Genomic DNA, 111,704 nt, shown 5'->3' with positions numbered 1-111,704 from the left:
GGGCGGCAGCCGTACCAGGACGTCTCCCGACACGGTGTTGATGGTGACGTGACCGGTCGGGCGCAACCGCAGGTCGGCGGTGATCCGGCCGGAGACGGTCGTCGCCTTCAGCCGGCGCGGGAAGCCGCCGGCGACGGTGAGGTCGCCGGAGACGCTCTTGAAGTTCAGGTCGCCCTCCATCGCGCGGCTCTCCAGCGGCCCCGAGACGGTCTCGGCGGCCACATCGCCGCTGACCCCGTCGAGGGTGACCTCGCCCGAGACGCTGCGCACCCGGGTGCGGCGCTCGAAGCCGGCCACGACCGCCGAGGCGGTCACCACGCCGGCGTTGACCGGGCACGTCTTCGGCACGGTGATGGTCAGGCTGCAACTGCGCTTGGCCGGGCCGCGCAACCAGGACAGCACGCCGTCCCAGGTGAGGTCCTGGTAGGCGATGGTCAGCGTGCCGTCCTCCTCGTGGGTGACGATGAGGGGGGAGCTGTTGATCTCCGTGACCTCCAGCACCGAAGGCCCGTCGTCGCTCGCGAGCACGTCCAGCCGGCCGGCCACGGTGCGCACGTTGAGCGCGGTCACCGAGTCGAAGGTGAGCTGCCCCGGCTCGTCAATGGTCCACTCCATGCATACACGATATGTCGCGTTGCCTGGAAACTCAAGATATATCGCGGATCGCTACTCGTCCTCGTCGTCGTCGAGCCGCGCCAGCCACGTCGCCAGCCGCTCCACGGGCGTCTCGAACTCCGGGTTCAGGTCGACGAACTCGCGCAGCCGCTCGCCCAGCCAGGTGAGGCTGACCTCCTCCTCGCCACGCCGCGAAACGAGCTCCTCGATCCCCCTGTCGGTGAAGTACATGGGCCTCAGCCTACTGGCGGTGAACTGAGCAGATTCGCCAGTCCCTCCACCGGAACCCAGGCGTGCCCGCGGCCGTGCGAGACGCGCAGGAGCAGCCCTCGCGACTCCAGTTCGCGCAGGTCGGTGCGTGCGGTCTGGCTGGCGACATTATGACTGGACGCGTGCGACGCGACGGTGAAGCGAGCCGACTGCTGCTTGATCGCGCGGTCGAGGATCGCGAGCTGCCGGTGATTGAACTCCCCGGCCCGGCCACTCAGCGCGCGGCGCAGCCGGTCGCTCTCCTCCGCCTTGCGCTTGATGTAGTCGTGCAGGTCGGTGATGGCTCGCTTCAAGATCTCCAACTGGTAGACGGTGAAGTAGGTGAGATCGCCCTCGTCGTCTTCGCTGTGCAGGAAGCTTCGACCGTAGCGCGCCTGGGCGCCTTTCAGCAGCCGGGAGATCGAAACGAACTCGATGAGCCAGAAGCCCTGGTTGAGCATGGAGTAGTAGAACAGCGCGCGGGCCGTCCTGCCGTTTCCGTCGCGGAAGGGGTGATCGTAGGCGAGCATGAAGTGCACGATGATCGCCCTGATGGCCGGTGGGACGTACACCCGCTCGTCCTCGCCGTTGGCGAAGGCGCAGAGCCGGGCCAAGCGCTCGGGAAGTTCCTCTGCTGGAGGCGGCTGGTGAAGTACTTCGCCGAGCGTGTCCGCGACCACGACTCGCGGCTCGCCCGGCAACTGGAGGCGGCCGGCTCCGGCGGGATCGTCGAGAGTGTCCTCCGTGACGATTCGATGGATCTCGCAGACCAACTCGGGAGTGAGTCGTTCACCACGCAGGGTGCCGATGTGGCGCATCGCCTGGTAGTTGTTGACGATCATCCGCTCGTCGTGTGTGCGGGGCCGGCGGCCCGTTCGGAGCATCTCCTTGGCCACTGCGAAGGTGGTCGCCGCACCTTCCATCTGACTGGAAGTGATCGCTTCGGCCATGAGGGAGCTGACGATGTACCGATCGCGGCTGTCGTCGGTCATGGCCGAGGGCGGACCGATGATCTGCCCGCTGGAGTGCCTGGTGATCCAGTCGACACTCCTCAACACCTCGTCAGGCAACGCGAAGCTGAACGGTTCCCCGGAGATGTCCATCAGCGGAAGCTCCCGGCGCATGCCCGCCCTCGCGAGCTTGGTCACCGCCCAGTGCTCCTCGGGAGAGAGGCCGGCCGGGGTGGGACGCCGTCGGAACTCATCCCAGGGCCGGTAGGGCGTCTCCGGGCCGACCTGCTGGATATGCGGCAGAAGTCGTGCAGTGATCAGATCGCGCCAGGCGGGAGGGCGTTTGGGTCGTCGCATCGGTACCTGCTAAGTCTGCAACCGTTAGCAGCTAATTAGCTGCTAACAGCTCACAGATTAGCAGCTAAGTGCCTCCGAAAACGAAGAAAGCGCCCCCGCGAACAGCGGGGGCGCCTTCTTTACGGCTGGATCAGCCGAAGAGCTGGTGCAGGATCTCTTCGAGCTCCCGGTCGTGGGCGGCGTGCGAGCCGGCCGCGGGGGAGCTGTTGGGCGTACGGCTCACGCGGCGCGGGCTGCGGCCACCGAACAGGTCGGGGTTCTCGGCCAGCTTGAGCGTGAGGTACGGCCACGGCCCCATGTTGACCGGCTCGTCCTGCGCCCAGACCAGCTCGACGCCGGACCCGTAGCGAGCGAGCTCGGCGTCGAGCTCCTCCTGCGGGAACGGGTAGAGCCGCTCCAGGCGGACGATCGCCACGTCCTGGCGGCCGGCCTTGTCGCGGCCCTGCACCAGGTCGTAGTAGAGCTTGCCGGAGACCATCACGACCTTGGTCACCTGGGCCGGGTCGACGGTGGTGTCACCGATGACCGGCTGGAAGGTGCCCTGCGTGAAGTCGGCCGCCTTGGAGGTCGCCAGCTTGTGCCGCAGCAGCGACTTGGGCGTGAAGACCACCAGCGGCTTGTGCCGGCCCGACTCGACCTGCCAGCGCAGCAGGTGGAAGTAGTTGGCCGGCGTGGTCGGCTGGGCGACGGTCATGTTGTCGAGGGCGCAGACCTGCAGGAAGCGCTCGATGCGGGCGCTGGAGTGGTCGGGGCCCTGACCCTCGTAGCCGTGCGGCAGGAGCAGGACGACGCCCGACTTCTGGCCCCACTTCTGCTCGCCCGAGGAGATGAACTCGTCGATGATCGTCTGGGCGCCGTTGACGAAGTCGCCGAACTGCGCCTCCCAGGCCACCAGGGCGTCGGGACGCACGGTGCTGTAGCCGTACTCGAAGCCCAGCGCCGCGAACTCGCTCAGCAGCGAGTCGTAGACGTAGAACTTCGTGGTGCCCTGGTTGAAGGCCTTGAGCGGGGTGTGCTCGGCGCCGGTGACCCGGTCGACCAGCACGGCGTGGCGCTGGACGAAGGTGCCCCGGCGGGAGTCCTGGCCGACCAGGCGGACCGGGTGGCCGTCGATCAGCAGGGAGCCGAAGGCGATGGTCTCGCCCATGGCCCAGTCGATCTGGTCCTGCTCGACCATCGGGCCGCGGCGCTGGATGATCGGGCCCAGCCGCGGGTGGACGGTGAAGCCCTCGGGCAGGTTGAGCTGGGTGTCGACGATGCGCTTGAGCGTCTCGTCGGAGATCGCCGTGGGCGTGTCGGTGTGCGACCACTTGACGACCTCGGTCGGCGGCACGCGCAGCTCGCCGCTGCTCTCCTGCGGCTTCTTGGCCGCCTCGCGGACCTCGGTGAAGGCCTGCTCCAGCTTGGCCTGGTAGTCGCGCAGCGCCTGCTCGGCCTCTTCGACCGTGATGTCGCCGCGGCCGATCAGGGCCTCGGTGTAGAGCTTACGGGTGGAGCGCTTGGCGTCGATGATGTCGTACATCAGCGGCTGCGTGTAGGCGGGGTTGTCGCCCTCGTTGTGGCCACGGCGCCGGTAGCAGATCATGTCGATCACGACGTCCTTGCGGAACGCCTGCCGGTACTCGAAGGCCAGCTTGCCCACGCGCACGACGGCCTCGGGGTCGTCGCCGTTGACGTGGAAGATCGGCGCCTGGATCATCCGGGCGACGTCGGTGGCGTAGACGCTCGACCGCGAGGAGGCGGGCGAGGTGGTGAAGCCCACCTGGTTGTTGACCACCACGTGCACGGTGCCGCCGGTGCGGTAGCCGCGAAGCTGCGACAGGTTGAGCGTCTCGGCCACGACGCCCTGGCCGGCGAAGGCCGCGTCGCCGTGGACCAGGATCGGCAGGACGGTGAAGCCCTCCTCGCCGCGCTCCAGGAGGTCCTGCTTGGCGCGGACGACGCCCTCCAGCACCGGGTCGACCGCCTCCAGGTGGGAGGGGTTGGCGACCACGGAGGCCGTGATGGCCTTGCCGCTGTGGCCGGAGAACTCGCCGGTGGCGCCGAGGTGGTACTTCACGTCGCCGGAGCCGTGCGCGGTGCGGGGGTCGATGTTGCCCTCGAACTCGCCGAAGATCTGGGCGTAGGACTTGCCCACGATGTTGGCCAGCACGTTGAGGCGGCCCCGGTGGGCCATGCCGATGACGACCTCGTCGAGCGCGTCGTCGGCGGCGGCGTCGATCACCGAGTCGAGCAGCGGGATGAGCGACTCGCCGCCCTCCAGCGAGAAGCGCTTCTGGCCGACGAACTTCGTCTGCAGGAAGGTCTCGAAGGCCTCGGCGGTGTTGAGCCGGCCCAGGATGTGGAGCTGCTCGGCGCGGTCGGGGGCCTTGTACGGCTTCTCCACCCGCGCCTGGATCCAGGCCCGCTCCTCGGGGTTCTGGATGTGCATGTACTCGATGCCGATGGTGCGGCAGTAGGAGTCGCGCAGCACGCCCAGGATCTCGCGCAGCTTGGCCAGCGGCTTGCCGCCGAACCCGCCGGTGGCGAACTCGCGCTCCAGGTCCCACAGCGTCAGGCCGTGCGACTGGATGTCGAGGTCGGGGTGCTTGCGCTGCTTGTACTCCAGCGGGTCGGTCTCGGCCATGAGGTGGCCGCGGACCCGGTAGGCGTGGATCAGCTCGATGACCCGGGCGGACTTGGCCACGTCGTCGTCGTGGGAGGCCGAGATGTCCTGGACCCAGCGGACCGGCTCGTACGGGATGCGGAGCGACTCGAAGATCTCGTCGTAGAAGCCGTCCTCGCCCAGCAGCAGCCGGTGGATCGTGCGCAGGAAGTCGCCCGACTGGGCGCCCTGGATGATCCGGTGGTCGTAGGTGCTGGTGAGCGTCATGACCTTGGAGACGGCCAGGCGGCTCAGCGTGTCGGGGGAGGCGCCCTGGTACTCGGCCGGGTACTCCATCGCCCCGACGCCGATGATCGTGCCCTGTCCGGGCATGAGGCGCGGGACGGAGTGCACGGTGCCGATCGTGCCGGGGTTGGTCAGCGAGATCGTGGTGCCCTGGAAGTCGTCGACGCCGAGCTTGCCGGCGCGCGCCTTGCGGACCACGTCCTCGTAGGCCATCCAGAACTGGCGGAAGTCCATGTCGTCGGCGCCCTTGATGGAGGGCACGAGGAGCTGGCGGTCGCCGTTGCTCTTCTGGACGTCGATCGCCAGGCCGAAGCCGACGTGCTCGGGCTTGACCAGCGTGGGCTTGCCGTCGACCTCGGCGTAGGAGTAGTTCATCTCCGGCATCGCCCGGAGCGCCTTGACGATGGCGTAGCCGATCAGGTGGGTGAAGGAGACCTTGCCGCCGCGACCGCGCTTCAGGTGATTGTTGATCACGATGCGGTTGTCGATGAGCAGCTTGGCCGGGATCGCCCGGACGCTCGTCGCGGTCGGGACCGACAGCGACAGGTCCATGTTCGCCGCGGTGCGCGCTGCGGCGCCCCGGAGCTTGACCTCTTCAGCGCCGGCCGGGATCGGCGTGCTCACCTTCGGCTTCTCCACGGTTGTAGGAGCGGGAGCCGGAGCGGGCGCGGTGGTCACCGGGCCGTTCGCCGCCTCCCTGACCGGGGGTCGGCCCGGTCCGTAGTCAGGGTTGTAGTCAGCGAAGAAGTTCCACCAAGCCTTGTCGACCGACTCGGGGTCCTGGAGATACTTCTGGTACAGCTCGTCGACAAGCCACTCGTTTTGCCCAAAGCTTGCCAGCGGGTTTGTCCGCGACGACTCAGACGACACGGCGGAAATCGCCCTCTTCCGCAGATCGGCGTTGATGTTAGAGAACCTGTCCAAGGCTACTCGCCCGAACTGGCAGGATGCGCCCGAGGAACGTGCCGACCTCGATCCGCCCCCTCAGGACGATCCAAAGTGGTCACGCGCCCCTAGTCAATCCGGGTGGTGCAGCCATTGTCACCATTCGGTATCAACATCGGAAACCCGTGTTTAGTTCCCCGAGGTGATGAGTCTGGTGACGATCCGGACGTCGGGGGACAGCTTGCTCAGGAGGTCGACCAGCTCCTCGCCGGCTTCCTTCAGCTCCTCCATCGACAGCGGTTCGAGCCGCTCCAGGAGGAAGAGCGCGTCGGTGGTCTCCTCGGTGATCCGGGTGCGGGCGACCTGACGCCAGTTCCAGCGGCGGCAGGTGACGCCGACGTCGTCGCGCCAGATGACCTCGCCCGGCTCGGGGGTACCCAGGGCCTCCTCGGAGGCCTCCTCGCCGGTGGCGACGACCAGCCGGGCGGCGCCCTCGTAGTGGCCGAGGTCCTCGCCGCCGATCGGCAGGCAGTGCTTGACGCTGATCGTGTTGTAGGCGTCGACCACCTGGTTGATCTCCGGCAGCGGCAGCCGGCGGGTGAGCGCGTCGACGCTGGGCCGGGTGCGGGAGGGCTTGGCGCCGAAGGTCTTGTACGCCTCGCGCCAGGACTCGATCTTCTCGGCCTGCACGGGGCGGGCCGAGGCCTCCTCCAGCCAGGCGCGGGAGCGCTCGTCGGTGGGGCCGTTGCGCAGGCCGTACGCGGTGATGGCCAGGCAGGCGAAGTCGGGCCGGAGCTGGAAGATCGCCTCGTCCACGCGGATGTCGTCAAGCATGCTTCCAGGTTAGAGCTCCGAACTATCGCAGAATACTCTTTGCAAAATTGTCTTTGCGGTTTACTCTGGGGTCATGGAGCACCAGTACCTGATCAGTGACCCCCAGGTGTTGAAGGTCGTCGCGCACCCGCTGCGGGTGCGCCTGCTCGGCCTGCTGCGCGCCGAGGGCCCGGCCACCGCCAGCCAGCTCGGCCGCAAGGTGGACGAGAGCTCCGGCTCGACCAGCTACCACCTGCGCGAGCTGGCCAAGTACGGCTTCATCGAGGAGGACCCCTCGGAAGACGGCCGCGAGCGCCGCTGGCGGGCCCGTCACCAGTTCACCTCCTGGGACCCGGCGCAGATGTCGGCCACCCCCGAAGGGCGCGAGGCTGTCGCCATCATGGAGGCCCGTCAGCTCGACGGCCTGGCCCGCGCGATGCGGGAACACCGCGACACCGACTGGCCGCCGGAGTGGCGGGCCACGCCCGGGATGTCGGACTTCTTCGCCTACCTCAATCCCGAGGGCGTCCAGCGGCTCTTCGACCGGATCGCGGAGATCAAGGAGGAACTGGAACGGGACTACGCCGAGGGCGCCGAGCAGGTCAGCGTCTACATCGCCGCCTACCCGCGCCGGATGGGCGGTGATCCGTCGTGAACCCGCGCCGCCGCTACGGCCTGGTGAGCTTCCTGCTCTGGTTCCCGGTGGCGCTCTCCATCCCGGTGAGCGTGCTGCTGATGACCTCGCGCGGGCTGAGCCTGGCGCAGGTCGGCCTGGTCATGACCGTCTTCTCGGTCGTCACGCTGAGCCTGGAGCTGCCCACCGGCGGCCTGTCCGACGTGATCGGCCGCCGCCGGGTGCTGGCCGCCTCGGCCGCCTTCGCCGTCGCGGCCTTCCTGCTGACGGCCGTCGCGCAGGACATCTGGGCGTTCACCGCCGCGATCGTGCTCAAGGCCGTCGCCCGCGCGCTGTCCAGCGGCCCGGCCGAGGCGTGGTACGTCGACACCCTGCACGCCGTCGAGGGGCCGGAGGCCGACCTGCGGCCCGGGCTGGCGCTGGGCAACTCGATGGGCTCGCTGGCCCTGTGCCTGGGCGTCGGGCTGGGCGGCCTGGTGCCGCTGCTGGCGCCGGGCGAGGACTCCGCGGTGCTGGCCGTACCGGTGCTGCTCGCCGCGGGGGCCGCGCTCGTCCTGCTGGTCACCGTGCTGTTCGCGCTGCCCGAGCCGCCGCACCCGCGCCGGTCGGCGGCCGCGGTGCTGCGCGAGGTGCCCGCCACGGTGGTCTCCGGCGTACGGCTGGCCGCCCGCGGCCCGGTGCTGCGGCGGCTGGTGGCCTACTCGGTGGTGAACGGCGTCGCCCTCACCTCGGTCGAGCTGCTCACCCCCGGCCGGCTGGCCGAGCTGGCCGGGGCGGCGGGACTGGGCAGCACCTTCTACGCGGTCGTGGCCGCGCTGGGCTTCGCCGGGAGCGCCGCCGGGGCGGCCCTCGCGCCCTGGGCGGGCCGGCTGCTCGGCGGGAGCGGCGCGGGGGTGCGCGGCGTGCTGACCGGCGCGCTGATCGCCTGCTGCGCGCTGTCGGCGCTCGCCCTGACCGCGCACCTGGACGGGACCGCCGGACTGGTGAGCGCGTCGGGCGCTTACGTCGTGCTCTTCGTCGGGCTCAGCCTGGCCGGGTTGTTCGTGCAGGAGATGACGCACCACGCGGTCACCGCCGAGCAGCGCAGCACGGTGACCTCGGTCAACTCGCTGTCGCTGCAGGCCGGGGGCGCGCTGGTGAACATCCCGCTGGGCGCGCTGGCCGCGGCGCAGGGGGTGGCCGCGTCCTGGGCGGTCGCCGCGGGCCTGCTGCTGGTCTCGCTGCTGCTCTTCGTCCGGATGCCGGCGGCACGTGCGGCAGAACATGATTCTGTAACAATGGGTGGATGACGAAGTTCGTGGTGACCCCGGCCAGCGAGACCCAGCGAGCCGCGTGGCTGGGCGGCGAACTGCCCGCGGTGGAGAAGGTCCGCCCCGGCCTGTGGTCCATCCCGGTGCCGATCCCGATCAACCCGCTGCGGTACGTCCTGGTCTACGCCCTGGAGCTGCCGGACGGCGTGGCGATCATCGACGCCGGCTGGAACACCGACGAGGCGTTCGGCGCGCTGTGCGCCGGGCTCGCCATCGCCGGCTACGAGATCACCGACGTCAAGGGCGTGCTGGTCACGCACATCCACCCCGACCACTACGGGCTCGCCGGGCGCATCCGGGAGGTGTCGGGCGCCTGGATCGCCCTCCACCCGGCCGACGCCGGGCTGCTGCGGGAGCGGTACGACGACGAGTTCATCGAGTCGCTGGTGGCGCGGGAACGCGCCCTGCTGGTCCGGTCCGGCGTGCCGGGGGAGACGCTCGACGAGCTGGCCGGGGCGTCGATGATGATCAGGCACATGGTCTCCACGGCGTTGCCCGACCGGCTGATCGAGGACGGCGAGCAGGTCGGCCTGGCCGGCTGGGACCTGCGCGCGATCTGGACGCCGGGGCACTCGCCCGGCCACCTCTGCTTCGTCTCGCCGGGGCGGCGGCTGCTGTTCTCCGGCGACCACGTGCTGGCGAAGATCACGCCGATCGTCGCCGTGCACCCGCAGTCGGGGCCCAACCCGCTGGCCGACTACCTCGACTCGCTGGCCGCGGTGCGCCGCTTCGAGGTGGACGAGGTGCTGCCCGCGCACGAGTACCGGTTCCTGGAGCTGGCCGAGCGGGTGGACTACGTGATGGCCCACCACGAGGAGCGGCTGGCGGAGATCGAGAAGGTCGTCGCCGACACCGGCGGGGCCGACTGCTGGACGATCGCCACCCGGCTCACCTGGTCGCGGCCGTGGGAGACGATCCCGGCGTTCATGCGGCGCGCGGCCAACAACGAGACGCTGGCGCACCTGGCGTGGCTGGAGGCTCGGGGCCGGGTCCGGCATCAGGCCGGTGACGTGGACATCTGGTATTCCATGGAAAGCTAGTAGGAAATGTTGACTTAACGGTCCCCGTTTCGTAGCGTCGTGGGCATGAGCGAGGTTCACCCCCGGCGCGGGCCGCACGCCGCGCGGGCATACGGGCTGGAGGCCGCATGAGTCTCGTCACCGTCGTCGGCAACCCGCGGGCCGGTTCCCGCACCCGCGAGGTCGCGCACCGCGCCGCCGACGCGCTCGCCGCGCGCCTCGGCTACGCCGGGCCGCGCGACACCGTCGACCTGTCCGCGCTGGCGGGGGTGGTGCTCTCGCCCGGCGCGCACCCGGCCCTGGAGATCGCCCTCGAACTGGTCGCCGAGGCCGAGATCGCGATCTACGCCAGCCCCACCTACAAGGCCAGCTACACCGGACTGCTCAAGGCCTTCCTCGACCGGCTGCCGGGCGACGCGCTGGCCGGGCAGAGCGCGCTGCCGCTGCTGGTCATGGCCGACCCCAAGCACTCCCTGGCCGTCGAGACCCACTTCCGTCCCCTGCTGGTCGAGCTCGGCGCGCACGTGCCCACCCCCGGGCTCGCCGTGGCCGAGTCGCGGCTGGCCGACCCCGCCCTGCTCGACGACTGGGCCGCCCGCGTCGCCCCGCAGATCCAGGCGGGAGCGGTGCTGCGATGACCGTCACCGTCGACCGCGACACCTTCCGCAGCGCCCTGGCCCAGCACGCCAGCGGCGTGGTGATCGTCACGGCGCTCTCCGAGAACGTGCCGGTCGGGCTCACGGCCACGTCCTTCTCCTCCGCGAGCCTCGCCCCGCCGCTCGTGCAGTTCTCCATCGACCGCGACTCCACGACCTGGCCGTGGCTCCGGCTGGCCGACCACTTCGCGGTCAACGTGCTGGCGGGTGACCAGGCGGGGCTGGCCACCCGGTTCGCCCGGCGCGGCATCGACCGCTTCGGCGGGCCCACCCGGTGGCGGCCCGGCCGGTTCGGGGCGCCGCTGCTGGCCGGGGCCGCCGCCCACCTCGTCTGCCGGCCGCACGCCAACCACGACATCGGCGACCACGTGCTGGTGGTCGGGGAGGTCATCGAGGCCGAGATCCACCCGGCCCGGCCGCTGCTCTACCACCGCGGGCGCTTCGGCCACTTCCGGGAGAACCCGCTTTAGGTACGGCAAGCCGTACAGAAAGGGGTCAGGCCAGGCGGACGGTGCCCCGGCCGGTGGGCAGGGGCAGGTCGAGCAGCGTGTGGATGCCCGGCGGGGCCGCGACGACCGCGGGCACCGAGTTGACGGCGTGCGCCGCCGCCGCGGCCAGGCCGTGGGAGACCTCCTCCACCTTGAGGGTCATCTGCGGCACCCCCTCGATGTGGATGGTGAAGCCGGGCTCGGCCCAGCGCTCGACCTTGGTGGAGTCGGCCTTGTAGACGCACTCGATGGTCATGAAGGGCCGCCCGCGGACCAGCCCGGAGAAGATCCACCGGGAGGCGCACACCGTGCCCTCGCGGACGAGCCCGGCGGCGATCTCGAACTCCTCGGTGGCGAGTTCGAACTCGTCGGTCTCCTCGACCTCGTCGAGGGTGACACCGAGCGCGTCGGCGACGAGCTCGACGCTCTCGGCGAAGAGAGCGCGCTGGAAGGCGCGGTAGGGGCGCACCGCGGCGGTGTAGTCCTTGGCCGAGCGGGTGAAGCCGATCAGGTCGACGACGATCTGCCGCGAGGGGTGGCCGCGGAAGTCGGAGGACTCGCGCACGTAGAGGTGGTCGATGCGGCTGGACAGGCCGGTGAGGGCGAGCGGCAGGTAGTCGCTCATGAAGCCCGGGTTGATGCCGGTGCCGTGCAGCGAGCTGCCGCCCCGGGCGCAGGCGGCCTCGATACGTTCCACGACGGCCGCGCCGTACGACTTGGGGTAGACGAAGCCGGTGGTGGTGATGACGTTCTTGCCGCTGGCCAGCAGCGCGCAGATGGTCTCGAGGTCGTTGTGCAGGTGGCCGCCGAAGTAGGAGGCGGGCAGCGGCATGTGCAGGACGCAGTCGGCGTCGAGGGCGAGGATCTGTTCGAGGTCGTCGGTGCAGGCGACCCCGGCGCGCGGCATCCCGAGCATCTCGCCGGCGTCGGCGCCGATCTTGTCGGGGTCGTAGACGAGGACGCCGGCCAGTTCGAGATCGGACCGGGCCAGGATGTCACGCAGGGCATATCGGCCCACGGCGCCAGTTGCCCACTGGACCACGCGGAAGGGCATAAGTCCTCCAGCCCCGACGGGGGTAAAGGGGCGCGCCCGCCCCTTTGCGGGGGTCCAGAACTCTAGCAGAGAAAGAGGTGCCCGATCACTATCCGCAACGATCAGGGCCCGTACTAGAATGATGTTCTCTTTCGGCACGGGCTTCGGAGGGTTGCATGTTGCGGTTCGAGGACAAGGTCGCGATCGTCACCGGCGGTGGGCACGGCCTGGGCAGGGCGCACGCGCTGCTGCTGGCCGAGCGGGGCGCGAAGGTGGTCGTCAACGACCTCGGCGGCGCGCTGGACGGCACGGGAGCCTCGGCCGGCCCGGCCGCCGAGGTGGTCGAGCTGATCAGGAAGAACGGCGGCGAGGCGATCGCCAACCCCGACAACGTGGCCTCGCCGCAGGGCGCCGAGGCCATCGTCCAGGCCGCGATCGACGCCTTCGGCCGGGTCGACATCGTCATCAACAACGCGGGCATCCTGCGCGACAAGTCGTTCGGCAAGATGACGGTCGAGGAGTTCGACTCGGTGCTCGCCGTGCACGTACGCGGCTCCTACCTGGTCAGCCGGGCCGCCTACCCCTACCTCAAGGAGCAGGGCTACGGCCGGATCGTCAACACCTCCAGCCCGGCCGGCCTGTTCGGCAACTTCGGCCAGGCCAACTACTCCACCGCCAAGATGGGCCTGGTCGGCCTCACCAAGACCCTGGCCATCGAGGGCGCGCGCAACGGGATCAAGGCCAACGCCATCGCGCCGATCGCCTGGACCCGGATGACCGAGTCGCTGCTGCCGGCCGAGTTCGAGAGCAGGTTCACCCCCGAGCGGGTCTCCGCGCTGGTCGCCTACCTCGCGCACGAGGACTGCGCGGCCTCGGGCGAGGTCTTCTCGGTGGGCGGCGGCCGGATCGCCCGGGTCTTCGTGGCCGAGGGACCGGGCGCGCGGGCCGAGTCGCCCGAGGACATCGCCGCAGGCTGGGAGGCGATCATGGCCGAGCAGCCCTACGTGCTCACCGCCGCCGACTCGATGAAGGCGATGCTCTGATCGTGACCGGCTTACTCCAACGATCGACATAAGTCTGGCGGATATCCGCGAAAGATCCCTTGATTAGGCTGTAAATGTGCCGTTATGGTCGCGGCATGAGCCTCACCTCAGGGGAGGAACGTCCGCTGCCCGGCTCGGCCGGCGACGTTCTGACACTGATCAGCGCGGGTTCCGCCACCACGCGATCGGATCTGGCCAGGATCACCGGACTGGCCAGATCCACCATCGCCCAGCGGGTGGACGCGCTGATCGAATGCGGACTGGTGGAGGAGACGCAGGGCGGCGAGTCCACCGGCGGCCGCCCCCCGCGCCAGCTCCGCCTGCACACCGAGGAGAACGCGGTGGCGGGCGTCGACCTGGGCGCCACCCACTGCCGCATCACCGTCATGGACCTGACCGGCGAGGTCGTCGCCGGTCACCAGGAGCCGCTGAGCATCGCCGAGGGCCCCGAGGTGATCCTGCCCCACGTCGAGCGGCGCGTCAGCGAGCTGCTGGCGAGCGTGGGACGCTCGCGCGAGTCGCTCAAGGCCATGGGCATCGGCGTGCCGGGCCCGGTGGAGTTCGCCACCGGCCGGCCCAACAACCCGCCGATCATGCCCGGCTGGAACGACTACCCCATCCCGGAGTTCTTCGCCGGCACCGCCGTACTGGTCGACAACGACGTCAACGTGATGGCGCTCGGCGAGCACCGCAACGCCTTCCCGCACTTGGACTACCTCCTGTTCGTCAAGGTCGGCACCGGCATCGGCTGCGGCATCGTGGCCGAGGGCCGGCTGCACCGCGGCGCGCAGGGCTCGGCCGGCGACATCGGGCACATCCGGGTGAGCGGCCACGAGGACGCCGGCTGCCGCTGCGGCAACAGCGCCTGCCTGGAAGCCGTCGCCGGCGGCGCGGCCATCGCGCGCCGGCTGAGCGAGCTGGGGCTGGACGCCGAATCGGGCGCCGACGTGGTGGCGCTCGTGCAGAGCGGCAACACCCAGGCGCTGCGCCTGGTCCGCGAGGGCGGCCGGCTGATCGGCGAGGTCCTGGCCGGGCTGGTCAACTTCTTCAACCCCGAGGCCATCGTCATCGGCGGCGTGCTGGCGAGGGTCCACGACCACCTGCTCGCCGGCATCAGGGAGACCGTCTACCGGCGGTCGCTGCCGCTGGCCACGCACCACCTGACCATCGTGCCGAGCCGTACCGGGGAGGACGCGGCGGCGCTGGGCGCCGGCATCCTCGCGATCGAGCACTACCTGTCACCGGGAAACGTCAACCGCCTCGTCAACGCCTAGGACAGAGCATGGCTGAGCTGTTACGCATGCGGGGGATCGTCAAGGAGTTCCCGGGGGTCAGGGCACTGGACGGGGTGGACCTCGAGGTCCGCGCCGGCGAGGTGCACTGCCTGCTCGGGCAGAACGGAGCGGGCAAGTCCACGCTGATCAAGATCCTGGCCGGCGTGCACCGCCCCGACCAGGGCGAGATCGTCTTCCAGGGCGAGCCGATCAGCCCCGCCAACCCGCACCAGGCGCTCCGGCTGGGATTCGCCACCATCTATCAGGAACTGGACCTGGTCGACGGGCTCAGCGTGGCCGAGAACATCTTCCTCGGCCACGAGCACGCCCGCTTCGGCTTCACCCGGCGCGGCCACGCCGCAAGGGCGGCCACGGAGGTGCTGAGCAAGCTGGGCCACCCCGAGATCCGCCCCACCACCGAGGTGGGCCGGCTGCCGGCCGCCGCCAAGCAGGTGGTCAGCATGGCCCGCGCGCTCTCGCACGACGCCCGGCTGATCGTCATGGACGAGCCCTCGGCGGCCCTGGCCCACGACGAGGTGGCCAACCTCTTCCGGATCATCGGGGAGCTGACCGAGCAGGGCGTGGCCGTGGTCTACATCTCCCACCGGCTGGAGGAGATCCGCGAGATCGGCGACCGCGTCACGGTGCTCAAGGACGGCCGGGCCGTCGCCGTCGGCCTGGCCGCCGACACCCCGACCGGCGAGCTGGTCTCGCTGATGACCGGGCGCACCATGGAGTACGTCTTCCCACCGCGCGGCGCCGGGCCGCCGGGCGAGGAGGTCCTGCGGGTCGAGGACCTGACCGGCCCCGGCGTGTCGTTCTCGGTGCGGGCGGGCGAGATCGTCGGCCTGGCCGGGCTGGTCGGGTCCGGCCGCTCGGAGATCCTCCAGGCGGTGTACGGCGCGCGCCGCCCGCACGGCCGCGTGCACTTCGAGGGCCGCCCCTTACGGCGGAGCGGCCCGCAGCACGCCGTGCGCCTGGGCATGGGCCTGGCCCCCGAAGAGCGCAAGAGCCAGGCACTGCTCCTCGACCAGAGCGTCACCGCCAACATCACCCTCGGCAGCCTGCCGGAGTTCGCCAGGTTCGGCTGGCTGGACCGCGCCCGCGAGCGCGCCGAGGCCGACCGGCTGACCGACGCCCTCGGCATCCGCCCGGCCGACCCCGAACGCCCGATCAAGACGTTGTCCGGCGGCAACCAGCAGAAGGCGGTCCTGGCCCGCTGGCTGCTCGGCTCGCGCAAGCTGCTGCTGCTCGACGAGCCGACGCGCGGCGTGGACGTCGGCGCGCGGGCCGAGCTGTACGCGGTGATCAGGCAACTGGCCGACCAGGGCATCGGCGTGCTCCTGGTCTCCAGCGAGGTGCCCGAGGTGCTCGGCCTGGCCGACCGGGTGCTGGTGATCCGGGAGGGCGAGCTGATCCACGAGGGCGCCGCGACCGACCTGGACGAGCACGCCGTCCTCGATATGATCATGGAAGGGAGTGCGCGGGCATGAACGCCAGGCGCGTCTTCGCCGACCTGGGGCAAGCCAGGCATCTCGGGCTGGTCGTCGCGATCGTCCTGCTGGCCGTCGTCGGCCTCGTCACCGTCCCGGACAGCTTCGCCACCACCTCCAACCTGGTCAGCATCCTGTCGCTGGCGGCCACCATCGGCGTCATCACGGTCGGCGCGACCTTCGTGATCATCGGCGGCGGCATCGACCTGTCGGTCGGCGCGATCATGGCCCTGGCCTCGGTCTGGGCCACCACGCTGGCGACCCAGACCTTCGGGCAGGACGTCCTCGAGCTGGAGGGCTCCGGGCCGGTCGTCATGGTCATCTGCGCCGTCCTGGTGGGCACCGGCGCGGGACTGGTCAACGGGCTGCTGATCTCCTACGGCCGGCTCGTGCCCTTCATCGCCACCCTGGCGATGCTGGTCGCCGCCCGCGGCCTGGCCCAGCGCATGTCCGACCGCAAGACCCAGCTCGTCCACCCCGACAACTCCGCCCTGGTCGAGCTGTCCACCACCCGGCTGCTGGGCATCCCGCTGCTGGTCTACATCTTCGCGCTGGTCGTGGCGGTCGGCTGGGTCGTGCTCAACCGCACCACCTTCGGCCGCCGCACCTACGCCGTCGGCGGCAACCCGGAGGCCGCCCGGCTGGCGGGCATCAACGTCAGGCGGCACACGATGCTGCTCTACGCGCTGTCGGGACTGTGCTGCGGCATCGCCGCGGTACTGATCATGGCGCGGACCACCACGGGCTCCTCCACCCACGGAGACCTCTACGAGCTGGACGCGATCGCCGCGGTCATCATTGGCGGCACGCTGCTGACCGGGGGACGGGGAACCATCATCGGCTCGATCCTCGGGCTGCTGATCTTCACTTTGATCACCAACCTCTTCATCCTCAACGGGCTCAACACCAGCGATCAGCTGATCGCCAAGGGTCTGATCATCGTCATCGCCGTCCTTCTCCAGCGGCGGAACCTCAAGGAGCGGTCACCATGAAAGAGAACGTCGCGCGCAGGGGCTTCCTGGTCGGCGGAGCCGTACTCGGCGCCGGAGCCTTAGTCTCGGCCTGCACCAGCAACGAGCCCGCCGCCCAGCCGCAACCGGCACAGAACACCACCGCGCCGGCCGCCGCCGCCACCGGCAACGACCAGCCGGGCCAGAAGGTCGTCATCGGCTTCTCCGCCCCCGCGGCCGACCACGGCTGGATCGCGGCCATCGCCAAGAACGCCGAGGCGACCGCGAAGCAGTACCCCGACATCGAGTTCAAGCCGGTCGAGCCGACCAACGACATCAACGCGCAGATCTCGGCCGTCGAGTCGCTCATCCAGGCGAAGGTCGCCGCGCTGGTCCTGCTGCCCAACGACGGCCAGCAGCTCAACCAGGTGGCGCTGCAGGCCACCGCCGCCGGCATCCCGGTGATCAACCTGGACCGGATCTTCCCCGACAAGCTCGCCTACCGCACCTGGATCGGCGGCGACAACTACGGCATGGGCGTGGCCGCCGGGCACTACGTCGGCAAGAAGCTCAAGGACAAGGGCGTCACCAACCCGGTGATCGTCGAGATCCAGGGCATCGCGACGCTGCCGCTGACCCAGGACCGCAGCAAGGGCTTCGAGGACGCGCTCAAGACCTACGGCTTCAGCGTCACCGCCAAGCAGGACGCCAAGTTCACCGTCGAGACGGGCAACCAGGTCGCCACCAGCCTGCTCCAGGCGCACAAGAAGATCGACGCGCTCTGGAACCACGACGACGACCAGGGCGTCGGCGTGCTGGCCGCGATCAAGGAGTCGGGGCGCAAGGAGTTCTTCATGGTCGGCGGCGCCGGTTCGGCCAACGCCATGCGGGAGATCCAGAGCGGCGGCTCGGTGCTGGAGGCGACCGTCACCTACAGTCCCACCATGGCCTCCTCCGCGATCAAGCTCGCGCGGCTGATCGCGCAGGGCAAGGGGATGAGCGACCTGGTGGAAAACCAGGTTCCGCAGTCAATCACCCTCGCATCCGAGACCATTACCAAGGACAACGTCGAGAAGTACCTGCCTCTGGGGTTCGAATCTTGATGACTGACAGGACGCTGGGCGTGGGGATGGTGGGTTACGCGTTCATGGGGCGCGTGCACTCCCAGGCCTGGCGCAACGTGACCGCCTTCTTCGACCTGCCCGTGGCCCCCGCGATGCGGGTGGTCTGCGGGCGGTCGGAGGAGGCGGCCCGGGCCGCGGCCGACCGCCTGGGCTGGGCCGAGCACGCCACCGACTGGCGCTCGCTGATCGAGCGCGACGACATCGACATCATCGACATCTGCACGCCCGGCGACTCCCACGCCGAGATCGCCGTCGCGGCCCTGGCCGCCGGCAAGCACGTGCTGTGCGAGAAGCCGCTGGCCAACACGGTGGCCGAGGCCGAGGCCATGGTCGAGGCGGCGGCGAAGTCGACCGGCCGGTCGATGGTCGCCTTCAACTACCGGCGCGTCCCGGCCGTCGCCCTCGCCCGGCAGATCATCGCCGACGGGCGGCTGGGCGAGATCCGGCACGTGCGCGCGCAGTACCTCCAGGACTGGATCGTCGACCCCGACTTCCCGCTCGTCTGGCGGTTGCAGAAGGACCTGGCCGGGTCCGGGGCGCTCGGCGACATCGGCGCCCACATCATCGACACCGCTCAGTTCCTGGTCGGCCAGGACATCGTGGGCGTCACCGGCCTCACCGAGACCTTCGTCCGCGAACGCCCGCTGCCCGACGGCTCCGGCACCGGCCCGGTCACCGTGGACGACGCCGCCGCCTGGGTCGCCCGGCTGTCGGGCGGGGCGCTGGGCACCTTCGAGGCCACCCGCTTCGCCACCGGGCGCAAGAACGCCCTGCGCATCGAGGTCAACGGCTCGCTCGGCTCGCTCGCCTTCGACTTCGAGGCGATGAACGAGCTGTGGGTGAACGAGGGCCAGGGCTTCGCCCGGGTCCTGGTCACCGAGCCCGAGCACCCGTACGTGGGCGCGTGGTGGCCGCCCGGCCACGGCCTCGGCTACGAGCACACCTTCACCCACGAGATCAAGGACTTCCTCGAAGCGATCGCCGCCGGCGCCGACCCCACCCCGTCCTTCGCCGACGGGCTGCGCGTCCAGCGGGTGCTGGAGGCGGTCGAGCAGAGCGACGGCGCCTACCGGGAGATTTCATGAGACCAGTCACGCTCTTCACCGGACAGTGGGCCGACCTGCCCTTCGACGAGGTGTGCCGGCTGGCCGCCGAGTGGGGCTACGACGGCCTGGAGATCGCCTGCTGGGGCGACCACTTCGACGTACGGCAGGCCGCCGCCGACCCCGGCTACGTCCGCGCCAAGCGGGCCCAGCTCGACAAGTACGGGCTCAAGGTCTGGGCCATCTCCAACCACCTCGTCGGCCAGGCCGTCTGCGACCACCCCATCGACGCCCGCCACCAGGGCATCCTGCCCGCGCACCTGTGGGGTGACGGAGACCCCGAGTCGGTACGGCAGGCCGCCGCCGAGGAGATGAAGACCACCGCCCGCGCCGCCGCCGCCCTGGGCGTGGACACGGTCGTCGGCTTCACCGGCTCCTCCATCTGGCACACCGTCGCGATGTTCCCGCCGGTCCCGGCCTCGATGGTCGAGGCGGGCTACCAGGACTTCGCCGACCGCTGGAACCCCATCCTCGACGTCTTCGACGAGGTCGGCGTCCGCTTCGCGCACGAGGTGCACCCCTCGGAGATCGCCTACGACTACGTCACCACGAAGCTCACCCTGGAGGCCATCGGCCACCGCCCGGCCTTCGGCCTCAACTGGGACCCCTCCCACATGGTCTGGCAGGACCTCGACCCGGTCGGCTTCATCCTCGACTTCGCCGACCGGATCTACCACGTCGACTGCAAGGACACCCGGGTGCGCGTCGGCGACGGCCGCCGGGGCCGGCTGTCGTCCCACCTGCCCTGGGCCGACCTGCGGCGGGGTTGGGACTTCGTCTCGACCGGGCGTGGCGACGTGCCCTGGGAGGACTGCTTCCGCGCGCTCAACCAGATCGGCTACACCGGGCCCATCTCGATCGAGTGGGAGGACGCCGGGATGGACCGGCTCGACGGGGCGCCCGAGGCGCTGGCCTACATCCGCAAGCTCAACGCCATCACCCCGCCGACGGCGGCCTTCGACGCGGCCTTCTCCTCCTGACCCGCACCCTCAGGGGGTGACGGGCCAGTCGCGCTGGAAGACCCGGGCCGCCTCTTCCGGGAGGTCGAGCACTATGGAGTGGTAGCTCTCGATCCGGGACACGACCGCCTCGCGGGGACCCTCCCGCCAGGCGGCGCTGCCGTAGAACGCCTCCTCCTGCTCGCGGTGCTCGTCCAGCGAGCCGGGCTGCAGGTGGTAGGTGCGGAAGTCGACAATCACAGCCGTCCTCCCGGTGATCGGGTCGCGCGACCGGCCCTACCGGCCGGCTCGCCGTAGGGTCTGGGCATGCGGATGTATCTGTCCTCGTTCCGGATGGGCGAGCACCCGGAGGCGTTGCTGGACCTGCTGGACGGGCGCGCCTCGGGCGAGGTGGCCGTGATCGCCAACGCCATGGACGCCCAGCCTCCGGCGGAGCGGGTGGCGGGGGTCGAGCGGGAGGTCACGGCGCTGGCGGCGCTGGGGTTGCGGGCGGTCGAGCTCGATCTGCGCGACTTCTTCGACCGGCCGGGTAGGGCGGTGGCCGCCGAGCTCGCGCGCTTTCCGGTGGTGTGGGTGCGGGGCGGGAACGTGTTCATGTTGCGGTACGCCCTGGCGCGCAGTGGGGCCGACGCCGCGCTGACCGCGCTGATCCGGGCCGACGCGCTGGTCTATGCCGGGTACAGCGCCGGCCCGTGCGTGCTGGCGCCCAGCCTGCGCGGGCTGGAGGCGTGTGACGACGCGGAGGTCGTGCCCGCGGCGTACGGCGAGCCGGTGGTCTGGGCGGGGCTGGGGATTCTCGACTTCGCTTTCGTCCCGCACGTGGACTCCCCGGGACATCCGGAGTCGGCCGCGCTGAACGCCGTCGCGGCGGCCTACCGGCGCGACGGCGTGCCCCACCGCACGCTCCGGGACGGCCAGGCCCTGGTCGTCAGGGGCACTGAGATGTCACTGATCTGAGTACGGCTTGCCGTACGTGCTGTGGACGCGGACGGCGAGCGCGGCGGGCAGCAGCGCCGCCCCCTCAAGGATGACCGCGGCGGTGGACGCGAAGACCTCGGCGTGCCTGAGCGCGATCCTGGCCGCCCGGCCCTGCACCTCGTAGGAGGCGTGGCCGAAGGCGGCGGCCAGCGCGGGAGCCAGGTCGACGCCGTGCGGCAGCCCCCGTTCGAGCCGGCGCAGACCCTCCAGCGCCAGCCGCGCCTCGGGCCGGAAGATCAGGGCGGCGGTGGCCTCCACGGCCTGGTCCGGCTCCAGCGGGCCGGCCTGCGCGAGCTGGTTGAGGGCAAGGGCGGCGACCGCGGGCGGACCGCCGGGCAGCAGGCCCACGTAGGCGCGCCGGCGCTCGGCCGCCTCCTCCGGGGTGGGGGCGAGCGCCTGGTGCAGCCGGATGAAGAAGCGCAGGTCGATCTCCGCGCCGCCGCGCAGGAAGCGGCCGAGGCAGCCGTCCAGGAGGGCGGCACGGGAGACCCGGCCGTTGGCCGACGCCTGGGGGAGCAGGGCCAGCAACGGGCCGGCCACGCGATCGGAACGTAAGGCCCGCCCGGCCCCTTCGGCCTCGAAGATCCGCGGCAGCAGGGGCGCGAACAGGGGGTCGTCGAGAGAGGGCCGGGTGCGGAGCCAGGCGGCCACCAGGGGGTCGTGCTCGGGCGGCGGTGCGCCGCAGGCCCGCAGCAGGGCCAGCGCCAGCGGGGCCGCGTTGCGGTCGTCGGCGCGGCCGATCTTCCGGGTCAGGCGGGTGGCGAGGTCGGCCTGCCAGGCGGCGGGCCGGGCGGTCAGGACGCGGATCACCGGGGCCATCTCCTCGCTCCAGTGCGCGACGAACTCCCGCCGCGTCAGCCAGGCGGCCACCGCGGCCGGGCCCGGCAGCGCGCCCGCACCCGCGACACGCAGGGCCGCGCCGTGACCGCCGATGCCGTCCCCGCCTTCGTTGTCCTCGTCTCCCCAGGCGTCCGGGTCGGCCTCGTTCAGCTCGTCGCGCAGGGCGGGCAGGTGGCGGGCGACCTCGGTGCGGTCTTCGGGGGACAGGGCGAGCACCAGGCCGGCCACGCCGTGGGGGTCGCGGGCGATGATCCGGTGGCGGATCGGGATCCAGGCCGTCATGCGCGGCACCTTACGGGTCGGTGCCGACAACTTTCACTGGAATGAAGCGTTCCGTTCTGCTATAATGGAATCAATCGTTCCGTTCCGCAAGGATCTGTAGGAGACATCATGACCTTCCTCGTCACCGGCGCCACCGGGACCGTCGGCCGCCTCGTCGTCGCCGAGCTGCTCGAAGCCGGTCACCAGGTGCGGGCGCTGACCCGGAACCCGGCCAAGGCCGAGCTGCCCGCGTGCGTCGAGGTCGTCGGCGGGGACCTGGGCGAGCCGGACACGCTGGCCGGGGTGTTCGACGGCGTCACCGGCGCGCACCTGATCAACTTCGCGGGCGACGACTACGCGCCCCTGCCGTACGGCAAGCGCATCGTGGAGCTGCTCGCCGAGGCGGGCGTGCGGCGGGTCACCGTCCTGGGCGGACGCGAGGACGGCGAGATGGAGGCGGCGCTCGCCGAGACCGAGATCGAGTGGACGCTGCTGCACCCGGTGGAGTTCATGTCCAACACGCTCCAGTGGTGGGCCGACAGCGTGCGCCACCAGGGCGTCATCCGGGAGCCGTTCGGCAGCCGGCTCAGCGCGATGGTGCACGAGCGCGACATCGCGGCGGTGGCGGCCAAGGTGCTGGCCGACGGCGGGCACGGCGGGCGCACCTACACGCTGACCGGTCCCGAGGCGTTGCGCACCACCGAGAAGGTCGAGCTGCTCGCCGCCGCGGTGGGCAAGGAGATCACCTTCGAGGAGCTGAGCGAGGAGCAGGCGCGGGAGATGTGGGCCGGGTTCGGCATGGGCGCGGAGACCATCGAGTTCCTGATCGACGCGCTCGGCAACACCCCGGAGGTCGGCTACACGGTGGTCCCGACCGTCGAGGAGGTCACCGGGCGGCCGGCTCGCTCGTTCGCGGTCTGGGCGCAGGAGAACGCCGCGTCCTTCCGCTGATCGGCCGCTGATCGGCCGCTGATCGGCACGACGGAAACTGTCGGCGGGCGCTCGTATGCTCGCCGGCATGGCTGAGGAACGCTTCAAGGACGGCAAGCTCTCCGGCGAAGGCGACTACGCCCCTGACGGCCGGCGTCAGGGGCCGTGGACGTTCTACTACCGCAACGGGCGGGTGAAGGCCAGGGGCAGCTACCAGGCCGGCCAGCTCGTCGGGGAGTGGGAGTGGTTCCGGGAGGACGGCGGGCCGCTCCAGCGCGGGGCCTTCGTCGACGGCGTCCAGGACGGGCCGTGGCGGCGCTGGCACGACACCGGGGCGGTGCTCGACGAGGGGGTCTTCGTCCTGGGGAAGAAGACCGGCGAGTGGGTCACCTACGACAAGGCCGGCAACGAAACCCAGCGCAAGACCCACCGCCTGCGAAACGCGAGCTGAGGTCGCAGGGCGGCGGGTCCTTCGGGGGACGCACGCGGTGGTGGGAGTGGTTGGCGGCGGGGTTCTCAGGGGCGCACGCGGTGGTGAGGGTGGTTGGCGGCGGGGTTCTCAGGGGCGCACGCGGTAGTGGTAGCGGTAGGCGAGGGTGAAGCCGAGGCCCTCGTAGACCGCGCGTGCCGCCTGGTTCTCCTCCTCGACCTGTAGGTAGAGCCGGTCGGCGCCCTGCTCCACCGACCACCGGGCGGCGGCGGCCAGCACGGCGGTCGCGACGCCCTGGCGGCGGGAGCCGGGGTGGGTGGCCATGCAGAACAGGCCGGTCCAGCCGTCCTCGGAGACGGCCAGGCCCAGGCCGGCGCGGTCCTTGGCGACCAGGGTGGACTTGGGCACGATCCGGTCGATGACCGCCATGGCCGAGGAGTCGCCGGTGACCGCCTCGAAGAGCTCGGCCCAGCGGGTCCGGTCGTCCACGGGGGCGGCGGCTCCGGTGTCGAGGGCGGCGATCGGCCGGGCGTCGGCGGTGAGGATCAGCACCTGCGCGCCCACGGCGTAACCGGCGGCGGCGAGCAGGTCGTCGAGGCCGCGCCGGTGCTCGCTGGGGGTGACCTGGACGATCACCGGGAGGGAGCGGCCGGCGTAGAAGCGGTCGAGGGCGGCCAGGGCGCGCTCGGGGTGGAAGGGCGCGGCGTCGCCGAGCACCTCGCTCAGCGCGGGGTCCGAGCCGAGCTGGGGCAAGGCGGAGTTGCTGCGGCGGCGGGGGACGTCGGGGGTGTGCCGGAGCAGCCAGCCGTCGGCGGTGGTCACCTGCCCGGCGGGCCAGGCGTTGGCGGCACGGCGTTCGATCTGCCACGGCCCCGAGGCCCGGCACAACCGGACCAGCTCGGGAACCAGCCGGCTCAGCAGGGCGAAGTCACCCCCGTCATCCCAGCCCTCCGACACGGTACCGGGATCCGAGATGCCCCCGCCGTCGCCCCCTGCGCCCGAAAGACCTCCGCCGTCGCGGTCGCCTCCGGAAGCCGAGATGCCCCCGCCGTCGCTCCCGGAAGCCGGGAGGTCCCCGCCGTTGCCCTGGTTGCCGGTGCCCGTGGAGCTCTGGTCGACGGAGTCGTCGCCGTCGATCCAGTCGATCTCGGTCGCCGGGTCGGACGGGGCGTACTCGGTGATGCCCAGGCCGACGATCTCGTACTGCTCGGCGATCCGGGCCACCGTCTCGGCCAGGGCGGCCGGGGTGAGGCCGCCGGGCTCGGGGTAGCCCACCGACCGGATGCCCGCCAGCACGTCGAGGTCGATGTGCACGTAGACGACCGCGTCCTCGGGCAACGTCTCCAGGCCGCCGATGCCGGTGTCCCGGATGTAGTCGAGCTCACCGGCGTCCAGCGCCCGGGCGCCGACCAGCGCCACCTGCTCGGGCCGCAACGCGGGCGTGGGCACCAGGTCGGCCGGGCCGTCGCCCAGCAGGGTGCGCAGGACCATGCCGTGAAAGGCCCCGGACGGGGAGGAGGCGGGGGTGTTCAGGTCGCCGTGGGCGTCGAACCAGACGACCGCCAGCCGCGAGCCGTACCGGCGCAGGGCCGCCGCGATGGGTTCGAGCTCGACGCCGCAGTCGCCGCCGATGGTGACGACGAAGCCGTCCTCGGGCAACGCCTGCCGTACCCGGGCGGCGGTCTCGGCCAGCGAGCCGTCGACGGGCACGTGCAGGTGGCGGGCGCCGGGGGCGATCAGTGCGGCCAGGCGGGCGGCGCCCGCGACCAGCCGGGTGGCGGTGGGGGAGCCGGAGCCCTGCCACTGGGGAATCTCGAGAACGGTCAACATGCCTGGTTCCTCCTCAATTCGCCCATCAGTCTCCCGTGCCGTGATCGGCACCGTCCACCGCCCCCCGGCCGAGCCGGTCAGGTACGCCGGATGAGCCTCCTGGCGGTGAGGTCGAGGGCGAGCCAGACGACCACGCAGACCGCCGCGGCCGAGGCCGGGGCCAGCCAGAGCGGGCCTGCCGGCAGCGGCCGGCCCAGGAATCCGAGGCTGAGCGCCATCAGCGGCACGGCACTCAGGGCCAGGCCGATCACCGCGGCGGTGAGCGCGAGGAGCAGCGCCTCCCAGCGGATCATCGACTTGAGCTGGCGCGGCGTGGCGCCGAGGCGCCTGATCGCGGCCAGCTCCGGGCCTCGGGCCGCGGTGGTGGCCACCAGCCGGTTGGCGACGGAGACCAGGACGTAGCCGAGCAGCACCGCCAGGACGGCGAGGTTGATCCACAACTGCGCCGAGTTCTCGGCGGCCCGGGGCGAGACCGCGCCACTGGCGATCTCCAGGCCGGGCCATCGAGCGGCGACCCGGTCCAGGGACGCGGAGTCGTCGAGCTTGACCAGGGCGGTCGCGGGCAGGCCGGTGGTGGTGTGCCCGGCGACCAGGTCCCGCGCCAGGACGACCGGTCCCAGCCCGAGCGCGCGGTCGTAGGTGGCGGCGATCCGGGCCTTGACCTTGGTGCCGTCGCCGAGGATGAGGTTGCGATGGCGTCCGACCTGCGACGGGTCGGCGTCGAGGGCGATCGTGGCGCCCTTGAGGTCGCGCAGGCTGCCGCCGGTGACGCCCAGGTCCACGAGCGCGCCGGCGTCGGGGCCCAGCACGGCGGCCGAGCGCGAGGTCAGGGTCTCCGAGCCGTCGCCCAGGACGAGGTCCTCCGAGATGACCGTGGTCGTGCCCATCGTGGTCACCGCCCGCACGCCCGGCGTGGCCTTGAGGTCGGCCAGGAGCTCGGCGGGCAGGCCGCCGGCCGCGGGCAGGGTGACGACGGCGTCCGCCGTGATGATCTTCGAGCTCTCCTCGTCGGTGGCCCGCATGACCGTGGTGTGCGTGAGCGACATGCTCGTGGTCAGGGTCACCACCATGCCGAGCGCGGCGACCGCCCCGGCGGTCCGCAGGGCGTAGCCGTGGGTGTTGCTCACCGCCAGCCAGACCGGCGCGGGCGTACGGCGCGGCAGCACCCGCCCGAGCACCCCGGTGGCGAACTGCACCAGCCGAGGCCCGGCGAGGGCGAGCCCGACCACCGACAGCAGGGCGGCCATGGTCGGCCCGATCGCGGCGAACTCCTGCCGCAGGAAGAGCGGCAGCGCCGACAGGCCGAAGGCTCCGGCGATGATGACCAGCCCGATGACGAAGCGCGCCTTGGACGGCGTGCGGGGTTCGCTCTGCGAGTCACGCACCGCCGCCGTGGCCGGCATCCGCGAAGGCCCCCGCGAGGCGGCCCAGGCGGCGAGCCGGACCACGCCCAGCAGCAGGAGCGCCGCACCGAGGGCGGGCAGCGGGCTGTAGGTGAGCGGCAGCCGCTCGGGCAACATCTGGACGTGCACCAGCAGGTCGCCGAGCCGGCCGGCCAGCACGTACCCGGCGGCGGCGCCGAAGGGCAGGGCGGCCAGCGCCGCGACCGTGCCCTGGACCGCGACGAGCCGCCGGACCTGCCGGGGCGTGGCGCCCGCGGCGCGCAGCAGGGCGAGGTCGCGGCGCTGCCGGGTGGTGGACAGCGAGATGCCGCCGCCCACCACGAAGCCGACGATGATCAGGCTGATGCCGCCGATCGAACTGGGCAGGGCGATGAGCAGCGTGCGGGCCGCCGCGGTGCCGGGGGACTCGGCGTCACCCTTGGCGGTGCCGGTGCTGACCACATAACCGTCGCCCACGCGGGCACGGACGGCCGTCGCCAGGGCCTCGGCGGAGGTGCCGGGGGCGGCGCGCAGCGCGATCAGGTCGGTGGTGCCGGCTCGGGGGCCGCTGGTACGGCCGGCGAGGCCCGCGGCGGCGTCGTCGGCGAAGTAGACGCCGGGAGCCGAGACCAGGCCGGTCACCCGGTAGGCGCCTCTCGACCCGCCCGCGACCACCTCGACGGTGGCGCCCTGCCGTACGCCCAGATCGGCGGAGACGGCGAGCTCGCGGGGACCCTGCGGCGCCCGCCCCTGGAGGGCGGGCCCGCTCTGGCGGGCCAGCGCGGCCGAGGACCAGCCGTGGCCGGACACCGGCACGGCCGCCGGTCCGGTCAGCAGCGCGGCGGGGAAGCTGAGGTCGGACACGGCGGCGGCGACCCCGGGCAGCTCGGCCAGGTCCCCCGCCAGCGCGGCGGGCACGACGGCCCGCTCGGGCAGGGCGACCGGCAGGTCCTCGGGCGCGCGGACGGTCTGCGGCCTGGACACCAGCACGTCCGCGCCGGTGAGCCGCTGGCCGGTGAGCGGGGAGCGCAGCCCCGATTCGATGATCACACCGGTGCCGGTGACGAGAGCCATGCCGCCGAAGACGGCGAAGAAGGCGACCACGAGCCCGGCGAGGCCGGACATGGCCAGAGCGGTTCTGATCACAGCGCACCCAGCCGGGTCAGCTTGGTGGCCAGCGCGTCGGCGGTGGGCGTGCGGAGCACCTCGACCACCCGGCCGTCGGCCATGACCAGGGCGTCGTGCGCGCGGGCCGCGGCGGCGGGGTCGTGGGTGACCATGACGACCGTCTGGCCGAGGTCGTCCACGAGTGAGCGCAGCAGGTCGAGCACCTGGGCGGCGGCGCGCAGGTCCAGCGCGCCGGTGGGCTCGTCGGCGAAGACGACGTCGGGCCGGCCGGCCAGCGCCCGCACGATCGCGGCGCGCTGCTGCTGGCCGCCGGAGAGCTCGGCGGGCCGGTGCCGGAGGCGGTCCTGGAGGCCGACGCGCTCGACCAGTTCGGCCAGCCATGCCCGGTCGGGACGCCGGCCGGCCAGCCGCAGGGAAAGGGTGAGGTTCTCTTCGACGGTGATCGAGGGCAGCAGGTTGTAGGACTGGAAGACGAAGCCGATGCGCTCGCGGCGCAGTACGGTGCGCTTGGTCTCGGAGAGCGGACCGACGTCCACGCCGCCGATCACGACCGACCCCGAGGTGGGTGTGTCCAACGCGGCGGCGCACTGGATGAGCGTGCTCTTGCCCGAGCCGGAGGGACCCATGACGGCGACGAAACGGCCCTTGGGGAAGGCGATGGAGACGTTGTCGAGGGCGGTCAGCGCGCCGTAGTTCTTGGTCACCCCGGTGAGGGTGACGACGTGGTCGATCATAGGAACAACCCTAGGAAGCGGGCTGACCAGCGGAAATCCTGCCAACCGCCCGATCGGGGTAGGGCTGGCAGGAAGAAATGTCCGGGGGTGCGATGAGTTCCGGCACCCTCGCCGGTCTACCTGGCGAACGTGGACGACAGAGGAGCGGAACCCATGAGCGAGCCCAAGACCTACACCCTGGACGTGCCCGGCGCCGTGCTGACCTACGACGTGCGGGAGCCGGTCACCCCGTCCGACCGGCCCACGCTGCTGCTGATCGGCTCGCCGATGGACGCCAGCGGGTTCACCACCCTGGCCGGCCTGTTCGAGGACCGCACGGTGGTCACCTACGACCCGCGCGGCGTCTCGCGCAGCCGCAAGACCGACGGCGTCGTCGTGTCCACCCCCGACCAGCACGCCGACGACCTGCACCGGCTGATCGACGCGCTCGGCGTGGGGCCGGTGGACATCCTGGCCAGCAGCGGCGGCGCGGTGAACGGCCTCGCGCTGGTGGCCAGGCACCCGGAGCAGGTCCGCGTCTTCGTCCCGCACGAGCCGCCGGTCGTGCAACTGCTGGCCGACCGTGAGACCGCGCTGGCGGCGGTCCGCGACACCGAGCGCGCCTACCAGGAGAAGGGCGCCGCCGCGGGCCTGGCCAAGTTCATGCTCCTGGTGAGCCTGACCGGCGACATCCCGGCGGACTTCGCCTCGCTGCCCGCCTCGTTGCCGCCCGGCTTCCCGGTGGCCGAGGACGACGGCTCGCGCGACGACGCGCTGCTCGGCCAGAACCTCATCACCTGCACGCACTACGAGCCCGACATCGAGGCCCTGCGCGCGGCCTCGACCCGGATCGTCCCGGCGGTCGGCGTCGAGTCGGCGGAGACCCTCGCCGGTCGTGGCGGTGCGGCCGTGGCCGAGCGGCTCGGGGTCGAGCCGGCCGTCTTCCCCAGCCACCACGCCGGGTTCGCCGGCGGCGAGTTCGGGATGGCGGGCGAGCCGGAGGCCTTCGCCGCGCGCCTGCGCGAGATCCTCGACGGGGACCGCTGACCCGCCGCCTCACGCCTGGGCGTAGCGGGCGGCCAGGTCGTGCAGGTAGGCGCGGAGCTCGGGCGGGTCGAGGACGGTGAACGGCACGCCGAGCCCGCCCAGGAAGGCGGCGAGCGACTGGAAGGAGTCGCCGCCGGTCTCCAGCACCCCGTCGTCGTCGAGCAGTCCCGCCGCCGGCGGCAGCAACTCGGCCAGCCGCTCGGCCGGCGCGTGCAGCCGGACCCGCGCCGGATGGCGCCACACCGTCGATCCCACCGAGCGCACCACGTGCTGCCCGGCCTCGCTGGGCGGCTCGCGCGGGGTGAAGCGCGGCCCGTTGGGCGTGCGGAGCGCGATGCGGTCGGTGCGGAAGGTGCGCCAGTCGGCGCGTTCCACGTCCCAGGCCAGCAGGTACCAGCGGCGGCCGGTGAACACCAGCCGGTGCGGCTCGGCGGCCCGCCGGGCGGTGCCGCCCTCCCGCCCGGAGTAGTCGAAGCGGAGTTGCTCGTGGTCGCGGATCGCGGCCGAGATCCTGGTGAGCGTCTCGGCGTCGACAGTCGGCCCGCGACCGGCGACCGAGACCGTCGCCTCGCCGACCGCGTCGAGCCGCCGCCGCAGCCGGGAGGGCAACATCTGCCGCAGCTTGGTGAGCGCCCGCAGCGAGGTCTCCTCGATGCCGGTGACCGTGCCGGCCGCCGCGGCGCGCAGGCTGAGCGCGACCGCCACCGCCTCCTCGTCGTCGAGCAGCAGCGGCGGCAGCGAGTTGCCCGCGCCCAGGCGGTAGCCGCCCGCGGTGCCGGTCGTGGAGTGGATCTGGTACCCGAGGATGCGCAGCCGCTCGACGTCGTTGCGCACCGTGCGGGTGGTCACGCCGAGCCGCCCGGCCAGGTCGCCGCCGCTCCAGCCGGGGCGTGACTGCAGCAGCGCGAGCAACCGCAGGAGCCGGACCGAGGTCTCCAACATTCCGCATTCCTCCTGGCGTTGAGGAACCGGAGGTTCCGCAACGGATCCTATGGTCGTAGAGAGCGAAAGGGGCAACCACATGTTGCGAGGACCGGCCACCGTCAACCTCTGGGCCGACGACATGGAAGCGGCCAAGACCTGGTACAGCGAGCTGCTGGGCGCCCAGCCCTACTTCGAGCGGCCCGGCAACGGCCAGCCCGCCGCCTACTACGAGTGGCGGTTCGGCGACTACGAGACCGAGCTCGGGATCATCGACCGGCGTTACGCCCCTCCGGGACCGGACGCGCCCGGCGGCATCGTCCTGCACTGGTACGTCGACGACGTCCAGGCGGCGCTCGACCGGCTGCTGGAGTTGGGGGCCAAGCCGTACATGCCGCTGACCGAGCAGGGGCCGGGCTTCGTGACCGCCTCGGTCGTCGACCCGTTCGGCAACATCCTCGGCGTCATGCACAACGTTCACTACCAGGAGGTTCTGGGCAAGTGACCGGCCATGGACTGGAACGCGCACCTACGTGACCAGCTCGACTGGCACTGGACCAACCAGCTCCGCCCGCGGTTCGACGGGCTCTCGGACGAGGAGTACCTCTGGGAGCCCGTGCCCGGAAGCTGGAACGTGCGCCGGCGGGAGGCGGCCGACCCTGTCCTTGCGGTGGGGTCGGGCGCGTACGTGATCGACTACGCTCCCGAGGCGGATCCGCCGCCGGTGACGACGATCGCCTGGCGGCTGGCGCACCTCGTCGTGGGGGTCTTCGGCCTGCGGGTGGCCGCGCACTTCGGCGGGCCGCCGGTGTCCTACGACACCTTCGACTACACCGGCAGCGCCGAGCAGGCGCTCGCCCAGCTCGACGCGGCTTACGCGGCGTGGAACGCGGGGGTGGCCGCCCTCGGGGAGGACGGCCTGCTTCGCCCGTGCGGCGAGGCCGAGGGCATGTACGCCGAGCGGCCGCTCGCCGACCTCGTGCTGCACATCAACCGCGAGGCGATCCATCACGGGGCTGAGGTGTCGCTGCTCCGCGACCTCTATCTCCGGCGGTGACCGCCGGGCACAGCGTCCCGGCGGCGGGCAGCTCGCCGCGCAGGAAGTAGTTCTCGACGTGCCGGGCCACGCACGGGCTGGCGCCGGAGACGTAGAGCACGTGCCCGGGGCCGTCCTGGCGTACGGTCACCGACCCGGGGATCCTCCCGGCCAGGCTGCTCGTCGCCTGGTAGTCGGTCCAGGACGCGGTCCCGAGCGCCGCCGGGAGCCGGTCGCCGGGGATGGGCCGCGGCGGGTTCGGCGGCCGGTACGGCCAGCCCGAGCAGATCAGGCCGAGCCACGTCCCCGCCCGCCCGAAGGACGGCGAGTCGGCCAGCGACTCCTCGCGCGTGCGCAGGTAGTCGCGGTAGGTCCGGAGGCCGAAGCCGTCGCCGCACCAGGCGGCCCGGTTCTTGGGCTGACTCGCCATGCCGGACAGTCCCGCCGACTGCATGGCGAAGTCGGAGGCGTCGCCGTCGCGCGCCTTGGCCACGGCCTCGGCGAAGGCGGGCCAGTTGCCGGGCACGACGAAGCCGGTGGCGGCCATCTGCAGGTGGAAGCCGGTCAGCCGGGCGCCGCCTGGACCAGGGAAGGGGTCGGCGTCGGCCCGGGTGATCAGCTCGCGCCAGACCGCCCGCACGTCCTGGCCGTGCAGCCGGCAGGACGGGTTGGCCGCGCACCAGGCGGCGAAGCGGTCGAACATCTCCTCGGCGGCGGTGCCGAACCGCACCGGCCGGGTCAGGTCGACGGTCGAGTCGAGGTGCAGGGCGCTGACGCGGCCGGGGAAGAGCCGGGCGTAGGCGGTGGCCGTGATGCCGCCGTACGACTCCGCGGTGATCCCGACCCGCCGCTCGCCGAGCAGGCGGCGGACCGCGTCGGCGTCACGGGCGGCCGAGGCCGAGTCGGCGTGCGCGATGAGGCCGCCGCCGTCGGCCGCGCACTTGACCGCGAGCTGCTTCAGCGCCGCGGCCTGCCGGGCGAAGTCCGCGCGGTCGCGGGGCTCGGTCAGCAGCGGCGCCGAAGCGGCGCAGGACGGCTGGGGCAGGGCCATCGTCTTCTGGTAGCGCGTCTCGAAGGTGACCACGTCGAAGCCGCGGCGTAAGCCGGCCAGCACGGCCCGGGCCTCTTCCAACTGCTGGATGCCGTCCTTGCCGGGGCCGCCGGGCAGGTAGAGCACGCTGCCGCGGCGTTCGCCGGTGGCCGGGAGCCTGGCGACGCGGAGGGTGAGGGCGCCCTGGCCGGGCCGTGCCCAGTCGACGGGCACCCGCACGGTGGTGCAGACCTGGCCGTCGGGTCCGCAGGGCTGCCAGCGGGGGGCATCGGCCTGGGCCGGGGCGGTCGCGGGGGTGAGGGTCAGAGCGGTGAGTGCTGCTACGAGTCTCATGCGAGTCCTCCTTCTGTGCCTGCCCTTCCAGCGTCTCCCGGAAATTGGGGCGCTATATGGCACAGAAGGAGGATTTGTCGCTTAGGAGCTGGCTCCCAGGCTCAGTCCATGACCACGATCTGGCGGAGCACGTCGCCGCCCTTGAGGGCCGCGACCGCGTCGTTCAGGTCGGTCAGCCGGATGCGGGAGCTGATCATCGAGTCGAGGTCGAGCTGGCCGGACTTCCACAGCTTGGCGAAGTAGGGGAAGTCGTGCCGCACGTCGGCCTCGCCGTACAGGCTGGAGAGCAGGTTCTTGCCCTCGAAGAGCAGGCTGAAGGCCGAGATGGAGACCATGTCGTCCATCGCGCCAGCGCCCACGACGATGACGTCGCCGCCCGCCCGGGTGGCCTGCCACGCGGACTGGATGGTGGCGGCCTTGCCGACCACCTCGAAGCCGTAGTCGAAGCCCGTGCCGCCGGTGAGCGAGCCGATCGCCTCCATCAGGCCCTCGGGGGTGACCGCGTGCGTCGCGCCGACCTTGCGGGCCAGCTCGTGCTTGGACTCCAGCGGGTCGACCGCGAGGATCACCCGGGCGCCGGAGACGCGGGCGCCCTGGATGACCGACAGGCCCACGCCGCCGCAGCCGATGACCACGACCGTCGAGCCCGGCCGGACCTTCGCGGTGTTGAGCACCGCGCCGACGCCGGTGGTGATGCCGCAGCCGATCAGCGCGGCCACCTCGTAGGGGACCTCCGGGTCGATCTTGATCGCGCCCTGCCAGGGCACGATCGACTCCTCGGCCCAGGTGCCGCAGCCGGCCATGCCGTACAGCGGGGTGTCGCCGTTGTAGCGCAGCCTGGGGACGCTGAAGGACTCGATCACGTACTTCATGCACAGGTACGGCTGGCCGCCCACGCACAGGTCGCACTCCTGGCAGGCGGGCCGCCAGTTGATGATCACGTGGTCGCCCGGCTTGACCGAGGTGACGTGCTCGCCGACCTCGACGACCTCGCCCGCGCCCTCGTGCCCGGGCACCAGCGGCATCGGCTGCGGGAGCACGCCGCTCATGGCCGACAGGTCGGAGTGGCAGACGCCGGTCGCCTTGATCCTGACCCGGACGTCGGCCGGTCCCACCGGGGTGAGGGTGACATCGTCGCGGATGTCGAGCTTGTCATCGCCTGCGGCGGATACGACGGCGGCGCGCATGAGGGGTTACTCCTCCAGTGAGAGAGCGGCTTTGGGGCAGGACCGGACGGCGTGGCGCACCCGGTCGGACAGCTCCGGGGGCGGTTCGGGCAGCAGGATGTGCAACTGGTCCTCGTCGTCCACCTCGAAGACCTCGGGCGCCAGGCCCATGCAGACCGCGTTGGCCTCGCAGACCAGATAGTCGACCTTGACCTTCATGCCAGCCTCCGGTGATCCCACGAGACCACTCTGGTCGGCTCCACGACGAAGGCCAGCCGCTTGCGGCCGGTCTGCTCGACGTACGGCAGCAGCGCCTCGTCGTCGACGCCGGGGGTCATCCGGCGGACGATCTCCAGGCCGACGTCCAGCACCGCATCCACACGCTTGGCGACGCCGTACAGCAGCACGCCGCGGAGCTCGTTGTAGTCCTCGCCCGTCTCGATCAGGCAGCTCACCCGGGGGTCGCGCTCCAGGTTGCGGGTCTTCTGCGCCTTGCCGTACGTCCAGAAGCCGATCTTGCCGTCCACCAGGGCGTAGAACATGGTGACCAGGTGCGGCGTCCCGTCCGGGTTGATCGTGGCCAACTGCAGCTTCCTGGACTCGGCGAGGAGGGCGGCGACCTGCTCCTCGGTCATCGCGATGCGGGCGCGCTGATTCACGAGGCCAGTAGAACAGGTTCCAGAATGAGGTTCAAGAGTAATGTTCGGTTGTATGACGGAGATGCCTGCTGACCTGCGCCGCGCCGCCTCGCTCGCCAAGGGCTTCATGCCCGAGGCCGAGGGGCTGGCCCTGTTCGAGACGGCCCTGCGGTACGGCTCGCGCGGGCCGATCTGCGAGATCGGCACCTACTGCGGCAAATCGGCGATCTACCTCGGGGCGGCGGCCCGGCTGGCCGGGTCGGTGGTGATCACCGTCGACCACCACCGGGGATCGGAGGAGATCCAGCCCGGCTGGGAGCACCACGACCCGACGCTGGTCGACCCGCGGTTCGGCAAGATGGACTCGCTGCCGGTCTTCCGCGCGACCATCGCCGAGGCGGGGCTGGAGGAGGAGGTCGTCGCGATCGTGGGCGGCTCCGCCCGGGTGGCCGCGTTCTGGAACACGCCGCTGGCGGTGCTCTTCATCGACGGCGGGCATTCCGAGGAGCCGGTGACCCGGGACTATGAGGGGTGGGCACCGCATGTGCTGCCGGGAGGGGTGCTGATTTTTCACGACATCTACCCCGATCCGGCGGACGGTGGGCAGGCGCCTTACCGGGTCTACCTGCGGGCGCTGAAGGAAGGGTTCAAGGAGGTCCGGGTCGAGGGGTCGCTCCGGGTCCTGGAACGGGTCGGCTGACCAGCGGTTCCTGGCCAGTAGCAAACGTTCGGTCAGCGGCGGGTGAAGGCGCGGCGGGTGTGCGCTCGCCAGGCGAGGTAGTCCTCGGCCGTGCGCGGGTCGTGCCCCAGGCCGATCAGCGCGCGGTCCACCCGGGCCGCCGCCTCGTCGGGCTCGGCCCCGGCCAGCAGGATCGACGCCTGCACGGTGTGCAGCGGCAGGTGTCCCGACCGCAACCAGGCCGCGGCGGCGAAGGCACTGCCCTGAGCCAGGTGCGCGCGGAACCCGTCGGCCGAGGCGTGGAAGGCCAGCGCACAGAGTTCCTCGGAGTCCGCCCCGCCCACCTGTGTCGCCGCGAAGCCCGCCCCGCTCCACAGATCACCCCGGCGCGGCGCCGGAAAGGACCCGATCCGTGCCGCCACGTCGTCGGGCGCCGCGCACTCGTGCACCCACAGCAGCCGCCCGAGCCCCTGGTCCGCCAGGGCCTGCTCGTCGCGCCCGCGCACCCGCGGCTGCACCCGCTCGCCCACCGCCCGGTCGGCGTCGGCCAGGCCGTGCTCGAAGCCGAGCCCGTCCAGCGCGGCCCAGCGATGCAGCGGATGCAACCGCGCGAACCCCGGCCGCAGGGGCAGGCGGGCATACGCCCGCCCCGCCCCGACATACACGGCATGGGGGTGATGTACGGCGGGGCCGGCCAGTAGCTCGTGCAGGCGCCGGCCCCGGGTCAGGGTGACCAGGTCGAGGAGCGCGGACGCCGCCGCGGCGCCTTCGCAAGCGAACCCTCGCTGGTCAGGGGGTAGCTGGTCGATCAGATGCGGTTGTTCGGCGAGCGCCGAGTTGAAGCCGAGGATGCACGACCGCTCGGCTCGCTCCAGGATCTCGCGGGCTGGTCCGGGCCGGAGCCGGAAGCGGCGCCGGGCGAGCCCGGCCCGATCCGCGTCCAAGGCCAGCAGGCGCCGGAGGCCGCGTGGAGCGGCAGGTGTCGGTTCGGTCCAGAGCTGGTCCAAGAGCGATGGTGCGCCCACTGTTCCCCCGAAGACGCCGTTTGTGGCCACTCCCGAAGCTAGTCAGGGCCTGGCCGGGTCGGGCGGCGGCACTCCGGAGGGGAGCGCTAAAGAATCGGCAAAGCGGCTTGCGCTCCGCCCGGCCCGGGGTGCACCCCGTTTGAGCCAGGCACGGTCCTTTTGGGCTAGGCGCGGGCGGGGGTACAGCCGCAGGCGTCCGGGTTCGTTGCGGGGGCGGCAGGGGCGGCGGCGTCGCGGAAGATGCCCGCGGCGGCCGTCAAGCCCTGCAGCGCGTCGGCGGCCAGGATCACCGCGGCGGCGGTGTACCCCGAGCGCTCGTGCGGGAAGTGCTTGCGGTTGGCGAACTGCCAGCCGGTCCAGTACGACCCGTCCTCGTGCCGCAGATGCTGCATGTCGCCGAAGAGCGCCCGCGCCCGGCCCTGGTCGCCGAGCGCGTCGAGAGCCAGCACCAGCTCGCACGTCTCCGCCCCGGTCACCCACGGCTGGTCGGACACGCAGCGGATGCCGAGCCCCGGCACCACGAAGGTGGCCCAGTCGCGGTGCAGCAGCTCGAAGGCCTCCGGCCCGCGCACCGCACCACCGAGCACCGGGTAGTACCAGTCCATCGAGAAGCGGCTCTTGTCGGCGAACGCCTCGGGATGCGCCCTGACCACGTGCGCCAGCCGGTCGGCCGCCAGCTCCCAGTGCGGCTGCGGGTCGCGCAACCGCTCGGCCAGCGCCACCCCGCACCGCAGGCCCTGGTGGATGGACGAGCAGCCGGTCAGCAGGGCGTAGTCGGAGGCGCGGCCCCGCGCGTCACGCTCCCAGACGATCTCACCGCGATCGGTCTGCAGACCCACCACGTAGTCCAGGGCGAGCTTCACCGCCGGCCACAACCGGGCGGCGAAGTCCTCGTCGCCGGTCACCAGCAGCTCGTGCCACACGCCCACCGCCAGGTAGGCGGCGTGGTTGGACTCGCCGTTGGACTCCAGCGGCTCGCCGTCGTGGAGCTTGGCCGGCCACGAGCCGTCGGGGCGCTGGTGCCGCAGCAGGTAGGCGTAGCCCTGCCGTACCTCGTCGGTCAGCCCGGCCACCGACATGGCCATTAGGCACTCGATGTGGTTCCAGGCGTCGACGTGGCCCTCGGGCCACGGCACGCCGCCGTCGGCCTGCTGGATCGTCGCGATGCTCTTGGCGGTCTGGACGACCTGCTCGGACGAGATCATGGCTTCTTTACGTAGAGCACCACGCTCTTGCCGATGAGCGGGTTGAGCAGCTCCTCGGCGATCCGGGTGACGGCCGGGCGCTTCATGATGTCCCAGACCAGCAGCTCGTGGTAGGCCTTGGCCAGGAAGTGCTCGTCGTTGTCGACGCCGACCGCGCACTTGATCCACCAGTACGGCGCGTGCAGCCCGTGCGCGTGGTGGTGGCCGCCGATCTCGAATCCGGTGGCCTTCAGCTTGGCGCTGAGCTCGGCGAGCGTGTAGATCCGGACATGTCCCCCGGGCGCCGTGTGGTAGGCCTCGTCCAGCGCCCAGCAGATCCGCTCGGGCAGGAAGCTCGGCACGGTGATCGCGGCGGTGCCGCCCGGCTTGAGCACCCGGAACAGCTCGCGCATCGCGGCCATGTCGTCCGGGATGTGCTCCAGGATCTCCGCGGCGATCACCCGGTCGAACGAGGCGTCCTCGAACGGCATCTCCAGGGCGTCGCCGTGGACCGTCTCGGCGCTCGCGCCCCTGGGCGCCTCGCCGGCTTCCTCCATCGCCAGGAACATCGCCTTGACGCTCTCCAGCTCCGCCTGGTCCATGTCGAAGGCGACCACGTCGGCGCCGCGGCGCAACACCTCGAAGGCGTGCCGCCCGCCGCCGCAGCCCAGGTCGAGTACACGCAAGCCGGGCCCCACGGGCAACCTGGCGAAGTCGACGGTCAGCACTTACCGAACTCCTGTCCTCAGGACGATTTCGACGGGGTGGTCTCTAGGGACGCTTCCAGGCGGCGATGGCCTCGCGGTGTGCCTCGACGGTCCGCTTGGCCACCACGTTCCAGGTGTAGCGCTCCATCACGCGGTCGTAGCCCCTCTGCCCGACCGCGGCCCGCTCCTCGGGCGAGTCGTGCAGCCGGCGCAGCACCGCGGCCAGCTCCTCGGCGTCGCCCGGCGCGACCTGCACCGCGGCGTCGCCCACCACCTCGGGCAGCGCGCCGGTGCGGGAGGCGATCAGCGGCGTGCCGCAGGCCATGTGCTCCACGGCCGGGAGCGAGAAGCCCTCGTACAGGCTCGGCACCACGGAGATCTCGCTGGTCGCGATCAGCTCGCCCAGCTCGGTGTCGGAGATGCCGTGCACGAAGCGGACGCGGTCGCTCAGCGACAGCTCCTGCACCAGCTTCTCCGTCGGGCCGCCCGGGGTCGGCTTGCTGACCACGGTCAGGTTGACGTCGCGCTCGGTGGCCAGCTTCGCCACCGCGCGCAGCAACGTCGCCACGCCCTTCATCGGCGAGTCGGCACTGGCCACGGCGACGATCGAGCCCGGCCGCTTGGGCAGGTGCGGGCGCGGGTGGAAGTAGCGCGTGTCCACGCCGAGCGGGATCAGCCGCATGTTGGCCTGCGGCACGTTGAAGTCGCGGTGGATGTCGGCGAGGGACGACTCGCTCACCGTCAGGATCGGGCTCAGCTTCGGCGCGACCTTGGCCTGCATCTTCACGAAGCCGTACCAGCGGCGCATGGTCAGCTTCTTCCAGCCCTGCGCCGCCTCCAGCTCGATGCGCCGGTCGACGCTGATCGGGTGGTGGATCGTGCCGACCACCGGGAACAGCTTCTGGATGCCGAGCAGGCCGTAGCCCAGGGTCTGGTTGTCCTGGACGACGTCGAAGTCGCCCACCCGCTTCTTCAGCTCGCGGTAGGCGCGCAGGGTGAAGGTCAGCGGCTCGGGGAAGCCCGCGGTCCACATCGTCCCGACTTCGAGCCAGTCGATCCAGTCGCGGTACTCGGCCAGCTTCGGGGTGCGGAACGGGTCCTCGTCGCGGTAGAGGTCGAGGCTCGGGACCTTGGTGAGGAGGACGCCCTCGTCGAGCTCGGGGTACGGCTGGCCGGAGAAGACCTCGACGTGGTGGCCCAGCGCGACCAGTTCCCTGCTGAGGTGCCGGAGGTAGACGCCCTGCCCGCCACAGGTCGGCTTGCTGCGGTAGGACAGCAGTGCGATCCGCAGCTTGTCGTCGCTCACGGACACCCCTTTCTCACCGGTAGGCCCCGGGTCCGGGGTGGGTACCGTGGAAGATGACCTTAGTCGGAAAAGGCTACCATTCAGTACGTCACGTGGAATTGTTCCCAGTGGCTGTCGCAGCCCTTGCGAACTGCGACATTGCCTTGACCGAGGGTTATTCTGTGGAACAGGTTCTACTGGGGCCGGATGCTTGATCGACCTCGGTGCCGGTACATTCCGTGCCAACAGACGACAGTGGGAGGACCCCGTTGGCCAGGCGCGCTCTGATCACCGGCATCACCGGCCAGGACGGTTCCTATCTGGCCGAGCACCTGCTCGGGCTCGGCTACGAGGTGTGGGGCCTCGCCCGCGGCCAGGCCAACCCCCGCGTGTCGCGCACCCGCAAGCTCCTGGCGGACGTGCAGATCGTCCGTGGCGACCTGCTCGACCAGGGCTCGCTCATCTCCGCCGTCGAGCGGGTCCAGCCCGACGAGGTCTACAACCTGGGCGCGATCTCCTTCGTCCCCATGTCGTGGGAGCAGGCCGAACTCACCGCCGAGGTCACCGGCATGGGCGTGTTGCGCATGCTTGAGGCCATCCGGGTGTGTTCCGGCATCTCCCGTGGGTCCGCCGCCTCCGGACAGATCCGCTTTTATCAGGCTTCGTCCTCCGAGATGTTCGGCCAGGTCAGCGAGACCCCGCAGACCGAGCGCACCTCCTTCCACCCCCGCTCTCCGTACGGCGTCGCCAAGGCTTACGGGCACTTCCTCACGCAGAACTACCGTGAGTCCTACGGCATGTACGCCGTCTCCGGGATCCTCTTCAACCACGAGTCCCCGCGGCGCGGGGCCGAGTTCGTCACCCGCAAGGTCTCCCTCGGAGTCGCCCGGATCAAGCTCGGCCTTGCCTCCGAGCTGCGGCTCGGCAACCTCGAAGCCCGTCGTGACTGGGGCTTTGCCGGGGACTACGTCCGGGCCATGCACCTCATGCTCCAGGCCGCCACCCCGGAGGACTACGTCATCGGCACCGGCCGGATGAAGTCCGTCCGCGAACTCGTCGAGGCTGCTTTCACCGCTGCCGGGCTGGACTGGGAGCAGTACGTCGTGTGCGACTCCACCCTTCACCGGCCCGCCGAGGTCGACCTCCTCTGCGCCGACCCCAAGAAGGCCCGCGTCCAGCTCGGCTGGGAACCCACGGTGTCCTTCGACGAGCTCGTGGCCATGATGGTGGAATCCGACCTCCACCTCCTGTCGGCCGGCGGCGACCCCGACCAGGACTCCTCCTGGCCCTGACCGCGGCCACTTGGGTGTGCAGGGCCTCTCGTAAGCGTGTTGCTCATCTGCTCGGTGTGGCGGATTGCCGGTCCGCTTGGTGTCAGGGATGAGCGGCCTGATCGACGCGAGCGGCCTGCCCGCTTGGTCTTAGGGGACATGGGAGCTGATCCCCGCTGGCTGATTACCCACTCAGTCCGGGACAAGCGGGGACGATCTCAGCGGGCCGCCGTTCGCCGAGTCCCGTTGGGTGGTTCGCCCGTCACCCGATCGTCCGCTCCCACCTGACCTCACCGTCGTGCCAAATGTCCGTAGGTGCCAGCCCGCACGCCGCGGCCACCGCGGCGGACGCCTCATGCTCGGGATGGACGTGCGCGACGACCACCTGCACCCCCTGCCGACCGAGCCACTCGACAAGCCCGCGAGCCGCTTCCTTGGCGATGCCACGTCCCTGCCACGGGCTTCCCACCACCCATGCGATCTCCGCGATCCGCTCCTCCCCGGCGGGGCTGACCGTCGCCTGTACGGTGCCCGTCAGGCGGGCCTCGTCGCGAAGCCGGATCACCCAGTTCAACCACGTGATCGCCGGATCGGGTGAACCCGCAGTCATGCGCTCATACCGGGCTCTCAACGCTTGGGCATCATCCGGCGTCCCACCGATATAGGCGTGTAGCGCCGGATCCGACAGCACCTCAGCCATCTCCTCGGCGTCCTCCACCCGGAGCGGGAGCAGGTCCAGCCGCTCCGTGCTGATGACCTGGGCTGTGACCCCGTTCACGCCGCCACCCTCTCGTCCCCGCCGCCAACCCACCCGCACCCCATCAGCCGAAACCGCCAACCCTCGGTGCCCTTTGCGCCGCGGCCCTCCAGGGTGGCGTCACCCTCATCCCGTCGCCCGGCAGCGGGTCCTTGGGTGGGTCCTTCCTTGCGAACGACCTCAGGCACTCCGGTAACCCCGGGCACTCTGGTGGTCGGCGCCACTCGGCCTTTCCGACCGACATCGGGTCGCACGTCCTGTCTCGCAAGCATCAGGTGGGTGAACCGGGAAGCTCCATTTCTCACGCCACCATCATCCCGACCGCGCCAGCCGCTGTCTCCCCGCGACCAACCTGGGGCCCACTCCAGATACAGCCGACTCCACCTCGGATGCACCCAATTCCATCCAACTAGCGCCCGCCCACCCCGTCGCCCCATGCCTGTCCGCTCAGCCGCCCGCTCACCTCGCCCGCTCACCCTGCCCATCCACCCCGGCCGCTCCGCCGTACTCCGCTAGCCGCGCTGTGGGCGACCTTAGGCCCACCTGGGTCCGAGTGGCCCGCCGTACTCCGTCTGTGGCCCGTCTGGCTCTATGCGGGTGACGGGCCCGCTCTGTCTTCCTGACGGTCACCCGCTTGTCCGAGGGGCAGCGGTGCGGGTCGAGGGGGCTAGCGGAAGGTGCGCCAGGTTCTGCGGCGGTGGGTGGTGGGGCGGCGGGCGGCGCGGATGCGGGACAGGATGGCGGTCATGCGGGCTGGGCCGGGTTGCCAGCCGCGTTCCATGAGGGCGTCGGTGACGACCTCGAGCAGGTCGGCGGTGCGGGCGGGGAGGATGGTGCGGTCGACGGTGATGACGCGCCAGCCCAGGGCGCGGAGGGCGTCGCGGCGGCGTTGGTCACGGGCGCGGGCTCCGGGGGTGGAGTGGTGTTCGTTGCCGTCGTATTCGACGGCGACCTTGAAGTCCGGCCAGCCGAGGTCGAGGTAGGCGCGGCGGTCCGCGGACAGGGGGACGTGGATCTGGGTGGTCGGGCGGGGGAGGCAGGCTTCCATCAGGGTGACGCGCAGCCAGCTCTCGCGTGGGGAGGCGGCGCCGGCGTCGGCCATGGCCAGGGTGTCGCGCAGGCGCCAGAAGCCGCTGACCTGGCGGGCCAACGTGTCGAGGTCGAGGCCCAGGCGGAGGAACTGGTCGAGGGCGGCTACCGCGGTGTGGCGGGGGAGGTGGCGGGCGCAGTCGAGGGCGGTGCGTTCCTGGGTGGTGACTCGGATGCCGGTGTGGGTGGTGACGTCGGCTTGCGGGAGGGGGTCCTGGTGGGTGCGGCAGCCGGGAATGTCCAGGGGGGTGGGGGTGATCAGGTCTACGGGGATGTCGGTTTCGGGCTTGGACCAAGGGAGGGTGGCCAGGCCCCATACGTGGGCGGCTGTCTGGCGGCAGGCGACGGCCTCGGGGAGGAGGGTGGTGAGGAGGCGGGCTCGGGTCAGGAGGGACACGCGGTCAAGGATGCGGGCGGCGGCGTGGTTGGGATGGGCGCCGAACGGGGTTCTGGGGATAAGGGGGCACCCGAGGTGGATCTGTGGATGAGCAGTGAACGGGGGCGGCCTGGCCAGGAAAGAGGCGGCAGGACAGGGGAACAGGGCCCGAGGTGGTGGAAGGGTCCTGGCAAGAAGGTCAGGGAGCCAAGCGGTAGTTGGTGATCCAGAGGCCGGGGATGACCTCGACGTCGTTCAGCCAGGTGAAGCCGTACCCCTCGTAGAGCCGCCGGGCGGGGGCGTTGTCGCGGCCGGTGGAGACCAGCACCGTACGGCCGGCGGCGCGGTCGAGAGCGGTGGCGACGAGGAGCCGGCCGATGCCGCGACGGAAGGCCGCGGGTGAGACGACGAGCCGGTTGATGTCCAGCGCGTCCTCGTCGGCCTCCCAGGCGATGGCCCCCAGCAGGGCGTCGCCGTCGAAGGCGCCGACCCAGGTGAGCGGCGCGGCGAGCAGGTCGGCGAGGGGCTCGTGCAGGGGCGGGATACGGTCGTCGCCGATGAGGGCGGCCTCGACGGCGTAGGCGGCGCGCTGCAGGTCGAGCAGGCGCTGGTCGGGCGAGATGTCGATGACGTGCACAAGGTCACCCTAGGCGGACGGGCAACTCCTTTATTCCGTTGATGAAGTTCGAGCGCAGCCGCCGGGCTTCGCCGGTCTGCTGCAGGCGGGGGAAGCGGCGGGCGAGTTGCTCGAACAGCACGCGCAGTTCGAGTTTGGCGAGGTGGTTGCCGAGGCAGAAGTGCGCGCCGCCGCCGCCGAAGCCGATGTGCGGGTTGGGGTCGCGGCCGATGTCGAAGACGTCGGGGTCGGTGAAGACGGCGGCGTCGCGGTTGGCGGAGGAGTAGAAGACGACGACCTTGTCGTCCTCCTTGATGGGCACGCCGCCGAGTTCCTGGTCGCAGGTGGAGGTGCGACGGAAGAGGTTGACCGGGGAGACCCAGCGGACGATCTCCTCGGCGCAGGTGCCGGCCAGGCCCGGGTCGGCGACGAGGCGGGCCCACTGGTCGGGGTGGTCGAACAGGGCGAGCATGCCGCCGGAGGCGGCGTTGCGGGTGGTCTCGTTGCCGGCGACGACCAGGAGCAGCACGAAGAGCTCGAACTCGTTGTCGGTCAGCCGCTCGCCGGTGTCGGTGGGCCGCAGGAGCTTGCTGACGATGTCGTCGCGCGGGGCGGCGGCCCGCTGGGCGGCGAGTTCGGCGGCGTAGGCGTAGACCTCCATGGCCGCCGCGCCGCCCTCTTCCGGGGTGCTGGCGTAGTCGGGGTCCTGGGCGCCGATCATGCGGTTGGACCAGGCGAAGATCTTGTCGCGGTCGGAGACCGGCGCGCCGAGCAACTCGCAGATGACGTACAGGGGCAGCGGGGCGGCGACCTGGGCGACGAAGTCGGCCTCGTCGGTGCACTGGTCGAGCAGGTCGTCGCAGATGTCGCGGATGTGCTGCTCCAGCGCGCCGATGGTGCGCGGGGTGAAGCCGCGGTTGACCAGGGAGCGCCGGCGGGTGTGCTCGGGCGGGTCCTGGTTGAGCATCATCATGCGCTGGAGCTCGCGCTGGTCCTCGGGCATCTCGTTGAACAGCGCCAGTTTCCTGGCGGAGGAGAAGAGCTCCGAGTGGCGTGAGACGTGGGTGACGTCTGCGTGCCTGGTGACTGCCCAGAAACCTGGTTCTCCCTCGTGCCAGTAGACCGGGTGGTGCTCTCTGAGCCAGGCGAGCTGCGCCAAGGGCGGGCCAGAGTGAGCATATTGGTCCTGGTCAACGAGGTCGATGTGCATACCGGGCCACCTCACCGCGCTACTTGATCAAGCGCTTGGTAGACTCACCACGTTGTAACGTGTTCTACCTCCGTCCTGTACGACCGTCAAGCGCCGGCCACGATCCGGTAGCCCCGCCCGGCGCCCGCGGCGAAGGTGATCGTCGAGCCGGAACGGGTGTGCCCGACCCGCTCGCCGGCGTCGTCGAGCAGGCGGTAGGGGCCGGTCAGCATGGAGTTCCGCACCAGGAGCGGCCCGGTCGATCCCGTGCGCAGGACAATCTCGCTTGCCGTACCCCCGCTCCAGGTGACGTCCACGGTCACCGCGCCACGGGCGCGCAGCCCGGTCACCGAGCCGGCCGGCCAGGCCGAGGGCAGGGCGGGCAGCACGTCGACGACTCCGGTCTGCGACTGGAGCAGCAGCTCGGCGATCCCCGCGGTCGCGCCGAGGTTGCCGTCGAGCTGGAAGGGCGGGTGGGTGTCCCACAGGTTGTCCAGGGTGCTGCCGCGGAGCTGCTCGGCGAGCATCCGGTGGGCGTGGTCGCCGTCACGGAGCCTGGCCCAGAAGTTGATCTTCCACGCCTTCGACCAGCCGGTGCCGCCGTCGCCGCGCGCGGCCAGCGAGACCCGTGCCGCCTCGGCGAGCGCGGAGCCGGGCTCGATCTGCCGGCCGGGATGCAGGGCGAACAGGTGCGAGACGTGCCGGTGGGTGTCGTCCGGGTCGTCCCAGTCGCCCTTCCACTCCAGGAGCTGCCCCCACCCGCCGACGCGGAGCCCCGGATCGAGCCGGGCCAGCGCCTGCCGTACCTCGGGCTCGTCCTCGCCGAGCGCGGCGGCGGCCTCCAGGACGTTGGTGAACAGGTCGAAGACGATCTGCTGGGACATCGAGGCCCCGGCGGAGAAGTCGCCGTGCTCGGGGGAGTAGCTGGGCGAGACGACGAGCCGGCCGTCGCGCGGGTCGGGGCGCAGGTTGTCCACCCAGAACAGCGCGGCCTCGCGCATGATCGGGTAGACCGTGCGCAGGTAGTCCCGGTCGAGCCCGAAACGGTAGTGGTCGTACAACTGCTGGGTCAGCCACGCGGCGGCCTCGGGGAACCAGAAGGCCGTGGCCCAGTCGTGCACGCCGGTGAAACCGTACGGGTTGCTCTCGTTGTGCACGACCCAGCCGCGCGAGCCGAACATCCCGGCCGCGGTGCGCCGCCCTGGCTCGACCAGCGAGGCCACGTAGGCGTCGTAGGGCGCGGCCGTCTCGGCCAGGTTGGCCGGTTCGGCCGGCCAGTAGGCCATCTGCAGGTTGATGTTGGTGTGGTAGTCGGCCGCCCAGGGCGGGTCGGTGGCCTCGTTCCACACCCCTTGCAGGTTGGCCGGCAGCGAGCCGGCGCGCGAGCAGGCGATGAGCAGGTAGCGGCCGTAGGCGAAGAAGAGCGCCTCCAGCGCCCGGTCGTCGGGCGAGCCGCCGCCGGTGTAGGCCGCCCGCAGCCGATCGGTCGGTACGGCGGGCAAACCCCCGCCCAGATCGAGCGTGACCCGGTCGAACAGCGCCCGGTGATCGGCCACGTGCGCCCGCAGCAGAGCCTCGTACCCCTGCGCCACCGCCGCGTCCACCGCACGAGTCACCCGATCATGCGGATCCTCCCCTCGATACCCGGGGTGGACCGGCGCGTAGTCGGTCCCGGCGCAGAGCACGAAGAAGGCGCTGTCGGCCCCGGCGACCACGACCCGGTCGCCCTCGTCGCGCCGGCTGCCGCCAAGGGCCACCACCTGGACCTGCGCCTCGAAGCGGAGCCCGTTGTCGGCCAGCGCCCCGCGGATGGTCAGCCGCCCGTCGCGAGCCGTCACCCGCTGGTCGTCGCGCGGCGAGGTGTGCCGGAGGGTGAAGGAGAGCCCGCCGGGCCGGTCGGCGGCCAGCCGGCCGGCGATCACGTGGCCGGGGTGGCTGGCGAAGTACTCGCGCGTGTGACGCACCCCGCCCGCCGTGTAAGCGACCCGTGCCACCCCTTCGCCGAGCGACAGCTCGCGGCGGTAGCCGGTGGCGTCGTGGTGGCCGGTGTCGAGGTGCAGGTCGCCGAAGGTCTGGTAGGCGCCGTAGCCGATGCGCGGCCGGCCGAGCATCCGGGCCACCTCCTCGGGCGGCATCCGGCCGTCGCGGTCGAGCCGCGCCTGGACCTCGGCCAGGGCCCCGGGCCGCGGGCTCGTCCAGTCGCCGGAGCTGTAGCCGTCCCGGGAGCCGGGGCCGCCGGTCCACAGGGTCTTCTCGTTGAACTGGAGCCGCTCGCCGGCGACGCCGCCGGAGACGGTCGCGCCGAGCGCCCCGTTCCCGATCGGCAGCGACTGGTTCTCCCACGACGTGGCGGGCTGGTCGTACCAGAGCGTGGCGGCCAATGAATCCTCCGGCGACAGGGGAGCGGGCAGCGGGCGGGGCCCCTGGAAACACGACTGCTACCCGCGTTGTGATCCGATGTATAGCGCACATAGCCCCCGACCTGGGGAGATGTGTCCAACTTTACCCAGGTCACAGATCGGAGGTATCTCCTGTGCGGGTCTTGACATGATTGGTCCGACCATAGCAGCATCAAGCCTCAAGACATCCGATGTATGGGCTAGGGGATGCTGTTGTGAAGTTGCTGCGAGTAGGACCTGCCGGGCAGGAACGGCCGGCCGTGCTGGATGCCGCCGGACGCCTGCGCGACATCGGGGAGGCCGAGCTCGACGGGGCGTTCTTCGCCTCCGGCGGTGTGGAGCGCGTCCGCCGGGCACTGGAGCAGGGGTCCCTCCCGGTGATCGAGGCCGAGGGGCTGCGCATCGGCGCACCCGTGGCCCGTCCCGGCAAAGTGGTGTGCATCGGGCTGAACTACCGCGACCACGCCGCCGAGTCCGGCGCGGCGGTCCCGGAGGAGCCGGTCGTCTTCATGAAGGCGGCCAACACGGTGATCGGACCTCATGACGAAGTCCTGGTGCCCCGGGGCAGCGTGAAGACCGACTGGGAGGTCGAGCTGGCCGTGGTCGTCGGCCGGACCTGCCGCTACTTGGAATCGCGCGAGGAGGCGCTGGCCGCCGTCGCCGGCTACGCCATCTCCAACGACGTCTCCGAGCGCGAGTTCCAGCTGGAGCGCGGCGGCCAGTGGGACAAGGGCAAGTCGTGCGAGACCTTCAACCCGCTGGGCCCCTGGCTGGTGACCGCCGACGAGATCGGCGAGCCCCAGGACCTCGGCCTGCGCCTGTGGGTCAACGGCGAGCTGCGCCAGGACGGCTCCTCCAAGAACATGATCTTCGATGTGGCCGAGATCGTCCGCTACCTCAGCCAGTTCATGGTGCTGGAGCCGGGCGACGTGATCAACACCGGCACCCCGGCGGGCGTGGCCCTCGGCGGCTTCCCCTACCTCAAGGCCGGAGACGTGATGGAACTGGAGATCGACGGTCTCGGCCGGCAGCGCCAGACGGTGGGCCAGGCATGATCACTGAGCTGGTCACGCACGACATCCGCTTCCCGACCTCGCGGGAGCTGGACGGCTCCGACGCGATGAACCCCGACCCCGACTACTCCGCCGCCTATGTGGTGCTCAAGAGCGACGACGGCCTGGAGGGCCACGGCTTCGCCTTCACCATCGGCCGCGGCAACGACGTGCAGACCGCGGCGATCGACGCGCTGCGCCCCTACGTCGTGGGCCGGGAGGCCGACGACCTCGGCGCGCTGTACAAGGAGCTGGTCTACGACTCCCAGCTCCGCTGGCTCGGCCCGGAGAAGGGCGTCATGCACATGGCGATCTCCGCGGTCGTCAACGCGCTCTGGGACCTCAAGGCCAAGCGCGAGGGCAAGCCGCTGTGGCTGCTGCTCGCCGAGCTGACCCCCGAGCAGCTCGTCGACCTGATCGACTTCCGCTACCTCAGCGACGCCCTCACCCCGGAGGAGGCGCTGGAGATCCTGCGCCGGGCCGAACCCGGCAAGCGGGAGCGGATCGAGCACCTCAAGCGGCACGGCTACCCCGCCTACACCACCTCACCCGGCTGGCTCGGCTACGACGACGACAAGCTGCGCCGCCTGTGCAAGGAGGCCCTCGACGAGGGCTTCACCCAGATCAAGCTCAAGGTCGGCGCCGACCTCCAGGACGACATCCGCCGCTTCCGCACCGCCCGCGAGGTCTGCGGCCCCGACTTCCCGATCGCCATCGACGCCAACCAGCGCTGGGACGTCGGCACCGCGATCGAGTGGGTCACCGCGCTGCGGGAGTTCCGCCCGCACTGGGTGGAGGAGCCGACCAGCCCCGACGACGTGCTCGGCCACGCGACCATCGCCCGCGCCATCGCCCCGATCAAGGTCGCCACCGGCGAGCACGTCCAGAACCGCATGATCTTCAAGCAGATGCTCCAGGCGGGCTCCCTGTCCTACCTGCAGCTCGACTCGGCCCGGGTGGGCGGCGTCAACGAGAACATCGCCATCCTGCTGCTGGCCGCCCGCTTCGGCGTCCCGGTCTGCCCGCACGCCGGCGGCGTCGGGCTGTGCGAGCTGGTCCAGCACCTGTCGATGTTCGACTACGTCGCGGTCACCGGCACGATGGACAACCGGGTCATCGAGTACGTGGACCACCTGCACGAACACTTCGTCGACCCGGTCGTGATCGAGAACGGCAACTACCGCGCGCCGCTGACCCCCGGCTTCAGCGCGCAGATGCACGCCGAGTCGATCGCGGCCCACAGCTATCCCGGCGGCGACGTCTGGAGGGACCAATGAGAGCGATCGTGACCGGCGGCGGCTCGGGCATCGGCCTGGCCGTCGTGGAGACCTTCCGTGCCCGGGGCTGGCGGGCCGTGGCACTCGACCTGGTCCCGCCCGCCGACGGCATCCGCTGCGACGTGACCGACGACCAGCAGGTCCGTACGGCTGTCGCCGAGGCCGCCGAGCGCCTGGGCGGGCTCGACATCGTGGTGAACAACGCCGGCATCGGCGCCCAGGGCACCGTCGAGGACAACCCGGACGCCGAGTGGCTCAAGGTCTACGACGTCAACGTGCTCGGGCTGGTCCGGGTCAGCCGGGCGGCTCTGCCGTACCTCCGGAGGTCCGAGCACGCGGCGATCATCAACACCTGCTCGATCGCCGCCACCGCGGGCCTGCCCATGCGGGCCCTCTACAGCGCGACCAAGGGCGCGGTGCTGTCGCTGACCCTGGCGATGGCCGCCGACCACGTCCGCGAAGGAATCAGGGTCAACTGCGTCAACCCCGGCACTGCCGACACCCCCTGGGTGCAGAGGCTGCTCGATTCGGCCACCGATCCCGAAGCCGAGCGCAAGGCACTCAACGCCAGGCAGCCCATGGGCCGCTTGGTCAGCGCGGCGGAGGTCGCCTCGGCGATCGCCTTCCTCGCTGGTCCTGAATCCGGAGCCACGACTGGAACCGCGCTGGCGGTCGACGGTGGCATGCAAGGGCTGCGGCTGCGGCCCGTGGAAGGGTAAGCATGAAGCTCACTTCCGTTCTCGCCGGCGCGGCGATGGTGACGTTGCTGGCGGCCTGCGGGTCCACTTCGGACGGCACCGCGGCGGCCGGCGGCGGCAAGGTCGGCATCGACCACCCGCGCGCCGACTCCGACTTCTGGAACTCCTACATCAAGTACGTGCCGACGATGGCCGGCGAGCTCAAGGTGGACCTGCTCAACGCCACCAACTCGCAGAACGACGTCTCCAAGCTGGTCAGCAACGTGCAGACGCTGACCGGCCAGGGCGCCAAGGCGATCGTCATGGCCCCGCAGGACACCGCGGCCATCGCCACCACGCTCCAGCAGCTCGAGACCAAGAAGATCCCGGTCATCACGGTCGACACCCGCCCCGACACCGGCAAGGTCTACATGGTCGTGCGCGCCGACAACCGCGCCTACGGCACCAAGGCCTGCGAGTTCCTCGGCGAGAAGCTGGGCGGCAAGGGCAAGGTCGTGCAGCTCCAGGGCGCGCTCGGCTCGATCAACGGCCGCGACCGCTCCGAGGCCTTCCACGAGTGCATGAAGGGCAAGTTCCCCGGCATCCAGGTCTTCGACGAGCCGACCGAGTGGGACGGCAGCAAGGCCGCCTCGATGCTGCAGACCCGCCTGGAGCAGCACCCCGACATCAAGGGCGTCTACATGCACGCCGGCGGCGTGCACCTGGCCCCGACGCTGCAGGTGCTGAAGACCAAGGGCCTGCTGGTCGCGCCGGAGGACCCCAAGCACGTCTTCGTCGTCTCCAACGACGGCATCCCGCAGGAGTTCGAGGCCATCCGCAAGGGCGAGATCGACGCCACCGTCTCACAGCCGGCCGACCTGTACGCCAAGTACGCGCTCTTCTACGCCAAGGCCGCGGTGGACGGCAAGACGTTCAAGCCGGGACCGACCGACCACGACAGCACGATCATCGAGCTGCCGAACGGCCTGGAGGACCAGCTCCCCGCGCCGCTGGTCACCAAGGAGAACGTCGACGACCCGAAGCTCTGGGGCAACACGGTCAAGTAGATGAACATTCACGTTGAAGCCCGGTCCATCACCAAGCGCTTCGGTCCCACGACGGCGCTGAACGGCGCCGGCCTCTCGATCGCCGAGGGCGAGACGCACGCCCTCGTGGGCAGGAACGGCGCGGGCAAGTCCACGCTCGTGTCGATCCTGACCGGGCTCCAGCGTCCGGACGAGGGCGAGGTGCTGTTCTCCGGAACGCCCGCGCCCGCCCTCGCCGACCGGGACGCCTGGCGGCGACGAGTCGCCTGCGTGTACCAGAAGTCGACGATCATCCCGAACCTGACGGTCACCGAGAACCTCTTCCTGCACCGGCAGACCACCGGGAGGATCATCAACTGGCGGGCCCTGCGCGCGAAGGCCCGCGAGCTGCTCGACACCTACGAGGTCGACGTGGACGGCGAGCGCCTCGCCGGCGAGCTCAGCGTGGAGCAGCGCCAGCTCGTCGAGATCGCCCGCGCGCTGTCGTTCGGCGCGCGCTTCATCATCCTCGACGAGCCCACCGCCCGGCTGGACGGCCCGGCGATCGAGCGGTTGTTCGTCCGCATGCGGGCGCTCAAGGCGCAGGGCGTGACGATGATGTACATCTCGCACCACCTGGAGGAGGTGTACGAGATCTGCCAGAGCGTCACGGTCTTCCGCGACGCCCGGCACATCATGACCCGCCCGGTCGCCGACCTGCCGCACCAGGAGCTGGTCGACGCCATGACCGGCGAGGCCACCGCGGCCTACCAGGCGCGCAGCCGTACCCCCGGGTCCGGCGTGGTGCTGGCCGCCTCGGGGCTGTCGCTGGCCGGCCGCTACGAGGGCGTCGACCTGGAGGTGCGCTCCGGCGAGGTGATCGGCCTGGCCGGCTCGGCCAGCAGCGGCAAGATCGGCCTGGCCGAGACCCTGGTCGGGCTGCGCCGGCCGGACGCCGGGACGGTCACGGTCAACGGCACCCAGCCCAAACCGGGCGACGTGCCCGCCTTCCTGGCGGCCGGGCTGGGCTTCGTGCCCGAGGACCGGCACCACGAGGGCTTCGTGCCGCTGCTGTCGGTGGGGGAGAACGCCACCATCCCGATCGCCGGCAAGCTCGGCCGGTTCGGCGTGATCAGCCCGGCCCGGCGGCGGGCGCGAGCCGTACAGATGATCAAGGATCTGGACATCAAGACCGAGGGCCCCGAGCAGCCCGTCGGCGACCTGTCGGGCGGCAACGCGCAGAAGGTCGTCTTCGCCCGCGCCCTGGTGGACGAGCCCGCCGCGCTGGTCGTCATGAACCCCACCGCCGGCGTCGACGTGAAGGCCAAGCAGGCCCTGCTCGGCGCGGTGGAGGACGCCGCCGAGCGCGGGGCCGGCGCGGTCGTCGTCTCCGACGAGCTCGACGACCTGCGCATCTGCGACCGCGTCCTGGTGATGTTCCACGGCCGGATCGTGAAGGACGTGCCACGTGGATGGACCGACCACGAACTCGTGGCCGTGATGGAAGGCATCGAAGAGTGACAACACTGACGGCACCCAGGTTGCGCCTGACCAGGTTCAGGGACCTCACGCTGGTCCCGGTGATCGTGCTCCTGCTCATCGTGGGCGCGATCCTGGACCCGTTCTTCCTGACCGCGGGCAACCTCACCAACGTCCTGCAGCAGCAGGCCGCGATCTCGCTGGTCGTCCTGGCCGAGGCGCTGATCCTCATCTCCGGCAAGTTCGACCTGTCGCTGGAGGCGACCGTCGGCATGGCCCCGGCCATCGCGGTGATGCTGGTCGTGCCCGCCTCCGCGGGCGGCTTCGGCCTGGGGCTGCCCGCGGCGCTGGTGATCCCGCTCTGCCTGCTCATCGGCGCGGCGATCGGCGCGTTCAACGGCTTCCTGATCCTCAGGTTCCAGTTGTCGGCCTTCGTGGTCACCCTCGCGATGATGATCGTCATCGGCGGCCTGCAGCTCGGGCCGACCGAGGGCAAGACCCTCTTCAAGCTGCCGGAATCCATCCTCTACCTGGGCAGCACCACCTGGCTCGGCCTGCCCGCGGCCATCTGGATCGCCGCGATCCTGTTCGCCGGCGGCATCTTCGCCCTGGCCTACACCCGCGTCGGCCGCTCGCTGTACGCCATCGGCGGCAACGCCGACGCCGCCCGCGCCGCCGGCATCCGGGTGGACCGGGTGCTCTGGGGCGTCTTCATCCTCGGCGGCGTGCTCGCCGCGCTCGCCGGCATCCTGGAGACCGGCCGGCTCGGCGCCATCGGCTCCGGCCAGGGCGACGGCTGGATCTTCATGGTCTTCGCCGCCGCGGTCATCGGCGGCGTGAGCATGGACGGCGGCAAGGGCACCATCCTCGGCGCCCTCACCGGTGTCCTGGTCATCGGCCTGGTCCAGAACCTCCTGACCCTCAAGGGCGTGTCCGGCTTCTGGCAGCCGGTGGTCTACGGTCTGATCATCCTGATCGCGCTCATCATCAGCCGGGTCGCCGGCGGAAAGGCACAGGACTGATGCAACGCCTGGCCATCCGCACCCGGCTCAAGCCCGGCTGCGAGGAGATCTACGACCGCGAGCACGCCGTCGTCCCCGCCGACCTCGACGAGGCGCTGCGCCGGCACGGCGTGCACGTCTGGCGCATCTGGCGCGACGGCCTCGACCTCTTCCACTACGTCGAGGTCGAGGACTGGGCCGCCTTCCAGGCCGGGATGAAGCACGAACCGGCCGACATCGCCTGGCAGCGGCAGATGAACCGGCTGCTCGACGGCGACTTCGACCAGGAGTCCACCGGGCTCCGGCAGGTGTGGGAGCTCGGGTGATCGACCTGCCCCGGCTCGGGCTGGGCGCCGCCCCCATCGGCAACCTCTACGCCGAGGTGGACGACGCCCAGGCCCGCGCGACCGTGGACGCCGCCTGGGACAGCGGCGTCCGGCTCTACGACACCGCGCCGCACTACGGCCTCGGCCTGTCCGAGCGGCGGCTCGGCGCGGCCCTGCGCGAGCGTTCCGGGTACGTGCTGTCCACCAAGGTCGGCCGGCTCCTGGAGCCCGGCTATCCCGTCGAGCCCGACACCGCCGGCTTCGCCGTCCGGAGCGACCTGCGCCGCCGCTGGGACTTCTCCGCCGCCGGCGTGCGCCGCTCCCTGGAGGAGTCGCTGGTACGGCTCGGCGTCCCGGCCGTCGATCTCGCGCTCATCCACGACCCGGACGACCACGTGGAGCAGGCGCTGGAGGAGGCCTACCCCGAGCTCGACCGGATGCGCTCGGAGGGGCTGATCCGCGCGATCGGCATCGGGATGAACCAGTGGAAGGTCCCGCTCTGGTTCGTCCAGGAGACCGACCTCGACGTCGTCATGCTCGCCGGCCGCTACACCCTGCTCGACCAGAGCGGCCTGCCCCTGCTCGACGAGTGCGCCGCGCGAGGGGTGCAGGTGATCGCCGCCGGGGTCTTCAACAGCGGCCTCCTGGCCACGCCCGAGCCCGCCGGCACCTTCGACTACCTGCCCGCGCCGCCCGCCCTGCTCGATCGGGCCCGGCGGCTGGCGCAGACCTGCGAGCGGTTCGGCGTCTCGCTGCCGCAGGCCGCCATGGCCTTCCCGCTGCGGCACCCGGCGGTCTCCTCGATCGTCGTCGGCGCCAAGTCGGCGGCCGAGATCCGGGCCAACGCGGCGCTGGCCGCGGCGCCGGTGCCCGAGGCGCTGTGGCCGGAACTTTCTTCCGTCTCCAGTGAGTGAGTGAAGGAAAATAGCGCCGACCTGGGGTGCGACAGATATTGCTTAGGAAAGTTTCCTATTTAACAATCTGATCAACAACCCCCAGGGAGGCAGCATGAAGCGCCGGATCCTCACCCTGCTCGCCGCCGGGGCGCTCACCGCCCTAGCACTGCCCACAGCCGCCCACGCCGACACCGTCACCGCCACCCACGGCCCGCTCAGCATCGGCGGGTACTGCAGCTCCCAGGTCAACTCCACGGCCTGGATCGGCTTCTACGAGGTCTACGGCCTCAACTGCTACGCCTCCAAGTGGGGCGGCGGCTTCCAGTTCGTGGGCGCGGGCAGTCCCATGGCCGCGTGTGCCCACCTCATGCCCGGCGTGACCATCACCTCCGCCAGCCGGGCCGCCTCCGACGCCCTCACCTGCACCGGCACCCGCTGACCGCCCACGGGCGCCCCGGCCTGGCAGGGGCGCCCGTTATCCTCAGCTATGCCGTTGGCCTGCCGCGAGTACGTGAGCACGCGCTGCACGGGGGACCGTGCGGCCGACTACGAGATCCTGCTGCGGATGCGCGACCACCTCCGCGCCCTGACCGACCGCCACCCCGACCTCCGCTTCCGAGCCGCGGCCTTCAGCCGGGAATCGGAGCTGGAGCAGGAACTGATCGACCCGGTGCGGGCCCTCGCCGGCACCGGCGGCGTCCTGCCGCTCATCTGGCTCAACCTCACCTACCCGGCCGGGCACGTGCCGCCGGAGGCGTTGCTGGAGCTGGAGGAGACCTTCGAGCTGCGCCTGCTCGGCGAGTTCGTGGACGAGCCGGTCAGCTCGGCAGATGGAGCCAGTGCTTCGACTCACCCGGGACGTACGGGGAATCCAGGCGCTTGAGGACGACGCCGGGCAGGCGCTGCTCCCGGGCCGCCTGCCGGACCGCCGCGAACTCCCCGGCCCAGGCCGGGGCAGTGAGCCAGCGGGGACCCGACACGTCCAGCTCCTCCAGCAGCTCGCGCCGCCGGGTGTACGGCTCGCCGACCAGGCTCACGCCGTCGTCGTAGAGCACGTCGAAACAGACGAAGACCTCCACCCCCTGCAGCGTCACCAGCTCCCCGTCCAGCATCGCCGCGCGGCTGCCGAACCGCTCGGCCAGCGGGCGCAGGAGCTTCACGTTAGTCCGGCCGCCGTCGATGGTGGCGATCGTGCGCCGGCCGCCCCAGGCGAACTCGGCCGCGTACCGCGACAAGTCCTTGGGCGCCCGCGACCGCCGCATCGCGAGCATGGGCTCGGCGGGCGGCAGGGGATCGCGGGTGGCCGGATCCATCCGGTGGATCATCCAGTTCTTGCCGTCGGTCTGGAAGAGCACGAACCGCCCCGACGCGCGCTCCCCGTGCAGCACGATCTTGACCTCGCGGTCGGTCCACTTCTCGGTCTCGTAGGTGCCCCGGTCCCAGATCGACATCGCGCCGCCGCCGTACTCGCCCTGCGGGATCTCGCCCTCGAAGGTCGCGTACTCCATCGGGTGGTCCTCGGTGTGCACGGCCAGATGGTTGACCTTGGGGTCGGGCGGCAGCCCCTTGGGAATCGCCCAGGAGGCCAGCACCCCGGCCCGTTCGAGGCGCAGGTCCCAGTGCAGGGAGCGGGCGTGGTGCTCGTGGATGACGAAGCTGTCGTCCGAGCCCGGCCGGGGTTCGCCGAAAGGCTCGGGGGTACGGCTGGCATCGCGCTTGTCCCGGTATCGGTCGAGCATGACCGGAGTTGTACCCGCAGAGCACGCACGTATGGCGGAGCGTGACGGGCGCCGCGGAAGGGAAGGTCAGTCGAGGGCCTTGCGCAGCCAGGCCTCTATGCCGGCGACGTGCACCGTCGCCCACGAACGCGCCACGTCGGGCTGCCGGGCGGCGATGGCCTCGTAGATCGCGGTGTGCTGCTCCCGCGTCTTGGTCAGCGCGCCCTCCTGCGTCAGGCCCCGCCACACGCGGGCCCGCTGGGTCGGCCCGGCCAGGCTCTCGATGAACGAGCACAACACGCTGTTGCCCGAGCCGCGCGCGATCCGGTGGTGGAACTTCAGGTCGTTGTCGACGAGCTCCTCGATGGTCGGCTCCTCCGGCAGGGAGTCGAGGATGGCGCCCAGCTCGGCGATGTCCTCGTCGGTCATCAGCTCGGTGGCCATCGCGGTGGCGGCCGGCTCCAGGATGCGGCGCACCTCGAAGAACTGGATGACGCTGTCGTCCCGGTGCAGGTCGAGCACGAAGGACAGGGTGTCGAGCAGGAGGCCCGGCTCCAGGCTGGTCACGTAGGTGCCGTCGCCCTGGCGGACGTCGAGCACGTTGATCAGCGCCAGTGCGCGGACCGCCTCCCGGAGCGAGTTACGTGACAGGCCCAGGTGTTCGGCCAGGTCAGCCTCCTTGGGCAACCTGGCGCCCGGCGCGAGTTCGCCGGAGAGGATCATCTGCTTGATCTTGTCGATCGCAGCGTCTGTGACGGCCACGCCGGACTCCTTCTAGACATCGGATGTCTTGGAGTCTAGACCCTCTCGAGGACGGTGGCGGTAGCGAGCGCGCCCCCGGCGCACATCGAGATCAGCGCGGTGCCCTTTCCGGACCGTTCGAGCTCGTGCAGGGCGGTGGTCATCAGTCGGGCGCCGGTTGCGCCGACCGGGTGGCCGAGTGCGATGGCGCCGCCGTTCACGTTCACGCGGTCGAAGTCGGGGGCGTGCACCTGGGCCCAGGACAGGACCACCGCCGCGAACGCCTCGTTCACCTCGAACAGCTCGATGTCGCTTATCGTCAGGCCGGACGTGCGTAGCACCCGGCTGGTGGCCTCCGCCGGGCCGTCCAGGTGGTAGTACGGCTCCGCTCCGACCAATGCCTGAGCCAGGATCCGGGCCCGGGGGCGCTTGCCGTACCTCGCCGCGGCCTCCTCACTCATCAGCAGCACCGCGGCCGCCCCATCCGAGATCTGCGACGACGTCCCCGCCGTGTGCAACCCACCCGGCACCACCGCCTTCAACCCCGCCAGCCCCGCCTCCGAGGTCTCCCGCAACCCCTGATCCCGCCGCACCTGCCGCATGTCTTCCCTGTGCCCGCCCCTTCCGGCAGCCCCACCACCTCCCGCAGTCCCGCCGCTTTCGGCTGCCCCGCCACCACGGACTGCCCAGGCACCTCGGACACCTTCGCCCACCCGAGCGGCCCGGACATCCCCCCGGCCACCTTCGTCCACCCCAGCGGCTCGCGCGTCCCCCCGGCCACCGGGAGCCTGGGCACCTTGGTCCCCCGCACCTCCCTCGGAGTTCCCGGGGATCGGTGGGGAGGGTGGGCGGGTGGTCGGTGAGACCGGTGAGGCTGAGGCCGAGGCGGTGGTTGAGGTGGTGGCTGGGCTGGTCGGGACGGTGAGGGGGATGATCTCGCGGTCGAAGCGGCCGTCCGCCCAGGCCTTGGCGGCCAGGCGTTGGGAGCGGGCGCCCAGCCAGTCGAGGCGCTCCCGGGTCAACCCACGGCGCCGGGCGATACGTTCGGCGGCGGTGAACTGGTCGGGCAGGTCCAGCGACCAGTCATCCGGCTTGGGGTTGGCAGGCCGTACGTTGCTACCGAGTGGCGCCCGGCTCATCACCTCCACGCCACAGGCCACCCCGACCTCGATGACCCCGGCCTGGATGAGCGCCGCCACCAGGTGGACCGCCTGCTGGGAGGAGCCGCACTGGGCGTCGATCGTGGTCACCCCGGTTTGGTACGGAAGGCCGGCATACAGCCAGGAGTACCGGCCGATGTGGTTGCCCTGTTCCCCGGCCTGGGTGACACAGCCCGCGAACACCTGGTCGACCACGGCCGGATCGACGCCGGACCGCTCGAACAGGCCGGTGAGCGCGGCAGCCAGAACCTGTTGCGGTTTCAGCTCCGCCAGCCAGCCGTTGCGCTTGCCGATGGGGGTCCGGACGGCTTCGACGATCACGGGGGTGCCCATGACCGTGAATGTAACGTGTTCTAGTTAGCTCGGCTAGAGACTCCTTGGGTGGACTAGGGAGGCCGGTCAGGGACGGTTGGGACAGAGACGGTTCGGCCCGTTTCGCCCACCCCGCCGCCGAAGAGGGAGAACACGCCCGCGAAGGCCCCGCTGTCGGCCCCCGCGGGCGAGGGGGCTCACCCGCGTCACCCCTCGGAGTGGTCCGGTCAGAGGTGGTTCGGCCGATGGGAGACCGGTCGGACGCGGGCCGGTCGGACGTGGGCCGGTCTGAGGTTGGCCGGTCGGACGTGGGCCGGTCTGAGGTTGGCCGGTCGGAGGTGGGCCGGTTAGAGGTGGTCGGGCAGGCCGAAGGTCTTGAAGAGGCTCAGGTCGAAGAACTGGCTCACGTGGCTCACCCGGTCGCCCGACAGGGTGAGCACCGGGATGGCGAACGGCTCGCCCTTGAAGTACATGCCGAAGGCCGCCTGGCCGTTGGCCTCGGTCGGGATGAGCCGCAGGTCGCCGGGAACCTTCGCCGGGCACCAGGTGGTGATGAGCCGGACGATGTCCTCCGGGCCTTGGTACCAGCCCTCGAAGGGCGGCATCTCCCAGACCGCGTCCTGCGTGAACAGCTCCACGATCGCGGCGACGTCGTAGTCCTCGAACGCCTTGACGTAGCGGTCGAGGATCTCCTTGCGCTCCTGCGCGGACGGCTCGGCGAGCTCCTCCTCACGCAGCCCCGCCTGCTCCAACTGCGCCTTGGCGCGCTGCAGCATGCTGTTGACCGCGACGGTGGTGGTGCCGAGCACCTCGGCGGTCTCGGCCGCCTTCCACTGCAGCACCTCACGCAGCACCAGGACCGCCCGCTGGCGGGCCGGAAGGTGCTGGAGCGCGGCCATCAGCGCCAGCCGCAGCGAGGAGCGCGAGGTCGCGACGTTGGCGGGATCGACCATGGAGTCGGGCAGCGGCTCCAGCCACGGCACCTCCCGGGTGACCAGCTCGTCGCTGGGATCGGCGCTGGGCGCCCCCAGGCCGGTCGGCATCGGGCGGCGCTGGCGGCTGTCGAGCGCGGTCAGGCAGGTGTTCGTGGCGATCTTGTACATCCACGTGCGCACGGAGGCGCGGCCGTCGAACTTCTCATAGGCCTTCCAGGCCCGCAGGTAGGTCTCCTGGACCAGGTCCTCGGCGTCATGAACGGAACCCGTCATGCGGTAGCAGTGCGCGATCAGCTCGCGCCGCAACGGGTCGGCCAGACGAAGGAACTCCTCGTTGTCCGTCATGCCTCCATGTATATGCCAGGCCACCGACAATTTCGTGCCGCACCCTGCGTTCGGGAAAACGACCTTCGACCTCGGGTTTCCCGGCGGCGGCACCGACCGCCGCGGTAAGGGTTCCGTCGGAAGGGCGGTCAGTGCGTGCGGGCCGGGCGGCGGCGGGCCTCGGGGACGACCAGCGGGGTGCCGGTCTGCGGGTCGGGGATGATCTCGCAACGCAGCCCGAAGACCTCGCGGACCAGGTCGGCGGTCATGATCGAGCCCGGCTCGCCCTCGGCGAGGATGCGGCCGTCGCGCATGACGATCAGGTGGTCGGCGTAGCGGCAGGCCTGGTTGAGGTCGTGCAGGACGGCGACCAGGGTCCGGCCCTGCTCGTGCAGCCCGGCGCACAGGTCGAGGACCTCGATCTGGTGGGCGATGTCCAGGAAGGTGGTGGGCTCGTCGAGCAGGAGGATCGGGGTCTCCTGCGCCAGCGCCATCGCCAGCCACACGCGCTGGCGCTGGCCGCCGGAGAGCTCGTCGACCGAGCGGGCGGCCAGGTCGGTGACGTCGGTGGCGGCCATGGCCGAGGCGACGGCGCTCTCGTCGGCCTTGGACCACTGCCGCATCAGCCGCTGGTGCGGGTAGCGTCCGCGGGCCACGAGGTCGGCGACGGTGATGCCGTCCGGCACGATCGAGGTCTGCGGCAGCAGGCCGAGCCGGCGGGCGACCTCCTTGCTGGGCAGGGAGGTGATCAGCGCGCCGTCGAGGTGGACCGCGCCGGCCTTCGGCTTCAGCATCCTGGCCAGGGCGCGCAGCAGGGTGGACTTGCCGCAGGCGTTCGGGCCGATGATCACGGTGAAGGAGCCGTCGGGGATGGTGACGTCCAGGCCTGTGGTGATGACCCGGCGGTCGTAGGCGAGGGTGAGGTCGGATCCGGTCAAGCGAGCCATCGGTCAGCGGTCCCTTCGGAAGGTGCGGTCGGATCCGGTCGGGCCAGGCATCAGCGGTCCCTTCGGGTCGGGCCGGGCATCAGCGGTCCCTTCGGAGGAGGAAGGCGAGGTAGGCGCCGCCGAGCGCGGCGGTCACCACGCCGACCGGCAGTTCGGAGGGCGCGATCACGCGCATGGCGATCAGGTCGGACAGGGCGAGCAGCACGGCCCCGGTGAGCGCGGAGGCGGGCAGGCTGAGGCCGGCGCCGCGCGTCATCCGCCGGGCGAGCTGAGGCGCGGCCAGCGCGACGAACATGACCGGCCCGGCCGCGGCGGTCGCCGCCCCGGCCAGCAGGACGCCGGCGACCAGCGCGGCCCCCCGCACCCGCTCCACGCGGATGCCGGCCGCGCGGGCGGCGTCGTCGCCCATCTCCATCATCCGCAACGGCCTGGCCAGCACCGCGCAGACCGGGAGCAGTACGGCAAGCGCCAGGCCCATCGGGATCGCGTGGTCCCAGCCCCGCCCGCTCAGGCTGCCGGTCAGCCAGGCGCCCGCGTTGGCCGCGTCGTTGAGGTTGGCCCTGGTCAGCAGGTAGGAGTCGACCGCCAGCAACAACGCGCCCGCGCCGATGCCGACCAGCACCAGCCGGTGTCCCGCCACCCCGCCTCGGTAGGCGACGGCGTAGATGAGCGCGGCGCTGAGGAGGCAGCCCAGCAGCGACCCGGCCGCGATCTGCCAGGCGGCGCCGCCGGCGACGACCATGAGGATGCCGCCGGTGGAGGCGCCCGCGGTCAGGCCGATCACGTCGGGGCTGCCCAGGGGGTTGCGGGTGAGGCTCTGGAAGATCGCTCCGCCGAGGCCGAAGGCCGCGCCGACCAGGAGGCCGGTGACCAGGCGTGGGGCGCGGAGGTTGGCCACGATCAGCTCGGCGATGGGGCTGCCCTCGCCGGTCAGCGCGGCGAGGATGTCGGGGATCGGCACGGTGATCTCGCCGGTGGACAGGGCCAGGGCGCTGACCGCCGCCGCCAGCAGGAGCAGCGCGAGCGTCACGACCACCGCCCGCGGCGCCAGCCGTACCGACCAGGGACCGAAACGGACGATCATGCGGCGGCTCGCTTCCCCGACCCGGTCGACGCCGGCACACCAGTCGCCCGGCCGCCCGCCTTCCGCAGCAACGAATCCCGGAGGGCCCGCTTCATGCGGCCGCTCGCCAAACTCCGGAGCGGCCGGTTCCTACCGCCGCTCGCCGAACTCCTGAGGGCCCGGTTCATACGGCGGCTCGCTTTCCGCGGCGGGCGAGGAACATCAGGATGGGCGCGCCGAGGGCGGCGCACATGATGCCGACCTGGACCTCGCCCGGCCGGGCGATCAGACGCCCGGCGACGTCGGCGGCCAGGAGCAGGGCGGGCGCGGCCAGCGCGCAGTACGGCAGGAGCCAGCGCAGGTCCGGCCCCACCAAGGCCCGTACGGCATGCGGTACGGCCAGCCCCACGAACCAGAGCGGCCCCGCCAGCGCGGTGGCCGACCCGCACAGCAGGGTGACCGCGACCGCGGTGAGCAGCCGGGTCCGCCCGAGGGAGGCCCCCAGCGCCGCCCCCGCCTCGTCCCCGAGCGCCAGGGCGTTGAGCGGCCGGGCCAGGCTCAGCCCCAGCACGACGCCGACGATGAGGAAGGGCGCCAGCCGGGTCAGCACGTCCGGGGTCTGGGCGGACAGCGAGCCGGTGAGCCAGAAGCGCATGCGGTCGAACACCTGGGCGTCCATCCGGAGCAACGCCTGGCACAAAGCGGTGCAGACCATGCCGAAGGCGACGCCGGCCAGGGTGAGCCGCACCGGGCTGGCCCCCGCGCGCCCGGCGGCCCCGAGGGCGTAGACGGCGACCGCGGCCAGCGCCGCCCCGGCGAAGGCGAACCAGACGTACCCGGCCGGGTCGGTGATGCCGAGCGCGAAGAGCGCGACCGTCGCGCCCAGCGCGGCCCCCTGGTTGACGCCCAGCAGTCCCGGGTCGGCGAGCGGGTTGCGGGTGAGGCTCTGCATCAGCGCGCCGGCCAGCCCCAAGGCGGTGCCGACGGCCAGGCCGAGGAGGGTGCGCGGGAGCCGTACGTCCAGCACAACGGTGTGCTCGGCGGTGTCGCCGGGGGTGGTGAGCACGTCGAACACCGTCTGCAGCGGCACGGGACGCGCGCCATACACGATGCTGGCCGTCACCGCCAGGAGCAGCAGGACGGCCACCCCGAGCAGCCCGAGGGGCTTGGCTTTCACAGGACCTCTCTCGTCAGCCACATTTAGGCAAGGCTAACCTAAAGGTGATGTAATGAGGCAAGGCTTACCTTAGGAGCCCCCCATGCCCGTATCCCGCAGGCAGCTACTGCTCGGCGGCGGCGCTCTGGCGCTGCTGTCGGCATGCGGCCAGAGCAAGCCGCAGTCCTCCCAGGCGGCGCCCCAGCCCTCCGGCTCGGCCGGCGGCTGGACCTTCACCGACGACCGGGGCAAGACGATCAGCCTGCCGAAGCGGCCCACCCGGGTGATCGCCCAGGTCAGCGCCGCGGCAACGCTCTGGGACTTCGGCGTGCGCCCGCTGGGCGTCTTCGGCCCGCACCGCCTCAAGGACGGCGCCAAGGACCCCGAGGCCGGCGACATCGACGTCAGCAAGGTCGAGACGATCGGCAACGTCTGGGACGAGTTCAACCTGGAGAAGTACATCTCCCTCCAGCCCGAGCTGCTGGTCGCCGGCATGTACGTCAAGGACCAGCTCTGGTACGTGCCGGAGAAGTCGAAGGACGCCATCGCCCAGGTCGCCCCGACCCTCGGCATCGCGCAGCAGGGCAAGGCGGGCGACGAGCTGATCCGCCGGTACGGCGAGCTGGCCGTGGCGCTCGGCGGCGCGATCGACGCCCAGGCCCAGGCCCGTTTCCAGGCCGCCGAGACCGCCCTCGTCGAGGCGGCCAAGACTAAGCGGAGGCTGCTGTTCTGCGCCGGCTCGCCGGACGGCTTCTGGGTGTGCAAGCCGTCGGAGTTCCCCGACCAGAAGTACCTGGTCTCGAAGGGCCTGGAGATCATCGAGCCGGAGAAGGTGGACGACGCCGGCTACTTCGAGACGCTGAGCTGGGAGAACGTCGACAAGTACGAGGCTGACGCGATCTTCGTGGACGCCCGGGCGCAGTCGATGAAGCTGGAGGAGTACGCCAAGAAGCCGACCTGGACCAAGCTCCCCGCGGTCAAGGCCGGGCACATCTACCCCTGGCGGGCCGAGACCCGGTTCAGCTACCAGGGCTACGCCGGGCAGGTCGAGGAGCTGGTGGCCAACCTCGGCAAGCTGGCCTAGAAGTCGGCCAGCAGGCGCGTGGCGGCGATCTCGATCCGGTGCTGGATCTGCTCGTAGGTCCGCCGCCCGCGCAGCATCTCCAGCAGCTCGTGCACCCAGACGCTGGACAGCGAGCCGGCCAGCGCGTGCTCCTCGTCGGTGGCCACGGCCCGGCCGGAGACGCGCAGCAGCAGCCCGGCCATGCGGTCGCCGAACGGCGTCTCGACCTCGGCCATGATCAGGGACCGGATGAGCGCGTCGGCCAGTTCGGGCTCGCGCATCAGCCCGCGGGTGGCCCGCATGAGCACGTCGACGGCGCGGCCCGAGGCGGTCGTCGCGCTCGGCGGCCGGCGCTCGATCGAGCTCTCCAGCAGGTCGATCTCCTCGCCGACGACCGCGACGACGAGGTCCATCTTGGAGGGGAAGTAGCGGTAGAGGGTGCCGAGGGCGACTCCGGCGCGCTCGGCGACGGTGCGCATCTGCATGGCCTCGACGCCGCCGCGGGAGGCGAGGGCCGCGGCCGCCTGGACGATGCGCTTGCGGCGCTGGTGCTGGCTGCGGGTGCGGGCGCCGGAGGCGCCGGAGTGCGGGTCGCTCTCCATCTCGCCCTCGCCGGGGGACGGCGGGACCGGGGTGGTGGCCGCCGTTGCGGGGGTGCGCATGAGAACACGTTATCTGATGGTTCCGGATCCCCGCTTGTTACTGGCCAGTCACTAAGGAGTGCCATCCACCCATGTCTTCCGGGTAATCAGGATATTTCCTGACTTGACGCTCAGGGTGTCCTCTGGACGCCGTCTAGAATCTGTTCTAGTTTTCCAGGTGTTGACCGAGCGCTTGGTGGAGGTAGCGGATGGGCGAGCGGTTCGCCGACCTCCTGGCCGCCCGTGCCGGCGACGACCGGCCCGGCCTGCGCTTCGAGGGCCGGACCTGGACCTGGCGCGAGTACGTGGCCGGATGCCGGGAACGCGCCGCCCGGCTCGACGCCGCCGCGCCCGGCGGCTCCCTGCACGTCGGCGTGCTCCTGGACAACGGGCCCGAACTGCTGTTCCTCGTCGGCGCCGCCGCGCTGAGCGGGCACGTGGTGGTGGCGCTCAACCCCACCCGCTCGCCCGCCGAGCTGGCCCGCGACGCCGCCGCCACCCACGTGGGACTCCTGGTCGCCGAGGACCCGTACGGCGAGGCCGCCCGATCGGTGGCCGCCGCGCTAGCCCTTCCGAGCGACGGCGAAGGACCGGCCAAGCCCGCCCCCGAGCCCGCGGGCGACCTGGTCATGCTGATCTTCACCTCCGGCACCACGGGCCGGCCCCGGGCCGTCCGGATCACCCAGCGCAAGCTCGCCGTCCCCGGCGCCAGCCTGGGCGCGCTGCTCACCCCGGACGACGCCGTCTACTGCGCGATGCCGCTCTTCCACTCCGGCGCGCTCATGGCCGCCTACGCCCCGGCGGTCGCCTCGGGCGCCACGCTGGTGGTGCGTAGGCGCTTCTCGGCCTCGGCGGTGCTGCCGGAGGTGCGCGAGCACGGCTGCACCTACCTGCACTACGTCGGCAAGGCCCTGTCCTACGTCCTGGCCACGCCGGAACGGCCGGACGACGCCGACAACCCGCTCAAGCTGGTCTTCGGCAACGAGGGCAGCGCGGTGGCGGTCCGCCGGTTCGGCGAGCGCTTCGGCTGCTTCGTGATCGACGCCTTCGGCTCGACCGAGACCGCTGTCTCGATCACCCCCGACCCGGCCGGACCGCCCGGCAGCCTGGGCCGGCTGCCCGAGGGCGTCGAGATCCTCGACCCGGCCACCGGGGCCCGCCGCGAGCCCGCGCGCTTCGAGCGGGGCCGGCTGGTCAACCCGGACGAGGCGATCGGCGAGCTGGTCAACACCACGGGCCTGGGCCTGTTCGACGGCTACTACGCCGACCCCGAGGCCGACCGCGAGCGGATCCGCGACGGCGCGTTCTGGTCGGGCGACCTGGCCTACGCCGACGCCGACGGCTACGTCTACTTCGCCGGACGGGGTACGGAACGGTTGCGGGTGGACGGCGAGAACCTGGCGGTGGCCCCGGTGGAGGCGGTGTTGCGGGAGTTTCCCGGCGTGGTCGAGGCGGCGGTCTACCCCGTGCCCGACGCCGCCGCCGGTGACCAGGTCATGGCCGCCCTCGTGCTGGCCGGGCCGTTCGACCCGGACGCCTTCCAGGACTTCCTCGCCCGGCGTCCGGACCTCGGCGCGAAAGCCGTACCGCGCTATCTCCGCCTGGCCGAGCGGCTGCCGCAGACGCCCTCGCACAAGGTCGTCAAGCGGCTGCTGGCCGAGGAGGCGTGGCTGACCGCCGACGAGGTCTGGTGGCGGCCCGGCCGTACCGGCTTCCGCCCGCTCACCGACGCCGACCGCCGCGACATCGAGGCCGAGTTCGTACGGCACGGCCGCCGACACCACCTGGGGGGCTAGTGGACTTCAGCCTGGACGAGACCCAAAGCGACCTGCGCAAGCTGGCCCGCGAGATCCTCGCGGCGGAGACCGACGCCTGGCCCGCGCTGCGCGAGGCCGGCCTGACCGAGATCTGCGCGCCGGAACCGGCCGGGTCCGGGCTCGGCGCGGTCGAGCTGGCGGTGGTCCTGCGCGAGGTCGGCGCCCGGGCCGCCCCGCTGCCGATGTTGCCGCACCTCGCCGGCACCCTCGCCCTCGCCGGATACGGCCGGACGGTCGACGGCCTGGTCACCGTGGCCACCCGGGGCACGGACGGCCGGGCGAGCAGCGTGCCGTACGCCGCGCAGGCCGACCACCTCGTGGTCGCCACCGGCCAGGAGGTCCTGCTGGTCGGCGAGTGGACGAGCGTCCCGGAGTTCACCTCCACCGGCGAACCGGCCGCGACCGTCGCCTACGCCTCGGGCGAGCGCCTGGGCGACGACGCCGAACGCGTCCGCGACCTGGTGCTCGTCGCCGCCGCCGCGCAGGCGAGCGGCGTCCTGGCCGGGGCGCTGGAGCTGACCACCGAGCACATCAGGACCCGGCGCCAGTTCGGCCGCGCGCTCGCCGAGTTCCAGGCGGTCACCATGCAGATCGCCGACGTCTACGTCGCCTCGCGCGCCCTCGACGTGGCGCTCTGGGCGGCGGCCTGGGGCGGCGACCCGCGCGACGCCGCGCTGGCCGCCTTCCACGTCAGCGAGGCCTTCCGCGCCCTGTACACCTGCCAGCACCTGCACGGCGGCCTCGGCCTCGACGTCACCTACCCGCTGCACCGCTACTTCGCGCAGGCCAAACAGCTCACGCACCTCACCGGAGGCGCCGACGCCCAGCTCGACCGGATGGGAGCGCTCACCTGATGCTGATCGACCTCACTCCCGAGCAGAAGGCGCTCCGCGCCGAGCTGCGCGAGTACTTCGCCGCCTGCCTCACCGCCGAGCAGCGCGCCGAGATCGCGAACGACCCGTTCGGCACCGCCTACATGGCACACTGCCGCCGCCTCGGCCAGGACCGCAAGCTCGGCGTGGGCTGGCCCGCGGAGTACGGCGGAGGCGGGTTCGGCCCGGTGGAGCAGCAGATCTTCGCCAACGAGATCGCCCGGGCCGGCGTGCCGTACCCGATCATCACCCTGCAGACCGTGGGCCCGACGCTCATGCAGTACGGCACCGCGGAGCAGAAGGCGTTCTTTCTGCCGCGCATCCTGGCGGGGGAGTGCCACTTCGCGATCGGCTACAGCGAGCCGGAGGCCGGCACCGACCTGGCCTCCTTACGCACCACCGCGACCCTGGACGGCGACCACTACGTCGTCAACGGGCAGAAGATCTTCACCAGCGGCGCCCACTACGCGCAGTACGTCTGGCTCGCCGCGCGCACCGACCCCGAGGCCAAGAAGCACCGCGGCATCACCATGATGATCGTCGACTGCGCCGACCCGGGCTACTCCTGGACGCCGATCGTCACCATGGACGGCCGCCACCACACCAACTCCACCTACTACCAGGACGTCCGCGTCCCGGTGTCGATGGTGGTCGGCGAGGTCGGCAAGGGCTGGGACCTGATCGTCAACCAGCTCAACCACGAGCGCGTGACGCTCGGCCCGGCCGGGAACATCGCCCAGACCTACGACCGCTTCGTCGCCTGGGCCCGTGCGGCGAACCTGCTGGACCATCCGGACGTACGGCGGGCGATCGGCCGCATCCACGCCTGCTTCCGCACCAACGAGCTGCTCAACTGGCAGGTCGCCGCCTCGATGGACCTCGGCTGGCTGGGCGCGCCCGACGCCTCGGCGACCAAGATCTACGGCTCGGAACGCATGCAGGAGGTGGGCCGGCTGGTCGCGGAGATCCTGACCCGTTACGGCGACCCGGCCGACCCGGCGACCGCCGAGTTCATGGACCGGCTCGACCACGGCATGAAGGGGGCGGTCGTGCTCACCTTCGGCGGCGGGGTCAACGAGGTGCAACGGGAGCTGATCGCGATGCTCGGGCTCAACCTGCCGAGGCCGCCCCGATGAGCGCGGACGAGCTGGCCGAGCTCGCGGCCAAGCAGGCCGCGGTCGGGGAGGTGCCCGGCGCCCCGGCGGCCGATCCGGTCAACGAGCCCATGATCCGGCACTGGCTGGACGCGATGGGCGACACCAACCCGGTCTACCTGCGCGACGGCGTGGCGCCCCCGGCGATGGCGCAGGTCTGGACGATGCCCGGGCTCAAGCGCGACAAGACCGGCAGCCCGGTGGACGACGTGCTCGCCGCCCTGGACGAGCGCGGCTACACCGGCGTGGTGGCCACCAACTGCGACCAGACCTACCACCGCTACGCGAAGGTGGGTGAGCGGCTGGCCCCGGCGACCCGGTTCACCGGGCTGAGCGGGCCCAAGAAGACCGCGCTCGGCGAGGGCTACTTCGTCACCTGGACCATCGCCTGGTACGCCGAGGACGGCGAGCCGGTCAGCGAGATGATGTTCCGGGTCCTCAAGTTCCGGCCACGGGAGCGGCGCGAGCCGTACCCGCTGCGGCCGGCGGTCAACCGGGACACCCAGTTCTTCTGGGACGGCGTGCGGGCCGGCGAGCTGCGCATCCAGCGCTGCGCCGACTGCGGGGAGCGGCGGCACCCGCCGGGCCCCCTGTGCCCCGCCTGCCACTCGGCCAACCGGGACCACGTCGTCGCCAGGGGCGAGGGCACGGTCTTCAGCTATGTCGTCCACCATCACCCGCCCGTTCCGGGAAGGGAGACGCCCTTTGTGGTGGCTGTGGTGGAACTGCCGGAAGGGGTGCGGATTGTGGGCAACATTGTGGACTGCCCGGCGGATGCGGTGGGTATCGGTATGTCGTTGTGCGTGACCTTCCGGGCAATGGACGAAGAACTGATCCTTCCGATGTGGGCACCACGGGAGACGTGATGCGAACGCTGACCGACGGAACGGTCGAGATCGGTTCGGTGCTCCCCGAACTGGCCATCGAGCTCACGCCGACCGTGGTGGTCTCCACCGCGCTGGCGACCATGGACTTCACCTCGCTGCACCACGACGTCGAGGCGGCGCGGGCCCAGGGGTCCAGGGACATCTTCCTCAACATCCTGACCACGATGGGGCTGGTCGAGCGGTACGTCACCGACTGGGCGGGCCCCGAAGCCATGATCAAGCGGATCAACGTCAAGCTCGGCGTGCCCGCCTACGCCGGCGACCGGCTGTGCTTCAACGGCACGCTGGTCTCCCAGGCCGAGGGCGACTACACCGTCGAGGTGCGCGGCAAGGTCAGCCTGGGCGACCACGCGACCGGCATGGTCACCTTCGCGTTGCCCTGGGCCGCCCGTTGAGGGCCCGCGCGGCCATCGCCGGGATCGGCGCCACCGAGTTCAGCAAGCAGTCGGGACGGACGGAGCTGCAGCTCGCGGCCGAGGCGGTCCTGGCGGCGCTGCGAGACGCGGGGCTGACCCCGGCGGACGTGGACGGCCTGGTCACCTTCACGCAGGACGCCAACCAGGAGATCGCGGTCGCCCGCGAGACCGGCATCGGCGACCTGACCTTCTTCTCCCGAGTGCACTACGGCGGCGGCGCGGCCTGCGCCACCGTCATGCAGGCCGCGATGGCCGTCGCCACCGGGGCGGCCCGCACCGTGGTCTGCTACCGCGCCTTCAACGAGCGCTCCGGCCGGCGCTTCGGCCAGCCCGACGCCGGGCTCGGTGGCGAGCCGTCCTCGCAGGGCCTGGAGATGAGCTGGCACGTGCCCTTCGGCCTGATGACCCCGGCGGCCTGGGTGGCGATGACCGCGCGCCGCTACCAGCACCTGTCCGGGGCGCTTTCGGAGGACTTCGGCCGGGTGGCGGTCGCGATGCGGCGGCACGCCGCGACCAACCCGGCCGCCTGGTTCCACGGCCGCCCGATCACGCTGGCCGAGCACCAGGCCTCCCGCTGGATCGTCGAGCCGCTGCACCTGCTCGACTGCTGCCAGGAGAGCGACGGCGCGGTCGCCGTCGTGGTCACCTCCGCCGACCGGGCCCGCGACCTGCCGCATCCGCCCGCGGTGATCACCGCCGCCGCCCAGGGTTCCGGCGCCGGGCAGCAGATGATGACCAGCTACTACCGTGACGACCTCGGCGGCCTGCCGGAGATCTCGGTCGTCGGCCGCCAGCTCTGGGAGCGGTCGGGCCTGAGCCCGGACGACATCCAGACCGCCATCCTCTACGACCACTTCACCCCGTTCGTCCTGATGCAGCTCGAAGAGCTCGGCTTCTGCGGCCGGGGCGAGGCCAAGGAGTACGTCAAGGACGGCGGCATCGAGCTCGACGGCCGCCTCCCGGTCAACCCGCACGGCGGCCAGCTCGGCGAGGCCTACATCCACGGCATGAACGGCATCGCGGAGGCGGTCCGCCAGCTTCGCGGCACCTCGGTCAACCAGGTGCCCGGCGCGGCGAACGTGCTGGTCACGGCTGGGACCGGCGTCCCGACGAGCGGGCTGGTGCTGTCCGGTCAAGATTCTCTCTAGGTACGGCGTCGCGGCAGGCAGGCCAGGGCGAACTGGGTCACGTTGGTGGCGTGAAGATCGATTGGACCCAGATGCCCACCTACAACACGATCATGGCGGTGGCGGCCGGTATCGGGCTGCTCCTCATGGCCGCGCTGGGCCGGGATCTGCTGCGTGGCCGCACCGACGGGCTCACCGGATTCGCGCTCGCCTTCGGCGTGCTCGGGACCATCCTGACCACGACCGGGCTGCACATGACGCTCACCTGGCCGCTGGCCGGGCAGGGCTTCCCGTTCGACAACATCATCTTCGGCGAGCCGTCGCTGGCCTTCGGGGTGATGCTCCTGGCCGCCGCCTTCTACCTGTGGAAGCGCGGGCTCGACCTGCGCGAGAGCGTGGACCTGGCCGGGCACGTCGTCGCGGTGGCCCGGCCGGTGTCGTGGTTCGCCGCGGCCATGGGGCTGGCGTGCTTCGGCATCGCCGCGGCCGGGTGGACCTACACGCTGTTCGCCGCGCCGCCGCAGGAGCCCATCTCCGGGCTTCTGGCCGAGTACCCGCTGGTGGAGGCCACCTTCATCTCCGGGCTGTACGTCCTGGTGGGCGTCGGTGCGGTGCTGCTGCCCTTCGCGCTGGTACGGCGGGGCGGCCTCGCCAAGGTCGTCGGGTGGTGCTGGGGGCTGGCCGGGCTGGCGTTCACGCTCTTCGGGGCGCTCAACTACTTCACCCACATCGGGCTGATCGTGAACACCATGTAGAACTCCGCTTCAGCTCGGCAGGCTGAAGAAGACCGCCATCGCGATCACCACGCAGGCCAGGAAACCGGCCAGCTCCCAGGCCCAGTCGTGGTGGCGGTCGCGTCGTTTGCGGGGGATCGGCCGGTGCGACCGCGGCACCACCCGGACCGCTTCGGGGGCCGCCGCCACGGGCTCGGGCGTCGAGGTCTGGGGGGTCTCGGGGGACTCCGCGATCCGAAAAGTCTCGGCGACCTCCGGTATCTCCGGTATCTCCGGGACCTCGGGGATCTCCGGCGTCTCCGGCTCGGGCGGCATGATGTACACCGGCTCGGGCGGTTGCGGGCGGGGCAGGAAGAGCCGGCCCGAGGCGTCGTCCCGCTCCCCGGCGACCAGCACGTCACCCGGCTCGGACCGGGGTGTCCCCCTGCGGTCGAGCGACCGGCGGGTGTTGTCGACGATCTCCTCGACCTTCGCCCGCACGTCCTCGAACGGCTTGACCGGCACCGGCGCCGCCAGCACCAGGGGCGGCTGGTCCCGCACCTTGGGCATCGGCGCGGTGGCCGCCTCGTGCGCGAACGGCCCCTCGGGCGGACTCACCAGCTCGGCCGGGAACAGGCCGGTGCTGGACAGGTGGTCGATCTCGGCCAGCGGCAACGGCCAGCGCGGGGTGAGCGGCCACAGATTCAGCGGCGACTCGCCGACCTCCTCCGGCAGGTACGGCTCGGCCGTACCGGACAGCGGCTCCGCCGTACCGGACAGCGGCTCCGCCGTACCGGACAGGGGCCCCGCGGCCTCGGCCAGCGGCGGCGGAGCGGGCCACGGCAGGCGGCGCAGGATCTCGGTGAGGGGCGCCATGCGCACCGCGTGGTGCTCGTCGGTCACCAGGCGGACCGCGATCGAGGAGAAGGCCCGGTCGAGCGCGTGCCGGAAGTGCTCGCGCGCGAGCTCGGCCAGCTCGTCGGCGGTGTCGACGGCGACGTCGAGCACCCAGGCCAGCTCCACCCGGTCGAGCCCGCAGACCTCGCAGAGCACGAGCACCTCGCGCTGGTGCGGGCGCAGGTCGCGCACCGCCCGCTCGATGAGCGAGCAGAGCGGGTCGACCAGGGGATCGACGACGGGCGGGGCGTAGACGACGTCGCGGCGCTGGATCTCGCGCCGGGCCAGCGCGTAGAGGGCGGCCCGGGGCGGAGGCTCGACGACCTTGGAAAGGACCGCGGTCACGGCGTCCGCGGCGGAGCCGTGGTCGCCGAGCTGGTCGGCGCAGTAGGCGAACAGCCCCCGGGCATGCGCGAGGTAGAGCTCCGTACGCGTGGTGAGCTGAGAGATCACGGGACCGGATCCTCTGCGGCTGATGCGATGAAAGGAAGGTAGGTCGCCAATCATGCCGCTTCCGTGGGCGTTGCCGCACTACCGGATGCCTATTTGATAGCAAAACAGGTGAACCGCTTCACGTAGGGGTGACGGGACACAACCCTCCGTATCGCCGTAGGGTGGACCAGGGATCATGACCCAGCACGAACGACGAGGTAGCGCATGATCACATTCGAGTCCGTCACCAAGCGCTACGCCGATGGCACCGTGGCCGTGGACCGGCTCTCGCTGGAGGCGCCCACCGGCGAGATCACCGTCTTCGTCGGCCCGTCCGGCTGCGGCAAGACGACCTCCCTGCGGATGATCAACCGGATGATCGACCCCACCGAGGGCCGCATCCTGCTGGACGGCACCGACGTGACCACGATCGACCCGCCGCAGTTGCGGCGCGGCATCGGGTACGTGATCCAGCAGGCCGGGCTCTTCCCGCACCGCAAGATCGTGGACAACGTGGCCACCGTCCCGTACCTGCTCGGCTGGGACCGCAAGAAGGCCCGCGACCGCGCGATGGAACTGCTCGAACGCGTCGGCCTCGACCTCAAGCTGGCCGGACGTTACCCCTTCCAGCTCTCCGGCGGCCAGCAGCAGCGCGTCGGCGTGGCCCGCGCCCTGGCCGCCGACCCGCCGGTGCTGCTGATGGACGAGCCGTTCAGCGCGGTCGACCCGATCGTGCGCACCTCGCTCCAGGACGAGCTGATCCGGCTGCAGAGCGAGCTGCAGAAGACCATCGTCTTCGTCACCCACGACATCGACGAGGCGATCAAGCTGGGCGACCGGGTCGCGGTCCTGCGCGTCGGCGGGCGGCTGGCGCAGCTCGCCGACCCCAAGACCCTGCTGTCGGAACCGGCCGACGACTTCGTGCGCGACTTCCTCGGCCGCGACCGGGGCATCCGGCGGCTGCAGTTCTTCGGCACCGACGGCCTCGAACTGTCGGACCCGGCTGATACCTCTGGGGCGTGGACACTGCGGATGGCCGACGGGCGGCCCTCGGGCTGGGCACGGGCCGACGGCTCGGGGCCCCTGGAGCCCTACGGCACCTTCGTGCCGGGCCGCGACTCGCTGCGCACGGCGCTCGACGCCGCCCTGCTGACCCCGGCGGGCGCCGCGGTGGCGGTCGACGGCGACGGCCGGGTGGTGGGCGTGGTCCGCAGGGAGACCCTCGAAGCCGCGCTGGCGGAGGCCGCCGATGAGTAGCCGCCACGACCGGCGGGCCGCCGCCGACCGGCGAGCCGGCGAGCGCACCCCCGGGGGAGGGCCGGCCTGATGGACGAGGAACCGCTCTTCCGCTGGAGCTGGGTGGCCAGCAACTGGGACAACGACACCCCCAACAGCATCGTCAACCTGCTCGGCGCGCACATCGTGATGGCCGGGCTGCCCATCCTGCTCGGCCTGCTCGTCGCGCTGCCGCTCGGCCTGGCCTGCGTGCGCTGGCGCTGGCTCTACCAGCCGGTCGCGGGGCTGATGAACGCGATCTACGCGTTGCCGTCGCTGGCGCTGTTCATGATCCTGCTCTCGGTCACCGGGGCCGAGCGGACCACGGTGATCATCCCGCTCACCTTCTACGCGGTGGCGGTGCTCATTCCCGCCGTGGTCGACGGGCTCGGCTCGGTGCCCGACCACGTCCGGCAGTCGGCCGTCGCGATGGGCTACACGCCGCTGCGCCGGCTGCTGGGCGTCGAGCTGCCGATCGCCGTGCCGGTCGTGCTGGCCGGGCTGCGCGTGGTGGCCGTCTCCAGCATCAGCCTGGTCAGCGTGGGCGCGCTGATCGGCCAGGGCGGGCTGGGCAACTTCTTCACCGACGCCTACCAGCGTGACTTCTACACCCCGGCCATCGCCGGGATCGTGCTGATCGTGCTGCTGGCCCTGGTCGCCGACGGGCTCATCCTGCTCGCCCAGCGCCTGCTCACCCCCTGGGTCCGCGCACGGAGGTCGACATGAGGACGCGAGGCGCTGCGGGCCGGAGGCCGGCATGAACTGGTTGATCGACTTCTTCACCGATCCGGCCAACTGGAGCGGTTCGAGCGGCATCCCGCAGCGGCTGGTCGAGCACCTCGGGTTCTCGCTGGTCGCGCTGGCCCTGGCCGCGCTGATCGGCATCCCGCTCGGGCTGCTGGTCGGGCACACCGGGCGCGGCGGGCTGCTGGTGGTCGTCTCGGCCAACCTGGCGCGGGCGCTGCCGACGCTCGGCCTGCTGGTGCTGCTGGTGCTGCTGCTCGGCACCGCCTCCATCTGGCCGGTGCTGATCCCGCTGGTGGCGCTTGCCGTACCGCCCATCCTGGTCAACACCTTCGAGGGCATCCGCGGCGTCGATCCCGAGCTGCGTGACGCCGCGTACGGCATGGGCCTGCGTGGCCCGCAGGTGCTGCTCAAGGTGCTCGTGCCGGTCGCGCTGCCGCTCATCCTGCTCGGCCTGCGGCTGGCCGCGGTCCAGATCGTGGCCACGGCCGCGGTCGCGGCTTACGTCGGGCTCGGCGGGCTGGGCAGGTACATCATCGACGGTCTGGCCACCCGGGATTACAGCCAGGTGGTCGGCGGTTCAGTACTGATCGTGTTGTTCGCCTTGGCCGCGCAGTCGGTTTTCGCGATCACCCAGAGGCTGACGGTCTCACCGGGGGTGAGCCAGCGAGTTCGTATCCGCTAATCTCTGCAATACCCCCCGCTTAGAAGGGAAATAGGTTCCATGAGACGCATTTTCAGCGCGGCGGCGCTTTTCCTCACCGCAGCGCTCACCTTGTCCGCCTGCGGTTCCGGCGACCCGCTCACCACGAGCGCGACCCCGGCGCCGGGCGGGAGTTCCGCCGCCGGCGGGGGCGGGAAGGTCGTGGTCGGCTCGGCCAACTTCCCGGAGAACGTGCTCCTCGCCTCCATCTACGCCCAGGCGCTCAAGGCCAAGGGCGTGCAGGTCGAGGAGAAGCCGAACGTCGGCAGCCGTGAGGTCATCTACAAGCTGATCCAGTCGGGCCAGCTCAGCGTGCTGCCCGAGTACAACGGCGGCCTGCTGTTCTTCGTCGACCCGAAGGCCACCGCCGCCTCGACCGCCGACGTCAACGCGGCGCTCAAGTCCAAGCTCCCGGCCGAGCTGGAGATCCTCGAGTCCTCCGCCGCCCAGGACAGCGACTCGCTCACGGTCACCAAGGAGACCGCGACCAAGTACAACCTCAAGACCATTGAAGACCTCGCCAAGGTCTCCAAGGAGTTCGCCGTCGGCGGCCCGCCTGAGTTCAAGCAGCGTCGTGAGCAGCAGTTCAAGGACGTCTACGGCGTCGAGTTCAAGGAGTGGAAGCCGACCGGCGACACCACCGCCGACGCGATCAAGGACGGCACCGTCCAGGCCGGCAACGTCTTCACCACCGACCCCAAGATCCTGATCAACAACATGGTGTCGCTGGAGGACCCGAAGAGCGTCTTCAGCGCCCAGAACGTCACCCCGCTGGTGAACAAGGCGGCCGTCAACGACACCGTCCGCACCACGCTCAACGCCGTCTCGGCCAAGCTCACCACCGAGGGCCTCGTCGAGATGATGAAGAAGCTGTCGATCGACAAGCAGGACGCCGCCGCGGTGGCCAAGGAGTGGCTCACCGCCAACGGCCTGGCCTGACCCGGCTCGCCGAAGCTCACTCGCGCTCACGTACCCTTCCAGACGTGAGCGTGAGTGACTTCCGGGAAGCCATGGCACAACTCGCCGCCGGAGTGGGGGTCATCACCGTCCGGGACGGGCGGGACGACCTCGGCTCTACGGTGTCGGCCCTCATGTCGGTGTCCATGAACCCGCCGCTCGTCCTCGTCTCGCTCGGCTCCACCGGCTATCTCAGCGAGGTGCTGCTGCGGCAGGACCGCTGGGCCGCCTCCCTGCTCGGCGCCGGGCAGGCCGCCATCGCCAGCCGGTTCGCGACCGCCGGCCGGCCCAGCGCCCGGCATCTCGTCGCCGGCGTGCCCCACCACCGGGGCGAGCACACCGGGGCCTTCGTCGTCGAGGGCGGGGTGGCCGCGCTCGAACTGGAGACCTCCCAGGTCGTGCCCGCCGGGGACCACACGTTGTTCATCGCCCGGGTGCTGGCCGTGGACTACATCGACTCCTCGACCCAGCCGCTCGTCCGCCTCCGCGCCCGCTACCGCCCCGTGTAGCTTCCTGGGCGGGTGCTATCGCCCGGTATAGGTGACGGCTCGGTCGAAGGCGAGGGTCGCGAAGCGCCCGCCGGTGAAGCCCAGCCGTACGCCGTCGCAGTGCGCGAACGGCGCACCCCAGGAAGCGTGATCCCCGTCCGGGAAACAGGCCGCCAGCGCCAGCTCGATCGCCCCGCCATGCCCGACCAGCAGCGCCGAGCCACCCTCGCCGACCCCGTCGAGCGCGTCCAGGAAGATCCCCCGCAGTTCCCCGGCCACCCCCGCAGCCGTGCGGCCCGCCCGGACGACGGCCGCGAGCCGCTGGTAGGGGTCGGCCCACTCCCACTGCGCGTGCCGGGGGATCTCGTCCGCCACATAGCCCGACGGCCACTCCGCGGTGTCGTCCACCGCGAAGCCCATCGCGACGGCGGTCTCGACGGCGCGCGGAGACGCGCTGGTGACGACCCGCTCATAGGGGCCGGCCCCGGCGCCGATCAGGCGGGCCAGCGCGACGCCCTCGGCGGACAGGTGCGAACCGCGGCCACGGGCCGGGCCCTTCTTGGTCAGACTGTGGCGGCGGACATCCAGCCAGATCATGGGCGGCCCGGGGGTCAGCGCGAGGCCGAGGCGGCGCGCGGGTGGGTGTGCAGGTGCGGCTCGTGCGGGCGGGCGGCGGAGGGGTGGGCGTTCTCGCAACGGCCACTGGGCGTGCACACCGCGACCGCCGCGCGGTCGGCCTCGCACTCCAGCAGGCGGGCGCTGCACATGATCGGGGCGACGGCCACCGCGGCCGGGCCGCTGACCAGCAGGGCGGAGGCACAGTAGGCCGCCGCGGCCAGCAGCCGGGAGCCCCGGCCCAGACCGCCCAGCAGGCGCTCGACCCGGTGCACGACCACCCCTTCGGCGAAGGCGAAACCGGGCGAGGGGGCGGAGGGCGAACCGGGCGAACCGGGGGAGGCGGCGGGCGGGATGGTGGCCGTAGAACCGGTCGGGGTGACCGGCGCGGCGGCGGCCGGGGTGATCATTTGGACGATGGCTCCGGCGAGGACGAGGTCGCCGTGCGTCCGCCGGGCCGAGTCGTCGGCCAGCATCTCCAGCAGCCCGAGCACCGCCTCCCGCGCGACCCGGGCGAACGGCAGCCGCGGGAAGGCGTTGCCCAGCGCGACGAACGGCAACATCACCAGATCGTGCCGCCCCGAGGCGTGCGCCCGCTCGTGCGCGAGTACGGCCTGCAGCTCCTCGGCGGTGAGAAGGTCGATCGTGCCCCGGCTGAGCACGACCCGGCCCGAGACGCAGTAGGCCACCGGCTCGTCCCCCGGCAGCACGTGCGCGTCGTGCGCCGCCGAGTGCTCGGCGACCAGGTCGATCATGAGCCGCTGGCGCCGCTGCTCGGCGCGGGTGCGGACGGTGGTCAGCACGATGTGCCCGGCCAGCCAGCCGAGCAGCCCGACCGACCACACCAGGGCGGCCAGGTGGGCGGGACCGAGACCGGCCAGCCCTTCCCCGGCCAGGAGCTGGTGGGCGAAGGCGTGCATGCCGTGCGGGAAGGCCGCCGCCAGCGGGGTGACCGCCGCGACCAGCCCCAGGCTGACCGCGCCCAGCCCGGCGGCGAAGGCCATCGCCTGCCACAGGACGAGCGCGGCCCGCGGCTGCCGGCGTACCCAGGCGGCCCCGGCCAGGCGGCGGGCGAAGGCGAGCGGCAGCAGGCACAGTCCGGCGAGCAGCGCCCAGCCGATCACGACTGGCCCCGGCGCTCGTCGAGCGCGGCGCGCAGGGCGCTGGCGACCTCGGGGGAGACGGTGCCGACGAAGCGGTTGACCGCCGCGCTGAGGTTGCCCGCCTCGTCGAGCGCGGCCCGCATGGTCTCGGCGACGAAGGCGTCCTTGGTGCCCGTGGCGCGGTAGCGGTGCGCCCGGCCGGCGGCCTCGCGGGTGACCAGGCCCTTGTGCGTCAGCCGTACCAGCACGGTGAGCACGGTGGTCACCGCGGGCTCGGAGGGCACCGCGGCGGCGACCTCCTGGGCCAGGAGGCCGTCGGGGTGCTCCCAGAGGGCTTCCATGATCGAGCGCTCCAGATTGCCCAGCCGCACGGGTGGACCCCCTTCTTCGACAACAAGTAGAAGATTACGCGACAATCGTCTTCTACGTCGTGTAGAAGTAGAGGCATGTCGAGAAAAGAGAAGATCGCGGCGATGCGCGCCCAGGACACCCAGCGCGCGGCACGCAAGCGGAATCTCGCCGTCACGCTCACGGTGATCGGCGTCTTCGCCGTCGTGCTGGCGGCGATCGTGCTCATCAACCGCGCCCCCGTCGCCGAGAGCGGTGGCGGGCCCCAGGCCGTGCGCGCCGACAGCCACCGGCTGCAGACCGCCCCGGACGGCAAGGTCACGTTGGTGGAGTTCCTCGACTTCGAGTGCGAGGGCTGCGCCGCCCACTACCCGGTGGTGGAACAGCTCCGCAAGGACTACGCGGGCAAGGTCACCTTCGTGGTGCGCTACTTCCCGATCGCCAGCCACTTCAACGCCGAGCGCGCCGCGCGCGCCGTCGAGGCCGCGGCGCAGCAGGGCAAGTTCGAGGCGATGTACCAGCGGATGTTCGAGCGGCAGCCCGAGTGGGGCGAGAAGCGGGTGCCGGCCGACCAGACCTTCCGCGGCTACGCGCAGGACCTCGGCCTCGACGTGGCCGCCTGGGAGAAGGCCTACCGCGACCCGGCGACCCTGAAGCGGGTGACCAAGGACGCCGAGGAGGGCCAGGCCCTCGGGGTCGAGGGCACGCCGACCTTCTTCCTCAACGGCACGAAGATCCAGCCGCAGTCCGCCGACGAGTTCAAGGCCCTCATCGATGCCGCACTCAAGCGCTGAGGCCCCGTTCCCGCGGCTGCTGCCGTGGTTGCTGCTGAGCGGCGGCGCGATCGGCCTGCTGGCCTCCTTCGTGCTGAGCGTCGAGAAGATCGCGCTGCTCAAGAACCCCGGCTACGTCCCGAGCTGCAGCCTCAACCCGGTCCTGTCGTGCGGCTCGATCATGCGCACCTGGCAGGCCGAGCTGTTCGGCTTCCCCAACCCGCTGCTCGGCGTGGCCGCCTTCGCCGTCGTCACGACCGTCGGCGCGGCCCTGCTCGCCGGCGCGAGTCTGCCCCGCTGGTTCTGGTACGGCCTGCAGACCGGCGTGAGCCTCGGCTTCGTCCTCGTGCACTGGCTGATCTACCAGAGCCTCTACGAGATCGGCGCGCTGTGCCCCTACTGCATGGTGGTCTGGGCGGTCACCGCAGTGCTCTTCTGGTACGTCACCCTGCACAACCTGCGGCGCAGCGGCTACCACACGGTGCCGATCGTGCTGTGGTTCCTGGCGGTCGTCACCCTGATCCTGGTGCGGTTCTGGAGCTACTGGAGCACTTTGCTCTAGCGGAGCCTGGGATTTCGCCGCGATTCGGGGCACGTGACTGGGCATGATGCTGGTTCTGGGTGCGACGGGAACGATCGGCCGCCGGGTGGCGGCCATGCTGGAAGCCGGAGGGAACGCGATCCGCGTCGCCTCCCGGCACACCCCCATCCCCTTCGACTGGTCCGACCGCAAGACCTGGCGGCCGGCCCTCGAAGGCATCGAGCGCATGTTCCTCATGGCGCCGGACGGCCAGCCGATCGAGCCGGAGCTGGTCGCGCAGGCGGTGCGCAGCGGGGTGCGCCGGATCGTGCTGCTGTCCAGCGGGGGCATCGAGGTCATGCGGGACGAGCGGCTGCTGGCCGCCGAGCGCACGGTCAAGGACTCGGGCGTGCAGTGGACGATCGTGCGGCCCTCGTGGTTCGACCAGAACTTCGACGAGGGCTTCCTGCGCGAGGCCGTGCGGGCCGGGCAGGTCGCGGTGCCGGTCGGTGAGCTGCGGCAGCCGTTCGTGGACGCCGGTGACATCGCCGCCGTTGTGGTCGCCGCGCTCACCCGCGACGGCCACGAGGGGCGTAGTTACGAGGTCACCGGCCCGCGCGCGCTGTCCTTCGCGGACGCGGTGGCCGTCATCAGCCGGGCCGCCGGGCGCGAGGTGCGCTTCGACGGCACGCCGGAGGCCTACCTGGCGGCGATGCGCGCGGCCGGGCTGCCCGAGGAGCAGGTCAAGGCGGACCTGGAGGCCTTCGCCGCGTTGCGCGCGCACGGCGACGCCGAGCCCACCGACGTGGTGCGCCAGGTCACCGGCCGCGACCCCAAGCCCTTCGAGACCTACGCCGCCGAGGCCTCCTGGTAGGCCGACGCGAGCCCCTACCAGCGCTCGACCAGGTGCTCCCGGGCGGCGGGCGGCTCGTAGGGGTCGGGCCAGAAGTCGGTCACCCGCGTGATCAACCCCGCCTCGGAGAACTCGAACCAGGCGCAGGCGTCCTGGTGCTCCGCGCCCACCCGCGCGTCGATCCACGCCGCCGCCCACCGCCCGTCGGCCACCACCCGCCGGGCGGTCAGGTGCCAGTCGCCGGGGTACTCCTGGTTGAACCGCAGGTAGGCCGCCTTCCCGCGAATCCGCTCCCGGGTCTGCGGCATCTCATAGACCACCGCGTCGTCCAGCAACGCCCCGAACCGCACCCAGTCGCGCCGCTCGGCGCTGTCGATGTAGTCGTGCACGGCCTGCCGCGTCCCGGCGGTCACCCTCTCGTCCATGGGCCAGGACGCTAGCCGTACCCACCGACAAAGTCCGCCGGGCTCAGCGGATGACGAGCCGCCCCGGGAGCACGAGCGGCCCCTGGGCGGGCAGGCCCAGCGTGGCGGCGAGGTCGGCGAACGGCCCCCACGCCTCCAGCCGCATCCGGGTGAGGGCCGCGGCGCGGTCCTCGCTGCTGTCGGGCCCGCGCAGCCGCTCCAGCGGGTGCAGGCGCGGGTAGCTGCGGACCGGGGCGTCGGCGCTGAGGCCGGCCCGCTTGCGGGCGATGCCGAGCGCGTCCTCCAGCCCGCCGACCTCGTCGACCAGGCCGCCGTCGCGGGCGTCGGCGCCGGTCCAGACCCGGCCCTTGGCCAGCTCGTGGGCCCGCTCGAGCGGGAGCTTGCGGCCGTCGGCGACCTTGCCCACGAAGTCGTGGTAGATCCGGTCGAGCCAGGCGTTGATCCGCTCCCACTGCTCGGGCGAGAAGCCGCGGGCGGTGGAGAACATCGCCGCGTTGCCGCCTTCGGCCACCACGTCCGAGGTGACGCCGACCTTGTCCAGCAGCTCGGCCAGGACCGGCTTGCCGCCGAAGACGCCGATGGAGCCGGTGAGCGTGCCCGGCTGCGCGACGATCACGTCGGCCGCCATGGCGACGAAGTAGCCGCCCGAGGCGGCCAGGTCGCCCATCGAGACGATGACCGGCTTGACCTTGCGGGTGAGCACGATCTCGCGCCAGACGGCGTCGGAGGCGACGTAGGACCCGCCGGGGCTGTCCACCCGGAAGACGACGGCCTTGATCTGGTCGTCGCGGCGAGCGCTGCGGATGGCCGCGCTGATCGTGTCGGAGCCCATCGCCGCGCCGTCGCCGCCGAGGGGGCTGCGCCCGCTGCGGCCGAGCCGGATCGGGCCGTGCCCGTGGACCAGGGCGATGCCCGCGCCGGGCCGGGCCGGCAGCTTGGGGCCCTTGATGTAGCGGGAGACGAACAGCAGCGCCGCCGACTCGCCCGCGGCCTGCCGTACCTCGTCGTAGACCTCGTCGCGGTAGGCCAGCCGGTCGACCAGGCCAGCCTCGACGGCCTCGGCGCCGATGAACGGGCCGCGGTCGATCAGTTCGCGGACCTTGTCCGGGTCAAGGCGGCGGCCCTCGGCGATGCCGGTGACGATCTGCCGGGTGACCGACTCGGCGATCCGCGCCAGCGACTCGCGGTGCGGCTCGGTCATGTGGTCCTGGGTGAACATGTTCGGCGCGGTCTTGTACTCCTGCCGCTGGCCGCCCTCGTAGGAGACGCCGAGCTTGTCCAGGGCGCCCTTGAGGAAGCGCTGCTCCAGCGCGATGCCGGTGAGGCCGACGTCGCCGCTCGGCTGCAGGTAGACCTTGTCGAAGGCGCTGGCCAGGTAGTACGGCACGGTGCCGTTGCCGAACTCGCCGAAGGTCTCGGAGAAGGCGACGGTGAGCTTGCCGGAGGAGCGGAAGTGGATGATCGCCTGGCGCAGCTCCTGGACCGTGGCGAAGCCCAGCGGGTTGCCGCCGATCTTGACGATGAGCGCCTTGACCCGCGGGTCCTGGCGGGCGCGCTTCAGGCCGGAGAGCACGTCGGCCAGGCGCGGCTTGCGCATGCTGAGCAGGGCGGAGAGCGGATCGGCCGGTGGGCCGGCGGTGAGCCCTTCGGTCAGGTCGAGCTCCAGGACCAGCGGGGCCGTGCGCCGCTGACGGATCCGGTCGAAGGTTTCCATGATCGCCTTGCTCGCGTCCATGGAGCCACCCTAATCGCCGTGGGCCGGTCATGGGCGGGTGGCCTGCCGGGTCGGCAGGAAACGGCACAGATGGTACGGCCGGCGCCCCACGGAGATGGCCTGAGGCGTCGGCCGTACCGGATCACCCGAGGGTAGTGACGGGACCGCCGGTCGACATGCGGTCCCGATCACCGTTATGCACTCTTTACTGCCGATCGGGCGGGGTCAGGCGGACAGCCGGGTCTTCTCCGCCTTCCGCAGCGCCGTGGTGCCGTTCTTGCCGTGCGCCCAGTTGAGCCAGGCGGTCAGCAGGGCCCGGTCCTTGCCCTTCTTGAGCACCTTGTAGGCCGTGCCGAGGGTGGAGGCCTTGGTCAGCTCGGGGAAGACCCGGCTGGCCTTGCCGACCAGCTTCAGGTAGCAGACCAGCGTGGCGTCGGCGATCGTGCCGGTGGAGCGGTGGATCTCCGTGGCCCACTGGGCGGCGCTCAGCCGGGCGCCCGCCGTACCTCTGGTGCAGACGGGGGCGGCGGCCGGGCCGGGCGTGGGGGTCACCGTCACGGTGACGGTCACGGTGATCGCGGGCAGCGGCACGACGGTGGCCGGGGGCGGCGTGGTCGTCTGCTCGTCGGTCGGCTCGTCGGTGGGGTTCTCGTCCGTCGGGTCGTCGGTCGGGTCGTCGGTGCCGTCCGTGCCGTCTCCCGTGCCGTCGTTCGGGTCCTCGTCGCCGGACGGGGAGTCGTCGGGGACGGGCGTGGGCGTGGGGCCGCTGGGCGAGGGGGTCGGCGGGACGCCGGTGATGGCGCCGTTGAGGTCGATGCGCGGCGTGCTCGCCGTACTGTCACCGAAGGGGTAGGTGACCGGCGGGCCGGTGCGCTTGAGCGCGTCCACCAGCGAGTCGACGCTCGCCCCCGGCGTGCGGGCCTTGAGGACGGCCAGGGTCCCGGCCACGTGCGGGGCGGACATGGAGGTGCCGCTGTGCACCGCGGTCAGGTCGTCGGGCACGGCCGACTCCACGTCCACGCCGGGCGCGAGCAGGTCGAGCAGCGGGCCGCGGTTGGAGAAGAAGGCCACGCCGTCGGTCGCGTCGGTCGCGCCGACGGTCACCGCGGAGGAGATGCAGCCGGGGAAGGTGACGCCCTCGAAGGACTCGTTCCCGGCCGCGACCACCGGCGCGATGCCCTTGGCCAGCAGCGCGTCGAACTTCGGCTTGAAGACCGCGTCGTCACAGGCGCTCTCGTACGGCTGGCCGCCCAGGCTCAGGTTGACCGCGGCGAGCGGCACCGGCACCTGCGCGGTGGTGAGATAGTCGATCGCCTGGAGCAGCGACGACTCGTACGCCAGCACGCACGGCCCCTCGTCGCCGCAGACGTCGGGGGAGTCGTGCCGGGAGAAGATCTGCACCGCCACCAGGCTCGCGCCCGGCGCGACGCCGGAGGCGATGCCGGCCACGTGGCTGCCGTGGTCGCACAGGCTCGCGCACAGCGCCGTCTCGGCGTCGGCGGCGCCCTCGCCGGTCTGCGTGGTCTGGCCGTTCGGGCAGAGCGAGCGGGCGGTGTCGTCGGCGGCGGAGAAGCACGCCTCGCCGACGATCTTCCCGGCGAAGGCGGGGTGGTCGCGGTCGATGCCGGTGTCCAGGATGGCGATGGCCTGGCCGGCGCCGGTGAAGCCGGCCGCGTGGGCCTTGTCGGCGCCGATCTGCGGCAGGGTGTTGAGCGCGGCGGGCGGGAAGGCGCGGTCGCGGCGGATGCCGGTGACGCGCGGGTCCTCAGCCAGTTCGGCGAGTTGCTCGGGGGTGCCTTCGACGACGAGGAAGGGCTTCGGCTCCACCACGGGAGCGGGGGCCGCGGTGGGGCTCTGGGTCGGGGAGGGGGACGGTAAGACCGTGCCCGAGGGCGTGGCTGAAGGAGCGGCCGAGGGAGTGGCCGAGGGGGCGGGGTCGGACACCGGGGCCTGCACCAGCACCTCGGCCGTCGACTCCGCCGCCACCGGCGCGACCGCGGCGGAGTCGGTGACCTCGACGATCACGCGGACGGGACCCGTGCCCAGCCCCTGCTCGATCTTGGGATCGTCGGCCAGGGCGGGGGTGGCGGGAAGGGTGAGACCCACCAGGAGTCCCGCCAGCAGCAGTCGAAGTCGCACAAATCCTCCGAAGGATGATCTCTCGGAGTCTAAGGCGACACGTCCGAGACGCCTAGGCCTCGCCGGGAGCAGGCGGCGGAACCGCCGTCCCAGAGGCCGGCGCCGGCGGCGGAACGACCGTCCCCGCACCCTGGCCGGAAGCCGGAGCCGGTGGCGGGACCACCGATCCCGAAGCCGGGGCCGGCGGCGGGACCACCGTCTCGTCGGCGTCTGCGACCTGCACCAGGACCGGCTCGGTGAGCACCTCGACCGCCGGCTCGCCGACCTGCGGGCTGCGCAGCCAGATCGCCCCGAGCGGCGGCACCCGCAACACCGCCGAGTACGGCAGCCCGTGCCAGGCCGGCCCGGACGCCTCCACCGCCCCGAGGTTGCCCACCCCGCTGCCGGCGTACTCGAAGGCGTCGGTGTTGAGCACCTCGGACCACTGCCCGGCCTCGGGCAGCCCGATGCGGTAGTCCTCGTGCGGCTCCCCGCTGAAGTTCACCACGCACGCCAGCGCCGACCCGTCGGCCGCGTACCGCAGGAAGGACAGCGTGTTCCCGGAGGCGTCGTCGGCGTCGATCCACCGGAACCCCTCGGGCGTGTGGTCCAGCTCCCACAGCGCCGGGGTCTCACGGTAGACCCGGTTGAGGTCGCGCACCGCCTTCTGCACGCCCTGGTGCCCGTCGAACTGCAGCACCCACCAGTCGAGCCCGCGCTCCTCCGACCACTCCGAACCCTGGCCGAACTCGCCGCCCATGAAGAGGAGCTGCTTGCCCGGATGCGCCCACATGTAGGCGAACAGCGCCCGGAGCTGCGCGAAGCGCTGCCACTCGTCGCCCGGCAGCTTGCCGAGCAGGGAGCCCTTGCCGTGCACGACCTCGTCGTGGGAGAGCGGCAGCACGAAGTTCTCGCTGAAGGCGTACATCAGCGAGAAGGTCGCCTGATGGTGGTGGTACTGCCGGAAGACCGGCTCGTGCTTCAGGTAGGCGAGGGTGTCGTGCATCCAGCCCATGTTCCATTTGAAGCCGAAGCCCAGCCCGCCCAGGTAGACCGGCCGCGAGACGCCCGGCCAGGCGGTCGACTCCTCGGCGATGGTGGCGATGCCCGGCACCCGCCGGTAGCAGACCTCGTTCAGCTCCTTGAGGAACTCCACCGCGTCGAGGTTCTCCCGTCCGCCGTGCACGTTCGGGGTCCACTCGCCCTCGCGCCGGGAGTAGTCGAGGTAGAGCATCGAGGCGACCGCGTCCACCCGCAGCCCGTCGATGTGGAACTCCTCCAGCCAGTAGAGCGCGTTGGCGACCAGGAAGTTGCGCACCTCGCGCCGCCCGAAGTCGAAGACGTAGGTCCCCCAGTCGGGGTGCTCGCCGCGGGCCGGGTCGGCGTGCTCGTACAGCGGGGTGCCGTCGAAGCGGGCCAGCGCCCAGTCGTCCATCGGGAAGTGCGCGGGCACCCAGTCGAGGAAGACGCCGATGCCCGCCTGGTGCAGCCGGTCCACCAGGAAGCGGAACTCGTCGGGCGTGCCGAACCGCGAGGTCGGCGCGTAGTAGGAGGTCACCTGGTAGCCCCACGACCCGCCGAAGGGGTGCTCGGCGACCGGCAGGAACTCCACGTGCGTGAAGCCCATCTCGTGCACGTAGTCCACCAGCTCGGTGGCGAGCTGCTCGTAGGACAGGCCCGGCCGCCAGGAGCCCAGGTGCACCTCGTAGACGCTCATCGGCCGCCGCTGCGCCTGGCTCTCGGCCAGCTCGGCCCGCCAGTCCGCGTCGCCCCAGGCGTAGCCGGAGGCCTCCACGACCGAGGCGGTCTGCGGCGGCACCTCGGTCCGGCGGGCCATCGGGTCGGCCTTGTCGCGCCAGACGCCGTCCACGCCCAGGATCTGGTACTTGTACCGCTCGCCCGCGCCCAGGCCGGGGATGAACAGCTCCCACACGCCGGAGCGGCCCAGCGAGCGCATCGGGTAGTCGGTGCCCCAGTGGTTGAAGTCGCCCACCACCCGCACGCCGCGGGCGTTCGGCGCCCACACGGCGAAGGCCGTGCCCTCGACCTCCTCGTGGCGCATGACCCGCGCGCCGAGCGCCTCCCACAGCCGCTCGTGCCGGCCCTCGCCGATGAGGTGCAGGTCCACCTCGCCCAGCGTCGGCCAGTGCCGGTAGGGGTCGTGCGCGATGTACGGCTCGCCCCCGGCGTATCGCACCTCGAAGGTGTAGCCGGGCGCCTTGTCGAGCCCGGCGACGGTGGCCTCGAACACGCCGTGCGCGACGTGCTCGGCCTCGTGCCGGGTACCGTCCTCGAAGATCACCGTCACCCGTTCGGCCAGTGGCCGGAGGGCGCGGAAGCTGATCCCCTCCGGGCCCGGGTGGGCCCCCAGGATCGAGTGCGGATCGTGGTGGGCCCCGCCCGCGAGGCGCTCGAACTCTGTGTTCACCGACATGTCCCCAACCCTGCCCGACTCGGCTCTTTCCATGTGCCTCAACCCACTGTGGCAGGGGTATCCGACCGTGGGACAGAACATCTAGGGTGTCGCGGGTGTTAAATCCTTCCGTGCTCGTCGAATACCGAAACGGCAGGACAGCGCTGGTCGTGTCCGGGATCTACGTCGTGGCGGCCGTGGCCGCGCTCGTCGCCGGATACGTCTCGGCCGATTTCGCCCACGCCTGGCGGCTCGGCACCGCGCTCGACACCGGCGTGCGGCCCGACGTGGCCGGGCTGCTGGTTCTGCTGGCGGGTGTCGCCGGGCACGCGTGGATGCTCTGGCGCGTCGTGCGCGACCCGTTCACGCTGCCTCCGTCCGGCCGGCCCCGCATCCTGGCCCTCGTCCTGTACGGCGTGGCCGCCCTGGCCGTGGTGCAGGTGCTGTTCGACCCCGGGCCGCTGGAGTTCGCCGCCACCCTCGCGCTCGCCGTCCTCCTGCTGCTGGAGCTGCGCTGCCCGGCGTGGATCAAGGCGGGCCTCGTCGTCGCGCTGCTGGCGCGGTTCCTGTACTTCCCCGCGGCCATGGCGCAGATGGGTTTCCCGCACTCCACCCCGCTGTGGGTGGCGGTGCTGGTCGCGGTGGCCCTGGCCGGCAACGAGCTCGGCGTTCCTGGCTGGCGCGCCTTCGCCCTGGCCGGGCAGGCCAAGGACGGGCGCTTCCGCCGCTCCACCCGGGTCTTCGGCTGGATCTACGTGGCCGCGCTGGTGGCGCTCATGCCGATGACCCCGCCGGTCGAGCTCTACGACCCCGGCCTGGCCCTGGGCGCGCTGACCGGGGTCGTCTACTCCGTCTTCCTGCCGCTCTGGGCCGCGGGCTCGGCCCGGGACCTCGCTCAGCCGGCGTAGGGGTTCTTGGCCGTCACGTCGCGCGGCGTGACGCGGAAGCCCTGCCAGTGCACCGGCATCGGATCGGCGTCCTCGTCGCGGGCGACGTGGTGGAAGCCGACGTTGACCCAGAGCACCGGGTCGGTGAGCCGCTCGCGGCCGGTGTAGGCGTCGACCGACTCCTTGCACCTGGGCGCGGAGTTCATGCTGGCCAGCCGCTCGCAGGCGCGGTACTGCGTCACGTAGACGTCGGAGTGGGTGAAGCCCTCGTCCTTCGGGCCGCGGTACTCCGAGCTGTCGGAGTTGTTGATCTCCCACGAGACCGGGTGCCGGTCGGCGTTGAGCACCCTGGGGTCGACCACGCGCCACCAGCGCATCCGCTGGTTCAGGGCCTTGGTCTCGCGCTTGAAGACCGTGCGGGCCATCGTGCGCTTCTTGGTGCCGTTGCCGGCGAAGTCGTACTGCTCCACCACGTCGCGGCCCTTGCCGTTGAGGTCGAAGTCGAGCCGCCAGAAGATGTTGTGGCTGTGCGACTCCTCGAAGTGCTTGCGTCCCACGCCGATCGGCCAGCCGTGCTTCGGCGCGGTGGTGAAGCCGGCCAGCGAGCCGGTCGCGCCCACCCGCGGGGTGATCGAGCCGTCGTCGCCGAGGATCCACTCGGCGATGTAGGTGTACCAGCCGACCTGGTAGGCGCTCAGCACCACCAGCTCGCGGCCCTGCGCGGACCTGCGCTGGGCGGCGTCGCCGTACCCGTCCTTGAGGAAGGCGTGCCCGCGCGGCCGGGTCAGCACGCAGACCTTCTGCTCGCGCCGCTCGCCGTCGGGGCAGTCGGCGTCGGTCAGCGCGATGGCGCTCGGGCCGAGCGCGCCGATGTCGTGGAAGCGCGGCTCGCCGCTGTCGTAGGGGACGTGGATCTGGGCCAGCGCCGCGGTGCGCAGCACGCGCACGGCCTTGGAGCCGGCCGGCGTGTAGCTGACGCGGGTGATCGCGAGCCCCTCGATGTTCCGCATCTCCCAGCAGAGCCGCCAGCGCGCGCCGTTGGGCAGGGTCTGCTCGACCAGGTACGGCGAGCTGCACTCCTTGGCGTCGGGCGCGGGCGCGGCGGCCGGCGCGGTCAGGAGCGTGGCGGCCAGCGCCAGGGGGAGAATCACGTCACCACTCCAGGATGTGAACCGTCTTGGCGGACAGGTCGACGACGATGCGGCTGGTGTCCAGGAAGCGGCCGTCGGGCAGGCGCACGAACAGCCGGACACACCGGTGCGTACGGCAGGCCCCCTGCTTGTCGCGGAAGATGAGCCCGCGCAACGACAGGTCGGCGGCCGAGCGCAGCTCCCGCCCCGCGGCCTTGCGGAACTCCGAGCGCACGCCCTTGCCGAGCTTGGGGTGGGCCAGCAGCAGCTCGGCCGCCCTGACCTCCTCGCGCTTGGAGGGCGGCGGCTGCACGCCGGTGCCCTTGCTCTCCCGCACGACCGTGCCGCGGCCCAGGTCGACGGTCCGCACGATGACGGCGTCCTCGGCGTAGTCGTACAGGTAGGCCTCGGCCCGCCGGTTCGGCTCGGCGGCCTTGTCGTCGTCGCGTTCGACGTAGAGCAGTTCCACGCGGCCGGCGGCCATGTGCGCCCGCGAGGAGGCTCCGGCGATCTCGCCGGCGCGGCGCACCTCGTCGGGGGTGAGCGGGTCGCCGGGGGCGGGGGTGACCCGGGCGACCTGCGCGGCTTCGGGCGCCGCGCCGCCGGTCAGGAACATGGCCGCGCCCGCGACGGCCGCGGCCCCGAACCCCGCGGCGCCGAGCACCAGGCTTCGCCGCATGGCGTCTCCTTTACTCTACGTTGACTTACGCCAACGTAGAGTAAAGGCGGCGTGTCGCCCGCCGAGGGGGAACAGTGATTTGCGGCTAACGCACCCCTCGCACCAGATTGACGAGCGGCGCGGCGGCGAGCGTGACGAGGCCGCAGGTCAGGAAGAGCAGGAAGTAGTTCGGTCCGGCGGCGAAGGGGTCGCTGCCGATCGCCAGCACCACCGGGGCGAGCGCCGGGGCCACCGCGCTGGGCAGGTGCTTGGCCATCGAGAAGGCGCCGAGGAAGCGGCCGGCGTCCCGCTCGTCCGGCAGCACGCGGGTGACCAGGCCCAGGTCGACCGCGTAGTAGACGCCGGTGGCCGCGCCGCTGACCACGGTGACCACCAGGACCACCAGCACGCTGGCCGTGGCCGCCTTGAGCACCAGCATCGCGGCCAGGATCAGCGTCGCCCAGAGCACGAACGGCTTGCCGCGCCCGGTCCGGCCCGCCCACCGGCCGCCCAGGTAGGCGAACAGGCCGGACAGTCCGGTCCCGAGCAGCGTCGTCACCCCGACCAGCGAGACCGCCTCGGCGGTCGGCATCGCCAGACGGCTCTGCAGGTAGTACAGCGAGTAGGAGGAGATCAGCGCGAAGCCCACGCTGACCAGGAGCCGCTGCACCCACAACAGCCGGAAGTCGCGGGCCTGGCGGGGCAGGATCAGCAGCGAGGCGGCCAGGCTGTGCAGGCTCACCGGCCGGCGTTCGGCGGGGTCGAGCCGGCGGTCGGGCAGCACCGCGCAGAGCACCGCCGCCGCTCCCACGGCCAGCAGGCCGCAGAGCACGACCTGCGCCAGCAGCGACGACTTGAGCACCTGTGAGATGAGGATGGCCGGGACGACTCCCACCACGTTGCACATCGAGAACACGCCGGCCACGCGCTGGCGGCGCTCGGGCGGGAACTGGTCGACGACGGTCGCGGTCAGGCCGGCGACCATGGCCTGGTAGCCGCAGACCGCGACGACCCAGCCGAGGGCGACCAGCGCGACCGTGCCGGCCAGGGCCAGCACGGCCAGGCCGGCCAGGCCGACCAGGGAGCCGCCGAGGATCCAGGGGCGGCGCATGCCGTACCGGCTGGTGGTGCGGTCGGACAGGTGGCCGCTGATCGGGTTGGCCAGCACGGTGGCCAGCCCGCCGAGGGCGGTGACCAGGCCGAGCACGGTCTCCTTGCCGCCGGGGGCGAGCTCCTGGATCTTCAGGCCGAGGCCGAGGATGAGCGGCAGGGCGCCGGCGGCGGCGTAGAAGAGCTCCGCGAAGCCGATGGCGGCCACCAGGCCGCGGCGGGGACGGAGGGGAGCGGGAGGCGTGTCGGGCGCGAGAGTGGACATGCTCAGCCGGCCAGCGGGGCAAGTGCCGGAGCGCCGGTGAGGGCGGTTCGCAGGCGGTCCACGTGGGCGGGGGCGAGGCCGTGCGGGGCGAGCAGGGCCTGGGCGCCGCCGGCCTCGCGCAGCGCCGCGAGGGCCGCGCGGATGGCCTCCTCGGGGGCCTCCAGGAAGGCGGCGGGCGCCCCGGCCGTGGGCAGCGCGGCGAGCACCTGCGGGAGCTGCTCGCCGGTCCTCAGGTAGTCGGCGACGATCGCCTCGTGCTCGACGCCCACCAGGTCGAGCACGAGCGCCACGACCAGCCCGGTGCGGTCCTTGCCGGCCGCGCAGTGCACCAGCGCGGGCAGCCCGCCCGGCCCGGCGAGCTCGGCGACCACCCGGGCGAACCAGGCGGCGCGGTGCCGCAGGAGCAGGACGTACAGCTCGCCCAGGGTCAGCCCGGGCGGCAGCTCGGCCATCCCGGTGGGCGAGCCCTCGCCGCCCAGCCGGACGACGGCGACGCCGGGCAGCTCGGCCCAGTCACCGTGGACCCGCTCGGGTTCGGCCCGCAGATCGACGACGAGACGCACGGCGTCGAGTTCGGCGGGCAACTCGGCGGCACCGGCGCCCTGCGGCTGAGCCGAACGGAAGAGCACACCCGGACGGACGCGGCCGGTGGACAGGCCGACGTCACGGAGGTTCAGAAGAGGCATGAGTCATCTATATGAGTCGCCGATGAACGGTGAAATGTCGGAAAAATGAACTTCGGTGCAATCCTCTAAGGTGACTTCCATGCCGCGTGAAGCCCGCTACCGAGTCATCGCCCGGCGGCTCGGCGACCTCATCCGGCAGGGCGAGCTCCGCCCCGGCCAGCAGCTCCCCACGGAGGACGCGCTGGCCAGGGAGTACGGCGTGCACCGCCTCACCGCCCGGCAGGCCGTGCTCGAACTGCGCCGCACCGGCCTGGTCGAGACCCGGCACGGCGCGGGCAGCTTCGTCCGCCTGCTGCCGCGCCGCGTCGAGGTCACCGTGGACCCGGCCACCCGGCGGCACCGCCCGGCCGACCTGGAGGGCGTCTTCACCGAGGAGCGGCCGGTCCGGCAGGGCCACGTGCCCGATCCGGTGGCCGCCGCGCACCTGGGCCTGACCGGCGCCGACGTCCTGGAGGTCGTCACACTGCTCGGCCTCGACGGCGGGGCGGGCGTCTCCAGCCGCTACCACCTGGCCCCGCAGGACGGCTTCGCCTGGCAGGGCAGCGTGCTCGGCGCCCTCGAACCCTTCGAGTACGCCTGGCACGCCGTCTCGGCCGACCTCGCCGGGCTGGAGGACGCCGAACTGCTCGGGGTCGAGCCGGGCAGCCCGATCCTCGTGCGCGAGGGGCTCGTCCGGCGGGCCGGCGAACCCCTCTGCCACATCGTCCGGCGCTGCCGGGGCGACCTGGTCTCCTTCGTCACCCGCTATGACTGACCAGATGGCTCAGTAGCCGCTCCGTGGCGAGCTCGTACACCGGCGGCGCCTGGGTCAGCGGCACCACGGTGATCAGCGGCCCGTCCGGCCCGAGGTCGATCCGGGTGAACGCCTGCACGTTCAGCGCGCGGGTGATCCCGGCGGGCGGCAGCGTGTCGGCCCCGTAGGCGTTGCCCGGCCCCACCCACACCGGGATGCCCGCCAGCGTCCCCCAGGTCGCCGAGTGGGTGTGCCCGGCCAGCACCAGCCGGACATCCGTGCCGGCCAGCACCCCGGCCAGCTTCTCCGGCTCGCGCAGCCCGATGCCGTCCATCAGCGGCAGCACGCTGCGGATGGGCGGGTGGTGCAGCACCAGCACGGTGCCGTCCGGCGCGGGCTCGGCCAGCACCCCGGCCAGCCGGTCGAGCTGCGCCTCGTCCAGTTCCCCGTGGTGGGCGCCCGGCACGGTGCTGTCCAGCGTCACCACGCGCAGCCCGCGGATCCAGCTCACCCGGTCGTACGGCTCGTCAGACGGCTCCTCGCCGAGCAGCGCCGAACGGAAGGCCGCGCGCTCGTCGTGGTTGCCCATCGCGGCGATCATCGGCAGTCCGGAGCCCTCGACCACCTCGCGGAGCGTCCGGTAGGACGCCTCGTCACCCTGGTCGGCCAGGTCGCCGGAGAGTACGAGCGCGTCGATCGGCGTGCCGGAGGCGCTCGCCGCGGCCACCGCGGAGCGCAGCGCGGCGAGCGAGTCGGCGGCGCCGTGCAGCAGGCCGCCTGGAGTGATGTGCACGTCGGTGAGATGCAGCAGCGTGTAGGTACTCATCCCGCCACGCTCGCCGAGCCGGGCGAACGCCACGAGTCATCTATATGACCGGGCGGCGAAACGCGGATTGCGCTAACAACCGCCATACATCTAGCGTCTTAATGTACTAGGACATTAGATAAATGGAGAAAGCCAATGATCCGGTTCCACCTGGACGGCCGGTCGGGCGTCTCGCCGTACCTCCAGCTCAAGCAGCAGGTACGGCACGCCCTCCGGCTCGGCCTGCTGCGGGAGGGCGACCAGCTCCCCACGGTCAAGGACGTGGTCGCGCAGCTCGCGATCAACCCCAACACCGTGCTCAAGGCCTACCGCGAGCTGGAGCACGACGGCCTGGTCGCCGCCCGCCCCGGCCTCGGCACCTTCGTCACCCGCACGCTGACCGGCACCGCCTTCGCCGCGCAGGCCCCCCTGCGCCGCGAGCTCCAGCGCTGGATGACCAAGGCCCGCCAGGCGGGACTCGACGACGAGAGCATCGAGGCGCTCTTCATGACCACCTTTCGGGCCGACGCTCAGGAGGACATAGCGTGAACCCCGTCTTAGCCGCCCAGGACCTGGGCAAGAGGTACGGCCGGCGGTGGGCGTTGCGGCACTGCGGCCTGGAGATCCCGGCCGGTCACGTGGTCGGCCTGGTGGGCCCCAACGGCGCCGGCAAGACCACCCTGCTGAAGCTGGCCGGCGGCCAGCTCGCCCCGACGGCCGGAACCATCAGCGTGCTGGGCGGCACCCCGGGCGCCGGCCCCGGGCAGCTCGCCCGGGTCGGCTTCGTCGCGCAGGACACCCCCGTCTACGCCGGCCTCACCGTCGCCGAGCACCTGCGGCTCGGAGCCGGGCTCAACCCCGCGTGGGACGCCGGCCTGGCGCACGACCGGACCGCCCGGCTCGGCCTCGACCCGAAGCAGCGCGCGGGCCGGCTCTCCGGCGGCCAGCGCGCCCAGCTCGCCCTCACCCTGGGCCTGGCCAAGCGCCCCGACCTGCTGATCCTGGACGAACCGGTGGCCGCGCTCGACCCGCTGGCCCGCCGCGAGTTCCTCCAGGGCCTGATGGAGGCGGTGGCCGAGCACGAGCTCAGCGTGCTGCTCTCCTCCCACCTGGTCTCCGACCTGGAACGCACCTGCGACTACCTGGTCGTCCTGATCGACTCGCGAGTCCGGGTGGCCGGCGAGACCGACCGGCTGCTCGCCTGCCACCACCGGCTCACCGGGCCGCGCCGCGACCACCTGCCGCCGGAGCACCACGTGGTCTCCGCGCAGCACACCGAGCGGCAGAGCACCTTCGTGATCCGCACCGAGGCGCCGATCCACGACCCCGCCTGGACGGTCACCCCGCTCACCCTGGAGGACCTGGTCCTGGCCTACATGGCCGAACCCGTCCCGGCCCGCGAGCGCGTCACCCTGGAGGTGCGGCGATGATCTGGCTCACCTGGCGTCAGTTCCGCGGCTCGGCCGCACTGATGGGCGCCGTGCTCACCGCGGTCGGTCTCATGCTCGTCCTCACCGGGCCCGGCCTGGCCGACGAATACGCGGCCGGAATCGCCGACTGCGCCGTCAACGGGCGGTGCGACCGCTTCTACTCCGCCTTCTTCGGCAAGCACGATCTCGCCTTCCTGAGCGTCACGCTCGTCGCGCTGCTCCTGCCCGCCCTGGTCGGGCTCTTCTGGGGCGCGCCGCTGATCACCCGTGAGCTGGAGTCGGGCACCCACCTGCTGGTCTGGAACCAGAGCGTCACCCGCACCCGCTGGCTCGCGGTCAAGCTGGCGCTCATCGGCCTGGTCGTCATGGCCGCCACCTGCCTGCTCGGCCTGGCGGTGACCTGGTGGTCCGGCCCGCTGGACCGGTCGGCGGACGACGGGTGGGCGCTGATGAGCCCGCTGGTGTTCGACGCGCGGGGGATCGTCCCCATGGCTTATGCGGCCTTCGGCTTCGTGCTCGGCATCGTGGTCGGCCTGCTGGCCCGCCGTACGCTCGCCGCGATGGCGCTCACCCTGCTGATCTTCACCGGCGTGCAGCTCGCCGTGCCGCTGCTGGTCCGGCCGCACCTGCAGCCGCCGATCCGGGCGAGCGTCGAGCTGACCGCCGCCAACGTGGACGGCTTCAGCCGTGAGGCCGACGGGCTCGGGCTGCACCTGCGCAACCAGGTGCCCACCGACACGGGGGCCTGGGTGCTGTCCAGCCGGCTGGCCGACCCGGCGGGCCGGGTGATGGCCGAGGGCGAGGCCATCTCGCTGAGCGGTGACCTCGCCCTGGCCTGCACGCCGAGCGGCCCGCCGCCCGAGGCCGGCCGTGCCGACCCCATGGCGGCGTGCTTCGCCGAGCTCAACCGGCTGGGCTACCGGCAGGCGGTGACCTACCACCCGACCAGCGCGTTCTGGCCCTTCCAGTGGATCGAGACCGGGATCTACGCGCTGTTCACCGCGGGGCTGGCCTGGCTGTCCTTCTGGCTCATCAGGCGGCGGGCCTCATGAGCCCCCGAGGCCCCGCGGCCGGGCCGGCGCGCGCCCGGGCAGCCGCGGCAGGGGGTGTCAGGGCCGCCGCGGCGGGCTTCGTGCTGGTGCTGGCGGCGGCGTGCACCGCGCCGGAGCCCCCGCGCAGCCAGGCCGGCGGCACCCCGGTCGCCGGAGCCGGGATGTCCACCTGCCGGCCGCCCCAGCGTGGCGTGACGCCGCCCGCCGAGACGCCCACCACCATCGACGTCGTCGAAGAGGCCTACTACTGCGTCCTGGCCCACCATTACAGCGGCGCCACCCTCGACGCCCGGGCCCTGCTCACCGCCGGCTTCGCCGGGCTGACCCTGGAGCTCAACCGCAACGACCGGGACGTGGCCGCCGCCTCCATGCCCCCGCTGACCGGCGAGCGCTGGACCGACTGGAAGAGCTTCGAGGCCGCCTTCCGCACCCTGGCCGCCGGCCTGCCGGAGGAGCTGACCGGGAAACTGGCCGTGGCCACCCTCGAAGCCATGCTCGGCCACCTCGGCACGAACCACACCACCTGGACCCACGACGCGCCGCCGCGCAACCCCGACGCCTACAACGGCGACCTGTACGGGCTCGGCCTGCGCGCCAACCTCAGCGGTCCCCAGGCCCAGGACGACCGGGGCGGCGCGCAGCCCCCGCTGTACGTCGCCACCGTGCTCGGCGGCGCAGCGCGCGAGGCCGGGCTGCGCCCCGGCGACGTGATCGAATCGGTCGACGGCCGGCCGCCCTTCGCGGGCGGCCGGGTCGACGCGGGCGCGGTCGCCGCCCTCTATCCCGCCTACCCTGACACCCGGCCGGTACGGCTCGGCCTGCGCCGCGAGTCCACCGGCCGCCGCTGGACCGTGGAGCTGCGGCCCGGCCTGTTCCAACCGGACCTCGCCCTGCTCCAAGGGGTGACCGCCAAGCTGCTGGGGGAGCGCGTCGCCTACCTCCGGGTGGCGGCGTTCGCCCCGCAGGTCGCCGACCGCGTCTTCCGCGTCCTGGCCCGGATGCGGGCCGGCCGCAGCCTCGGCGGCGTCGTCCTCGACCTGCGCGGCAACACCGGCGGCTCGCCCGTGGAGGTCAACCGGCTGCTCGGCGCCTTCGCCCACGGCAAGGTCACCGGCCACCAGTGCACCCCCGACGGCGAGTGCCGCGAGATGCGGACCGACGACACGGTCGCGCTGCTCGGGCTGCCCCTGGTCGTGCTGACCGACCGCGGGTGCGCCTCGGCGTGCGACCACTTCGCCTCCGCGGTGCGGGCGCACGGGCTGGGCAAGCTGGTCGGCACCCGGACCGCCGGCGTCGTCTTCGGCCTGCCGGCTACCTACTTCCTCAGCAACGGCACCACGCTGGGGCTCCCGGCCACGCACTTCCTCGGCCCGCGCCGCGAGGAGATCGACCGGATCGGCGTCCCGCCCGACGTCCACCTGCCGCTGACCGCCGCCGACGTCGCCGCCGGCCGTGACCCCGCGGTGGACCGGGCCCTGTCCTTGCTGGGCAGCACCTTTACCGGGGGCCCGTCATGAAGTCCACGTCGATCACCTGCCGCGCGCTCGCGCTCGCCGTCGTGCTCGCCGCCTCCGCCTGCACCGCCCCGGTCCAGCCGCGCTCGGCCGTCCCGGCCAGCCCCACGCCCAGGCCCAGCGGGGTGGCCGCCCTGCCCGCCCCCACCGGGCGGCACCCCGTGGGCCACGACATCCTGCACCTCACCGACCGCTCACGGACCGACCCCTGGGAACCCGCCGCGGGCGCGCGAGCCCTCCGGGTCACCCTCTGGTACCCGGCCAGGACTCGGGAGGGGGCGGCTGCGCCGTACATGAGTGCCAAGGAGTCGGAGCTCCTGCTCAAGGGCGGCCGCGTGGGCACCGCCGCGGCGTGGGACGTGCTGAGCCGGACCAGAACCCACGCGATCAAGGACGCGCCCCCGGCGGGCGAGCCGGGGAGCCTCCCGCTCGTGGTGCTGTCGCCCGGCTGGACCAAGCCGGTCAGCACGCTCACCGCGCTGGCGGAGGAGCTGGCCAGCCAGGGCTACGTGGTGGCCGGCATCGACCACACCTACGAGAGCTACGCCACCACGCTGGCCGACGGGCGCATCGCCGAGTGCGTGGCCTGCGACTTCGACACCGACTTCGGCTTCCAGTCCCGCGTGGTCCGGTCGCGGGCCGCCGACGTCTCCTTCGTGCTCGACCGGCTCACCGGCTCGGCCTGGTCCGGCTCCGGCCTGATCGATCCCGGCCGGATCGCCATGGTCGGCCAGTCGCTCGGCGGCGCGAGCACGATCGCCGCGATGACCGGTGACCCGCGCGTGCGCGCCGGGGTCAACATGGACGGCACGACCTACGCCCGTATCCCGAAAACCGGCCTGGCGCGGCCCGTCCTCTTCCTCGGCAACCCCGCGCACACCCCCGGCGGCCGGGACCTGTCCTGGGAGCGCGACTGGAAGCTGCTCACCGGCTGGAAGCGCTGGCTGGTGTTCAGCGGGGGCGAGCACCAGAGCTTCACCGACACCCCGCTGATGGGGACCGCCCTCGGGCTGAGCTCCACCGCCGTCCTGACCGGGCCGCGCGCGGTCGAGCTCACCCGGACCTACGTGACCGCCTTCCTCGACCGGCACCTGCGGGACCGCCCCGGCCCGCTGCTGGAAGGGCGGTCGGCGGCCTACCCCGAGGTCACCTTCTGCTCGGTGGCGGCGAAGAGCTGCAGGTGAGGCCGTAGGGTGGGGTGGAGGACGCGTTCGCCGCCCTGGGGGTGCTGTTCTTCCTGGTCCTGCGCCGGCGGAACCTGCTTGTGCTCGGCGTGCTCGTCGCCGTCACCTCGGTCCTCTTCACGTTCTACGAGGAGATTCCGACCCCGCTCGGCCTCCTCGGTTCCCTTTGGCACCTCGCCTGGTACATCGTGCTCTTCCGTGCCCAGGCGGCGGACGGGCGGTGGCGGAGGACGACCGTCCGGTACGGCTGGCTGATCTTTCTCTCGCTGCTCGGGGTGATTCCGGCCACGATCGCCTTCGGACTCCTCGGCGCGGAGCTCTTCAGCCTGGGAACCCTGGCCGGGTTGCCCTCCATCGTGTTCCTCGGCGTGTGGGCGGCGTGCTCGGCCGCCGACTTACGTGAGGGGGCGGCCGAAGGCGGCCAGCGGGATGGGTAGCCAGTGCGGGCGGTTGCGGGCCTCGTAACCGACCTCGTAGACGGCCTTGCCGTACTCCAGGGCCCGCAGCAGCGCCGCGTCGGCGTCGGTGAAGCGGCCGCCGCCCCGGGTGTAGCCGTCGAGGAAGGCCTCCCGGTTGCGGGCGGTCCAGCCGGCGGCCCGCTCCTCCAGCTCCTCCGGATTCGGGTGGTCGAGCAGCAGGTGGCGGGCGGCGTAGTCGAAGGAGCGGAGCATCCCGGCCACGTCACGCAGCGGTGAGGCCAGGGCGCGGCGCTCGGCGAGCGGCTGGCCGGGCTCGCCCTCGAAGTCGAGGATGATCCAGTCGGTGGCGGTCCGCATGACCTGGCCGAGGTGGTAGTCCCCGTGCACTCGCTGGACCGGGACCACGCCGGTGCGCTCCTCGACCTCGCGGAAGGCCGTCTCGACCGCCGGGGCGTAGGGGCCGAGCTCGGGGACCTCGGCGACCATCCGTTCGAGGTTGCGCTGGAAGGCCTCGACCATGCGCTTGACCTCGGCCGGCTCGACCACGTCGGTCGGGAAGGCGGCGGCCAGCTCGCGGTGGATCTCCGCGGTGGCCGCGCCCAGCCGGCAGGCCTCGGCGCTGAAGTCGCCGCCCGCCTGGCCCGGGTCCATGCCGGGCAGCGAGCCGTACAGGTCGCGCACGCTGGCCAGGGCGAGGTCCCAGCCGTCGTTGGCGGTGGACAGGAACTGCTGCATGATCGCCAGGGTGGTGGGCTCGTCGTCCAGCTCGGTCTCGATCCACCCGTACGGCTCGGCGATGTGCTTGGCCCGCCGCTCGGCCAGCGCCCGGGTGATCTCCAGCTCCGGGTTGGCGCCGGGCGTCAGGCGGCGGAACAGCTTGCAGATGTAGGCGTCGCCGTACACCAGCGAGGTGTTGGACTGCTCGGCCCCGAGCACGAGGCTGCGCGGCGAGGTGTCGATCTCCACCCCGGGCAGGTGGCGGAAGCGCAGCGGGCCGTGGTCCTCACCGCCGGCCATCGCGACCAGGAGCAGGTGCGTGGAGTCGGGATCGTGCGCCGCGTCGAACAGGTCGTCGGCGATGCGGGCGTGCCGGAGGCGGTCGGGCAGGTCCCGGCGCTCGCCGAGAAGGAGCTGGTAGCGCTCGACCGAGCCGCCCTGCCGGACGGCGAGGATCAGATGCCGCAACCCGTCCCGCAGGGGTGTGTCGGTCTCGACACGGAGGGTGTCTATGGGACGCCCCTTGCCCGCGAACCATCGTTGATGGGGGATCCAGCGGGCAAGGAGATCCTCGATCATCGGCTACTCCAAGGGCGGCAGGGTGAACCAGTAGAAACCATGCCCAGGAAGCGTCAAAAGATACGGAAGCTCGCCAATCGGTGGGAAAGGCACGCCGCCCATCGTCTCGACCGGTGAGACGCCGGTGAAACGCCGCAGGTCCAGCTCGACCGGCTGGGGGAAGCGGCTGAGGTTGTTGACGCAGAGGATGCGGTCGTCGCCCAGCTCGCGGACGAAGGCCAGCACGCTCGGGTTGCTGGAGTTCAGTTCGGTGAACTCGCCCAGGCCGAACACGGGGTGACGCTTGCGGATGTCGATCATCCGCTTCGTCCAGTGCAGCAGGGAACCGGCGTTCTTCTGCTGCGCCTCTACGTTGAGCCCCTGGTAGCCGTAGATCGGATCCATGATCGTCGGCAGGTAGAGGCGGCCCGGGTCGCAGTCGGAGAACCCGGCGTTGCGGTCGGGCGTCCACTGCATGGGGGTGCGCACGCCGTCGCGGTCACCGAGCCAGATGTTGTCCCCCATGCCGATCTCATCGCCGTAGTACAGCACGGGGCTGCCCGGAAGGCTGAGGAGGAGCGCCGTGAAGAGCTCGATCTGATTGCGATCGTTCTCCAGCAAGGGGGCCAGACGGCGGCGGATGCCGACATTCGCCCGCATGCGAGGATCTTTCGCGTATTCGGTGTACATGTAGTCGCGTTCTTCGTCGGTCACCATTTCGAGCGTCAGCTCATCGTGGTTCCGGAGGAAGATCCCCCACTGGCAATGTTCCGGAATTTTCGGGGTTTGGGCGAGAATTTCGGAAATGGGGTAGCGGGATTCCCGGCGCACGGCCATGAAGATGCGCGGCATCAGCGGGAAGTGGAACGCCATGTGACATTCGTCACCTCCGCCGACCGGGTCGCCGAAGTACTCCACGACGTCGCTCGGCCACTGGTTGGCCTCGGCGAGCAGCACCCGGTCGGGATAGATCCGGTCCACCTCGGCCCGGACCCGCTTGAGGTACTCGTGGGTGCGCGGCAGGTTCTCGCAGTTGGTGCCGTCCTCCTCGAACAGGTAGGGGATGGCGTCCATGCGGAACCCGTCGATGCCCAGGTCGAGCCAGAAGCGCAGCACCTCCAGCATCGCCTCCTGCACCCGCGGGTTCTCGTAGTTGAGATCCGGCTGGTGGCTGAAGAAGCGGTGCCAGAAGTACTGCCCGCGCACCGGGTCGTAGGTCCAGTTGGAGGACTCGGTGTCGACGAAGATGATCCGGGCGTCCTGGTACAGCTCGTCGGTGTCGGACCAGACGTAGAAGTCGCCGTAGGGCCCTTCCGGATCGTGCCGGCTGGCCTGGAACCAGGGGTGGGCGTCACTGGTGTGGTTCATGACCAGGTCGGCGATGACGCGCATGCCACGCTTGTGCGCCTCGTCGACCAGCTTCACGAAGTCTCCCAGATCGCCGAACTCCGGGAGGATCTTCATGAAATCGGAAATGTCATACCCGCCGTCGCGCAGCGGGGACTCGTACAGCGGCAGCAGCCAGAGGCAGTCGACACCGAGCCACTGCAGGTAGTCGAGCTTGCTGATCAGGCCCTTGATGTCGCCCGTGCCGTCGCCGTTGGAGTCCTTGAACCCCCGGATGAGCACCTCGTAGAAGACCGCGCGCTTGTACCAGTACGGATCGCGGGGCTTGTCCTCGTCGAAGGTGTTGGGAATGGGGGCGGAGCTCATGTTTCAGCGCTTTCAGACACGTTGAAGCCTCCCCGGAGTGGTTCGTGTGAAGATCTACCGATTCCCGGCTCGCACCGTGAAGATGTGAGCCGGGTGGATGTGGGGGTCGAGGCGCACGTAGTTGTGCTGACGCCAGTGGTAGGTCTCGCCGGAGAGTTCGTCGTCTACGACGAACTGCGCGTTCCAGTCCAGACCCAGAGCGGGCATGTCCAGCTCGACGGTCGCCTCGTGGGTGTGGTGTGGGTCTAGATTGACGACCGCTAGGACAACGTCGCCCAGTCCGTGCCGTCGTGTGGCCGGATCGTAGGCGCCGGGCAGCCGCTTGGAGAAGCAGACCATGTCCGGTTGGTCGATCCTGTGGAAGTAAAGGTTACGCAATTCCTGGAGGGCCGGGTGGGCTCTTCGGAACAAATTCAGATGCGTGATGAAGGGCGCGAGACTTCTGCCTTCTCGTTCCGCCGCTTCCCAATCGCGCGGTCTGTACTGATATTTCTCACTATCGAGGTATTCCTCGCTGCCGGGCCGTACCGGCTGGTTCTCGGCGAGCTCGTAGCCCGCGTACACCCCCCAGCTCGGGCCGGTCAGGGCGGCGAGCACCGCGCGGATCTTGAAGGCCGGCACGCCGCCGTGCTGCAGGTACTCGTGCAGGATGTCCGGCGTGTTCACGAAGAGGTTGGGCCGCAGGTAGGCCGAGGTCTCGTGGGACAGCTCGGCGAGGTAGTCCTCGACGTCGCTCTTGGAGTTCTTCCAGGTGTAGTAGGTGTACGACTGGTGGAAGCCCACCTTGGCCAGGGCGCGCATCATCGCCGGGCGGGTGAAGGCCTCCGACAGGAACAGCACGTCCGGGTCGGTCGCGTGGATGTCGGCCATCAGCCGCTCCCAGAAGCTGACCGGCTTGGTGTGCGGGTTGTCCACCCGGAAGATCCGCACGCCGTGGTCCATCCAGTGCCGCAGCACCCGGCGGATCTCGGCGTAGATGCCCTCGGGGTCCCTGTCGAAGTTGAGCGGGTAGATGTCCTGGTATTTCTTCGGCGGGTTCTCGGCGTAGGCGATCGTGCCGTCGGCGCGGATGTTGAACCACTCGGGGTGCTCCTTGACCCACGGGTGGTCGGGGGCGCACTGCAGCGCGAAGTCGAGCGCCACCTCCAGGCCGAGCTCCTTCGCGCGGGCGACGAAGGCGTCGAAGTCGGCGATCGTCCCCAGGTCGGGGTGGATCGCGTCGTGGCCGCCGTCCTCGCTGCCGATCGCCCACGGCGAGCCGGGGTCGTCGGGGCCGGGGGTCAGGGTGTTGTTCGGGCCCTTCCGGAAGCTGCGGCCGATCGGGTGGATGGGGGGCAGGTAGACCACGTCGAAGCCCATCCGGGCGACGGCGGGCAGGCGCTTGGCGGCGGTCTGGAAGTTCCCGGACTTGGTGACCCCGGACTCCTCCACGATCGCGCCTTCCGACCGGGGGAAGAACTCGTACCACGAGCCGTACAGCGCGCGGCGGCGGTCGACCCGGACGCGCCTGGGCTCGGCCTCGGTCACCAGGTCGCGCAGGGGGTGGGCGGCCAGCAGTTCGGCGGTCTCCGGGAGCTGGGCTACCGACAGCCTGGCGCGGGGGTCGAGCGTCTCGTCCCGCAGGGTGGAGGCGACCGCCAGGAGGGCGGCGCGGTGGCCGCAGGGGGCCTCGCCGTCGCCTTGGCCCGCCGTACCCGCTCGTCCCTTGGCCGCGGCTGCCGTGGAGGAGGGGGAGGATGAGGCGGCGGCTGCCGACGAGGTGGCGGCGGCGGTGGGGGAGGCGGATGAGGCGGCGGCTGCCGAAGAGGTGGCTGTGGTCTTGGACGTGGGGGGCCGGACGGCGGGGCGCTTGCCGTTCTGGAAGGCGGGGCAGTCGTCCTGCCGTACGGCCTGCGCGGCCCGCTCGAACAGCCGGGCGCCCTCCTCGCACATGAGGTCCACGTCCAGCCCGCGCGGGATCTTGATCGCGGCGTCGTGCAGCCACGTCCCCAGCGGATCGCTCCAAGCCTCGACCCGGAACTGCCAGTCGCCCTCCTCGGGCAGGCTGACCGTGACGCCCCAGCGGTCGGTCCCGGGGGCGAGCTCGCGCATCGGTTTCAGGCGGAGCTGCTCCCCACCGGGCGCGATGAGCACCACCCCGGCGGCCACCGCGTCATGGCCCTCGCGGAAGACGGTGGCGCTGATGTCGAAGGTCTCGCCGGCCACCGCCTTCGCGGGCCATCGCCCGCAGTCGACCACCGGCTGGATGTCCGAAATGGGGATACGTCCGATCATGGGTCTTTGATCTCTCCTGGTCGACTCCGCGGCTGGTCTACTTGATCCTCGCACTTCATGCTGAGCGGCTGCGGAACCCGGGCATATTGGGTGAGTTGCCCCGAAGCTCCGGCTCTATGCCTCCCCCGCGCGTCGGTCTCGAAGCGTGAGACGCGACGGCGATGTCGGCCGGCGGGTGTTTGAGCGCGGTGTCGGGGGTGAAAGACAGATCCGGAGTCCCCCGGAAGTCATAGGGTCGTTAACCGTGAGAGCAATCCGCAGGTTCACCGTCCGCACCGTCCTGCCCTCGGAGCTGGCCGCCCTCGGCGAGCTCGTGCACAATCTGCGCTGGTCCTGGCACCCGGAGACGACAGATCTGTTCGCCTCCGTCGATCCCGTGCTGTGGGAGCGCGTGGGCCACGACCCGGTGGCGCTGCTGGGCGCCGTCGACCCGGCCAGACTGCGCGAGCTGGCCCAGGACCGGCGCTTCCTGAGACGGCTGGCCGACGCCGCCGACGACCTGCGCGAGTACATCACCGCACCGCGCTGGTACCAGTCGCTGCCCGGCGCCGCCGCCGCGATCGCCTACTTCTCGCCCGAGTACGGCATAGCCGCCGCGTTGCCCCAGTACTCCGGTGGCCTGGGCATCCTCGCCGGCGACCACCTGAAGGCCGCCAGCGATCTCGGCGTGCCGATCCTCGCGGTCGGACTGCTGTATCGCCACGGCTACTTCACCCAGTCCCTCTCGCCGGAGGGCTGGCAACTGGAGCACTACCCCTCGCTCGACCCCGGCGGCCTGCCGCTCAGCCTGCTGAAGGACGTGCGCATCCGCATCGGCCTGCCCGAGCGCCGCACGCTGCACGCCCAGGTGTGGGTGGCGCAGGTCGGCCGGGTGCCGCTGCTGCTGCTCGACTCCGACGTGGCGGAGAACGACTCCGCCGCCCGCGACGTCACCGACCGGCTGTACGGCGGCGGCACCGACCACCGGCTGATGCAGGAGCTCCTGCTCGGCGTCGGCGGCGTGCGCGCCATCCGCGCCTACTGCGAGCTGACCGGCCACCCCGAGCCCGAGGTCTTCCACACCAACGAGGGCCACGCCGGCTTCCTCGGCCTGGAGCGCATCCGCGAGCTGACCGAGGCCCGGCTCACCTTCGACGAGGCGCTCGAAGCGGTCCGGGCCGGCACGGTCTTCACCACGCACACCCCGGTGCCGGCCGGCATCGACCGCTTCCCGAAGGACCTCATCGAGCGGCAGTTCGGCGGCGACAACGCCTGGCCGACCGTCCCGGTCGAGCGCATCCTGGCGCTCGGCGCCGAGGAGGACCCGAACCGCTTCAACATGGCCGCCATGGGCATGCGCCTGGGCCTGCGCGTCAACGGCGTCTCCGAGCTGCACGGCGAGGTCAGCCGGGAGATGTTCAAGGACCTGTGGCCCGGCTTCGACCTCGACGAGGTGCCGATCGGCTCGATCACCAACGGCGTGCACGCGCCCACCTGGGTCGGCCGCGAGATCATGGAGCTCGCCGGGCGCGAGCTGCCGTCGCTGATCGACCGCTCGCAGGGCTGGGAGGGCGTCCAGAAGATCTCCGAGGAGGAGATCTGGGCCATCCGCGGCAAGCTGCGCCACCGGCTCATCGAGGGCGCCCGCACCCGGCTGCGCCAGTCGTGGCGCGACCGCGGCGCCTCCGACGCCGAGCTCGGCTGGGTCGACGAGGCGCTCGACCCGAACGTGCTCACCATCGGCTTCGCCCGCCGCGTGCCGTCCTACAAGCGGCTGACGCTGATGCTGCGCGACCCGGTACGGCTGCGCAAGCTGCTGCTCGACCCGGAGCGGCCGGTCCAGATCCTCATCGCCGGCAAGGCCCACCCCGCCGACGAGGGCGGCAAGAAGCTCATCCAGCAGATCGTGCGCTTCGCCGACGCCGAGGACGTACGGCACCGCATCGTCTTCCTGCCCGACTACGACATGGCACTCGGCCAGCTCCTGGTCCAGGGCTGCGACGTCTGGCTGAACAACCCGCTGCGGCCCTTGGAGGCCTCCGGCACCTCGGGCATGAAGTCGGCGCTCAACGGCGGGCTCAACCTCTCCATCCGCGACGGCTGGTGGGACGAGTGGTACGACGGCACCAACGGCTGGGCGATCCCCACCGCCGACGGGGTGGCCGACGCCGACCGCCGCGACGACCTGGAGGCCGGGGCGCTCTACGACCTCATCGAGCACGAGGTCGCCGACCGCTTCTACGACCGCGCGGCCGACGGGCTGCCGCGGCGCTGGCTGGAGATGGTCAAGCACACCCTGGCCTCGCTCGGGCCCAAGGTGCTGGCCGGGCGGATGTTGCGCGACTACGTCGTCGGCCTCTACCTGCCGGCCGCCTCCTCCGCCCGCGCGCTGTCGGCCGACGGCTACAGCCAGGCCCGGGCCTTCGCCGCCTGGCGGATGCGCGTCACGCAGGCCTGGCCGGGCGTGCGGGTCGAGCACGTCGAGGCCTCCGGCGTGGGCGACACGCCCGAGGTGGGCGCCTCGGTGGAGCTGCGGGCGACGGTCAACCTCGGTGACCTGGGGCCGTCCGACGTGCTGGTCCAGGCGGCCTACGGCCGGGTGGGGGCGCACGACGAGCTGCTGCATCCGGCCTACCTCACGCTGGAGCCGGTCAGCGACGGCGACGACGGCAAGGCGTACTACGCCGGGGTGGTGCCGCTCGAACGCACCGGTGCTTTCGGGTACACCGTCCGGGTCGTCCCCGACCATCCGCTCATGGCGTCGCACGCCGATCTCGGATTGCTCGCCGTACCGGAAGAACCCGCTGGTATGACCAACGGCACACTTAGGTGACACAGGCCGCATAATCAATTCGTGGACGACAACAGCCCTCGCGCCGACACGCTCGTTGCTACCGTGCGCGGGGTGCTGCCGTCCCTGACGCCTGCCGCGCAGACGGTCGCCAAGCTCATCCTCGAGGACCCGGCGACCGTGGCGCGGAGCACCATCACCGAGCTGTCGGCCGCGTCCGGCACGAGCGAGGCCACCATCGTCCGCACCGCGCGGCTGCTCGGCTTCGCCGGGTACCCGCAACTGCGGCTCGCGCTGGCCGCCGCGGCGGCGCAGACCGACCGGCTGGTGCCCGGCGACCTCGCGCCCGACGACCCGCTCTCCGAGGTCATCCTCAAGGTGTCGCGCGCGGAGTCCGAGGCGATCAGCGACACCGTCGCCCAGCTCACCTCCGAACGGCTCGGCCTGGTCGTCGACGCCATCGCCGGGGCGCGCCGGATCGACTCCTACGGGGTCAGCGCCTCGGGGCTCGTGGCGGCGGACATGGCGCAGAAGCTCATGCGCATCGGCCTGTCCTGCCACGCCTTCAACGACGCCCACCTGGCCCTGACCAGCGCCGTCCTGCTCAAGCCCGGTGACGTGGCGATCGGCATCAGCACCTCGGGCGAGACCCCCGACGTGCTCGAACCGCTGCGCCGGGCGGCTGAGGCCGGGGCGACCACGGTGGCGATCACCAACAACCCGCGCTCCACGATCGCCGAGCTCGCCGAGCACGTGCTGATCTCGGCCGGCCGCGAGACCGAGTTCCGTCCCGGGGCGCTGGCCAGCCGGATCAGCCAGCTCCTCGTGGTCGACTGCGTCTTCGTCGGGGTGGCGCAGCGGACCTACGAGACCTCCCAGGACGCGCTGCAGAGCACCCGGGACGCGGTGGCCGACTTCGTCCGGAAGCGCTAAGGGTCACACCCTGACTTCCCCCTGATCCCCGGCCCGGGACCTCCCGTTCGAGGCCGCGGAGCCCTACGGTCGAAGACATGGCACGCATCCTGCTCATCATCGCCGCCGTCATCGTCGCCCTCATGCTCATCGGACCGATCCTGGGCGTGGCGCTCTTCCTGCTCAAGTGGGCGCTCATCATCGGCGGTGTCGCGCTCGCCGTCATGTTCGTCACCCGCTGGGCCAAGAGCCGCACCTGACCGGCCGCCGCGAAGCCGGGCCCGCCGGAGCGATGAGTTCCGGCCGGGGCACGAGTCTTCCTCGATGACCCGCCGCCGGGCGGCGTTCGACGCCGCCCGGGGGACGACATCACGGAGGACACCATGACGAACCAGCCCGGCGACCTGCCCGGCCGCCCGCCCGTCGTCGACCTGGCCACCTGGCAGGCCGCCCGGGACGAACTCCTGATCCGCGAGAAGGCCCACACCCGCGAGGGCGACGCCCTCGCCGCCGCCCGCCGGCGGCTGCCGATGGTGGAGTTCGACGGGACGGCCAAGGTGGTCGGACCGGACGGGCCGGTCCCCTTTATCGACCTGTTCCAGGGCCGCGAGGAACTCGTGGTCTACAAGCACATGTGGCACGACGGCGCGCCCCACCAGGGCCAGTGCGAGGGCTGCACCGTCACCGCCTGGCACCTGCGCGACTCGGTCTACCTCAACGTCCGCGGAGTCTCCTTCGCCTTCCTGACCACGGGGGAGTGGCCCGAGGTGGCCTCCTTCGTGGAGTTCATGGGCTACACCCAGCCGTGGTACTCGGTGCGCGGGCTGCCGGAGCCGGTCGGCGGCGAGATGGGCCACCTGACCTCCTACCTGCGCGACGGCGACCGTACCTTCCTCACCTACGCCACGACCGGCCGCGGCATCGAGCCGGTCGACCCGGTCTTCGGCCTGCTGGACCGGACGCCCTACGGCCGGGGCGAGGCGTGGGAGGACCAGCCCGAGGGCCGGCCGGAGGGACGCCACGCGTGCTGGTACTGGCGCACCGACGCGCACGGCGAGGCGGGCTGGGGCCCGGCCAGCCGTCCGGCGCCGCAGTGGACGCGGCCCGGCGTGACGCCCGCCGACACCCTCGGCCGGAGCGGCCACCACCACTGATTCGCCCACCGGGACCGGTTCACCACCCGGCTGGAAGTAGGCTTCCTCCGACGCCCTGTGCGCCCCCGCCTGCACCGGCCGGGGCCCGGGACCGGAAGTCGCCCCCCAGATGGAGGAGACCGGGATGTCGGTGTTGGAGGTGAGCCAGTTGGTCGGCCGTGCCGGTATCCGCGCGAGCGGCGAGATCAGCGTGGTGACGCGTCCCTCCTGGGAGCGGGCTCTGGCGGAGCTGGCCCGGGGGCATCGGGACGTGTCGTACGTGGAGCTGTCCGCGGTGGAGTTCGTCGACGTGGCCGGGGTGACCGCCCTGGCCATCACCGCGCTGAACCTGCCCGACGGACGCGTGGTGGTCGAGCATCCGCCGCCCCAGCTTCCGCGGGTCCTCGACCTGCTGTGGCCCGGGCAGCTCCGGATCGAGGTGGCGGGGCGATGAACGCGATGCCGGTCGAGGAGACCTTCGAGCATCCGGCGCTGTTCTACCGCGACGCCGCCGACTACACCGAGCAGACGGTGGCCTTCGTCCGTGCGGGCCTGGCCCAGGGCGAGCCGGTCGCGGTCGCGGTGCCCGGCCCCAACCTGCGGTTGATCAAGGACGGGCTCGGCCCGGACGCCGAGGGGCTGCTGTTCCTCGACATGACCGAGGCCGGCCGCAACCCGGGGCGGATCATCCCGGGCGTGTTGCGGAAGTTCGCCGACTCGCACGCCGACCGGCGGGTGCGGATCATCGGCGAGCCGATCTGGGCCGGGCGCAGCGCGGTGGAGTACCCGGCGTGCGCGCAGCACGAGGCGCTGATCAACGCCGCCTTCGAGGGCCGCGCGGCGACCATCCTGTGCCCGTACGACGAGTCGAAGCTCACGGCCGAGGTGCTGGCCGACGCCCGGCTCACCCATCCCACCCTGATCAGCCGGGGCCGGGAGGAGCGCAGCGACGCCTACGACTGGGAAGCGATCGTCGCCCGCTACAACGAGGAGCTGCAGGTCCCGGCCGACGCGGCGCGCTTCGCCTTCGACGCCGACACGCTGTCGGCGGTCCGGGCGTTCGCGGCCACGCGGGCCGAGGAGCTCGGGCTGACCGGGCTGCGGCTGCTGGACGCCGAGCTGGCCGTGGGCGAGCTGGCGGCCAACAGCCTGGTGCACGGCGGCGGCCGGGGCACCCTGGCGATCTGGGCCGAAGCCGGCCAGGTCGTGGCCGAGGTCAGGGACGCGGGCCGGCTGAGCGACCCGCTGGCCGGCCGCCGGCCGCGCCGCGAGGACCAGACCGGCGGCCGCGGCCTGATGCTGGTGCACTTCGTGGCCGATCTGGTGCGCGTCCACACGACCGAGGACGGCACCGCGATCCGCTTCTACCTGACGGTGTGAACGCGGCCGGGGGGGCGGCGGCCCAGGGCCGACGCCGGCACGGCGGGGGTCCGGTCCGGCAGTCCTACATCGGGGTGGCGTTCTAGATGCTGATGTCGGAGCTGGTGTGGT

General features: G+C 71.7%; 109 protein-coding genes (1 of these 109 running past the window's edge). 60 read left to right on the top strand and 49 right to left on the bottom strand.

The window, feature by feature from the left end; genetic code table 11:
* From AB0I67_RS22785 to AB0I67_RS22765, 5 genes are all read right to left on the bottom strand, one after another.
* Window positions 1-615, bottom strand: the 5' portion of a protein-coding gene (locus AB0I67_RS22785; RefSeq protein WP_357926849.1) for a DUF4097 family beta strand repeat-containing protein. 186 nt of this gene lie to the left of the window's left edge; the window shows 615 of its 801 coding nt (coding positions 1-615); its start codon is at window positions 613-615; its stop codon lies off the left edge, out of view.
* 51 nt (window positions 616-666) lie between these two features.
* Window positions 667-846, bottom strand: coding sequence for a DUF6104 family protein (locus tag AB0I67_RS22780; protein ID WP_357926846.1), 180 nt, complete (start codon window positions 844-846; stop codon window positions 667-669).
* A gap of 5 nt (window positions 847-851) precedes the next feature.
* The gene (locus AB0I67_RS22775; RefSeq protein ID WP_357926843.1) at window positions 852-2,171 is read right to left on the bottom strand and encodes a Fic family protein; all 1,320 of its coding nucleotides are present in this window, start codon (window positions 2,169-2,171) and stop codon (window positions 852-854) included.
* Window positions 2,172-2,301: 130 nt separating this feature from the next.
* Window positions 2,302-5,931: a multifunctional oxoglutarate decarboxylase/oxoglutarate dehydrogenase thiamine pyrophosphate-binding subunit/dihydrolipoyllysine-residue succinyltransferase subunit gene (locus tag AB0I67_RS22770; protein ID WP_357926841.1), complete on the bottom strand. Its 3,630-nt coding sequence runs from the start codon at window positions 5,929-5,931 to the stop codon at window positions 2,302-2,304.
* 204 nt (window positions 5,932-6,135) lie between these two features.
* Window positions 6,136-6,780, bottom strand: coding sequence for a phenylalanine--tRNA ligase beta subunit-related protein (locus AB0I67_RS22765; RefSeq protein WP_357926838.1), 645 nt, complete (start codon window positions 6,778-6,780; stop codon window positions 6,136-6,138).
* Window positions 6,781-6,853: 73 nt separating this feature from the next.
* On the opposite strand from AB0I67_RS22765, the gene AB0I67_RS22760 reads away from it, so the two are divergent.
* The 5 genes from AB0I67_RS22760 to AB0I67_RS22740 all read left to right on the top strand — a co-directional run bounded on the left by AB0I67_RS22760 (window position 6,854) and on the right by AB0I67_RS22740 (window position 10,848).
* Window positions 6,854-7,414: a winged helix-turn-helix domain-containing protein gene (locus AB0I67_RS22760; RefSeq protein WP_357926835.1), complete on the top strand. Its 561-nt coding sequence runs from the start codon at window positions 6,854-6,856 to the stop codon at window positions 7,412-7,414.
* Window positions 7,411-8,682 carry an MFS transporter gene (locus AB0I67_RS22755; protein WP_357926832.1) on the top strand — a complete coding sequence of 424 codons (1,272 nt, stop codon included), beginning with the start codon at window positions 7,411-7,413 and terminating at the stop codon, window positions 8,680-8,682. The genes AB0I67_RS22760 and AB0I67_RS22755 overlap by 4 nt, the downstream gene beginning before the upstream one ends.
* Complete coding sequence (locus AB0I67_RS22750; RefSeq protein ID WP_357926829.1) at window positions 8,679-9,743, top strand: MBL fold metallo-hydrolase; 1,065 nt, start codon at window positions 8,679-8,681, stop codon at window positions 9,741-9,743. The genes AB0I67_RS22755 and AB0I67_RS22750 overlap by 4 nt, the downstream gene beginning before the upstream one ends.
* A gap of 107 nt (window positions 9,744-9,850) precedes the next feature.
* Window positions 9,851-10,360 carry an NAD(P)H-dependent oxidoreductase gene (locus AB0I67_RS22745; RefSeq protein WP_357926828.1) on the top strand — a complete coding sequence of 170 codons (510 nt, stop codon included), beginning with the start codon at window positions 9,851-9,853 and terminating at the stop codon, window positions 10,358-10,360.
* Window positions 10,357-10,848 (top strand): flavin reductase family protein, encoded by a 492-nt coding sequence (locus AB0I67_RS22740; protein WP_357926825.1) that lies wholly within the window; start codon window positions 10,357-10,359, stop codon window positions 10,846-10,848. The genes AB0I67_RS22745 and AB0I67_RS22740 overlap by 4 nt, the downstream gene beginning before the upstream one ends.
* A 25-nt stretch (window positions 10,849-10,873) precedes the next feature.
* Here the strand turns inward: AB0I67_RS22740 and AB0I67_RS22735 are convergent, their stop codons facing one another.
* Entirely contained in the window at window positions 10,874-11,884 is a 1,011-nt protein-coding gene (locus tag AB0I67_RS22735; protein ID WP_357926822.1) for a dihydrodipicolinate reductase, read from the bottom strand.
* 191 nt (window positions 11,885-12,075) lie between these two features.
* Between AB0I67_RS22735 and AB0I67_RS22730 the strand changes: the two genes are divergently transcribed.
* The 7 genes from AB0I67_RS22730 (at window position 12,076) to AB0I67_RS22700 (ending at window position 19,866) form a co-directional block, all read left to right on the top strand.
* Window positions 12,076-12,942 carry an SDR family oxidoreductase gene (locus AB0I67_RS22730; RefSeq protein ID WP_357926819.1) on the top strand — a complete coding sequence of 289 codons (867 nt, stop codon included), beginning with the start codon at window positions 12,076-12,078 and terminating at the stop codon, window positions 12,940-12,942.
* 95 nt (window positions 12,943-13,037) lie between these two features.
* Window positions 13,038-14,216: an ROK family transcriptional regulator gene (locus AB0I67_RS22725; RefSeq protein ID WP_357926817.1), complete on the top strand. Its 1,179-nt coding sequence runs from the start codon at window positions 13,038-13,040 to the stop codon at window positions 14,214-14,216.
* 8 nt (window positions 14,217-14,224) lie between these two features.
* The gene (locus AB0I67_RS22720; RefSeq protein ID WP_357926814.1) at window positions 14,225-15,709 is read left to right on the top strand and encodes a sugar ABC transporter ATP-binding protein; all 1,485 of its coding nucleotides are present in this window, start codon (window positions 14,225-14,227) and stop codon (window positions 15,707-15,709) included.
* Complete coding sequence (locus AB0I67_RS22715; protein ID WP_357926811.1) at window positions 15,706-16,701, top strand: ABC transporter permease; 996 nt, start codon at window positions 15,706-15,708, stop codon at window positions 16,699-16,701. Before AB0I67_RS22720 ends, AB0I67_RS22715 begins: the two co-directional genes overlap by 4 nt.
* Window positions 16,698-17,762: an ABC transporter substrate-binding protein gene (locus AB0I67_RS22710; RefSeq protein ID WP_357926808.1), complete on the top strand. Its 1,065-nt coding sequence runs from the start codon at window positions 16,698-16,700 to the stop codon at window positions 17,760-17,762. The genes AB0I67_RS22715 and AB0I67_RS22710 overlap by 4 nt, the downstream gene beginning before the upstream one ends.
* Window positions 17,762-18,868: a Gfo/Idh/MocA family oxidoreductase gene (locus AB0I67_RS22705; RefSeq protein WP_357926804.1), complete on the top strand. Its 1,107-nt coding sequence runs from the start codon at window positions 17,762-17,764 to the stop codon at window positions 18,866-18,868. Before AB0I67_RS22710 ends, AB0I67_RS22705 begins: the two co-directional genes overlap by 1 nt.
* Window positions 18,865-19,866 (top strand): sugar phosphate isomerase/epimerase family protein, encoded by a 1,002-nt coding sequence (locus AB0I67_RS22700; RefSeq protein WP_357926802.1) that lies wholly within the window; start codon window positions 18,865-18,867, stop codon window positions 19,864-19,866. The genes AB0I67_RS22705 and AB0I67_RS22700 overlap by 4 nt, the downstream gene beginning before the upstream one ends.
* 9 nt (window positions 19,867-19,875) lie before the next feature.
* Here AB0I67_RS22700 and AB0I67_RS22695 read toward each other — a convergent pair whose 3' ends face one another.
* On the bottom strand, window positions 19,876-20,085 hold the full coding sequence (locus tag AB0I67_RS22695) for a hypothetical protein (RefSeq protein WP_357926800.1): 210 nt from the start codon (window positions 20,083-20,085) through the stop codon (window positions 19,876-19,878).
* A 66-nt stretch (window positions 20,086-20,151) separates the two neighbouring features.
* On the opposite strand from AB0I67_RS22695, the gene AB0I67_RS22690 reads away from it, so the two are divergent.
* Window positions 20,152-20,802: a Type 1 glutamine amidotransferase-like domain-containing protein gene (locus tag AB0I67_RS22690; protein WP_357926798.1), complete on the top strand. Its 651-nt coding sequence runs from the start codon at window positions 20,152-20,154 to the stop codon at window positions 20,800-20,802.
* On the opposite strand, the gene AB0I67_RS22685 is transcribed toward AB0I67_RS22690, so the two are convergent.
* The gene (locus tag AB0I67_RS22685; RefSeq protein ID WP_357926795.1) at window positions 20,791-21,945 is read right to left on the bottom strand and encodes a hypothetical protein; all 1,155 of its coding nucleotides are present in this window, start codon (window positions 21,943-21,945) and stop codon (window positions 20,791-20,793) included. The two genes, AB0I67_RS22690 and AB0I67_RS22685, sit on opposite strands and share 12 nt — an antisense overlap.
* Window positions 21,946-22,053: 108 nt before the next feature.
* On the opposite strand from AB0I67_RS22685, the gene AB0I67_RS22680 reads away from it, so the two are divergent.
* Both AB0I67_RS22680 and AB0I67_RS22675 read left to right on the top strand, forming a co-directional pair.
* On the top strand, window positions 22,054-22,875 hold the full coding sequence (locus AB0I67_RS22680; RefSeq protein ID WP_357926793.1) for an NAD(P)H-binding protein: 822 nt from the start codon (window positions 22,054-22,056) through the stop codon (window positions 22,873-22,875).
* A 67-nt stretch (window positions 22,876-22,942) separates the two neighbouring features.
* Window positions 22,943-23,305: a hypothetical protein gene (locus AB0I67_RS22675; protein WP_357926791.1), complete on the top strand. Its 363-nt coding sequence runs from the start codon at window positions 22,943-22,945 to the stop codon at window positions 23,303-23,305.
* A 108-nt stretch (window positions 23,306-23,413) separates the two neighbouring features.
* Here the strand turns inward: AB0I67_RS22675 and AB0I67_RS22670 are convergent, their stop codons facing one another.
* From AB0I67_RS22670 to AB0I67_RS22660, 3 genes are all read right to left on the bottom strand, one after another.
* On the bottom strand, window positions 23,414-25,114 hold the full coding sequence (locus tag AB0I67_RS22670) for a GNAT family N-acetyltransferase (RefSeq protein WP_357926787.1): 1,701 nt from the start codon (window positions 25,112-25,114) through the stop codon (window positions 23,414-23,416).
* 77 nt (window positions 25,115-25,191) lie between these two features.
* Entirely contained in the window at window positions 25,192-27,642 is a 2,451-nt protein-coding gene (locus AB0I67_RS22665) for an FtsX-like permease family protein (protein ID WP_357926785.1), read from the bottom strand.
* Window positions 27,639-28,358, bottom strand: a complete 720-nt coding sequence (locus AB0I67_RS22660; RefSeq protein WP_357926782.1) for an ABC transporter ATP-binding protein — start codon at window positions 28,356-28,358, stop codon at window positions 27,639-27,641. The genes AB0I67_RS22665 and AB0I67_RS22660 overlap by 4 nt, the downstream gene beginning before the upstream one ends.
* Window positions 28,359-28,511: 153 nt before the next feature.
* On the opposite strand from AB0I67_RS22660, the gene AB0I67_RS22655 reads away from it, so the two are divergent.
* Window positions 28,512-29,384, top strand: coding sequence for an alpha/beta hydrolase (locus tag AB0I67_RS22655; protein ID WP_357926780.1), 873 nt, complete (start codon window positions 28,512-28,514; stop codon window positions 29,382-29,384).
* Between the two features lie 9 nt (window positions 29,385-29,393).
* Here AB0I67_RS22655 and AB0I67_RS22650 read toward each other — a convergent pair whose 3' ends face one another.
* Window positions 29,394-30,326, bottom strand: a complete 933-nt coding sequence (locus AB0I67_RS22650) for a YafY family protein (RefSeq protein ID WP_357926778.1) — start codon at window positions 30,324-30,326, stop codon at window positions 29,394-29,396.
* Between the two features lie 79 nt (window positions 30,327-30,405).
* Here AB0I67_RS22650 and AB0I67_RS22645 point away from each other — a divergent pair, with 79 nt between their 5' ends.
* Together AB0I67_RS22645 and AB0I67_RS22640 are read left to right on the top strand one after the other, a co-directional pair.
* Window positions 30,406-30,810 (top strand): VOC family protein, encoded by a 405-nt coding sequence (locus AB0I67_RS22645; RefSeq protein WP_357926776.1) that lies wholly within the window; start codon window positions 30,406-30,408, stop codon window positions 30,808-30,810.
* A gap of 6 nt (window positions 30,811-30,816) precedes the next feature.
* Window positions 30,817-31,362, top strand: coding sequence for a DinB family protein (locus tag AB0I67_RS22640; protein ID WP_357926773.1), 546 nt, complete (start codon window positions 30,817-30,819; stop codon window positions 31,360-31,362).
* On the opposite strand, the gene AB0I67_RS22635 is transcribed toward AB0I67_RS22640, so the two are convergent.
* From AB0I67_RS22635 to AB0I67_RS22620, 4 genes are all read right to left on the bottom strand, one after another.
* A complete protein-coding gene (locus AB0I67_RS22635) occupies window positions 31,295-32,725 on the bottom strand; it encodes an alpha/beta fold hydrolase (RefSeq protein WP_357926770.1) in 1,431 nt (476 codons plus the stop codon). The genes AB0I67_RS22640 and AB0I67_RS22635 overlap by 68 nt on opposite strands.
* A gap of 101 nt (window positions 32,726-32,826) precedes the next feature.
* Window positions 32,827-33,912, bottom strand: a complete 1,086-nt coding sequence (locus AB0I67_RS22630) for a Zn-dependent alcohol dehydrogenase (RefSeq protein WP_357926767.1) — start codon at window positions 33,910-33,912, stop codon at window positions 32,827-32,829.
* A 6-nt stretch (window positions 33,913-33,918) separates the two neighbouring features.
* Window positions 33,919-34,110 (bottom strand): ferredoxin, encoded by a 192-nt coding sequence (locus tag AB0I67_RS22625; protein ID WP_357926764.1) that lies wholly within the window; start codon window positions 34,108-34,110, stop codon window positions 33,919-33,921.
* Window positions 34,107-34,550, bottom strand: a complete 444-nt coding sequence (locus AB0I67_RS22620; RefSeq protein WP_357926761.1) for a pyridoxamine 5'-phosphate oxidase family protein — start codon at window positions 34,548-34,550, stop codon at window positions 34,107-34,109. Before AB0I67_RS22620 ends, AB0I67_RS22625 begins: the two co-directional genes overlap by 4 nt.
* Before the next feature lie 52 nt (window positions 34,551-34,602).
* Between AB0I67_RS22620 and AB0I67_RS22615 the strand changes: the two genes are divergently transcribed.
* Complete coding sequence (locus tag AB0I67_RS22615) at window positions 34,603-35,229, top strand: class I SAM-dependent methyltransferase (protein WP_357926759.1); 627 nt, start codon at window positions 34,603-34,605, stop codon at window positions 35,227-35,229.
* A gap of 32 nt (window positions 35,230-35,261) precedes the next feature.
* On the opposite strand, the gene AB0I67_RS22610 is transcribed toward AB0I67_RS22615, so the two are convergent.
* The 4 genes from AB0I67_RS22610 to AB0I67_RS22595 all read right to left on the bottom strand — a co-directional run bounded on the left by AB0I67_RS22610 (window position 35,262) and on the right by AB0I67_RS22595 (window position 39,436).
* On the bottom strand, window positions 35,262-36,233 hold the full coding sequence (locus tag AB0I67_RS22610; protein WP_357926757.1) for a DUF1702 family protein: 972 nt from the start codon (window positions 36,231-36,233) through the stop codon (window positions 35,262-35,264).
* A gap of 164 nt (window positions 36,234-36,397) precedes the next feature.
* On the bottom strand, window positions 36,398-37,438 hold the full coding sequence (locus tag AB0I67_RS22605) for a prenyltransferase (RefSeq protein ID WP_357926754.1): 1,041 nt from the start codon (window positions 37,436-37,438) through the stop codon (window positions 36,398-36,400).
* Window positions 37,435-38,145, bottom strand: coding sequence for a methyltransferase domain-containing protein (locus AB0I67_RS22600; RefSeq protein WP_357926750.1), 711 nt, complete (start codon window positions 38,143-38,145; stop codon window positions 37,435-37,437). The genes AB0I67_RS22605 and AB0I67_RS22600 overlap by 4 nt, the downstream gene beginning before the upstream one ends.
* 43 nt (window positions 38,146-38,188) lie before the next feature.
* The gene (locus tag AB0I67_RS22595; RefSeq protein WP_357926747.1) at window positions 38,189-39,436 is read right to left on the bottom strand and encodes a glycosyltransferase family 4 protein; all 1,248 of its coding nucleotides are present in this window, start codon (window positions 39,434-39,436) and stop codon (window positions 38,189-38,191) included.
* A 242-nt stretch (window positions 39,437-39,678) separates the two neighbouring features.
* On the opposite strand from AB0I67_RS22595, the gene AB0I67_RS22590 reads away from it, so the two are divergent.
* A complete protein-coding gene (locus AB0I67_RS22590) occupies window positions 39,679-40,701 on the top strand; it encodes a GDP-mannose 4,6-dehydratase (RefSeq protein ID WP_357926745.1) in 1,023 nt (340 codons plus the stop codon).
* A 241-nt stretch (window positions 40,702-40,942) separates the two neighbouring features.
* Here AB0I67_RS22590 and AB0I67_RS22585 read toward each other — a convergent pair whose 3' ends face one another.
* From AB0I67_RS22585 to AB0I67_RS22565, 5 genes are all read right to left on the bottom strand, one after another.
* Complete coding sequence (locus tag AB0I67_RS22585; protein ID WP_357926742.1) at window positions 40,943-41,458, bottom strand: GNAT family N-acetyltransferase; 516 nt, start codon at window positions 41,456-41,458, stop codon at window positions 40,943-40,945.
* A 646-nt stretch (window positions 41,459-42,104) separates the two neighbouring features.
* On the bottom strand, window positions 42,105-42,923 hold the full coding sequence (locus AB0I67_RS22580) for a hypothetical protein (RefSeq protein WP_357926739.1): 819 nt from the start codon (window positions 42,921-42,923) through the stop codon (window positions 42,105-42,107).
* A 178-nt stretch (window positions 42,924-43,101) separates the two neighbouring features.
* Window positions 43,102-43,539, bottom strand: coding sequence for a GNAT family N-acetyltransferase (locus AB0I67_RS22575; RefSeq protein ID WP_357926737.1), 438 nt, complete (start codon window positions 43,537-43,539; stop codon window positions 43,102-43,104).
* Between the two features lie 4 nt (window positions 43,540-43,543).
* Window positions 43,544-44,677 carry a cytochrome P450 gene (locus AB0I67_RS22570; protein WP_357926734.1) on the bottom strand — a complete coding sequence of 378 codons (1,134 nt, stop codon included), beginning with the start codon at window positions 44,675-44,677 and terminating at the stop codon, window positions 43,544-43,546.
* Window positions 44,678-44,814: 137 nt separating this feature from the next.
* On the bottom strand, window positions 44,815-47,088 hold the full coding sequence (locus AB0I67_RS22565) for a glycoside hydrolase family 95 protein (RefSeq protein WP_357926731.1): 2,274 nt from the start codon (window positions 47,086-47,088) through the stop codon (window positions 44,815-44,817).
* 233 nt (window positions 47,089-47,321) lie between these two features.
* On the opposite strand from AB0I67_RS22565, the gene AB0I67_RS22560 reads away from it, so the two are divergent.
* The 10 genes from AB0I67_RS22560 to AB0I67_RS22515 all read left to right on the top strand — a co-directional run bounded on the left by AB0I67_RS22560 (window position 47,322) and on the right by AB0I67_RS22515 (window position 55,722).
* Window positions 47,322-48,161 (top strand): fumarylacetoacetate hydrolase family protein, encoded by an 840-nt coding sequence (locus AB0I67_RS22560; RefSeq protein ID WP_357926728.1) that lies wholly within the window; start codon window positions 47,322-47,324, stop codon window positions 48,159-48,161.
* The gene (locus AB0I67_RS22555; RefSeq protein ID WP_357926725.1) at window positions 48,158-49,435 is read left to right on the top strand and encodes an L-fuconate dehydratase; all 1,278 of its coding nucleotides are present in this window, start codon (window positions 48,158-48,160) and stop codon (window positions 49,433-49,435) included. Before AB0I67_RS22560 ends, AB0I67_RS22555 begins: the two co-directional genes overlap by 4 nt.
* A complete protein-coding gene (locus tag AB0I67_RS22550) occupies window positions 49,432-50,154 on the top strand; it encodes an SDR family oxidoreductase (protein ID WP_357926722.1) in 723 nt (240 codons plus the stop codon). Before AB0I67_RS22555 ends, AB0I67_RS22550 begins: the two co-directional genes overlap by 4 nt.
* 2 nt (window positions 50,155-50,156) lie before the next feature.
* Complete coding sequence (locus tag AB0I67_RS22545) at window positions 50,157-51,179, top strand: sugar ABC transporter substrate-binding protein (protein WP_357926720.1); 1,023 nt, start codon at window positions 50,157-50,159, stop codon at window positions 51,177-51,179.
* The gene (locus AB0I67_RS22540) at window positions 51,180-52,658 is read left to right on the top strand and encodes a sugar ABC transporter ATP-binding protein (protein WP_357926719.1); all 1,479 of its coding nucleotides are present in this window, start codon (window positions 51,180-51,182) and stop codon (window positions 52,656-52,658) included.
* Complete coding sequence (locus tag AB0I67_RS22535; protein WP_357926716.1) at window positions 52,655-53,638, top strand: ABC transporter permease; 984 nt, start codon at window positions 52,655-52,657, stop codon at window positions 53,636-53,638. Before AB0I67_RS22540 ends, AB0I67_RS22535 begins: the two co-directional genes overlap by 4 nt.
* Window positions 53,638-53,943 carry an L-rhamnose mutarotase gene (locus AB0I67_RS22530; protein ID WP_357926713.1) on the top strand — a complete coding sequence of 102 codons (306 nt, stop codon included), beginning with the start codon at window positions 53,638-53,640 and terminating at the stop codon, window positions 53,941-53,943. The genes AB0I67_RS22535 and AB0I67_RS22530 overlap by 1 nt, the downstream gene beginning before the upstream one ends.
* On the top strand, window positions 53,940-54,857 hold the full coding sequence (locus AB0I67_RS22525) for an aldo/keto reductase (protein WP_357926710.1): 918 nt from the start codon (window positions 53,940-53,942) through the stop codon (window positions 54,855-54,857). Before AB0I67_RS22530 ends, AB0I67_RS22525 begins: the two co-directional genes overlap by 4 nt.
* A 94-nt stretch (window positions 54,858-54,951) precedes the next feature.
* Window positions 54,952-55,278 (top strand): hypothetical protein, encoded by a 327-nt coding sequence (locus tag AB0I67_RS22520; RefSeq protein WP_357926707.1) that lies wholly within the window; start codon window positions 54,952-54,954, stop codon window positions 55,276-55,278.
* 48 nt (window positions 55,279-55,326) lie between these two features.
* Complete coding sequence (locus tag AB0I67_RS22515) at window positions 55,327-55,722, top strand: hypothetical protein (RefSeq protein WP_357926704.1); 396 nt, start codon at window positions 55,327-55,329, stop codon at window positions 55,720-55,722.
* On the opposite strand, the gene AB0I67_RS22510 is transcribed toward AB0I67_RS22515, so the two are convergent.
* From AB0I67_RS22510 to AB0I67_RS22480, 7 genes are all read right to left on the bottom strand, one after another.
* Complete coding sequence (locus AB0I67_RS22510) at window positions 55,658-56,578, bottom strand: DNA polymerase ligase N-terminal domain-containing protein (protein ID WP_357926702.1); 921 nt, start codon at window positions 56,576-56,578, stop codon at window positions 55,658-55,660. The two genes, AB0I67_RS22515 and AB0I67_RS22510, sit on opposite strands and share 65 nt — an antisense overlap.
* A 66-nt stretch (window positions 56,579-56,644) precedes the next feature.
* On the bottom strand, window positions 56,645-57,319 hold the full coding sequence (locus tag AB0I67_RS22505) for a FadR/GntR family transcriptional regulator (RefSeq protein WP_357926698.1): 675 nt from the start codon (window positions 57,317-57,319) through the stop codon (window positions 56,645-56,647).
* A gap of 35 nt (window positions 57,320-57,354) precedes the next feature.
* Window positions 57,355-58,791, bottom strand: a complete 1,437-nt coding sequence (locus tag AB0I67_RS22500) for a steroid 3-ketoacyl-CoA thiolase (RefSeq protein WP_357926695.1) — start codon at window positions 58,789-58,791, stop codon at window positions 57,355-57,357.
* Window positions 58,792-59,117: 326 nt separating this feature from the next.
* Window positions 59,118-60,050, bottom strand: a complete 933-nt coding sequence (locus AB0I67_RS22495; RefSeq protein ID WP_357926692.1) for a sigma-70 family RNA polymerase sigma factor — start codon at window positions 60,048-60,050, stop codon at window positions 59,118-59,120.
* Between the two features lie 128 nt (window positions 60,051-60,178).
* Window positions 60,179-60,976 carry an ABC transporter ATP-binding protein gene (locus AB0I67_RS22490; protein ID WP_357926690.1) on the bottom strand — a complete coding sequence of 266 codons (798 nt, stop codon included), beginning with the start codon at window positions 60,974-60,976 and terminating at the stop codon, window positions 60,179-60,181.
* Between the two features lie 79 nt (window positions 60,977-61,055).
* Window positions 61,056-62,060, bottom strand: coding sequence for an iron chelate uptake ABC transporter family permease subunit (locus AB0I67_RS22485; RefSeq protein ID WP_357926687.1), 1,005 nt, complete (start codon window positions 62,058-62,060; stop codon window positions 61,056-61,058).
* 163 nt (window positions 62,061-62,223) lie between these two features.
* Window positions 62,224-63,216 (bottom strand): iron chelate uptake ABC transporter family permease subunit, encoded by a 993-nt coding sequence (locus AB0I67_RS22480; RefSeq protein WP_357926684.1) that lies wholly within the window; start codon window positions 63,214-63,216, stop codon window positions 62,224-62,226.
* Between the two features lie 82 nt (window positions 63,217-63,298).
* Here AB0I67_RS22480 and AB0I67_RS22475 point away from each other — a divergent pair, with 82 nt between their 5' ends.
* Window positions 63,299-64,279, top strand: coding sequence for an ABC transporter substrate-binding protein (locus tag AB0I67_RS22475; RefSeq protein WP_357926681.1), 981 nt, complete (start codon window positions 63,299-63,301; stop codon window positions 64,277-64,279).
* Here the strand turns inward: AB0I67_RS22475 and AB0I67_RS22470 are convergent.
* Window positions 64,276-64,860: a TetR family transcriptional regulator gene (locus AB0I67_RS22470; RefSeq protein ID WP_357927012.1), complete on the bottom strand. Its 585-nt coding sequence runs from the start codon at window positions 64,858-64,860 to the stop codon at window positions 64,276-64,278. The two genes, AB0I67_RS22475 and AB0I67_RS22470, sit on opposite strands and share 4 nt — an antisense overlap.
* Before the next feature lie 248 nt (window positions 64,861-65,108).
* Between AB0I67_RS22470 and AB0I67_RS22465 the strand changes: the two genes are divergently transcribed.
* Genes AB0I67_RS22465 through AB0I67_RS22435 form a run of 7 tightly spaced genes read left to right on the top strand, consistent with a single transcriptional unit; the run spans window position 65,109 to window position 71,927 of the window.
* A complete protein-coding gene (locus tag AB0I67_RS22465; RefSeq protein ID WP_357926678.1) occupies window positions 65,109-66,695 on the top strand; it encodes an AMP-binding protein in 1,587 nt (528 codons plus the stop codon).
* Window positions 66,695-67,570, top strand: a complete 876-nt coding sequence (locus tag AB0I67_RS22460; protein ID WP_357926675.1) for an acyl-CoA dehydrogenase family protein — start codon at window positions 66,695-66,697, stop codon at window positions 67,568-67,570. The genes AB0I67_RS22465 and AB0I67_RS22460 overlap by 1 nt, the downstream gene beginning before the upstream one ends.
* A complete protein-coding gene (locus tag AB0I67_RS22455) occupies window positions 67,570-68,724 on the top strand; it encodes an acyl-CoA dehydrogenase family protein (protein WP_357926673.1) in 1,155 nt (384 codons plus the stop codon). Before AB0I67_RS22460 ends, AB0I67_RS22455 begins: the two co-directional genes overlap by 1 nt.
* Window positions 68,721-69,608: a bifunctional MaoC family dehydratase N-terminal/OB-fold nucleic acid binding domain-containing protein gene (locus tag AB0I67_RS22450; RefSeq protein ID WP_357926670.1), complete on the top strand. Its 888-nt coding sequence runs from the start codon at window positions 68,721-68,723 to the stop codon at window positions 69,606-69,608. Before AB0I67_RS22455 ends, AB0I67_RS22450 begins: the two co-directional genes overlap by 4 nt.
* Window positions 69,608-70,024, top strand: a complete 417-nt coding sequence (locus AB0I67_RS22445; RefSeq protein ID WP_357926668.1) for a MaoC/PaaZ C-terminal domain-containing protein — start codon at window positions 69,608-69,610, stop codon at window positions 70,022-70,024. Before AB0I67_RS22450 ends, AB0I67_RS22445 begins: the two co-directional genes overlap by 1 nt.
* Complete coding sequence (locus tag AB0I67_RS22440) at window positions 70,021-71,193, top strand: lipid-transfer protein (protein ID WP_357926665.1); 1,173 nt, start codon at window positions 70,021-70,023, stop codon at window positions 71,191-71,193. Before AB0I67_RS22445 ends, AB0I67_RS22440 begins: the two co-directional genes overlap by 4 nt.
* Before the next feature lie 50 nt (window positions 71,194-71,243).
* Window positions 71,244-71,927, top strand: a complete 684-nt coding sequence (locus AB0I67_RS22435; protein ID WP_357926662.1) for a DUF981 family protein — start codon at window positions 71,244-71,246, stop codon at window positions 71,925-71,927.
* A 9-nt stretch (window positions 71,928-71,936) separates the two neighbouring features.
* Here AB0I67_RS22435 and AB0I67_RS22430 read toward each other — a convergent pair whose 3' ends face one another.
* Window positions 71,937-73,235, bottom strand: coding sequence for a sigma-70 family RNA polymerase sigma factor (locus tag AB0I67_RS22430; RefSeq protein ID WP_357926659.1), 1,299 nt, complete (start codon window positions 73,233-73,235; stop codon window positions 71,937-71,939).
* Between the two features lie 204 nt (window positions 73,236-73,439).
* On the opposite strand from AB0I67_RS22430, the gene AB0I67_RS22425 reads away from it, so the two are divergent.
* From AB0I67_RS22425 to AB0I67_RS22405, 5 genes are all read left to right on the top strand, one after another.
* Entirely contained in the window at window positions 73,440-74,471 is a 1,032-nt protein-coding gene (locus AB0I67_RS22425; RefSeq protein ID WP_357926656.1) for an ATP-binding cassette domain-containing protein, read from the top strand.
* 69 nt (window positions 74,472-74,540) lie between these two features.
* Entirely contained in the window at window positions 74,541-75,215 is a 675-nt protein-coding gene (locus AB0I67_RS22420) for an ABC transporter permease subunit (protein WP_357926654.1), read from the top strand.
* Between the two features lie 31 nt (window positions 75,216-75,246).
* The gene (locus AB0I67_RS22415; protein WP_357926652.1) at window positions 75,247-75,918 is read left to right on the top strand and encodes an ABC transporter permease subunit; all 672 of its coding nucleotides are present in this window, start codon (window positions 75,247-75,249) and stop codon (window positions 75,916-75,918) included.
* 39 nt (window positions 75,919-75,957) lie between these two features.
* Window positions 75,958-76,875: an ABC transporter substrate-binding protein gene (locus tag AB0I67_RS22410; protein ID WP_357926649.1), complete on the top strand. Its 918-nt coding sequence runs from the start codon at window positions 75,958-75,960 to the stop codon at window positions 76,873-76,875.
* 44 nt (window positions 76,876-76,919) lie between these two features.
* The gene (locus tag AB0I67_RS22405; RefSeq protein WP_357926647.1) at window positions 76,920-77,402 is read left to right on the top strand and encodes a flavin reductase family protein; all 483 of its coding nucleotides are present in this window, start codon (window positions 76,920-76,922) and stop codon (window positions 77,400-77,402) included.
* 15 nt (window positions 77,403-77,417) lie between these two features.
* Here the strand turns inward: AB0I67_RS22405 and AB0I67_RS22400 are convergent, their stop codons facing one another.
* The 3 genes from AB0I67_RS22400 to AB0I67_RS22390 are packed head-to-tail and all read right to left on the bottom strand — an operon-like array spanning window position 77,418 to window position 79,470.
* Window positions 77,418-77,978 carry a histidine phosphatase family protein gene (locus tag AB0I67_RS22400; RefSeq protein ID WP_357926644.1) on the bottom strand — a complete coding sequence of 187 codons (561 nt, stop codon included), beginning with the start codon at window positions 77,976-77,978 and terminating at the stop codon, window positions 77,418-77,420.
* 14 nt (window positions 77,979-77,992) lie between these two features.
* Window positions 77,993-79,120, bottom strand: coding sequence for a M56 family metallopeptidase (locus AB0I67_RS22395; RefSeq protein ID WP_357926641.1), 1,128 nt, complete (start codon window positions 79,118-79,120; stop codon window positions 77,993-77,995).
* Window positions 79,117-79,470 (bottom strand): BlaI/MecI/CopY family transcriptional regulator, encoded by a 354-nt coding sequence (locus AB0I67_RS22390; protein ID WP_357926638.1) that lies wholly within the window; start codon window positions 79,468-79,470, stop codon window positions 79,117-79,119. The genes AB0I67_RS22395 and AB0I67_RS22390 overlap by 4 nt, the downstream gene beginning before the upstream one ends.
* Before the next feature lie 75 nt (window positions 79,471-79,545).
* Here AB0I67_RS22390 and AB0I67_RS22385 point away from each other — a divergent pair, with 75 nt between their 5' ends.
* From AB0I67_RS22385 to AB0I67_RS22375, 3 genes are read left to right on the top strand one after another with little or no spacing between them, the layout of a single operon-like run.
* The gene (locus tag AB0I67_RS22385; RefSeq protein WP_357926635.1) at window positions 79,546-80,241 is read left to right on the top strand and encodes a thioredoxin domain-containing protein; all 696 of its coding nucleotides are present in this window, start codon (window positions 79,546-79,548) and stop codon (window positions 80,239-80,241) included.
* Entirely contained in the window at window positions 80,222-80,782 is a 561-nt protein-coding gene (locus tag AB0I67_RS22380; RefSeq protein WP_357926633.1) for a vitamin K epoxide reductase family protein, read from the top strand. Before AB0I67_RS22385 ends, AB0I67_RS22380 begins: the two co-directional genes overlap by 20 nt.
* Before the next feature lie 43 nt (window positions 80,783-80,825).
* A complete protein-coding gene (locus tag AB0I67_RS22375; RefSeq protein WP_357926630.1) occupies window positions 80,826-81,614 on the top strand; it encodes an NAD(P)H-binding protein in 789 nt (262 codons plus the stop codon).
* A gap of 14 nt (window positions 81,615-81,628) precedes the next feature.
* On the opposite strand, the gene AB0I67_RS22370 is transcribed toward AB0I67_RS22375, so the two are convergent.
* The 4 genes from AB0I67_RS22370 to glgB form a co-directional block, all read right to left on the bottom strand.
* Entirely contained in the window at window positions 81,629-82,018 is a 390-nt protein-coding gene (locus tag AB0I67_RS22370; RefSeq protein WP_357926627.1) for a nuclear transport factor 2 family protein, read from the bottom strand.
* Between the two features lie 43 nt (window positions 82,019-82,061).
* A complete protein-coding gene (gene sppA, locus AB0I67_RS22365) occupies window positions 82,062-83,753 on the bottom strand; it encodes a signal peptide peptidase SppA (RefSeq protein WP_357926625.1) in 1,692 nt (563 codons plus the stop codon).
* Window positions 83,754-83,957: 204 nt separating this feature from the next.
* Complete coding sequence (locus tag AB0I67_RS22360) at window positions 83,958-85,871, bottom strand: S8 family serine peptidase (RefSeq protein WP_357926622.1); 1,914 nt, start codon at window positions 85,869-85,871, stop codon at window positions 83,958-83,960.
* A gap of 52 nt (window positions 85,872-85,923) precedes the next feature.
* On the bottom strand, window positions 85,924-88,284 hold the full coding sequence (gene glgB, locus AB0I67_RS22355; RefSeq protein WP_357926619.1) for a 1,4-alpha-glucan branching protein GlgB: 2,361 nt from the start codon (window positions 88,282-88,284) through the stop codon (window positions 85,924-85,926).
* Window positions 88,285-88,394: 110 nt separating this feature from the next.
* On the opposite strand from glgB, the gene AB0I67_RS22350 reads away from it, so the two are divergent.
* Window positions 88,395-89,171, top strand: a complete 777-nt coding sequence (locus AB0I67_RS22350) for a hypothetical protein (protein ID WP_357926616.1) — start codon at window positions 88,395-88,397, stop codon at window positions 89,169-89,171.
* Here AB0I67_RS22350 and AB0I67_RS22345 read toward each other — a convergent pair.
* The 4 genes from AB0I67_RS22345 to AB0I67_RS22330 all read right to left on the bottom strand — a co-directional run bounded on the left by AB0I67_RS22345 (window position 89,159) and on the right by AB0I67_RS22330 (window position 92,999).
* Window positions 89,159-90,301 (bottom strand): copper amine oxidase, encoded by a 1,143-nt coding sequence (locus tag AB0I67_RS22345; RefSeq protein ID WP_357926613.1) that lies wholly within the window; start codon window positions 90,299-90,301, stop codon window positions 89,159-89,161. The genes AB0I67_RS22350 and AB0I67_RS22345 overlap by 13 nt on opposite strands.
* A 1-nt stretch (window position 90,302) precedes the next feature.
* Window positions 90,303-90,959 (bottom strand): hypothetical protein, encoded by a 657-nt coding sequence (locus tag AB0I67_RS22340; protein ID WP_357926610.1) that lies wholly within the window; start codon window positions 90,957-90,959, stop codon window positions 90,303-90,305.
* Between the two features lie 85 nt (window positions 90,960-91,044).
* Window positions 91,045-92,313 (bottom strand): MFS transporter, encoded by a 1,269-nt coding sequence (locus AB0I67_RS22335; RefSeq protein ID WP_357926608.1) that lies wholly within the window; start codon window positions 92,311-92,313, stop codon window positions 91,045-91,047.
* Between the two features lie 2 nt (window positions 92,314-92,315).
* Window positions 92,316-92,999 carry a tyrosine-protein phosphatase gene (locus tag AB0I67_RS22330; RefSeq protein WP_357926604.1) on the bottom strand — a complete coding sequence of 228 codons (684 nt, stop codon included), beginning with the start codon at window positions 92,997-92,999 and terminating at the stop codon, window positions 92,316-92,318.
* A 79-nt stretch (window positions 93,000-93,078) separates the two neighbouring features.
* Here AB0I67_RS22330 and AB0I67_RS22325 point away from each other — a divergent pair, with 79 nt between their 5' ends.
* Window positions 93,079-93,753 (top strand): GntR family transcriptional regulator, encoded by a 675-nt coding sequence (locus tag AB0I67_RS22325; protein WP_357926601.1) that lies wholly within the window; start codon window positions 93,079-93,081, stop codon window positions 93,751-93,753.
* On the opposite strand, the gene AB0I67_RS22320 is transcribed toward AB0I67_RS22325, so the two are convergent.
* Window positions 93,737-94,558 carry a metallophosphoesterase gene (locus AB0I67_RS22320; protein WP_357926598.1) on the bottom strand — a complete coding sequence of 274 codons (822 nt, stop codon included), beginning with the start codon at window positions 94,556-94,558 and terminating at the stop codon, window positions 93,737-93,739. The genes AB0I67_RS22325 and AB0I67_RS22320 overlap by 17 nt on opposite strands.
* A gap of 135 nt (window positions 94,559-94,693) precedes the next feature.
* Between AB0I67_RS22320 and AB0I67_RS22315 the strand changes: the two genes are divergently transcribed.
* From AB0I67_RS22315 to AB0I67_RS22290, 6 genes are read left to right on the top strand one after another with little or no spacing between them, the layout of a single operon-like run.
* Window positions 94,694-95,086 carry a GntR family transcriptional regulator gene (locus tag AB0I67_RS22315; protein ID WP_357926594.1) on the top strand — a complete coding sequence of 131 codons (393 nt, stop codon included), beginning with the start codon at window positions 94,694-94,696 and terminating at the stop codon, window positions 95,084-95,086.
* Window positions 95,083-95,967: an ABC transporter ATP-binding protein gene (locus AB0I67_RS22310; RefSeq protein WP_357926591.1), complete on the top strand. Its 885-nt coding sequence runs from the start codon at window positions 95,083-95,085 to the stop codon at window positions 95,965-95,967. The genes AB0I67_RS22315 and AB0I67_RS22310 overlap by 4 nt, the downstream gene beginning before the upstream one ends.
* Complete coding sequence (locus AB0I67_RS22305) at window positions 95,964-97,019, top strand: ABC transporter permease (protein ID WP_357926589.1); 1,056 nt, start codon at window positions 95,964-95,966, stop codon at window positions 97,017-97,019. Before AB0I67_RS22310 ends, AB0I67_RS22305 begins: the two co-directional genes overlap by 4 nt.
* Entirely contained in the window at window positions 97,016-98,536 is a 1,521-nt protein-coding gene (locus AB0I67_RS22300; protein ID WP_357926586.1) for a S41 family peptidase, read from the top strand. Before AB0I67_RS22305 ends, AB0I67_RS22300 begins: the two co-directional genes overlap by 4 nt.
* Window positions 98,533-99,717 carry an alpha/beta hydrolase gene (locus tag AB0I67_RS22295; RefSeq protein ID WP_357926584.1) on the top strand — a complete coding sequence of 395 codons (1,185 nt, stop codon included), beginning with the start codon at window positions 98,533-98,535 and terminating at the stop codon, window positions 99,715-99,717. The genes AB0I67_RS22300 and AB0I67_RS22295 overlap by 4 nt, the downstream gene beginning before the upstream one ends.
* Window positions 99,718-99,731: 14 nt before the next feature.
* Window positions 99,732-100,154: a hypothetical protein gene (locus tag AB0I67_RS22290; RefSeq protein ID WP_357926581.1), complete on the top strand. Its 423-nt coding sequence runs from the start codon at window positions 99,732-99,734 to the stop codon at window positions 100,152-100,154.
* On the opposite strand, the gene AB0I67_RS22285 is transcribed toward AB0I67_RS22290, so the two are convergent.
* The 3 genes from AB0I67_RS22285 to AB0I67_RS22275 are packed head-to-tail and all read right to left on the bottom strand — an operon-like array spanning window position 100,113 to window position 105,398.
* Window positions 100,113-101,432: an aminoglycoside phosphotransferase gene (locus AB0I67_RS22285; RefSeq protein WP_357926578.1), complete on the bottom strand. Its 1,320-nt coding sequence runs from the start codon at window positions 101,430-101,432 to the stop codon at window positions 100,113-100,115. The genes AB0I67_RS22290 and AB0I67_RS22285 overlap by 42 nt on opposite strands.
* Window positions 101,433-101,435: 3 nt before the next feature.
* Window positions 101,436-103,124 carry a maltose alpha-D-glucosyltransferase gene (gene treS, locus AB0I67_RS22280; RefSeq protein WP_357926576.1) on the bottom strand — a complete coding sequence of 563 codons (1,689 nt, stop codon included), beginning with the start codon at window positions 103,122-103,124 and terminating at the stop codon, window positions 101,436-101,438.
* A 54-nt stretch (window positions 103,125-103,178) separates the two neighbouring features.
* Complete coding sequence (locus tag AB0I67_RS22275; protein ID WP_357926574.1) at window positions 103,179-105,398, bottom strand: alpha-1,4-glucan--maltose-1-phosphate maltosyltransferase; 2,220 nt, start codon at window positions 105,396-105,398, stop codon at window positions 103,179-103,181.
* Window positions 105,399-105,642: 244 nt separating this feature from the next.
* On the opposite strand from AB0I67_RS22275, the gene glgP reads away from it, so the two are divergent.
* The 6 genes from glgP (at window position 105,643) to AB0I67_RS22245 (ending at window position 111,593) form a co-directional block, all read left to right on the top strand.
* The gene (glgP, locus tag AB0I67_RS22270) at window positions 105,643-108,210 is read left to right on the top strand and encodes an alpha-glucan family phosphorylase (protein WP_357926572.1); all 2,568 of its coding nucleotides are present in this window, start codon (window positions 105,643-105,645) and stop codon (window positions 108,208-108,210) included.
* A gap of 21 nt (window positions 108,211-108,231) precedes the next feature.
* Entirely contained in the window at window positions 108,232-109,101 is an 870-nt protein-coding gene (locus tag AB0I67_RS22265) for a MurR/RpiR family transcriptional regulator (protein WP_357926571.1), read from the top strand.
* Between the two features lie 77 nt (window positions 109,102-109,178).
* Entirely contained in the window at window positions 109,179-109,340 is a 162-nt protein-coding gene (locus AB0I67_RS22260) for a hypothetical protein (RefSeq protein ID WP_357926569.1), read from the top strand.
* Window positions 109,341-109,463: 123 nt separating this feature from the next.
* Window positions 109,464-110,234: a DUF899 family protein gene (locus tag AB0I67_RS22255; RefSeq protein WP_357926567.1), complete on the top strand. Its 771-nt coding sequence runs from the start codon at window positions 109,464-109,466 to the stop codon at window positions 110,232-110,234.
* A gap of 124 nt (window positions 110,235-110,358) precedes the next feature.
* Window positions 110,359-110,667, top strand: coding sequence for an STAS domain-containing protein (locus AB0I67_RS22250; protein ID WP_357926564.1), 309 nt, complete (start codon window positions 110,359-110,361; stop codon window positions 110,665-110,667).
* Window positions 110,664-111,593, top strand: a complete 930-nt coding sequence (locus tag AB0I67_RS22245; protein WP_357926562.1) for an anti-sigma factor RsbA family regulatory protein — start codon at window positions 110,664-110,666, stop codon at window positions 111,591-111,593. The genes AB0I67_RS22250 and AB0I67_RS22245 overlap by 4 nt, the downstream gene beginning before the upstream one ends.
* The last annotated feature ends 111 nt before the right edge of the window (window positions 111,594-111,704 follow it).

It is taken from the genome of Nonomuraea sp. NPDC050310 (assembly GCF_040655795.1).
Classification (GTDB): Bacteria; Actinomycetota; Actinomycetes; order Streptosporangiales; family Streptosporangiaceae; genus Nonomuraea.
This window is presented reverse-complemented; position numbering and strand designations above follow the sequence as displayed.

Coding starts and splice junctions, on each gene's coding strand:
- AB0I67_RS22780 (WP_357926846.1), bottom strand. CDS start 846: ATGTACTTCACCGACAGGGGGATCGAGGAGCTCGTTTCGCGGCGTGGC.
- AB0I67_RS22410 (WP_357926649.1), top strand. CDS start 75,958: ATGAGACGCATTTTCAGCGCGGCGGCGCTTTTCCTCACCGCAGCGCTC.
- AB0I67_RS22455 (WP_357926673.1), top strand. CDS start 67,570: ATGCTGATCGACCTCACTCCCGAGCAGAAGGCGCTCCGCGCCGAGCTG.
- AB0I67_RS22245 (WP_357926562.1), top strand. CDS start 110,664: ATGAACGCGATGCCGGTCGAGGAGACCTTCGAGCATCCGGCGCTGTTC.
- AB0I67_RS22335 (WP_357926608.1), bottom strand. CDS start 92,313: ATGTCCACTCTCGCGCCCGACACGCCTCCCGCTCCCCTCCGTCCCCGC.
- AB0I67_RS22775 (WP_357926843.1), bottom strand. CDS start 2,171: ATGCGACGACCCAAACGCCCTCCCGCCTGGCGCGATCTGATCACTGCA.
- AB0I67_RS22260 (WP_357926569.1), top strand. CDS start 109,179: ATGGCACGCATCCTGCTCATCATCGCCGCCGTCATCGTCGCCCTCATG.
- AB0I67_RS22470 (WP_357927012.1), bottom strand. CDS start 64,860: ATGGAGAGCGACCCGCACTCCGGCGCCTCCGGCGCCCGCACCCGCAGC.
- AB0I67_RS22655 (WP_357926780.1), top strand. CDS start 28,512: ATGAGCGAGCCCAAGACCTACACCCTGGACGTGCCCGGCGCCGTGCTG.
- AB0I67_RS22330 (WP_357926604.1), bottom strand. CDS start 92,999: ATGCCTCTTCTGAACCTCCGTGACGTCGGCCTGTCCACCGGCCGCGTC.
- AB0I67_RS22670 (WP_357926787.1), bottom strand. CDS start 25,114: ATGTTGACCGTTCTCGAGATTCCCCAGTGGCAGGGCTCCGGCTCCCCC.
- AB0I67_RS22490 (WP_357926690.1), bottom strand. CDS start 60,976: ATGGCTCGCTTGACCGGATCCGACCTCACCCTCGCCTACGACCGCCGG.
- AB0I67_RS22540 (WP_357926719.1), top strand. CDS start 51,180: ATGAACATTCACGTTGAAGCCCGGTCCATCACCAAGCGCTTCGGTCCC.
- AB0I67_RS22675 (WP_357926791.1), top strand. CDS start 22,943: ATGGCTGAGGAACGCTTCAAGGACGGCAAGCTCTCCGGCGAAGGCGAC.
- glgB (WP_357926619.1), bottom strand. CDS start 88,284: ATGTCGGTGAACACAGAGTTCGAGCGCCTCGCGGGCGGGGCCCACCAC.
- AB0I67_RS22710 (WP_357926808.1), top strand. CDS start 16,698: ATGAAAGAGAACGTCGCGCGCAGGGGCTTCCTGGTCGGCGGAGCCGTA.
- AB0I67_RS22415 (WP_357926652.1), top strand. CDS start 75,247: ATGAACTGGTTGATCGACTTCTTCACCGATCCGGCCAACTGGAGCGGT.
- sppA (WP_357926625.1), bottom strand. CDS start 83,753: ATGGACGCGAGCAAGGCGATCATGGAAACCTTCGACCGGATCCGTCAG.
- AB0I67_RS22705 (WP_357926804.1), top strand. CDS start 17,762: ATGACTGACAGGACGCTGGGCGTGGGGATGGTGGGTTACGCGTTCATG.
- AB0I67_RS22500 (WP_357926695.1), bottom strand. CDS start 58,791: ATGGGCACCCCCGTGATCGTCGAAGCCGTCCGGACCCCCATCGGCAAG.
- AB0I67_RS22275 (WP_357926574.1), bottom strand. CDS start 105,398: ATGATCGGACGTATCCCCATTTCGGACATCCAGCCGGTGGTCGACTGC.
- AB0I67_RS22555 (WP_357926725.1), top strand. CDS start 48,158: ATGATCACTGAGCTGGTCACGCACGACATCCGCTTCCCGACCTCGCGG.
- AB0I67_RS22315 (WP_357926594.1), top strand. CDS start 94,694: ATGATCCGGTTCCACCTGGACGGCCGGTCGGGCGTCTCGCCGTACCTC.
- AB0I67_RS22545 (WP_357926720.1), top strand. CDS start 50,157: ATGAAGCTCACTTCCGTTCTCGCCGGCGCGGCGATGGTGACGTTGCTG.
- AB0I67_RS22325 (WP_357926601.1), top strand. CDS start 93,079: ATGCCGCGTGAAGCCCGCTACCGAGTCATCGCCCGGCGGCTCGGCGAC.
- AB0I67_RS22400 (WP_357926644.1), bottom strand. CDS start 77,978: ATGATCTGGCTGGATGTCCGCCGCCACAGTCTGACCAAGAAGGGCCCG.
- AB0I67_RS22420 (WP_357926654.1), top strand. CDS start 74,541: ATGGACGAGGAACCGCTCTTCCGCTGGAGCTGGGTGGCCAGCAACTGG.
- AB0I67_RS22320 (WP_357926598.1), bottom strand. CDS start 94,558: ATGAGTACCTACACGCTGCTGCATCTCACCGACGTGCACATCACTCCA.
- AB0I67_RS22605 (WP_357926754.1), bottom strand. CDS start 37,438: ATGATCTCGTCCGAGCAGGTCGTCCAGACCGCCAAGAGCATCGCGACG.
- AB0I67_RS22300 (WP_357926586.1), top strand. CDS start 97,016: ATGAGCCCCCGAGGCCCCGCGGCCGGGCCGGCGCGCGCCCGGGCAGCC.
- AB0I67_RS22615 (WP_357926759.1), top strand. CDS start 34,603: ATGACGGAGATGCCTGCTGACCTGCGCCGCGCCGCCTCGCTCGCCAAG.
- AB0I67_RS22725 (WP_357926817.1), top strand. CDS start 13,038: ATGAGCCTCACCTCAGGGGAGGAACGTCCGCTGCCCGGCTCGGCCGGC.
- AB0I67_RS22285 (WP_357926578.1), bottom strand. CDS start 101,432: ATGATCGAGGATCTCCTTGCCCGCTGGATCCCCCATCAACGATGGTTC.
- AB0I67_RS22685 (WP_357926795.1), bottom strand. CDS start 21,945: ATGACGGCCTGGATCCCGATCCGCCACCGGATCATCGCCCGCGACCCC.
- AB0I67_RS22445 (WP_357926668.1), top strand. CDS start 69,608: ATGCGAACGCTGACCGACGGAACGGTCGAGATCGGTTCGGTGCTCCCC.
- AB0I67_RS22520 (WP_357926707.1), top strand. CDS start 54,952: ATGAAGCGCCGGATCCTCACCCTGCTCGCCGCCGGGGCGCTCACCGCC.
- AB0I67_RS22340 (WP_357926610.1), bottom strand. CDS start 90,959: ATGCGGCGAAGCCTGGTGCTCGGCGCCGCGGGGTTCGGGGCCGCGGCC.
- AB0I67_RS22650 (WP_357926778.1), bottom strand. CDS start 30,326: ATGTTGGAGACCTCGGTCCGGCTCCTGCGGTTGCTCGCGCTGCTGCAG.
- AB0I67_RS22690 (WP_357926798.1), top strand. CDS start 20,152: ATGCGGATGTATCTGTCCTCGTTCCGGATGGGCGAGCACCCGGAGGCG.
- AB0I67_RS22740 (WP_357926825.1), top strand. CDS start 10,357: ATGACCGTCACCGTCGACCGCGACACCTTCCGCAGCGCCCTGGCCCAG.
- AB0I67_RS22475 (WP_357926681.1), top strand. CDS start 63,299: ATGCCCGTATCCCGCAGGCAGCTACTGCTCGGCGGCGGCGCTCTGGCG.
- AB0I67_RS22530 (WP_357926713.1), top strand. CDS start 53,638: ATGCAACGCCTGGCCATCCGCACCCGGCTCAAGCCCGGCTGCGAGGAG.
- AB0I67_RS22450 (WP_357926670.1), top strand. CDS start 68,721: ATGAGCGCGGACGAGCTGGCCGAGCTCGCGGCCAAGCAGGCCGCGGTC.
- AB0I67_RS22370 (WP_357926627.1), bottom strand. CDS start 82,018: ATGGACGAGAGGGTGACCGCCGGGACGCGGCAGGCCGTGCACGACTAC.
- AB0I67_RS22250 (WP_357926564.1), top strand. CDS start 110,359: ATGTCGGTGTTGGAGGTGAGCCAGTTGGTCGGCCGTGCCGGTATCCGC.
- AB0I67_RS22425 (WP_357926656.1), top strand. CDS start 73,440: ATGATCACATTCGAGTCCGTCACCAAGCGCTACGCCGATGGCACCGTG.
- AB0I67_RS22730 (WP_357926819.1), top strand. CDS start 12,076: ATGTTGCGGTTCGAGGACAAGGTCGCGATCGTCACCGGCGGTGGGCAC.
- AB0I67_RS22380 (WP_357926633.1), top strand. CDS start 80,222: ATGCCGCACTCAAGCGCTGAGGCCCCGTTCCCGCGGCTGCTGCCGTGG.
- AB0I67_RS22255 (WP_357926567.1), top strand. CDS start 109,464: ATGACGAACCAGCCCGGCGACCTGCCCGGCCGCCCGCCCGTCGTCGAC.
- AB0I67_RS22715 (WP_357926811.1), top strand. CDS start 15,706: ATGAACGCCAGGCGCGTCTTCGCCGACCTGGGGCAAGCCAGGCATCTC.
- AB0I67_RS22680 (WP_357926793.1), top strand. CDS start 22,054: ATGACCTTCCTCGTCACCGGCGCCACCGGGACCGTCGGCCGCCTCGTC.
- AB0I67_RS22305 (WP_357926589.1), top strand. CDS start 95,964: ATGATCTGGCTCACCTGGCGTCAGTTCCGCGGCTCGGCCGCACTGATG.
- AB0I67_RS22295 (WP_357926584.1), top strand. CDS start 98,533: ATGAAGTCCACGTCGATCACCTGCCGCGCGCTCGCGCTCGCCGTCGTG.
- AB0I67_RS22645 (WP_357926776.1), top strand. CDS start 30,406: ATGTTGCGAGGACCGGCCACCGTCAACCTCTGGGCCGACGACATGGAA.
- AB0I67_RS22630 (WP_357926767.1), bottom strand. CDS start 33,912: ATGCGCGCCGCCGTCGTATCCGCCGCAGGCGATGACAAGCTCGACATC.
- AB0I67_RS22765 (WP_357926838.1), bottom strand. CDS start 6,780: ATGCTTGACGACATCCGCGTGGACGAGGCGATCTTCCAGCTCCGGCCC.
- AB0I67_RS22375 (WP_357926630.1), top strand. CDS start 80,826: ATGATGCTGGTTCTGGGTGCGACGGGAACGATCGGCCGCCGGGTGGCG.
- AB0I67_RS22495 (WP_357926692.1), bottom strand. CDS start 60,050: ATGACGGACAACGAGGAGTTCCTTCGTCTGGCCGACCCGTTGCGGCGC.
- treS (WP_357926576.1), bottom strand. CDS start 103,124: ATGAGCTCCGCCCCCATTCCCAACACCTTCGACGAGGACAAGCCCCGC.
- AB0I67_RS22515 (WP_357926704.1), top strand. CDS start 55,327: ATGCCGTTGGCCTGCCGCGAGTACGTGAGCACGCGCTGCACGGGGGAC.
- AB0I67_RS22625 (WP_357926764.1), bottom strand. CDS start 34,110: ATGAAGGTCAAGGTCGACTATCTGGTCTGCGAGGCCAACGCGGTCTGC.
- AB0I67_RS22760 (WP_357926835.1), top strand. CDS start 6,854: ATGGAGCACCAGTACCTGATCAGTGACCCCCAGGTGTTGAAGGTCGTC.
- AB0I67_RS22660 (WP_357926782.1), bottom strand. CDS start 28,358: ATGATCGACCACGTCGTCACCCTCACCGGGGTGACCAAGAACTACGGC.
- AB0I67_RS22700 (WP_357926802.1), top strand. CDS start 18,865: ATGAGACCAGTCACGCTCTTCACCGGACAGTGGGCCGACCTGCCCTTC.
- AB0I67_RS22750 (WP_357926829.1), top strand. CDS start 8,679: ATGACGAAGTTCGTGGTGACCCCGGCCAGCGAGACCCAGCGAGCCGCG.
- AB0I67_RS22745 (WP_357926828.1), top strand. CDS start 9,851: ATGAGTCTCGTCACCGTCGTCGGCAACCCGCGGGCCGGTTCCCGCACC.
- AB0I67_RS22465 (WP_357926678.1), top strand. CDS start 65,109: ATGGGCGAGCGGTTCGCCGACCTCCTGGCCGCCCGTGCCGGCGACGAC.
- AB0I67_RS22550 (WP_357926722.1), top strand. CDS start 49,432: ATGAGAGCGATCGTGACCGGCGGCGGCTCGGGCATCGGCCTGGCCGTC.
- AB0I67_RS22485 (WP_357926687.1), bottom strand. CDS start 62,060: ATGATCGTCCGTTTCGGTCCCTGGTCGGTACGGCTGGCGCCGCGGGCG.
- AB0I67_RS22720 (WP_357926814.1), top strand. CDS start 14,225: ATGGCTGAGCTGTTACGCATGCGGGGGATCGTCAAGGAGTTCCCGGGG.
- AB0I67_RS22635 (WP_357926770.1), bottom strand. CDS start 32,725: ATGAGACTCGTAGCAGCACTCACCGCTCTGACCCTCACCCCCGCGACC.
- AB0I67_RS22510 (WP_357926702.1), bottom strand. CDS start 56,578: ATGCTCGACCGATACCGGGACAAGCGCGATGCCAGCCGTACCCCCGAG.
- AB0I67_RS22640 (WP_357926773.1), top strand. CDS start 30,817: ATGGACTGGAACGCGCACCTACGTGACCAGCTCGACTGGCACTGGACC.
- AB0I67_RS22385 (WP_357926635.1), top strand. CDS start 79,546: ATGTCGAGAAAAGAGAAGATCGCGGCGATGCGCGCCCAGGACACCCAG.